The sequence below is a fragment of the Methanobacterium petrolearium genome (genome assembly GCF_017873625.1).
GTDB classification, from domain to species: domain Archaea; phylum Methanobacteriota; class Methanobacteria; order Methanobacteriales; family Methanobacteriaceae; genus Methanobacterium; species Methanobacterium petrolearium.
Genome location: NZ_JAGGKL010000002.1, coordinates 115,344 through 230,686, shown reverse-complemented (window position 1 = coordinate 230,686; position 115,343 = coordinate 115,344). Strand labels below are relative to the sequence as shown.

Sequence of the window (115,343 nt, the reverse complement as noted above, 5' to 3'; positions counted from 1 at the left end):
TGCTATTATTTGCTGGTTGAACTTTGTGTTAATAGATACCTGGATGGGACTCCCAGAATCACCAGGAGTGAAGGGAGCCGAAGTTATTGGCCGATCAGTTAAAAAAAGAGGGGGAGATCTGTCAGGGGGATTCTTCCAGGGAAACATAGTATGTTCACCTGATGCTTCTGCTGGTACATTACTGGCTTCCATAGCCTGTTATGCCATAGGCACTCCAGAAGGAGGGTTAGTAGCTGCTGTTTTAGTGTACTTTGGAAACAGGATATGCGCTGACCCTGGATATGCCGGTACCACCGGAGCCCTCAGCATTACTGTAATCATTTATTTAACATCATTTATCGGCTTTAAACCAGAATTTTTCATTGTCGGAATGGTTCTAGCTATTTTAACCATTCAGGGCCTTTACCAGACAGGGGCTTCCCGGCTTTTGGGAAAACTGGCTCATAAGATGGGGAGATACACCAAGTTAACTTAGGTGCTAAATCATGTTGATCGAAATATTAGGCATAATAGTTGTATTAATGGCGTTGCGCACGCTTGTAGCTCAAAATCGTGAGGAAAGGCTTCTTTGCCTTAACGTCATCGGCTTCAGCATGTCTGCAATTATGGCTTTATACATACAAACACCCTTCGGAGCAATCATTGCCATAACCTTTTTCATAACATCTACCCTCAGCTCCAATGCCATTGCTTACTCTCTGGGAAGGGTAAAAGAAGAGATCATGGTGGAATAAAATGTACCTTGACTTTATAAACTTAACAACAATATCAGCAGCACTTACTCTAATCGGAGCTGCCGGGATCATCGCCCTAGCAAAGCCCCTGGACAAGGTCATCATGTTCGCACTTCTCCAGGGAGGATTCATAGGAATGATCGTGGCAGCCAAATATCTGGATGTTGCCATGGCTGCGGCAATCTTCGACCCCATTTCCACTGTTATCCTGTTAATTGCAATTATCAAAATAAATGAGGTTCGCAAAAAAAATCAAGAATCCCAGGAGGAAGGGAACCTTGCTTGATATTTACATATGGTTTTATACCGGTGTGGTACTGACCATACTGGGCAGTCTTGGTACTGCCATAGGCCCTGGAGTTAAAGACCCCCTAGTAAGGGCATTGAACACAGAAATAGCCGCAGTAGGAGTTTCACTCATATTCTTAACCTATAACCACACCATTGCCCTGATTACTTATATTGCAGCTACTGCCATCATAACCATGATCTTGCTCAGGGCCATTGTTAGACTAGAAGAAATGGGGGCAGAGTTATGAGCAGAATAGGCAGATTATGGAATTCCCTGGCCAACCCTAAAAGGATTCCGAGATTTTACTCTGTGATTCTGGGAGTTTTGCTTTTGGCAGGTTTTATCATGCCCCTGGCACTTAACGATCATCAACTATATCCTCGGCCAACACCACAACTGCAGATAGATGAAAAAGATCCATTAGCTCCCTATGATCGCGGTGGTGTGCCCCTTAAAGAACCAGGAATTGTAAAATCTCAGTATCCCCAATTCTCAGAGAAATCAGGAATGGTAACTAGCTATTTATCCCCTATCGCAATAGGAATCAGTGCCACCACTATCTATTATGGTACATCCATATATTCATCCCCAGGTGGGTTAATAGATGAGATATTATATTATTCCAGGGGTTTTGACACCATACTTGAATCCAGTATTCTTATGATGGCCTTTGTGGTGGCATCATGGGTGGCACTGCACTTTACCATGAAAAGGAGGGAGGAAGAATGAGTGCATCAGTTCTTGTTCCCACTGTTGTATCACCCATCGTAGTTTCTCTATACGTTCCAGCCATATTCACCGGCTTAATCGTGGGTATCATCGGTTTAATGGCTATTGCCTACCAAAAAAATGATTTAAGCGCCCTTATACTAACTGATATAGTGGGGATTGGAATGTTGATACTGGTGGCTGCAGTTGGAACCGATCTTGCTGAAGCCCTCATATTACCCGGGCTGGTGGTTGAACTTGCTGAAATACTGGCCATATCTGAAATACTCATGAGCAGGGAGATGAGGAAGAAGGGAGAAACAGCAGAATTAATCCCCTTACCCACGTCAATGGATATGGAGGTAATGACCACTGCCCCCACATTTTTAGCAATTATCTTAATAGCATACGGAGCCTTCCTATCAGGATTTACAGGAGGGGCAGTAGCAGGAGGAGGTATACTATTTTATATCATTTCCAAAAGGATGCGCGGAGTCCCATCAGACACTTGGGAGGGCATAGCAGGAGTATCTGGTATTGCATGGTGCCTTTGGATAATAGGATTCATGGTGTTCTTTGTATTCCCACAATACTGGTTGTTGGCATTGTTCATGGCAGCATTCGGTGTTTTCATCAAAGTTGCATTTAAAGCAGGTCTAATAGGTGTTATAGGTCGTGAAGAATTCAATAAAAAATAAAAAGAGTAGTAAGGAGTAATAAAAATGGATATCATCATATTGGGCCAACAATTAATGGGTTACATTCCCCTAGGAGATATTGTCCTTTATCTGGCCCCTGTTAACTTGTTCATGTTCGCCAGCGCACTGGCCTTCACTACTCTCATTGCCATAAGCAGAACTGAAACCCAGGTTGAAGCAGGTGTAGGTACCCTTAAAGACCGGGAAGTCCAGGTTGATAAGGACGAATTCAAGATCAGACGTTTCCTGGCCATCATATGTGGTCTGGCAACCGCCGGTGCCATGATCACCGGAGACCTTTTCAACTTCACATTATTTGTGTGTCTTATTGGTATCGTTAACATAGGAATAGTTGCCGCTGTAAAACAGATTGATGTATTAGATGCTGCATTCCAGTACGGATTAGTGGCTATGATAGCAGTTTTACCCCTCTTTGGAGGAGCAGCCATGATTTTGGCATCAACAGGTACCATCAGCCTCTTGGAAATCACACATATACCTACCACCTTAATGATGATCTTTGGTTCACTCCTTTTATTTTTGGGAGTTGCAGGTGAAACTGGTGTGGCACCATTCTATGCCACCAAGGCAGAAATGTTCAGAACCCCTGGTTCACCTTTCTTGCTTATCATACACTTAAGCTCCCTACTGGTAATTATTAGGGTGATTGAAATATTGCTCATCATAAACAAACCGTTTTAATAATATCATATGAAAATTGGTGAAAATAATGGATAAACTAAAAATATCAAGTTATTTAATATTTATAGTATCAATAGCAGGAATCATATACGCTCTCCTGTTCAATCCGCCTACATGGATAGTTTATGCAATTTCCATTATATTCATACCTTCAGGAATACTGTCTTTTGGGTTGATAGTAATGAAAAGAGGACCTAAAGAAGATGAAGAAGACAAAAACAGGGAGCCATTTATTGGATATTAACCCAGAATACTTTACCCCTAAGAGTTTAAACAATATTTACGAATAATTAACCCCAAACAAGAATTAACCGCAAAAAAAGGATTAAATTATCGGTGATCATATTGAACTTAATGGCAAACATTCTGTTGAACGTTCTCATCGCATTTCTGGTGGGAAGTGTCCTTTTCGGACTGCAGAGAAAGATAATGGCCAGAATACAAATGAGACCAGGGCCACCTATCATTCAGCACCTTCTGCATACACTCAAGTTCTTTATCAAAGAATCAACATTTCCTAAAACAGCAGCAATGCCCTTTTACATAGCAATAACTGCCATGTTATGTGTCATATGGGTATCAGCAATCATAGTAGGACCTGTGACACAAGGCTCACTTCTACTAATATTCGCCATATATGCCATTCATAAAATTGTGGAACATAACGCAGGATCCTCCTCTGGATCACCCTATGGTAAATTAAGTTGTGTGAGAGCAGTTTTCTCAGCAGCAGCTGAAGTACCTCTCTTTGCAGTTCTCATTATTATTTATTTCAAAGCTGGAACCATGAACATAGCACAAATCATCAGCTACCAAGCTGCAAATGGACCATTAATATACAGCATACCCCTGGCAGCAGCCATGTTCTTCGTGTTAATCTTATCTAAAGCCCCATACTCTCCTTTCGCCATAACCAAAGGAAAAGACATCATTTCAGGATATGAAACAGAGCACTTCGGATTGCTCCGTGGTTACCTAATGATGTCTGAATCAATAGCATGGTACATGCTCCTATGGGTGTTCTTAACAGTTTTCATTGGAGGTCTAAGTCCGTTATGGTACCTGGTGGGTATGCTTGCATTATCAACCATTGTGGGCTTTATCAATGCCACCACACCTATCTTAAACCCCAACCATTCCATAATGACCCAGGTTAGCTTTGCCCTAATTGGAATTGTAGGATCCCTGGTACTTTTACTATATTAAATGGAGAATCAAAAATGGAAATACAAGAAAAAGATACACTGTTCCTGATGACCCTGGCAGCCTTTGGAAGTGTTTTAGCCAGTGGATTAGCTGTAATATTACAATGGAACATTGTTTTACCCCTCACTGTGGCAGTGTTCTTGTTAATGATTCTTACTTATCTGCTTAACAAGAAGGGAGCAATTCATTTCACAGAGAATGCCGAAAACTGGGCAATGATCATTACCCTCCTTGCTTTCATAGCATCCTTCATATACCTTTACCGTCCCACTTAAATGGTGATTTAATGAATGAAACAATTTATCTCCTCTACATACTTTCATTTGTACTGGGATCCCTACTAGGACTGGTACTCAGTTACCGTAAATACAAAGCACCCTATGCCCTTGGCAAAATTGATATGATAGCCCTGGTGCTAGCTGTGGTAGGTTGGTCCCTGGTCTTAAACAGCATATTGATCACTTTCATCCCTACATACATTACCATAACCATAGGTATTTTCCTGCTGTCAATGGTACTAGGAATGAGGCCAGGTTATGGTAGAAATGAAACCTTTATCGGTATTATAGTTGCCGGAATCATCTGGATAACGAGGACGGTGATCCTTTGAATAACCAAAACATTGGAAGAGATGATGAAAACACCTCCCACGAAGATGAAGTGCTCCATCTTATGAAGATGCGCATCATTGAAAGTTACCGATGGCGTGTTGATATAATCGAACCATTTTCAAAGGAATTTGGCATCAGCAAAGAAGAATTAGAGGATATTCTCATAAAAAGGTTGGATATGGCTAGTTTAGAGGCTTTACATCCCCGTTTTGAATCCTCAAAACGTCCCTGCATCAAAGAAAAAATTCACGCCGATCTCAAGCTTTGTTGGTTTTCAGATGTGATGAACATCCTTACAGATGAAGAAACTGAACAAATTAAAAATAAAATAGCTGATGAGATACTTAAAGAAGGTAAATCTTACGAAGAAGCCATCAAAGATGGCCGAAAAGATCTACTTGAATATCTAATGAGATAAATAGAGGTAAAGCAATGTTAGATGGTCTTAAAGACGTTGTAAGAAAAAGTTCAATACATGTATGCCTTATTAACACGGGAGGATGTAATGGCTGTGATATTGAAGTAGTAGCATTATTATCACCCCGATACGATTTAGAACAGTATGGTATTTATGTTCACAACAACCCCAGAGAAGCCGATGTGATACTGGTGACAGGGGCAGTGACTGAACAGTGGAAAGAAAACTTACAGAGAATCTATTCCAAAGCCCCAGAACCTAAAGTTGTAGTGGCCATAGGAAACTGCCCACTTACCGGAGACGTTTTCAACCAAGAGGGATGCAGTGTCTACGCCCCTGTATCTGATTTTATACCCGTGGATGCAGAAATACCTGGATGCCCACCACGACCTTCAGAGATATTAGCAGCTATTCTGGCTGTGGGACCTGATGCCATTGCAGCCAAAGGGAGGAAAAAACCATGATACTTCCGATAGGACCTATACACCCTGCACTCAAAGAACCTGTACGCCTGAAACTGAAAACACAGGGTGAGCGAGTTATAAGTGCCGAAATCGATTATGGATACGTTCACCGCGGCATAGAACGGGTAATGCAGGGTAAAACCTGGCAAAAAGGAATATTCCTAGCAGAACGAGTGTGTGGTATCTGTTCATATGTCCACACTCAGACCTTTGCAGAGACCTTTGAGAAGATTGCTGGAGAAAAGGTACCATTAAGGGCTCAGTATTTAAGATCCCTAACCAATGAACTGGACAGGATCCAGAGTCATTTCATTGCTAACTCAACTTACTTCAAAGCCCTTGAACATGAAACATTATTCATGTACATGTTACACCTCAGGGAGCCAGTGATGGATGCAATCGAGTTACTCACCGGCAACCGGGTGAACATGGGCTGGAATGTGGTTGGTGGAGTCAGGATGGATGCTGAGGAAAAACACCTCAACAGTATCTACCAGATCATCACCAACTTAGAAAATGAATATGACAAATACGTGGAAATGTTTGATGAAGGTCCGCTTGTAAGTCTCAGATCCAGAGATGTAGGTAAGATGAGTAAAAAAGATGCCATTAAAGGTCGTGCTGTGGGACCCATTGGCAGAGCTTCTGGTTTGAAACATGATGTGCGAGAAGATCATCACACCTACCAGGATGAATTCGACTGGAAAGTGATCTGGAGAAAAGAAGGAGATAACTATGCACGGACCATGAACCGTTTTGATGAAATCAGAGAATCCATAAAAATCATCAAACAGATCGTTGAAAACATCCCTCCAGGAGACGTCCGTACAAAAATCGATATTCCTGCTGGATACACTGATTGGAGAAATGAAGCTCCTAGAGGAGAAGTCAGCTACTTTGTTGAAACTAATGGGAATCTTATAAAGAATATTTCCATCAGAACCCCCAGTATAATGAACATCGATGTTTGTGGTAAGTACATGTTACAAGATGTGGCCACAGTGGCCGACGCTGTTGCCACTTATGCCAGTGTGGATCCCTGTGTTGCCTGCACCGAACGAGTGGTCATTCTGAATGAGAAAGGAGAAAAAAAGGAATTTGATGGACTTCACAACGTTAAATATCTTAAATAATTGCCCACACACAATTTATGAACATATTTACACCAAATCAAACAATTAAACAAAGTTGATGCCTTATGTCATCATTAATCTGGTATCTTTACGAATTTGCCCGGAAATCATGGGCTGAAAGTTTTGCAGTAGCCAGGACCAACCCTGAGATTGTGGAAACACCTGATAGGTTCCGTGATTTTCCTGAAGTATTCCCTGAGCACTGCATATCCTGTGGTGCATGTACTGCAGCCTGTCCAGCACCTAACGCCATAAGATTGGTGCGGAGTGAGGATACAGCTGAAGAAGAAGGTAAAGCCTACCCTGTAATCAACCACAGGGGATGTATCCGCTGCGGGTTCTGTGCTGAAGTCTGTCCCACTGTTCCTAAAACTATCACCTGTGGTGAAAATCATCTCATAAGAGAAGAGTTCACCATCTTACCAACAGATCGCATGTTTGTCATTGATGATTACCTATGCATCCGTTGTAAGAAATGTCTGAAAGCATGCCCAGTTCCAGGCGCCATATATGAAGAAGACAATAAAATTATTATTGATCAGTCCCTGTGTATCGGTTGCGAGGAATGCCTGAACAATTGTCCAGTAAAAGGGGCTGTGAAAGGCATCTTCATATCTCACATTCAGGAACAGAAGGAAATTATTAATCTGGTGGTTAACACTCTTGAAGAATCCATAGAAAGAAAAAGAGATGATATAACTCACTTATCAGATGAAGAAGTTTACAAATTCGATCTATCCATCACTGAGTTGGTGGAACGTGCCAGATCCATACTGGCCAATGATGAATTGATACTGGATACTTTCCAGAAGATCACCGACCGCCTGAAACTGCGGATTGTGACCTGGGATGAGGATAAGTGTAAAAAATGCCGTTTATGCGTTGATGAATGTCCCTCTGGAGCCATAACCTATGATGAAAAAGAAAATGTGATTAAACGGGATACCAAGAAATGTCTCCGTTGCAGTACCTGTTATCAGACCTGTCCATTTGGGGTTGCAGGTTATTTTGTGTCCAGATTTCTGTTGGATCCTACTTCCCTGGAAGATGGAGTTATTCACATTACTGTTAAGGCATCTCAGTTACCTATAGGAGCTGATTAAAATGACCAGCACAACTGATACTTCTAAAAAATCAGAGGAAACCAAGAAGATCTACAAACCACTCAGAGATGTGGAAGTAGAATACGAGGTAGATCATGATAAATGCGCCTCCTGCACTGATAGGCCCTGTCTTAAGGCCTGTCCAGTAGATGCTGTTCATGAAGTTCCTCCGGATAATCACATTGAAATTGATGATAAATGTTTTGGATGTATTCTGTGCAGGGAAGCATGCCCATATGATGCCATCACCATGGAAACCACCCTTTCCAAACCAAGGAGAGAAAATGTTCCAAATATCAACACCAAACTGTGCAGGCAGTGCGGTGCCTGTGTGGATGCCTGTCGTACTGGAGCTATACATTTAGTTAGTTCAGGGAATCAAGAAGCCCACAGTGAGATTGATGAGGATAAATGTGTGCGCTGTGGTTACTGTTCCCGTGTTTGTCCCACTGAAGCCATTAAATATGGTGAAATTCTACCCCGCTCGGTGGTGGGAGGTAAAGCCATAGTAGTTAACCATGACAAATGTATTGGCTGTATGACCTGTACCAGGGTTTGCCCATCTAAAGGAGCTATCAACGTGGATAAGATGAGTAAACTTCCTTATATCAATCCATCTTATTGTGCCCGATGTGAGGAGTGTATGAATGTTTGTCCATCCACTGCAATTAAATATTCATCACGTAAACGAGCTTATGAAGGATATAATAAGATAAAAACCATGGAAATTGCTTCAGAGCTTTTGGAAAAGGAAAGTGAGAAACTTGCTCGTGAAACAGTTAAGATCGATTCTATTTTAAACAAGATCACCCGTGAGGTAAGTTACAGTCATCAGGAGGAGGAGTTCACCCAGGATGTCACTGAACTGGTCAGTGAAGAAATCAAAGCCTTGATGGATGGCAAACTTGATGTTGAAGATCTGGGAGAAATAATCCATGCCACCTCACCCCATAGAGTAATCAATGTTTCTGAAGAAGAGTGTATCGGCTGTGGGGCTTGTATTAAAGAGTGTCCAGTGGACTGTATTGAACTGGAGATGCCTTCACCGGTGCATGTGGGAGAAGAATGCGTTTACTGTGGTCAATGTGTGGAAACCTGTCCGTTCCAGGCAATCACTCTGAAAGAAGAATTGTTCCAGGTGGAAGATGGTCACATACTCTTTAAAAGGCGTAAGATCACCGGTCCCTCAGAGGGTGAAGTGATTATAGACAGTATGTCCTGTCAAAGATGTGGAGTTTGCGTGAACAAGTGCCCAGTGGATGCCATGGACATGGTGGATGACCAGGTAGTGGTTGATCAGGACAAATGCATATTATGTGGAGAATGTCAACGTATATGCCCTACCCGGGCAGTTGAACTCCATGAAAAATAATCTGCGAATTAAAATAATATTTTAATTAATTTTAAATATTTAGTCCAATAATATTTTAATTCACTTAAGATAATAAAACTATGTAGTTTTGATGGTTTTAAACACTCATATTGTTTGAACACCCCCGGAGGATGTGAATTGAGTAATAAATTCTTTGTTTCTGACTGTGAAGGACCTATATCAATCAATGATAATGCTTTTGAACTGGCTGGTCATTTTATTGAAGATGGTGAAAAATTCTTCCAGATTATCAGCCGTTACGATGATATATTAGTTGATGAAGTTAAAAGGCCAGGATATAATGCTGGTGATACTTTAAAATTGATTTTGCCATTTTTAAAGGCATATGGTGCCACCAATCAAAATATGGAAGATTTTTCATCGAGAAATGTTTTGCTCATCCCTGGTGCCCAGGAAACTCTGGGTCTGGTGAATAACCTCATGCCTTCATTCATTGTCAGCACCAGCTATGAACATTATATCAAGGCCCTGTGTGATTTAACTCACTTCCCCTTAAGTCACTGTTACTGCACCCGTCTGAATCTGGATAACCATACTTTGAGTGAAGAAGATGTGATTAAACTTAAAAAATTTAAGTTATCCATCATCAATAACCCTGATTTTGATAATTTGGAACGTATTTTCTGGGATAAAATCCCTGAAATGGAAATTGGTTCCCTGTTTCATGATGTGAAACCTGTAGGTGGAGAAGCTAAAAAAGAGGCTGTTTTAGATATTATCCATAAGCATGGTTTCCAACCCCATAATTTGATGTATGTAGGAGATAGTATCACCGATGTGGAACCACTTCGCTATGCCCGAGAACATGGAGGCATGGCTGTTTCATTTAATGGTAATGAATATGCAGTTAAAGAGGCTTCTATTGCAGTTATCACAGATAATACAGTCATAACTTCTATAATAGCAAGTCTGTTTTACCAATATAACAGTAAGTTGGTGATGGAATTTGTCAGTTCATTCAATGATAACCCTGATAAAACACTGGAAAAGTATGATGTTAACCCAGAATTAATCTCTAAATTGAAAAATACCAACACAAGGCTGGAACTAGTTACTCCTGAAAATCTAAAAGAGTTAACAGAAGATAGTGAAAAGTTTCGTAAAGAAATTAGAGGAGAATCAATAGGAGGATTAGGATAATGAACACTTCTCATCTCAAATCACCATTGGATAAAATAGTAGACACCTATGCTGAGGCATTTAATGGTATCTGCTGCAGAGTCATAGTTACTGCTGATGATGAAGAAACACTGAAAAGAGCCGCATATGATGCAACTTCCACGCCAGGAACCGTGATTGGACGTGTAGAAGGCGGAATCGAATGTTGGTTAACTGAAGATAAGACTCCTGATGGTAGAAATGGAGTTATATTACAATTCTGGTATGATAAAGAAGATCCTGAAAGGTTCGAAGTTGAACTCTCCTATCGTATACGGCAAGATATACTGGTTAAACCATTCACATCAGTCTTTGATGCATCCATCAATCCAGTTGGCTATATTGACACCATGAAAAATGTAGGCCACTGCGGAGATGGTTATGAATGGAAAGACGAATTATATGGTAGACATATGATTGTGGTGCCCATTGCCATACCAGATTTCCTTATAGAACAAAAATTAGGATACATGAAAGGAATCATGGGGGCAAACTTTTGGTACTTCTGTAACAGCAAAAAAGATGTGCTGGAAGGTGGTAGAGCGGCTCTGAAAGCTATTGAAGCTGTGGAAGGAGTTATTACTCCCTTTGATATTTGTTCAGCAGCATCCAAACCAGAAACCAACTATCCCTGGATTGGACCAACCACCAACCACCCCTACTGCCCCACCCTGCAACATGTTTTAGGTGCAGATTCCATGGTTCCAGAGGGTGTTGAGTATATCCCTGAGATTGTTTTAAATGGTCTTGATATGGAAAGTCTTAAAAAAGCCATGAAAATAGGGATACATGTTTTACTGGAATATAACGGTGTTCTTGGAATTTCAGCTGGAAATTACGGTGGACAGTTAGGAGATTATAAGATTTATCTTAAAGAGTTGTTTCCATGAAGCTGGATGTGGTGGGTTTTGGAGCATTGAATCTAGACCGGCTTTTTCAGGTTAACAGGATTGCCTGCAAAGAGGAGGAAGGGCAAATAAAAAATTTACACGAAAGTTGTGGAGGATCAGCTGCCAACACCATTATAGGATTGGCAAGATTGGGTCTGGACACCGGTTTTATTGGAAAAATAGCCAGTGATCGGGAAGGAGAAACCCTACTTGACAACCTCAAAAATGAAGATGTGGATATCCAAGGCATCATAAAAAGTTCTGGTGGCCGAAGTGGCACTGTTCACGGTTATGTTGACCGAAAAGGTGAACGAGCATTGTATGTTGACCCCGGAGTGAATGACAGCATCACTACTCCTGAGATAGATTTAGAATACGCATCAAATACCAGATTACTGCATCTTACTTCATTTGTAGGGAAATCTATAGAAGCACAGGAAGAATTACTGGAGAACATACCTAACCAGATTACAGTGAGTCTTGATCCCGGAATGATCTATGCATCTAAAGGTCTTAAAGTTCTGCAAAAAATTCTTCAAAGAACCAATATTCTTTTAATAAATCAGAACGAATTAAATCTTCTATTACGCTCAAAAAAAGGGCATGACCCTCAAATCAACACTCTATTAAACTATGGAATTGAAATTATAGTAGTTAAACAGGGTAAAAAGGGTTGTCTGGTTACAGATGGTATTAAAACATACCTCCTGGATGCATTTGGTGTAGATTGTCGGGACACCACTGGTGCAGGAGATGCATTTAATTCAGGATTCATATACGGATTTCTCGAAGGTAAAAACATTGAAGAATCAGCAATGTTAGGAAACTTTGTTGCATCATGCTGCGTACAGGAACTTGGTGCAACCACTGGCCTTCCATCAAAATCAGTTCTGGGTAGTTGGAAATAAATGCTGGTGAATAAAAAAATTATGAACCGACGAATCTGATTAATCCTAATTAAAATCATTACAACGAAATTATGGAGTAGTGGACTGAAATCATGACCTCCATTTCATGATTTTAATAAATTAATAAAAGATGGTTTAAATAAAATAAATGTATAAAATAAAACATGAAGAGAATATCATTACTTAGATTCAGACACTGAAAGGTATTTAGACACTGGAAGGTAAATGGTGTTAAAATGGACGTGACATTCAAAAAAAAGAAAGATGTGCTGGAGGGAGAAGTGGCCCTCAAATCCATGGACTTGGAAGATGCTCGTGAAGGAGTTAAAGTTGAAATTGAAAACTGTGTCCTGGAGGATAAGTTTATAACTATCTCTCCTGAATGTGTCCGTTGCAATCTTTGCTTTGAAGAATGTCCTGTAAATGCCATTGAGGAGCCTAAATCCACCAGACCCGCAAAAATACTTGATAACTGTGTTAAATGCGAAATATGCGCCCAAACATGCCCTGTGAGTTGTATACATGTGATTGAAAGCACCACACATGTGGAAGATGATGATGTTAAATATCACCTAAAGGACCTTAAAGTTCCCCATCGTAAGCTGCGCATGAAAGAAATCCGTGTGGACCCTGATAAATGTGATTCATATGCCACTTGCGTGAAGTTCTGTCCCACTGGAGCTATCCAAGTCCCAGAGGGTGGAATTGCCCAGATCGATAAGGAAACATGTGTTGGTTGTGGGGCATGTGCCAATGTCTGCCCTGAGGGTTCAATAGAACTGGTTAGAGAATTAGGGCCTGTGATTAAGACCAAAGAACTCCTGATAGATCATGATACCTGTGTACAATGCCAAGTCTGTGAAGAAAACTGCCCTGTAGATGCCATTAAACTAGAAGGTGACCAGGTAGTTTTAGACCCTGAAAAATGTATTTTATGCGAAGTTTGTTCTACAAAATGCCCGGTAGGTGCTTTAAAACTGGAGATGGTTTAAGATGTTAGTTAATGAAATGATGGACAAAGACTTTATTGTAGTATCCCCCGATGATGACCTGATAGATGTATCCATTTTAATGGAGAAAAAACTTAGATTCACCACACCAGTGGTTGACGAAAAAAAGAAGCTTATTGGATGGATCACTTCCCTGGATGTTACCCGTGGGTTTAGGGAAGGTAAAAAAAAGGTTAAAGAAGTGATGTACGCCAAAGAAGATATTGTCCACGTTAAGGAAGATGATCCGGCACGTTTAGCAGTTCTGGAAGCATCAGAATATAAAGTGTTTAACATACCAGTGATTAACGATGATGACATTGTTGTAGGTGTGGTAAGAACCTTTGATATTGTTAAAACCCTCTCCAGCCTATATGAAATTAAAGTTTACAAGATCTTCAAAGCTATGAACGATGAACTCAAAGGGGTAAGCTGGGATGAGCTCATGGAAGCATCAGCCATAGTAACCCGCAGGCGCACTGGTAAAAGAGTCACTGCCCAGGACTATGAGAAACGGATTAAAAATTCCACCTTTGGAGAAGCAATATGGGCCACAGGAGGACTTGAAAAATTCTTTGTAGGGTTAATTGCCATTGGAGAACTGGTTATTGCCCGGAAAGTAGCCAAAGCAAGGAAATAAACTTTTTTTTTAATAATTTCCTTTTTTTTCTCTTTGGATGGTCTCATCTAGCAGCTTTTACTGAATTTTCTATTGGTAATTTTTCTTAATTAACTTCAATTAAATGAATTACAATTTTTTACCGCAAGCTATATAACCCATAACAATTGTTATATAACTATTGTTATGTCACTGTAAAAAACTTGCCAATGGTTTAGTTTATGGAAAAACCAAAAAAAATGGAAATCGAGTTAACTTCTGTTAAAAACTCCTAGAACGCTTGAAATAAATCGCGAGGGAGTAGTGGTTAAACAAAATAACACCTTAATCCACGAAGATGGAGTTTTAACCAATAAAACGAAAATAACCAATGATTAAAGAAGTTACTACGGTTAAAAATGGTAATGAGGATACAATATGACACTTACAGATGGGGAAATAAAACGTTACTCACGTCAAACAATGATATTTGGTGAAGAAGGACAGGAAAAACTTAAAAACTCCAAGGTATTTATTGCAGGTGCTGGAGGGTTGGGTTCGCCCATATCAATATACCTGGCGGTTGCAGGTGTGGGAAACATAACAATTGTCGACCATGATATTGTAGAACTGAGTAATTTAAACCGGCAGATACTACATGGAGATGTGGACATCAACCAGAAAAAAACTGAATCAGCCAAGGAAACTCTGACCAACTTAAATTCAGATATCAACGTCAACATAATATCTGACACCATTACCGATGCAAATGTTAAGGAACTGGTGGGCGATGCAGATCTAATAATAGGTGCAATGGACAACTTTGAAACCAGACACACACTCAATAAAGCCAGTTTTGAATTAAATATTCCCTACTTCCATGGTGCAGTAAGTGGATTTGATGGCCAGGCCACCACAATCATCCCTGGAAAAACTGCATGTTTAAACTGCATATTTCCAAAAAGCCCTTTAAAGGCTGTTTTTCCAATTATAGGTGTAACCCCTGGTTTTATAGGGATAATTCAGGCTACTGAAGTATTTAAATATATTACTGGACAAGGAAAATTATTAGAAAATGAAATTCTCTTATGGAATGGTCTCAACACATCAGTAGAAAAAGTTAAAACTAACAAAAGGCCAGATTGTGAAGTATGTGGTAAAAAGTTAAACTAAAACTTGATATTTTTTCCCCACATAGGAGTTTTTTGATGCTGGATAAATTAATAATAGTTCGTTATGGAGAAATAGGGGTCAAAAGCCCTAAAGTAAGGGGCAGATTTGAACGTAAACTGATTGAAAACATCAAAACTGTTCTCCCTTATCCTGTAGATTTAAAACAGGGAAGAATATTTATTTACCCTAATGATCTGGATAAAGCAGTTGAAACTTTAAAGAAAATTCCAGGTATTGTTTCATACAGTCCAGCAGCCAAAACCAAAACTAAACATGATTCTATTAAAGAACTGATTGAAATTTACATTGCTGAATTGGTTGAAGATGGTGCATTCTCTTCAGAAGATTCATTTGCCATCCGTTGCCGGCGGGTGGGTGAACATGATTTTACCAGTCAGGAAATGGCAGCATACTGTGGTTCCGTGGTTAATGAGTTAACCCAATCCAAAGTTGATCTATCTTATCCTGATTTTGAATTATTCGTGGAGGTTCGGCAAGATAAAACCTATATATATCACCAAAAAATTCCTGGACTGGGAGGTTTACCAGTAGGAACCCAAGGAAAAGTAGTAGCTCTTGTTTCAAGCGGTATAGATTCACCAGTGGCCACTTTTCTCATGATGAAGAGAGGGTGCAGTGTCACCATGTTAAACTTCAACAATTATCCCTATACATCAGGGTCTAATGAGAAAATCTTGAAAATATATGAAAAACTGAAAGAATACTCTGCAGGGGCTAAACTGAATCTTTATCAAGTGGATTATGGTGAATTTCTACGCAAATGTATTGATGAAGCTCCTGACCGAATGACTTGCGTACTATGTAAAAGTGGAATGTACAAAATAGCAGAAAAAATAGCCCAGAAAGAGAAAGCTCTGGCTATTATAGATGGTAGTAGTTTAGGACAGGTTGCTTCACAAACACTCCCTAACATATTAGCTACCCGTCACACCGTTGCTTTGCCTGTTTTAAGCCCTTTAATTGGGTTAGACAAGGTAGAAATTGAAAATATTGGTAAGAATATTGGAACTTATGATATATCCATTCTACCGGATAGTGATTGTTTTGCAGTTCCCAAGCACCCTGAAACTAACGCAGAGCTATGCAGGGTTTTAGAAGCCCTTGATAAGATAGATGCTAAAAGTGAATTTGATAAAGTTATTAAATCATGTACCCTGCTAAAATAGATTTTTATTTAATATTATTTACAGGACCTAAATTCTTCTACTTATATTATTGATTTATATGACCACACCTTTATATGTAACAATCGTTATATAACAATTGTTAACAAGGTAGTGAAGTCCCCCTTGAATTCAGGGATAAAATAAACCAGATTAAACAAGGAAGATGTAAAAATGGGAATATTTTCAAAAATTTCAGAAAAAAATGTGACTAAAGCCATTGTATCTGAATTCACAGAAGAATTCATTGATTACATTGAAAGTGATGTTATCGTCATTGGAGCAGGGCCAAGTGGATTAATAGCTGCTAAAAGACTAGCAGAAAATGGTGTGAAAACGCTTTTGATAGAGAGTAATAATTATTTGGGGGGAGGATTTTGGATCGGAGGGTACTTGATGAACAAAATAACCATCAGAGAACCTGGAGAAAGGATCCTATATGAAATAGGAGTTCCCTACAAAAAATTCGAAGACGGACTGTATGTTGCCGACGGACCACACGCCTGTTCTAAACTTATAGGAAGTGCGCTGGACTCTGGTGCCAAAGTAATAAACATGACCCAATTTCATGATGTGGTTATCCGCGATGGTAAAGTTGCTGGAGTTGTAATAAATTGGACACCAGTATCTGCACTTCCCCGTGCAATAACATGTGTAGACCCTGTGGCCTTAGAATCAAAAATAGTCATCGACGCTACTGGACACGACGCAGTTGTTGTTAAATCCTTGGAAGAGAGAGGTTTAGTTGACGCTGAAGGTTTCCAGGGAATGTGGGTGGAAAAATCAGAAGACACCATAGTTGAAAACACCAAAGAAGTCTACCCAGGACTACTGGTTACTGGAATGGCCGTAGCAACCACCTATGGAAGTCCTAGAATGGGGCCAACCTTCGGAGGAATGCTGTTATCCGGTGAAAGAGTAGCAGAAGTAGCCATGGAAAAATTAAAAACAGACAGGACCATTGGAAAACAGGAAAAATGTGAAATAAAGGGTCTAAATAAGGATAAAATGGCCTAAATAATCATCCCTCTGTTGATATTTTAAGATTTTTATTTCATTTTATTATTTTATTTCTTATTCAAATCATACCTTGTGTTTACCATGCCTCAATACGGGAAAATAATCGCTGTTTGTACCAGTCCTCAAAAACAGACGAAAAAAACCAATGTAAAAATAGGAATCCTAAAAAAGAACCATGGTTTGATGGGAGACGCTCACTGCTCTGCAGAAACTCATCGCCATATCAGTCTTTTAGCCCAAGAAAGCATTCAAAAAATGCGTAACATGGGACTGGATGTAAAACCTGGAGATTTTGCTAAAAATTTAACAACCACAAACATTGATTTAACATCACTGACCATTGAAACCCACCTAAAAGTTGGGAAAGAGGTTATACTGATTGTTTCCCAAATAGGTAAAAAGTGCCACAACCGCTGCGCTATTTATCAAGAAGCCGGAGACTGTATAATGCCCAGGGAAGGTATTTTTACTAAGGTGTTGAAAGGTGGAAAAGTCAAAGTAGGGGATGAAATTAATATTATTTAATCTAATTATAGTTAGATATCTAAAGAACGCTAAAAAAAGTCCATGCATTTATCAGGACTTCTTATGTAGTGCCAAAATGTAGATCTACCTAACCCAACAAAATAATTTATGCAGTGAAATTCCAGTCACAATCAAAGTACCATCTACCCCTTTTTAGAAACCAAATACTGAAAACTTCAGGATTTGCATGTTTATAAAATTACCATAAAATTTACCGAAACCATTTCTAAACTCATAACTCGTTGAATATTTAAAATAGGTGGTTATAACCAAACTATTGGTAAAAAAATTGTAAAATTTTAAAAATATGTTTAAACTATTAAAAATCCTTTTTTTCTCTCTATCTTTTTTACTATTTCTCCTATAAATCCACCTATTCCAGTTATTATTAAATCATTTAGATCATAATTAAGTACTAACTTTTTATAATTTGAATTTTATATTTATTGATATAAGAGGAATCACGATGATGAATCGTAGCAAAGATCGAGTCTATTTATCCATTAAAAAGGTTAATGGAGAATTATCATGGTTAATTTAAGGTTGTAATATATTTATGTATAATTAATCCTGGTAAGTTTTTATAATTATAAACTTTACATATGAAGTCCATATAATTATATCTTTCATAGTTTAGTTCCATAGGTGAAAAATAAAAATGAAAATTGTAATAGCCGGTGGCGGTGCTGGTGGGCTTTCCACAGCATCTAATATAAGAAAATGCAATAAAACTGTAGAAATAACTGTAATTACCACAGAAAAGCATATTGCTTATTCCCCATGTGCCATACCCTATGTTTTGGGTGGGGAAGTGGAAAATTTTGATAATATTATCATGCACCAAGCTGAAGATTATCTGGAAAAAGATATAGAGATTATCACCGAAGCAGAAGTATATGATGTAATAAGTGATGAAAAAAAGGTTAAATATCGTTTAATTAACCAAGATGATTCTGATGAAAAAGAGTTACCATATGATTGTCTAGTTATAGCCACTGGGGCAAGTTCATTTATTCCCCCAATTGAAGGAACAGATTTAGATGGTGTTTTCAAAATCAAGACCATTGAAGATGGTTTTAAAATCAAAAAGTGGGCTGAGAAAAGTAAACATGTAGTGGTGGTAGGTGCAAGTTTAATTGGTTTAGAAACATCTTATGCTCTTAAACAAATGGGTTTAAAGGTTACTATGACTGAAATGCTTCCACAAATTATCCCAAGATCTTTAGATCCAGATATGGCAGGAATAGTTCAAAAATACATTGAAAAACAGGGTATTGATGTAATTCTAGATCGTCCTGCAGAGAAGATTTTAGGTGAAAATCATGCTGAAGGGGTAGTTTTTGGTGATAAAATCGTGAAGGCAGATATGGTTATATTGGCCACTGGAGTTAGACCTCGACTTGAATTAGCCAGAAAAGCAGGCTGCAAACTTGGTAAAATGGCTATTAGAGTTAATGAAAAGATGCAAACATCTATACTGAATATATATGCTGTTGGAGACTGTGTAGAAGTTTTGGATGCAATAACCGGAGAATATACTCAGTCCATGTTGGGAACAGCTGCTGTAAGCCAGGGAAAAATCGCTGCCAAAAATATCATAGGTATCGGTGGCAAATTTAAGCCCGTCCTAAATTCCATGGTTTCCAAGGTTGGAGATCTTGAATTTGGTGCCGTGGGCATAACCAAGATATTAGCCCCTCAAAAAGGGATCGAAGTAATATCTGGAAAAATCAAAGCTCTCAGTAAGGCTCGTTATTATCCTGGAGGAAAACGAATCGATGTTAAGATCATATGCAACCTCAAAGGACAGGTTATTGGTTGTCAGATGATCGGAGAGGAAAGAGTCGCAGAAAGAGTGGATACCATGTCCCTTGCAATATCAAATGGTGTTACCTGCTGGGAACTGGCTACCACAGAATTTTCTTATGCTCCTCCAGTTTCCATGGTAACTGATCCTCTTATTCTGGCTGCAGAAGAAGCCTGTGAAAAATTGAAAACCCGCAATGCCAATAATTGAGTGTCAAATTAAGTGAGTGTCATCAATGTTAAGGGATCTTTTGATTGATAAAGAACTTTTCTGGGAGCTTAGACAAAAAGCTTTAGAATCTGAGAAAATAGAAAATTCTCTTGAGGATGTTGAACTCCTGGAAAAGGCTGTTTTCAAGAGGTTGAAAAAGAAAAGATCCATTAAAAAATATAAGAAATTAGGAGTTAGTAAAGGGGACCTTAATGAAATAATAGAACTTGCCGATGTACTTAGCTTAGATGCAATTGGCGGACCATCAAATATGGAGATTGCTGATAACCATCCTGAATGGTGCAACAACTGTGGTAGATGCTGCAAGGAATCCTCCCCCATATTTATTCACAAAGATGAAGTGAACATCCTCCTTACATTCAACTCTGATTTGAAAGACGAAATAATTCCCAACGTACTTTACCCTGAACATTACCAGTTTAAGGAAGATAAACCCTGCAAATTCCATAACAGCGATGTGAATAAATGTAAAATATATGATTCAAGACCACAGGTCTGTGGAAATTATCCCCTTATGCTGGTTGAAAGGAATGGAAAAGGCCATAATATAGTGAATTTACGCTACAACTGCAATTATGCTGTCCTTCTTGTTCTTGAAAAATCCATGATCCTCTTTGATGAAGCTATTAAGAGATTAAAAGATAAATAATCATTACTGTTTTATTAATATAACAAAATTCATTTTAATGGTTTTTTTTATTCAATACTTTTTATCTTTCCAATTTTTCAATATATTATCAATATTGAGTTATTAATATTGATCCTAATTTCTGACAGAGTTAATTGACAATGATTGTTAATTTTTTAAAAAAAAGTTATTGGATAGATACTCTCTGTGGATGAGTATAAACATTAAAGCGTTTCTCCCTTAAAAACCCAATCAGGGTAATTCCTGCTTTTAATGCCACTTCATATCCTGATGATGTAGGGGCAGAATTAGATGCTATTACTGGAATTCCCACTCTAGCCAATTTAATCATCATATCTGCAGGCATGCGACCACTGTAAACCATAAAACACTCCCCAAAATTTACATTTTCCAGAGCAGCAGCACCTATTACTTTATCTGCTGCCACATGCCTACTAACATCTTCTCTAGAAATGAATCCATCATGACTTACCAGCCCCGCAATGTGAGTGCCCCCAGTTTCCTTCCAAACCCTTGCTTTTTCTTTCAGACCACTGAAAGATTCCAGCAAATCCTTTTTTGAAAGCTGAAAATTAGATTCAATTTCTCCCACAAAGTCTATTTTATGCCTCCAACCCCCAAAACAATCTGAACCTACTACCAATTCTTTACGTAGGTCAAAATCCTCCAGATTCACCTTCACCTCAACTTTAGAGTCAAAAACCTTTATTTCATCAATATCTTCAGTTGCAGTTATTAGACCTTCACCTAAAAGGTATCCTATTGCAAATTCCTGAAGACATTCCGGGCTTATGGAAAACTTTCTGGTGAAAACTTCATTAATAACCAGTTCTATCTCTGAATCAATGGCAATCTTCTCAATCACGTCTTTTGAACTGTTTTTCACCCTTTTTGATGGAATTTTCTTAAACATTGCCAAAAATAATCCTCCGGTACGGGAAAATGCTTAAAAAAAATGATAATAAACGAATTAATGTTAAAAATTCATTTATTAAAACCATTAAAATTTTTTGATTTTCAGGACTGTTTCTTTTTATAATCTTCAATGGCTGCCTTTAAGGCATCTGCTGCCAAGTTAGAACAGTGCATCTTAACTGGAGGTAGTCCTTCTAATTCCTCAGCCACATCATCACGGGTGATTTTTAATGCTTCATCAATTGTTTTCCCCATTGCCATTTCTGTTATCATGCTACTGGTGGCGATGGCTGCACCGCAACCGAATGTTTTGAACTTGATATCAGTTATGACATCATTTTCAACGGTTATATAAATGGTCATAAGATCCCCGCAAACCGGGTTTCCTTCAGTACCCACACCACTGGCATCTTCAATTTCACCAACATTCCGTGGGTTGGAGAAATGTTCCATAACTTTTTCACTATACACATTATCACCTGTTAAATTATCTGATTATTAACCTTCTTTGGTTGGACACCAAAGAGGAGACATACTCCTTAATCTTTCAACCACTTCATTAATTGCACCTATAGCATAATCAATGTCTTTTTCAGTGTTTTCTTGGCCCAAACTGATTCTGAGTGAACCATGAGCATCTACTTCCTCCAGCCCAATGGCCATTAAGACATGTGATGGTTCTAACTTCTTGGATGAACAGGCTGAACCGGTTGAGGCATCAATCCCCTTAGCATCCAGTTGCAGGACCAGTGATTCCCCTTCTATGCTGCTGAAGCGGAAGTTGGCATTGTTGGGCAATCTCTTGGTACGATGCCCATTAAGATAGGAGGCTTCTATGCTATCTAAAACTCCTTCAATGAGTCTGTCTCGTAGGGATGTGATGTATTTTATATTTGAGTCCAGGTTTTCCTCAGCGATCTGACAGGCTTTTCCTAACCCAACAATTCCAGCAATATTCTCTGTTCCTGGTCGAATCCCTCGTTCATGCCCTCCACCATGAAGTAATGGATCAATCCTCACACCTTTCCTTATGTAAAGTGCACCGATTCCTTTGGGCCCATAAAGTTTATGGGCAGAAATAGACAGTAAATCCACATTTAACTCATCCACATTTACCTTTATTTTACCGATACTCTGTACTGCATCAGTGTGGAATATGATCCCTTTTTCTTTAGCCAGTTTTCCAATTTCTGCAATCGGTTGTATTGTGCCTATCTCATTGTTGGCATGCATAATAGTAATAAGAATAGTTTCATCGGTTATTGCCTCTTGAATATCCGCAAGTTTAACAATCCCTTCTTTCCCCACTGGAAGATAGGTTACTCGATAACCGTTTTTTTCCAGATATTTACAGGTTTCTTCAACTGCAGGGTGTTCAATAGCACTGGTTATGATATGGTTACCATTCTTTTTCAATGGAATGACTGTTCCTTTTATGGCAATATTATCTGATTCTGTTCCACCACTTGTAAAATAGATCTCAGATGTATCAGCACCTATCAATGATGCTACCTGTTTTCTGGCTTTTTCCATGGCAGTTCTAGCATCTCTACCCAATTTATATAATGTTGAGGCATTTCCAAATTCTGTTGTAAAGAAAGGTAACATGGCCTCTAAAACTTCTGATTTTACTGGTGAGGTTGCAGAATGATCCATATAACTCATTTTTATCAGCTCCAATGGTTTCTATTAATCAATAATGGGAATGATTTGAATATAACAATCTTAAGTTTTTGCATGTTGAGTGAATTGAATTTTAAATTTTAGACTTTAATTCTTCCAATTTAAATTCTAAACTTAAATTCTTCCAATTTGCTTATTCAATACTCGACAACATCGTACAATATCATGGCAATTCCTTTAATTATTTCTCCCTGAAATTATCTCCTGCGATTAAGGTACTGATATGGTCTGTGGTTATCACTCCCATGACCAGTCCCTGATCATTAACCACCGGTAATGACGAAATATTGTATTTCCTCATTTTCCGGGCAGCACGTTCAATGGGATCATGTGGAAAAGCAGTTATAACATTGCGGGTCATTATTTGTTCTAATTTAACACATTTGAGGGCAACAGCTTTGGAAATATCCCATGCAGTTACAATTCCCATGATTCTACAGTCTTCTGATACAACTGGAAGATGAGTGACTCTTTCATCTAACATGAAGCCAGCTGCTTCTTCAATACTGGAATTTTCATGTATGATTGGGGCATGGATGGTCATTACATCCACTACCAGGGTTTCACTGAAAAATCCGTTGATTATGTAGTTTAACTGACCTGATTCCAAGAGGAAAGCATCATGTCCATAGCTGGATTTGATTTGATTATATGAAACATCAACATCATTGGCAGTAAGGGCCATTACAATTTCCTGAGACTCTTCTGGCGTGTATAACCAGTCTGAATCTACTGATATCACTAAAAATCTTGATTTAACATTTTTAAAAGCTTCTGACAGTGTTATTGTTCCATTTTCTGTTAAATCAAAATAGTCAATAGCTTTAGATATGTAAAGATAGGAATTGGCATCAAATCGTTTGGTGAAGGTGTTTCCTTGGTAATGAAGGTAACTTTCTACTTCAAAGTCAGTTGTAAAGTCAAAACTGTATTCATCTTTATCCTGCAATCTTCTTCCGAATTTTTCATACATAGATTCATTGCTGAGATAAGTTATGTGCCCTATCATTCTTGCCAGGGATAATCCACTGTCCGGAAATTCCTCATTATAATATTCACCATCATTCCAGTTGGGATCTGATATAATGGCCCTTCTTCCTACTTCATTGAATGCAATCTGTTGAGGTGATGAGTAAGATGTGGTTGCAATGGCTATGGCTGATCTGACCATATCAGGATAGGACACACACCATTGGAGTACTTGCATTCCACCCATGGACCCACCTACTACTGAAAATAGTTGTTCGATTTCTAAATACTCGATGAGCTTTTTTTGAGCATGAACCATGTCCTTAATGGTTATTATGGGAAAGTCCATTGCGTAAGGTTTGTTGGTGTCAGGATTTAGGGATGATGGACCGGTTGATCCTTTACATCCACCTATGACATTGGAGCAGATTATAAAGTATCTTTCGGTATCCAGGCATTTTCCAGGTCCCACAATAGTATCCCACCATCCAGGTTTTCGATCTGCATCATACCATCCTGCAACATGAGAATCTCCTGAAAGGGCGTGGCAGACCAAAATAGCATTACTTTTTTGCTTATTTAATCTCCCATATGTTTCATAAGCTATAGTAACATTTTTAAGAAGATTTCCTCCATCTAAGATTAGTTCATCAGATAGTTTGTAGTATTCAGTTTTTACAACGCCAACAGATTCTTTTTTCATAACTTTTACCACGTTGCGTTTTTTTTATATAAATTATCCATGAGGGAGGTGTTGTTCATTTTTGCACAGCAATCTAGCGTTTCTACTTGTCCAATCTTGAATTATTTTTTCCTATGATTATTCATCTACATCATCGTCTATATCAATACGAGATAGGGCCTGATTGAGATCTGCAATAATATCTTCAACATCTTCAAGTCCAATTGATAGACGTATGAAATCAGGTGTAACTCCAGTAGTTTCCTGTTCTTCAGGTGTTAATTGCTGGTGGGTGGTGGATGCAGGGTGTATTACTAGACTTTTAGAATCTCCTATGTTAGCCAGGTGTGAAAATAGTTCAACATTTTCTATGAACTGTTTTCCGGCTTCCAGACCTCCTTTGACACCAAATCCGAGTAAAGCACCATATCCGTTTTTAAGGTATTTTGATGCTATTTCATTGGCAGAATCATCTTTTAGTCCAGGATAGCTCACCCAACTGACTTTTGGATGGGTTTTTAAGAATTCAGCTACAGTTAATGCATTACGTGAATGCTGTTTAACACGTAAATCCAGTGTTTCAAGTCCCTGCAGGAATAACCATGAGTTGAAAGGACCTACCTGAGCTCCCAGATCTCGCAGTAACCGTACTCTTGCACGGAATGTGAAAGCAACGTTACCTAATCCTGGGAAGTTCCCAAATGCGTCCCAATAAACTAAACCATGATAGCTGGGGTCTGGTTCTGTGTACTGTGGGAATTTTCCATTATTCCATTTGAAGTTACCTGAATCTACAATTACACCACCAATGGAAGTGCCGTGTCCACCAATAAATTTAGTTGCTGACAGTACTGTAATATCCACACCGTGTTCAATGGGTTTCACTAGGCCTACTGCACTGGTGTTGTCTACCACTACAGGAATACCTGCTTCGTGAGCGATGTCTGTAATTATCTCGAAATCAGGAACATTCAATTTAGGGTTTCCCAGTGATTCTGCAAATATGGCTTTGGTTTTATCGGTTATTGCATCTTCAAATTCTTCGGGTTTATTGGAGTCAACGAAATTAACTTTTCTACCTAATTCAGGGAAAGTATAGTTGAAAAGTTGATATGTTCCACCGTAAAGGTTGTCAGCAGATAATATTTCATCACCAGGTAGGCTGAGGTTTAGTAATGAGTATGTCGTGGCAGCTTGACCAGATGCAACAGCTAATGCCGAGTTTCCACCCTCAATTGCAGCTATTCTCCTTTCGAACACATCATTGGTAGGATTCATTATACGGGTGTAGATGTTTCCCAGTTCTTTGAGACCAAAAAGGTTGGCAGCGTGATTTGTGTCGTTAAATACATATGCGGCTGTTTGGTATATGGGCACTGCCCTTGAATTAGTGGTGGGGTCTGGTTTTTCTTGTCCCACGTGCAATCCTAAAGTTGCTAAACCGTGTTTTTTCTCTATTCCTGTCATCATCTTTTCCTCCATTTCTCCTGAAATCTCTTTTTTCCTATTTTTTTACATCCCACAATGTTTTTCTTATGATTATGTTTTATATTACGAGGATCATGGAAATTAACCTATTACCTGGAGATTTTACCTATATTTAGCTTTCAATAAGCGAAAGATATCCAAAAAGGTCACCACCCAATAATATAACGATTGTTATATTATTTTACTATTTAAACTTTACCCTTCATATTTATTTCTCCAACCTATTTCCCCATTGAATTACTCAATCCCCCCAATCACACAGGGAGTAGATAAATTAATGCACCGAAAAAAAATAATATATATTAACATAATTTATATAATATAACAATAGTTATATAAATTTGGTGATAACAATGACAATGACAGAAGAAATGATGGATGCCATAGAGAAGGATTTAGTTTTTCTGGCAACTGCAAGTAATGAAGGAATACCAAACGTGGTCCCTATTGGATTTGCACGGCCTATTGATAGTGAAAACATATTAATTGCTGATAACTACATGAAAAAAACCCGTAAAAACATTGAAGAAAATCCCAATGTTTCCATTGTGACCAAGGACGCTCAAAAAAATCCATACCAGTTTAAGGGAACCGCTGAGATCCATGAATCTGGAAAAATTTTCGAAGAAGTTGTTGAGTGGGCTCAAAACGTAATGACCAAATTAAATCCCAAGGCAGCTATAGTGGTTAAGGTCACGGAAATATATTCAGTACAACCGGGCCCTGAAGCTGGATCCAAAGTTGAATAAAAACAACCCTCAATTATACCTTTAAATTTTTTAAAAATAATTTCGGTTAGGTATTCCATTACAAAAAGACAATTAATCATCCTAACCCCTTATTTAAGATTGAATAAAAGTTTCTGTTGTATTAATATATAAAAATTTGATGGAATAATCAATTCGAATAAGTACAACAATATTTATATATAACAATTGTTAATGTTTGTAATGCCCATTGAGAAAGTGTCTTCAACTGTATAAGGATACCTTTGAAATATCTTTTTTGCCGAGATGACCGAGCGGTTAGGTGCGTGGCTGCAGACCATGATACTTGGGTTCAAATCCCAATCTCGGCCTTCAATTCCATTAAATAATAAAACTTTAGAAAAGTGAATAAATCATGAAATCGATAATTTATGGTTAATTCATTAAAATCTTCGTGACCCCAATGATAAAAATTTACAATACTCTGACCCGCAAAAAAGAAAAATTCAAACCAATGAATGAGAACCGGGTGAATCTGTTTGTTTGTGGGCCAACTGTTTATGATAACGCACACATCGGACACGCAAGAACCTATATTTCCTTTGATGTTATCTCACGTTATCTCAAATATAAAGGTTTTTCAGTTTTTTATTTGCAAAATATCACAGATATTGACAACAAAATCATTAAAAGAGCTGCGGAAACTGGGGAAGACCCTATAAAATTGGCCAGAAAATTTGAAAAAAAATACATTGAGGATATGAAAACTCTGGGTGTGGAAAATGTTAATCTGTATGCCAGAGCCACTGAACACTTACCTGAAATAATTTCACAAATAGAAACTCTCCTTTCCAAGGGTTTTGCCTACGAAACAGAAAGCGGAGTCTACTTTGATGAGTCCCAATTCCCAGAATTTGGTAAACTCTCTAACAGAAACATTGAGGATCTGAATGTGCACCGTGTGAACCCTGACTCCACCAAGCGAAATCCTGGAGACTTCGCATTGTGGAAAAAAAAAGATGAAAAACCTTTTTGGGAATCACCATGGGGCACAGGACGTCCTGGATGGCACATTGAAGACACTGCCATTACTGAAGAATATTTCGGACCACAATACGATTTACATGGAGGAGGTCTGGATCTCATATTCCCCCATCACGAGGCAGAAATTGCCCAGATGGAATCAACATCCAGCTTAAAACCCATGGTCCGCTACTGGATGCACACTGGCTTTTTAAATGTTAAGGGTGAGAAGATGTCCAAATCCCTGGGAAACTTCATCACCATCAGAGAGTTATTGAAAAATTATTCGCCTGAAGTCTTCAGGTTCTTTGTTATATCCACCCATTACCGCAGCCCCATTGATTTCAGCCAGGAAATACTGGAACAATCCCATAAAGGACTTAAAAGAATATATAAACTTGCAGAAACTGTAGAAGATCTCCTGGAAAGTGAAGTACCCCAAAACAGTGCTGCGGACAAACACCAAATTAAACTACTCACTGAAACCCGGGAAAAATTTCTGGAAGCCATGGACAATGATTTTAACACCCCCCTGGCACTTTCATCCCTCTTTGATTTTATAAGAGAAATAAATCGGGACATTAATCACTCAAAAATCTCTAAATACATACTAAACCATATTAAAATATTTTTACTAAAAATTGGGGACATTTTAGGCGTTGATTTCCTTACAAACCGGCAACATGATGATTTAACGGAAGAATTGGTTGATTTAATTACCAATATCCGAGAAAAACTTCGTCAAAAAAATGAATGGGAACTTGCAGATGATATAAGGACTAAACTGGGAGAACTGAATATAATCATCGAAGATAAAAAATAATATTGACCCCTATATAGCGCCCACATTTATTGAAGATGCATTGGCCCAATTAACCGGGGTCAAACCCAAAAAAATGAATAAAAATATAAAATTATCTTAAAAATAATAATTAATTATCAAAAAACAACAAAAAACTATAATATTTAAGATTATTTGTGTGTGATCAAATGCCAGTTAAAGTAGCCGTTGCAAGTAATGATGGTAAATATGTCAATCAACATTTTGGTAAGGCAGACAGATTCATGATAATTGAACTTAAAGACAACGGCAAATATGACTTTATTGAAATTCGCCAAACTGCCCCCCGATGTGGTGGGAGTCCTGAACTTAAGGAAAAAACCATAGATCTAATTTCAGATTGTGATGTACTCTTGGTGAGTCAAATAGGAGAAGGGGCTCGGAAAAAACTGTTAAAAAAAGGTGTTAGACCTTTAATCATGCCTCTTTTTATCGAAGAAGCATTGCAGAAATTGGATGAATAATTTACCAGTTTAATTTGATTGCTTTACACTTTTTGAAGTAGAACTGACCGAAAGCTTTATATTATTTTCCAATAATTGAAATATAACAATTGTTATATAATAATAGTTATGTTTTTGTTTTTGAATTATATAACAATAGTTATATAAGTGGAGTTATATACAATAAAAGGTGAAAAAATGGTAAAAATACCAGAATTAACACGAGGAATAGCAAACGATATAACCGAAACCATTGGAAACACTCCCCTGGTACGGTTAAATAGAATAAGTGAAGGTTTAAATGCAGAGATTTTAGTAAAACTTGAATCATTCAACCCCATTAGCAGTGTCAAAGACAGAATTGGTGTAGCATTAGTAGAATATGGTGAAGAAAAAGGACTCATAACTCCTGATTCAGTTTTAATTGAACCTACCAGTGGAAACACTGGAATAGCCCTGGCATTTGTAGCTGCAGCAAAAGGATACCGGCTGATATTAACCATTCCTGACACCATGTCCATTGAAAGAAGAAAACTAATAGCAACCTTCGGTGCAGAAATTGTCCTAACACCTGGTGCATCTGGAATGCCCGGTGCAGTAGCCAAAGCCGAAGAACTAGTCAAAAAGACACCTAACGCTGTAATGCTCCAACAGTTCAAAAATCCGGCTAATCCCAAAATTCACCGGGAAACTACTGCCCAAGAAATCTGGAGAGACACCGATGGAAAAGTGGACATAATTGTGGGAGGAGTGGGAACAGGTGGAACCATCACTGGCCTTGCACAAGCTCTGAAGGAGAAAAAACCTGAAATTAAGGCAGTAGCAGTTGAACCAGCCACAAGTCCAGTCCTATCTGGAGGAAAAAAAGGACCACACAAAATACAAGGAATCGGAGCTGGTTTTGTGCCAGAAATATACGAAGTCAATTTAATCGACGAAGTTATTCAGGTTAAAGATGAAGATGCTGGTGATTACCTCTTAAAACTAGCCAGAGAAGAAGGAATACTGGCAGGTATCTCATCTGGAGCAGCCACCCGGGCAGGAGTGGAACTTGCCCAACGTGAAGAAAACAAAGGCAGAACAATTGTTGTAATACTCCCTGATACCGGTGAACGGTACCTTAGTGTTAGATGGGTTTTCGAAGAAATCTACAGAACCTACGAAGACACTATTCCTCAAATATAACGTTAAGTTAAGTAAGAAAAAAGAAAACCAAACATACTATTCAATTCAATGTTTTTGAAACTTGTTGAATATAAATTTCATGTTTTACTTGAATTAATTCATCGAAAAATTATTAAAAAATTTTTCAGGAGACAAATAATGTTTAATAAGATTAAAGAAGATTTAGAAATGGTACGTATGCGTGACCCTGCTGCCAGGAGTAGCCTAGAAATATTCTTCTGCTATCCTGGTTTGCATGCCATCTGGTTCCATAGGCTGGCCAGTTGGTTCTGGAAACATAAACTATTATTTTTGGGCCGATTCACATCAACCATCAATCGTCTGTTAACCGGGATCGAAATACACCCTGGTGCCACCATTGGTAAAAGAGTATTCATTGATCATGGGATGGGAGTGGTTATTGGTGAAACCACAGAAATAGGGAAAGATGTACTGATTTACCAGGGTGTAGTTCTAGGAGGTACCAGTCTGGAAAAGAAAAAAAGACATCCGACCATTGGTAATGGTGTTGTAATTGGTTCCGGTGCTAAAATTATCGGTGACGTTAAAATTGGAGATGTTTCCAAGATCGGTGCAGGATCAGTTGTCCTAAAACCGGTCCCTGCAGGTTCAACCTGTGTAGGTATACCAGGCAGGGTTGTTCAAGAGGAACGTAAATGTGCCATTGATTTGGATCACGGAAAATTACCTGATCCAGTGGCAGAGGTTATTACCTTCCTGTTAAAACGCCAGGATGAACTGGAAATACAGATCAAAGAATTAGGAATCACTTCACAAATAATGAAATCCAATGGATTATTAACCCGTAAAACTGAGATGGAAGAAATTTTCTCCGAAGGAGCAGGAATATAACCATCTGAACAATTATCACTTGGTTTTAAAAAAATAAAAAAATACATACATTTAAGATATTTGATTTGAAATAAAAATAAACCAAGAAATAATAGAATATTTTTTAACCTATAATATTATCAAAAGTTAGCAAATAAAGATTTTTATAGTAAAAATTCGATTATTATAGAATAATCGCTACCCCCAGGTTGTTTTGAGATAAAAAATTGATAATGAAATGTAAAAAGAGGAATTAGTGATTTAAATGAGACCTCCATGTGAAATAGTTGTGTGGTATGTTATCCCCACCATAAGGTCTGAACTGGCTAAAGAACTCATGGATCTGGGTATGAAACAGAAGGAGATATCTGAACTTTTGGACATTACTCAACCCGCAGTTTCTCAGTACATTAGTGACAAAAGAGGACATGGGATTAAATTCAACGATGAGACACAACAACTAATCAAAGAATTCGCCAAGGGTTTGGTGGAAGACAAATACACTCAAAGAGATATAATACCTCACTTTTGTGAAATATGTAGAAAAGTTAAGAATGATGAAATGCTCTGTCAGTTACACCAGGAAAAAGGAAAAATGCCTGCTGATTGTGATGCCTGTATGTCATCCCACCTAACTGACTAGGAACAACTCCCTTAACCATGTTCAAAAACTCTTTTTTAATATTTCACTTATCTTCTCTAATGAAGCTTTAGTTTTAAACCTAAGAAATTATTTGATAAAATTGAATTTAATTAAGGTTTTTAGCAAATTCTAGAGTTATGAACTTTATCAAAGGTAAAATCTATTTATTGAATCAAGAAGATTTAATGAATCAAAAAAATTATGGGATTACTTATTATGTGTGCGATATGTGGGATTGTCGGTAAAGATACTGGTGACAAACTGTATAATATGTTACTGACCCTTAAACACAGAGGCCCTGATAAATCAGGAATTTTCATTGATGGTGAAATATCCCATGGTAACCTTGAAGATCTGACTATGCCCCAGGGTAACTTTGGACTGGGCCATAACCTTCTGTCAATTGTGGGATCAGAAGTTGTGCAACCTTTACATCAGGGTAGAATTGTTTTGGTCTGTAACGGAGAAGTATATAATTATTCTCAGCTACATTCTGAACTTGAAAAAGAATTTAATTATGATTTTAAAACTGATAGTGATTCGGAAGTAGTTTTAGCCCTTATTAAAGAATATTACAATGGTTCTCTATTAAAAACCATTCCTCTGGTTGCAGAACAACTTGATGGTGATTATGCCTTTGCTGCCTATGATGGTAAAGATTTAGTAGCAGTCAGAGATCCAGTAGGAGTCAAACCACTTTATTATGGTAATGAAAACGGTTTGTTTGGTTTTGCATCAGAAAAAAAAGCCCTTTGGACAGCAGGAATAAACGAAACCCATAGTTTACCTCCAAGTTTCATGTTGCACAATCAGGAACCGGTGGCATTACCCCCAAGACTATCCTGGAAAGAAGATTTATCACGAAATGAATCAAAAGAATTTGAAAATACTCCCCGTACCCTAAACAAGGACTATATCAAAAACATTTTAAAGGATCTTATCCTGAAATCTGTGCAAAGGAGAATCAGAGGACTTGATAGGGTGGGAATGTTATTCTCCGGGGGTGTGGACAGTACTCTCCTGACTGTGTTGTGTGCTGATCTGGGGGTTGAAACTGAGTTATATGCCGTGGGTAGTGAAGGTTCACCTGACCTCAACTGCGCAGAGAAAGTTGCGGAATATATGCACCTTCCAATTCATATTAAAATAGTTGATGAAGAAGTGGTCAGAGAATACACCCCCCTTGTAGTAAATGCCATAGAAGAGTGGAACCTGATGAAATTAGGGGTGGGTATGACTGGATATCTGGCAGCAGAGCTGGCCCATGAAAATGGTCTTCGAGTGATGCTATCCGGCCAGGGAGCAGACGAACTCTTCGCAGGATACCATCGGTATCTTGATTTTTACCATAAAAAGGGTGAAAATGCTCAAAAGGACCTGATGAGCGATGTTGAAAATCTTTACCATGTGAATCTGGAACGTGATGATAAAGTAACCATGGCCAACAGCGTTGAACTGAGAGTTCCCTACCTAGATCTCCAAATTATAAATATGGCCATGAATATACCTATGAAATACAAAATCAATGGCCAGGGTGACAGACTACGCAAGTGCATTTTAAGGGAAGTGGCTCGCGACAGGGGAGTAAACCCTGAAATAGTTAAAAGACCAAAAAAAGCTGCCCAGTACGGATCTGGCATCCACAAAATACTCACACGGAAAGTTCTGAAAGACCCAACATATATGGAGAACTTAAAAAATTCCTTTAAATTTATAGACATTTAAATTCATGAAAACTAAATTAAATAATTGTTGAGATTAACATTGAAATTATTAAATGAACAAAATTATATTTATAACGAATTGATTTTCCATTGTAAATTGGTTCCAAAAAGATTTATCATTATAATAAGTGCATCTGGGAGTGAATTAAATTGAAAATTGAAAAAGAGGCAGAAAAAATATTACAAAATTTTTCCGAGGCATTGAAGGACATACCTGACCTGGAAGAAACCCACTACATGGTTGACAACGTTAATTTATCACGAGAAGATTGTGCTGAAGACAAAAACCCGGAAAAAATCATGCACAACACCCATGTAGATGAAGAAGGGAACCTCATTGTGGAGAAAGGAAAGTGGGTAAAATGAGATTTAACTTAGTACTTGACCTGCAAGATGTTCCAGGTAAATTAATGGAAGCTCTTGAACCTATGGGTAGATTAGGTGCCAATATTGTGGCTGTCATACACCAGCGGGATGTTAAAACAGAGAGAGGAACTGTTCCTGTTCAGATAACCATTGAAGGTGATAAAGAAACTCTGGACAGAATAATGGATGCCCTGGAATCTAAAAATATTCAGATAATGGAAGTAGACGGTGTACTGCGCAAAGAACAGATAACAACTGTTCTGGTAGGAGATATTGTGGAAAAAGATGTTCAAGATACGGTTACCCAGTTAAACCAGATGGAAGGCGTGAGAGTGGCTGACCTAGATTTAAAAATGTCTGATAAAGGCGAAAATTCCGCCACCAAGATGGTTATGGAAGCAGATTTCGGGCGCAAAAAAGAGATATTGGAAAATATCAAAAAATTAGGTGTTGATAAGGGTTTTCTGGTAATCAATGAGGTTTAATAAAAGATTACGATCTGTGTCAATGTAGATGAATAGAAGATTACAATTTATGTTAATGTAGTTTAATAAGGTGAACTTATGAAAATTGTTATTTTAGGCTTCGGAGCGGTGGGTCAGGGAGTCGCCCGTGTACTGTCCATGAAAAAGGAATATTTGGAAAGTGAATATGGCTTAAAACCCCAGATTGTTGCTGTTAGTGATCGTTCCGGTGCAGCCATTAAAGAAGATGGTCTGGATGAAGAATTACTTCTAGAAACCAAAACAGATAAAGGAAAAATCTCACTTTATCTAGATTACGGTGCCTCCGGCGTTGACAGTCTTCAGGTTCTGGAAGATGTGGAATACGATTGTCTGGTTGAAGTAACCCCCACTGATATCAATGATGGCGAACCTGCCCGCAGCCATATTATAAAGGCCATGGCAGATGGTAAGGATGTAATTACATCTAACAAAGGCCCTTTAGCATTATCATTCCAGGAACTGGGAGATTGTGCCAGGAAAAATGGTGTGGAATTGAAATTCGAAGCATGTGTTGGTGGTGCAATGCCAATCATTAACTTCGCCCACGAAACACTGGCAGGATGCAACATTGAATCAATATATGGAATTTTAAACGGAACCACCAACTACATCTTGTCAAGGATGGCTAATGAAGGATCATCATATGAACAAACCCTCCAAGAAGCTCAAGAAATGGGAATTGCAGAAACAAATCCTTATCAGGATGTGGAAGGGATTGATGCAGCCTGCAAAATCGTTATAATGGCCAACTCCATACTTAACCTACCCGTGACCCTTAAAGATGTAGAAGTAGAAGGAATTTCAAAGATCACATCAGAATCCATAGCACTGGCCAAAAAGGAGGGTATGCTTATCAAACTCATAGGAGAAGCTTCACCTGATGCATTGGAAGTATCACCTCGTCTGGTTCGTCAAGGATCTCCATTTGCAGTGGAAGGCACACTTAACGTAGCAACCCTTAAAACTGACCTTGCCGATGATGTGACTGTAGTTGGAAAGGGTGCTGGTTCAGTGGAAACAGCTTCAGCAATTTTAAGTGACATTGTAAGCATCTGGAAAATAAGAAGATAGAGTAAAATAATAACCATATTCATGGACAAATTCAATATTAATAGTTCTTAGGTTTTCCAGAGCACTATTTTAATAATTCTACAGTTTAGGAGATATTTAATAATGAAATATGTAGTGGTTATTGGGGATGGGATGGTTGATTTACCCCTTAAAGAACTGGACGGTAAAACACCACTCCAGCAAGCTAAAACCCCAAATATGGACTTTATAGCTAAAAATGGTTCATGCGGCATGTTACAAACTGTGCCCCCAGGAATGGCCCCAGGTTCAGATGTTGCCAATCTATCCATAATGGGTTATGATCCCAAGAAATATTACACTGGCCGTGGACCATTAGAAGCTGCCAGTATCGGAGCTGAACTTTCAGATGATGATGTGGGGTTCCGATGCAATTTCATCACTGAAGATGAGGGTAGGCTTGATGATTTTAATGCCGGGCATATCAGCACTGCCGAGGCATCCCAACTCATAGAAGCCCTGAACCAACATTTTTATCGTTACGGGAAATTTTATCTGGGAACCAGTTACAGACATCTCTTTGTATACAAAAAAAAGGATGCAGCTACGCTTGAATCAACACCACCCCATGATGTGGTGGGAGAACCAATAACTGAACATCTCTTGAAACCAGAAAATGATCCCTTAGCAATCAAACTAAATGAACTAATGTATAAAACATCTAAAATCCTGGAAAAACACCCTGTGAATCAGAAACGGTTAGATAAGGGTAAAAAATTAGCAAATATGATATGGCTGTGGGGTCAGGGCACCAAACCCCAAATGCCTCCATTTGTTGATACCTATGGCATTAAAGGTGCAACTATTACTGGTGTGGATCTTATTAAAGGAATCGGTACGTACTTAGGACTTACCAATGTTCATGTTCCCGGTGCAACCGGTTATTATGACACTGATTACTGTGGTAAGGTCAACTTTGCCCTGGAAGCTCTTCAAGATCATGATCTGGTATTTATCCATGTGGAAGCCCCTGATGAAGCAGGACACGCTGGTGATATCCAAGAAAAAATACTGGCCATTGAACGTATAGACCGCCGTATACTGGGAAAACTCTTAGAAGAACTTCCTTCCCTTGGTGATTATGCCATTGCCATACTTCCTGATCATCCCACACCAATTGATGTGAGAACACACACCTCAGATCCCATTCCTTATGCAATGTATTCTCCAGGATGTGAATCTGACAAAACTGAAGCATATAATGAATCTTCAGTGGAGAATAGTTTTAAAAATAGTTCTAAAGAGTTGATGGAAGGTTATAAGTTTTTGAAATTTTTCATAGATTATAGCCAGTGCAAAAAAGCGTAAGAATTCATCAATCAAAATCGCTTCGTTTAAAAAAAAATCACTCCCAGTAAAGAAAAACTTATTCAAAATCAGTATAATCTATAAAGGTGGGAATTATCATAAGTTATTCCAGTTTTAGGTATTACTTTGCAGTTGTTGCAGGCAATATCGTTTCTTTCATACTCAGGAAACTCCTTAAAAGTAGTGCCAGTGCCATGCCAGGTAAAGTGGCCATGACCATCTATCCTGAAATTTTAAAGATGGTAAATGAACGTTGCCATAACAAAATCCTGATTACCGGGACCAACGGCAAAACCACCACCAACAACCTGCTTAATTTCATTTTCAGAAGGGAATTTTCTCCAGTTCTTTCCAACTTACGGGGTGCTAACATGCCACAGGGACTGGTCAGTGCCTTCTTACATGATCGAAAAAAACAGTATGACTGGGGGATCTTCGAAGTTGATGAAGGTTCATTTCAGAAGGTTACTGAAGATATTAAACCAGACTACGTTCTAGTCACCAATTTCTTCCGCGACCAGCTTGACCGTTATGGTGAGATTGAAAAAGCATTCCAGGATATATTGGAAGCTCTTGAACCTTTGAACACGACTTTGATCCTTAATGCTGACGACCCTCTGGTTTCTAACTTTCGAAAACTTAATAAAAAGAATATCTATTATGGAGTTACTCGTAACCAGTACAGTACCAACCAACAGGCAATAGTAGAATCCAGATTCTGTCCCGCCTGCAGCAGTTACCTTGAATACGATTATTACAATTATGGACAGTTAGGCGGATATCAATGCCCTGATTGTGGGTTTAAAAACCCCTCTTATGATTATAGTATCACTGGAATTGATTACCATGAACATCAGTACCATTTCAGATTCTTAAAAAAGGATCATGACTCTCAAAATATCACATTCCCATATGAAGGGATTTACAATGCTTATAACTGCTGTGCAGCCATATCCACAGCACTGGAAATAGGGTTACCCATGGACAGGGTTGCCAGTTCAATAGAGGAATTTGAATACCATCTGGGCAGGATGGAAAACTTCCAATTCCCAGATAAAATAGTTAAAATTGCCCTGGTCAAAAATCCTATTGGGCTCACTGAAACCATAAGCAGTATATCACTTGATGAACGTTCAAAATCAATGTTATTCGTGCTTAACGATAACCCTGCTGATGGTAGGGATGTATCCTGGATATGGGATGCAGAAGTGGAAAAAACTGTCAACATTAAAAATATTAATCAAATCTTTTGCTCTGGTCGTAGGGCAGAGGACATAGCCCTAAGACTCAAATATGCAGGGGTGCCTGATGAACTGGTGGAAGTTGATGATGACATGGATCATGCCATCGGAAAAGTATTACAAGAAAAGGTTGAGATCATCTACCTTTTACCCACATATACGGCAGTTTTTCAGGCACGTGAACTGGTCCTAGCCAATTTAACAGGTACCAGTAAAAAAATGTCACATTTCCGTGAATATTTAAAGAATTTCAAGATTTGAACAACAAAAAATTTGAATAAATATTTAGTTTAACAAAAATAACCACAGGGAATGAACATGGAACTGAAAATATACCATATGTATCCTGATCTTTTAAATCTGTACGGAGATCTGGGTAACGTAACCTGCCTTCGTCAAAGATGCCAATGGAGGGGCATCAATGTTGAGGTGGTGGGGTTCAGCATGAACCATGAAGCCCCATTGACAGATGGTGATCTTTTCTTCATTGGAGGGGGATCTGATCGGGGTCAGAATATCGTGTACTCCCATCTATTAAATTACAAAAAACAAGTGGGAGATTTGATTGAAGATGGGGCTCCTGTTCTTGCTATTTGTGGAGGTTACCAGCTTTTAGGAGAAAAATATATTGATGCTGAGGGGAATGATGTTCCTGGTCTTGGAATATTTGATTACCACACACGTAGTGAAGAAGGACGGCTTATTGGCAACATCATAATCAAGAACAGTTTGGGACTTACCCCTGAGACTCTGGTGGGCTTTGAAAACCATGGAGGTCGCACATACCACGATCATAAACCATTGGGAGAGGTTGTGGTTGGATACGGTAACAATGGCAAAGATAACCAGGAGGGAATGGTGTACCTAAATTGTATCGGAACATATCTCCACGGACCTTTACTGCCTAAAAATCCTCATTTGGCAGATCATCTTATCTTAAAAGCCTTAGAAAGAAAATACGGTTTGAAAGAGTTACCCCCCCTACATAATAAGAGTGAATACTCTGCCCATAATAAAGTTCTGCAACTTTATTCACCATAATCCTTCACACCCCACATTATACATGTCCACAGTCTATTTATGAATGGAATTTTCCAATTCCTAGGTACATCCTTAGGTAACTATTTTTAATGAGATTCACAAATACATAGATGTTCATATTAGGCAAGTTCTATTAAGCAAGTTTTCCCATGGAAACAGCAAAAAATCGGTTCATGGGAACACGAACTTAGAACTGATAATAATGTTAAAATCTTTTTAGGAGATGATTCATCTGTCTAAATATATAGTGGTAACTGGTGGTGTGGTAAGTTCAATTGGAAAAGGAATAACAGCAGCTTCGATTGGTAGAATTTTAAGGTCATATGGTGTGGATGTCACTGCCATCAAGATTGACCCTTATCTTAACTGGGATTCTGGTACTTTGAACCCTTACCAGCATGGAGAGGTGTTCGTTACTGAGGACGGTATGGAAACTGACCTTGATTTAGGGCACTACGAACGCTTTTTAGATGTGAATCTCTCTGGAAAATCAAATATAACCACAGGAAAAGTTTATTCTTCTGTTATTAACCATGAACGTAAGGGTGATTACCTGGGTTCCTGTGTGCAAATCATTCCTCATATCACCAATAAAATAAAGGACATGGTCCGAAAGATCGCTGGTGAAAGCGAGGCTGAAGTGGTTTTGGTGGAAGTGGGAGGAACCGTAGGGGATATTGAAAGCCAACCCTTCTTGGAAGCTTTAAGACAACTTCGAAACGAGGAAGGTCATGATAATGTGATGTTCGTCCATGTAACCTACGTACCATACCTGCGGGCTGCGGGTGAGTTCAAAACCAAACCCACCCAGCACAGCACTAAAGAACTCCGTAGTACCGGTATAATTCCCGATATGATTATCTGCCGTTCAGAATTATCTATTGATCAGCCCCTTAAAAATAAGATTGCTCATTTTTGTGACGTGGACCGGGAAGCAGTGATTAACACACCTGATGTGGCTTCTATTTATGAAGTTCCCCTGATTATAAACCAGGAAAACGTTGGAGAATATATTATTAATCGGATTAAACTAAAAACTGGAGAACAGGACCTTACTGGATGGGAACACGTAGTTGAATCCATGAAGCAGGATGACCACCATGTTAGTGTGGGAATCGTTGGTAAGTACGTGGAACTGGAAGATGCATATATGAGTATAAGGGAATCTTTAAAACATGCTGCTGCCCATCTGGGAATCAAAGTTGATATAGATTGGATACAGGCTGAAGAAACCATTGATGAAGAAAAGTTACGTCATCTTGACTCCATTTTAATACCGGGAGGTTTTGGTGAACGGGGAATTCAGGGAAAACTTGATGCAGTGCGTTATTCCCTCGAAAATGGTGTTCCTCTCTTTGGAATTTGTTTGGGAATGCAGTGTATGGTAGTTGAATTTGCACGTTTAAATGGTTTTGATGGAGCTCACAGCACCGAATTTGACAAAAAAACACCTTATCCGGTTATTGATCTTATGGAAGAACAAAAAAAGGTTAAAAATATGGGAGGAACCATGAGATTGGGTTCTTATCCCTGCAAACTTAATGATGGTACCATGGCCAAGGAAGCTTATGGTGAGGATGAAGTAAGTGAACGCCACCGCCACCGTTATGAATTAAACAATGATTATAGGGATGTTCTTATAGAAAAAGGACTTATAATCTCTGGAACTTCGCCTGATGACTTTCTGGTGGAAATGGTGGAGTTAAAGGACCATCCCTGGTTTTTGGGATGTCAGTTTCACCCGGAATTCAAATCACGTCCCAACAAAGCTCATCCAATCTTTGTGTCATTTTTAAAGGCATCACTTATCAATCATAAACGAAAAACAGGGATTGAAGGATAAAAAATACCTTTGAAATAAGACATGCTTTTATGAGAATTTTACTATATGTTACACCGATAATTTACTGAGGAAATAGATGTTTATCCAAATCCCCTTAATCACCACCATAATCGCAATAGTTGCCTGTCTTTATGCCAGTTACTCGGATCTTAAACGTGGTATTATCCCTAATAAATTAACTTTTCCACTTATTGGTTTGGGCATAATACTTAACGGGATTTATGCGTTGATGATTGGTGAGATCTGGTATATCATAATATGTTTGGTGGTCACTGGAGTTATATTCGTTTTAGGTTATATTTTCTGGAAGTTTGGGGCCTGGGCTGGAGGTGATGTGAAGCTCTTCACCGCCCTTGCAGCACTTCTTCCATTCTACCCTGCCCTGGTATCTTATAAGATATTAGGAATTCAATTCCCACTTGAAGCAACCTACCCTTTCCCGTTAACATTGATCATTAACAGTATATTATCAATTCTCCCCTTTATCTTGATATATGTCTTTTATGTGGTGGCCAAGACCAAACCTTACTTAATGGGTGAATTATTATCACCAGTGAAAGAGTATAAAAAAAACCTGGTTCTTACCCTGGTTATCACTTCATCAGTGACCATAACTATTTTCATAAGTCAGCAGATAGGTTTGCAGATTATAATAATCTCCTTGTTGTTAATCTACTTACTCACTATGGTGATATCTAAGCTGCCCAATTATGTGAAAGCTGTTTTGGTGTCCTTGGTTGTGGTTGCTTCCCTTTTCTACAGTTTCAATGTTACAATTATCAGTATTATCGTGTTGTTTATCTCCTTAACTGTTGTTAGAATCATTAGACAACTTTTAACTTCGGTGAGTAAAAAGGCACTTCAAGACGAATATCCATTAGAAGAACTCTCTGAAGGGATGATACCCGCCCATAATGTTTACAAGCGCGATGATGAGGTCTATGTTGATGATAAAAGTTTCATATCTAAGATAAAAGAAGCATTTAAAACCAGGGATCTCAACATTATCACAGCACCTCCTGGAAAGAGATTGGTTGGAACTTTAGCCGCAGGATTAACTTCAGATGATATCAAATTACTTAAAAAACTACGAGATGAGGGCAAGATTTCTGATAAATTCCGGGTGAAAAAGGGAGTTCCCTTTGCACCGTCCATTTTCATTGGACTATTGATATCTCTGTTTATTGGGGATATTGCATTTATGTTACAAATAATTTTATCGTGGATCATTTAACAGATAGTACGTATGCCATGTGAATATTTCCATTGCGAGTCAAAATTAACGCAGAGTTGCTTCCACACGTTATGCTGTGCCAATGTTTATATAAATGCTCTGTCATAAATTATAGTAATAATAACAGTGATTGATATGGAAGATAAAGGACAAGCATCAGCGGAGTATTTACTCATCGTAGTAGTAATACTAATAATATTGGCAACGATTACTGTTCCTCTTGTGAGTAATTCGGTGAGCTCCACTATGGACATTTCAAAAACATCCGATACAAAAAATGCCATACAAAATATTGCCAATGCAGTAAACCTGGTTTATGCCAATGGTCCTGGTGCAAAAAGGACTATTAGTGTATATATCCCATCAACCATGAATTTAATTGGAGATAACAGTCAAGTTATTGGAATGTACGTCCCCTTATCTGGAACTACAACAAAATTCATCAGCGCTACAACAAATTATAATGTTACTTTCAGTAACGCTACGTTCACTAAAGGATGGCACCAAGTAACTATATATTGGCCTGTGGGTAAGGGTGATAATGGCAAAAATTTCCCTATCGACATTAGCCACCAACTACAATGAAGGATATCTAAAAAAAATTATAAATTATTTATTTTTGATTATGCCCAAACAAATTTAGTTAGTAAACTAAAAAAAGTGTGATAATTATGGGATTATTCAGTAAAATTGGAAACAGTATACTGGGATTTTTCTCAGTTCTGGGGGCCATAATCCTTGCCATACCAAAAATTCCCCAGAAACTGCGAAATATTGATCGAGACCGGGTTAAAGAAAAAATTGACACAGAAACTTTGAAAGAAAATGTTTCCAAGGTTAAAAATAAAGTAACTGTTGATGAAAAAACCCTTCCGATCATTAATAATGAAAAAATCTCATCAAAAGAACCGGTCCAGAGGAAAAGTGAAGAGAAAACTGAATCAGACACTCTTCTTATCTCAGTCCCTTTCACATCCAAAGAAAAGGAAGATACCATTTTTCGTCTGCAACTATTATCCGCAGCATTTTTAATTTTATCAGTTATTTATCTGTTTAACTTCATTTCAATTATAATATATGGGATTTTAGGAATTTTAATAGTAGCCTATACATTATATATCCTATTTAACCGGGTTAAATTAATGTACGGCCCAGAATTCCCTGCCTATCGAGATTTCTTTTTAATGTACATAGCAGTGGGAATTATCCTGGTAATAGTAAGCACCAATACTAACTTGCTAATGGCATTTTCACTAAGTTTCTTCCCGTCACTAACCATCCTGATATTTGCAGTTGTAGCTGTTGTAGCTGTATACCTCATATTTAGAATACGTTACCATCGTGATTTCACATATGGGACTATTATTGAGGCGGGGGAGAAAATGGCTTACGTAAAGGTAGAATATGACATCCGTTCCAATGTTAAACCGGATGTTTATATTGTGGACAATAGTTACGGAGCGTTAACGGGTGAAACAGTGAAATTGAAGACAGAAGAAAAGATTTTCAGTAACGCAGGAAATAAACCCATAAGTGTAATGGAAACTGTGAGTAAAATCTAGTGATTTAATTTTTTCTAATTTTTATAAATGATACTATTCAGATAATATTTTTAATATGCCATTCTTTAGGATAATAAAATCCGCTATTTATAAAATCTAAATAAAATAAAAAAATTCATAGAATTAAAATAAAAAAGTGAGTAAAGGAAGTTGCAAATGCATGAAATATCCCTAAATCATCCCCGGTATAATTCTCTTATTTTAAGGGAAAAAATGGCCAAAGCTTACCAGGAAGGAATTCTAGCAGATACTGCCCTGATTGCCCATGGTAGGGGTGAGGCATTTGACTATATTTTAGGTGAAAAGACGAATCTGCCTGCAATCAAAGCCATTAAAGTAGGAGTTTCTGCCATGTTACTGGCTGAAAATCCTGTGATATCTGTTAATGGGAATTCTGGTGTTCTTGCTGCGGAAAAAATCGTTGAACTATCACGTTTGATTCCTGCCACCATTGAGATCAATTTATTCTATCGCACCCCGCAGCGGGTAAGAAAAATGGAGGAATTATTGGAAAATGCAGGTGCAGAAAAGATTCTTGGTAGGCAAGAGGATGATTATGTTCCTATAGCTGGTCTGGAAGGTCCCAGATCTCGTGCACATCCCGAGGGCGTTAGCCGAGCTGATGTAGTTTTAGTGCCATTGGAGGATGGTGACAGGGCAGAAGCGCTGGTAAAATCCGGTAAAAAGGTTATAACAATTGATTTGAATCCTTTATCACGAACAGCTCAAACTGCATCAATAACTATTGTTGATAATGTGGTACGAACCATACCATTGATGATTCAGGAACTGGAAAAACTAAAAGAATATCCCAGAGATCAGTTGATAGATATGGTTAATGAATTTGATAACAAGAAAAATATTTCTAAATCACTGGAAATGATATCCAACCATTTTAATAAAGAAGTGTCATCATGAAAGTAATTGGAGTTACAGGAATGCCTGGATCTGGTAAAAGTATAGTATCCAGGACAGCAGAGAGCCTGGGGATGAAAGTAGTGAGGATGGGTGATGTGATAAGAGATGAAGCCCACAAACAGAATAAAACCCCCGGGAAAGTCGCAGTTCAACTACGTAAGGAGTACGGGAAATATGTGGTTGCAGAACGATGCGTAGATATTATAAAGAATTCAGATGAAACTTCCCATACCAATGATAAATCACAGTTAAATAAATCTCAATTATTTCTTATTGAAGGTATTCGCAGTCCATGGGAGGTTGAAATATTTAAAAACAACTTCCCCTATTTTAAAGTCATTGCTGTCCATTCTAAGCCTGAAACTCGTTTTTTGAGGCTTAAAAAAAGGATGAGATCTGATGACTCTGCAGAGTCTGAGGAGTTTCGAAAAAGGGACCAGAGAGAACTTAAGTTCGGGATAGGGGAGGTTATTGCCAATGTTGACTACATGGTAGTTAACGAGGGTAGTTTAGGTAAACTTAAAAAAATTGTGCGGGGAATTATAAAAGATGAATTGTAAAATGGAAGCACACGCAAAAGTACATCCTACTGAAGACTTGGACAAAGTTATTGAGGCCTTTTCCAATGTTTTTGACTATGACGATCTCATAATAACTGAAGACCAGGTTACGGTAACTGGAAGCTCTTCAACATTGCGTCCAGTTAAAGAATTCCTAGAAAAAAGGCAGATAAGGGATACTGCCCGTAAAATCCTTATTAAAGGATTAGAACCTGATTTAAATGAAATTAATTTTAAAATTAGCAAGCAAGCAGCTTTTGCAGGTATAATTAATTTAGTGGAGGATGATTTATCTCCTCTGGGAGAAATTGAACTGACCATTAAAACAAAAAACCCTGAAGAATTTATTGACTGGTTATGCCACCATTAACAAAAGCTACTTCCAAATAATTATATGAATAGTTATGACTTCAAGTGTTAGATGTGTTGTTGATTCTGGTAAATTATTAATCTACATCCTTTAATATGGCATCTTCAATGACGAGATATCCACTATCTCTATTCCAAACCTTCTTTGATTTGAGGATATGAAGTTTTTTTTTGAAAATGGGACCATTAAGGACTAATGTTTCAGCTTCACCACCTTCAAATGCCATGTGTAAACCATATTTTTTTTTAAGTTTTTTTAACTCCCCTAACAGATCTTCATCTATTTTCCTTCCTAACCAGGATTCATCCAGGCCTTCTGCAGCCACACTGGTAATAATCACTTCAAATCCCAGTTGGATGATCTCTTTCATGTATTCCTCCGGATCCCAATGCCATAAAGGTGCATGAGATTCTAATCCAACCTCTTGGCAGAGCTGGTCAATGCGTGATCTTTGATACTGCGAATCAATGGCTCCTGTGAATATTGCATCAACACCTTTTTCTTTAAGTTTAATAAGCGCATCTTTGAGATCTTTTAATTCTTCCTCTTTTTCTCCAGGAGTTTCAGCCTGCAATAGAGGTATTTCCATTGCCTGGGAAAGTAGGGGTGTAAGGTGGATGTTAGGAACGTGGAACATGTAGGAATGGGGGTTTGTGGAAGAAACAGAAAGAAGATATTTTAATTGCCATCCTTCGTTTATGGCTTTATATGCGGCCATTGTACTGTCTTTGCCACCTGAAAAAAGTACTGCTGCTTTCATTTTTATCATCTACTGTTATTCGTTATTTTAAATCATCAAAATTTAACCATTATACCATTAAAAATTGTGGTATTAAATTTCCAGTTCATGAGATATAATTGGGGATATGATGTTAAAAAAGAGAGTGTGTTAACCTATTCTTTTTTACGTAATCTATCTTTAAGAGCCTTCAAACCCTGGATTATGCTATCAATGAACATTCCCACTAGACCTACTATCACACCTAGGAATCCGCAGAATAAGATTATATTATTATTTGAGGGAAGACTTTGTTTAAGGGCTTGGATTTCATTCTCCACAGGACCGCTGATATTGGTAACCACCACTTCACCTTGAGGTAGTTGTTCAACAACCTCATCCACCTTGGATGCATCTACCACTACTTGGACCTCAACTATACTGAATCTTATATCCACACCACTTACCAGAACCATCCAGTCATCGAGTTTCTTGATCACGTCGGTGGGGTCACTACCAGGTTTTATCTGAACCATTATGGTATCATTGGAGATGATCTTAGCAGAACTAATGTTACTGTTGACAGTGGTCATCCTCGACTCCAAACTGCTCTTCCAGTCACTACTTATAGTTGTTGTTTTGACGGTTATTTCCCCACTTTTAACACTCAAAACCCCTGGTATCTTTTCAACATCTGCTATAGCCTTGTTAACATCACTATCAGTGGAAATGTTTATGGTTATGATTTCCTGTTCCTCACTGGTGGACATATAAATGCCACGAGCCATATCTGGGAGATCATCATAAACAGGAGCAATAAAAAATGCACCTCCAATCAAACCCACAATAAAACCTAAACCAACAACAAATAAAAAATTCTTTTTACCAATTAAGGGTGTTAAAAGTGCCGTGGAAAATATAAAGGCCATAAGAACGAAGAATAAAATGATCATTATAAATACAAACAATGTTTCCATGGTTTCATCTCTGGTTGGCCAAGTTATATATGTTTAATTTTATTTAGTTTTAGTAGATTTATTAAGTTTATTTTATTCTCAAAAAGTTTATTTACATTCTGATATTATGTTCAAATTCATATGGGGTAATGAGTTCTATATTGGGAAGATATACCAAATAAGTATTTCGTTTCGATATTTTATAGAAATAAGGGAGATATAAAAGAGAAAAAAATATATTATTAAAAATTCGTTTTCTTTTTTAAGCCTCAATTACAATTCCAGTATTCACGTCCACGTATACATTTTTGACAAATTGAGAGTGTTTAGAAAGGGGCACAATCCAGACCACTGCAGTTGTCTGATTAACCACAACAGTTCCTTGCAATGGATCTCCTGCAGTATATCCAATATTATCCCTCAAAGCTATTTGTTTTGCTTGTTCTGCAGTAATAAGGTATGTATCGTTCCCGGTGTCATTGGTTGAATTAGAAGAGTTAACTGAATCAGTGATAGGTTCAGTTGTAGGGACGGTTGTAGTTTGAGGGACTTGAGAATTGTTTTCTCCGGTAAGATTAGTTTTGGCTTGAAACGGATTAAAAGCATAGAGTAAAATAATCAAAACCACAACTCCCACTACAACAAGGGCTTTGTTTTCCCATCCTGCATTCCAGAAATTGATGAAATTAGCTATTAAATTATCGATTAAATCCTTTAAATCCATTTGAAAACCTACTCTATAAATTCTATGATGCCAATGGTGCCATCATTGTTCTTAATTATATAATTAGTACCACTAGTTAAATTGTAACTGCTATTAAATCGTTTGGGTATTATGGGTATGTTAATACTTTGACCATTGGTAAATATGGTTAGGCTACTCGAATTTCCCGAACTTTCAATAACTGCATTGAAAGGTGGATTGGGATCCAGACGAATAATAACAGAATATCCATTACCATTTATATAAACTGTGTTTAATGCCTCAGCTATGTTTTCTCCTGAGATTCTTGCTTCTCCAAGGTTTCCTACCTGACTTTGATTAACCTCATCATTTACCATGCTTAACATAGCACCAATAACAACCAAAGCAATGAATGTTGCAAAGATTAACTCAGCTGTGGCCATTCCTCTATTATCTAGTCTCATCTTAATCATTATCATTCAATAGTTTACATGAAATATATTATACAGATCTAGTTATATTCAGTTTCCAATTGGAAGTAAATTCTATAATTATTGGAAATATAGAAAATATATCCCGAAGGATCCAACATTGAGTAAGACGTTCCACGATCTTTTATCTTTATATCTGTTACACCACCAGAAGGAATGTAATAAGGATATGTTAAATATTCATGATCCAAATGGGAAACATAACTTGTATTATGATAATTGAATAATGGATCACCGATTATGAAAGAACTCAAACGAGCAGTAGAATCTGCAGTGGATGTATCGTTGGTCCTGTTTTCCAGCCTATCAAAATAACTGAGCCCATGCTCATCGGGGAAATAATAAGGACGACTTCCGATACTACTGGGGTTACTAGTTCCATTTAAACAATCCCAAAGGAACTGAATCCTACTACTTGCTCCATTTTTATTTATAATAGAATCAAAGCTATATTTATTGCTGGATCCCTCCCTGTATTCAGGATAACTGAAGATTAGATTACTATTAACATATTGTGTGTTAATCCAGATATATGGATCTTCTAACCCCTGGATACTTACAGGGACTTTGATAGGTGGTGTGACACCTTCATAAGTCTGATCTTTTTGGGTAACTCTAATAGGTATCCCCCCTCGGATGTTAATATAAAAAGAGTAGGGATTTTCCTGGGTGATAGTGATATCATCATAATATATCAATTGTGAGGTCTGGTTATTTACAGATTCATTATTTAAATATATCTCTCTTCCTGTCTGTGCTTCCAAATCCTTACATGACTGTACAACATAATCATTCATAGTGTAAAGTACTCTATTATGTACGTATTCCTTACTCGCTGATTCACCATATGCATTAATATAAGTTTTACTGAAAAACTCCCTATCATCTATGACTTTTTTGGTGGCACTGAAAGCAGCAGTTCTTCCTGCATCACTGGTTCCTTTTTCCATTGCACTGAAAACATTCAAAGCAGTAGTGGAAGTGACATCCCCACCAATAGCCATGCTAGAAACCATGGTTAAGTCGTTTAAAATGCCCGAATAAGCCATGGCAACAATAACAATAGGAATAAGTAGTAGTAGTGTTGTTGGTGTGAATACATAACCTTGTTCATCCATATTACTCACCTAATAAGTCCATAAATCCAACCTCACCGGAATAGAGTTAGGTAAATCGCCAGTATACATAGATTCATTGTAGAATAGATCCGGATCTGGGTCATAGAATCCTTGTTCATGTAGATCATCCAAAAGCTGTTGGTAAGCTTCATCGATGGCTTCTTGAGCTGTCGGTGCATAAGAAGTAGTCCACACAGCATGCTCAAGAGCAGGGTATATTACTGCTACTCTGGTACCTGAATATATCTCTGCATATCCATCACCAGATTCCCAATCTTCTCCAGATGTCACTGTTACACGAATTGAATAATTACCAGGAATATATGTGTGGTTGGCAACAGTTCCATTAGTCATCAATTGGGGTCCGGCAGCATCAAGTTCACCTAAATTCAACAAATAAGGGGTTGACCCATCATAAAGTTGTTCACCGGAAGTATATGCTACTTTAACATTTTTAGTGTCCAGTCCTCCTGAGAAGAACAAATAAGCATCTTTAGTCTGATTGGAACGAACTTCATAGGTTATATCTTTCGAGATTTGGTTCGTGCGGGATTGGTCACTGACAGTAGCATACTCATCCCACCAGATTGGAAGTTTACTGGAACTGACCATTATATAACAGTTGGTAAGACCCACTAGATCGTAATCTACAGAACCAGACTGCGGAACATTATCCCAAATGGTAATTCGGACTTTGTTAACATAACCTTTATCCATGTAACCTTTAAGATTAATAATACCCGGTAAATTACCATAACCACTATCCGTGCCATATTGAGTGTTTACATTTGAACTGAAGACAGTTTCCCAGTAGGCCGGCTGACCACCGATTGAAGGATGATAAACTTCAACCCGAGCACCATCTGCAGCACCATAAGGATTCATAACCAGATAAGCATCTTTAATAGTTCCTGCATCAGTATTATCGATGTCTTTTTCAATAGCAATAGCAGACCCTGCGTAACCACCGGGTGGACTAACTAGAACAAACGGAGTCCCATCAGCAACATTAGGATGGTAGTTAATATAATTATTCCAAGATATTCTTCTGCCTGAATTAGCTGTAAAGCTTGATGTATCCCCAGTATTCAAATTATAAGTGATACCACTAACTCGATCAGGATAATAAGGACGACTTGACGGATTAGGGTATGCAAGTCCAGCTGCATCATCAAAGTAATAAGATTTAGTTACAACGCCCTGAGGAACCACCATGCTCACAGTGTAGTTAGCAATCAAAGAAAACCATGCCATGTCATTATAACTATTCACATCCGTGTAATGAACATAAAGGCTGTTTGTATCACCTTTAATAAGATTTGACGGGTTTATTGAACTCATGTTATTATAAAATCTGTAAGTGATATAACGACTACTATATGAATATAAATATTGGAACCTATTTTGTGCTACATAATAATTATGGCCGTTGATGTTTGTACCTGCACTATAAGCACTACCATAACTAGTTTTAGCTGCAGAATTTATAATAAATTTAGCCCAGTTAATTGAAGTGGCATTGGGAACAGAGAAATCAATAGTTTGATATGAAGCCCAATAACCACTTTGACCGTTACTACCCCAATAAGGATAATCATCCAACCTGTTACCACTCCAAGGATAAAAGTTAGTAAGCCAGTTGTGGAAATTCCATAAAGTTGTGGTAACATTGGTATCTTGTTCCATCAGCCCCACTTCTTTAATATTGTAGAATGAACGGCCTAACCAGCCCTCTTTAGGTCCTGAAATGATTCTAACACCTGTTGCAACATCAGTAGCAATATACGAGTTTCCTGTTCTTTCTGCTGTTGGACTGTAACCATTCATAGTTAACCTATAATTAACATCTGAAGGCATAAGCTCATTTAAAGAAGATTCAAGGAGTAAAGTTGCATTTTCAGAATCGTTATTAGCATAATAAACAGCTGCGTCCCTTAATGTTCCATCCTGTTCCATAGTTGCCAGTGCACTGTCTGCCAAAGCCTGCAGATGCTGGTGATCCTGTCCTTGATAAACTGGAAGCATCGCATAAACCACAACTGATGCGGTAAACACGATCACTACCACTAAAGCAAGTGTTGCATCAGCAGTGAAGACAAAACCTTTATCATCCATCAGATCACCCGTTATACTATTTAACCCAAACATACAATATTGCACGGAATTTCGATAATTCAGCACCTTTTAAACTAATTTCACTTTCAGGTGTGCCTTTAGGAACTTGGAGAATATAAACATTCATCCGGTCAGTGGGACTACCCTCCAATCTTATGGTTACAACATTATCCAAGAAATCTGTCTCATTTTTTAGAACATCAGATCCATACTCATCAGGATCAATTAATTTAATCACAGGATTTACTGGATGTCCTCCTCCTCCGAAATCATTAGATTTAACAACCGTCACACTGTTAATATCAACGGTGGCTGCTGTAACAGAAGTTACCCCTGTACTGTTAACATATACATAATAATCAAACACCTCATTATACTGCTTATTTGTAGGGAAGGAATTTGCAGTGATAATAAGTGGCGTACCAGTACCCCTAATATTAACTGCCTGGGAAACAATATCAAAAGCAGAGTATAAAACAACCCGTTCCACACGAACAACATCCTTAGCTGCAGGGTCCACTGAAGAATCATTACGAGTGCCCCTCATCAATACATTGGTTCCTGTGCTTATACTGGAAATATTCATGGAATAACCGTATTGATCACCTACAACATTTTGAATTTGCTGAGATGTTATAGAACCTATCTTCTGAGGTTTGAGATAGTATCTATCCGGTTGCTGTGATAAAGTATCGTACTTGGCAAGTCCCGGTACTTTCAAATTGCTAACATTATTTTCCCAATTATATGGATCTCCGGAGGTTGTTAGGAGTGTGTTCATGGTATCAGCAGCCACTCTTTCTGTGGATCCACGATAAATTACATCCTGCATCTCATACATGAAATTATCCATATCGGCAGCTACCAATCCCAAAACAAGAGTTAGAGGAATTAATGCAAGTAAAAGGTCAAGTGATATTGCATAACCCCTTGAATCACGATCCATTAAGCCCACTTTTTTATGCTCCTTCAACTTGATAAAATCTATATATCGATTTAATTTTCTATATAATATTTTGATAAATTGTTATTATTTATCACACTACAAGCTTATATATAATTATATGGAATATTACTTTATATCTTTATCTGATTTTTATCCATATTATGTTAAAGTTTACAGTCAATTAATAAGACTGCAATCAACATTCGCAATGTGAAATAACTTTATAAAAAACCATCAATTATATCGTTTAATTATCAGCCTATTCCCTTTTAATCACAACCTATAATAATAATGGGATTGATAAGGAATAAATAAGATAAATAGGAAAATGGTTTGTTAGGAAAATGATTAATATGGATGGTAGAGGTCAGCTTTCAGCAGAGTATATACTCATGGTAGGTTTTGTACTACTTGTTATACTTCTCATTGCATTTTTCGCTACAGACCAAACAGAACAGAACAGTATAGCAGCAGCAGCAAGAATAGGAGCTGCTAACACCTCTGCTGAGATCGGGATTTTGAACACAACCACCAGACCAATACGTGTGACCAGAGTGGACATGACTAGTGGAACCAACATTACCATTACAATATTTCTTTCTAATACTGATCTCTCTTCGGATCAAAAACAGACTATTCTTGCAGGTGTTCAACAGGCTATTGAGAACGAAGGCTTCACAGTTCAAAACAATGCAGGCAATAACTTAACTATTGACACTCTCAAGCATGATTATTTAATAAAATTATCATAATCAAATTTATTATTTAATTAATTAAAAAATTATCAAGAAAAATATTTTAAATATTTCAAATTATGATAACTATTTTAAAACAACAGCCAATAAGATTAGGGGATATTAATGGACGAAAATACTACAACAAACAAACCAATAAGTTCCAAACCTGAAAAAAAGAGAAATATTAATAGATGGGGTATTTATATCAGCCTTTTATTTATTATAATTGGTCTGGTGTGGTATGGAGTTAACTTGGGAATCATACCCATTAGCTTCCTCCAGGAACAGGCGGGTCCCATTATCTTAGTAGTTATAGGGATTTTAATTCTCATTAAATCGTTTTAAGTTATAATCAAAAAAGGATAATATGGTAAAATAAGAACTTTGTTCAATCATAATAGTATGAAACAAGACAGAAAAGGAACTTAAATTTTTTATAATCTATTAATTTTTATTTTCCGTAATTTAAGAGGTCTAAATATGAAACAGTTACTAGAAAAACTATCCAATGCTTCAGGTGTGTCCGGATTCGAAGATGAAGTTCGAAATTTAATGATGGAAGAGTTAAAAGGACATGTGGATGATTTAGAGGTTGATAAAATGGGTAACCTCATCGCCATTAAGAAAGGGAAACCTAGTGGTAAAACTGTAATGTTAGCTGCACATATGGATGAAATCGGGCTTATGGTCAGATACATTGACAAAAATGGTTTCATCAAGTTCTCTAAACTGGGTGGGATTAATGATCAGATGCTCCTTAACCAGGAAGTTTTCATTCACAGTAATGGTGAGAAAATACTGGGTGTTATAGGTAGTAAACCACCACACAGAATGAAAGCCGCCGATAAGAAGAAACCTGTAAATTATGAAAACATGTTCATTGATATCGGTGCCAACAGTAAGGAAGATGCCGAGGAAATAGTAAATATAGGGGATCCCATAACCATCAAACAGGAATTCGCTGCACTTAAAAATGATTTGGTGATGGGAAATGCCATGGATAACAGAGTGGGCTGTGCTGTACTCCTTGAAGTACTGAAAAGAGCCCATAGCGATGCTACCATCTATGGAGTAGGTACCGTGCAGGAAGAAGTGGGTCTTAAGGGAGCTAGAACAGCTGCATATCGAATCAATCCAGATATGGCCCTTGCCCTGGATGTTACCATATCTGGAGATCACCCTGGTATGAAGGAGGAAGACGCACCAGCCAAAGCCGGTGACGGCCCCTGTATAATACTCACTGATGCCAGTGGGCGGGGAATCATCACTCATCCTCAGATAAAAGAGCTTCTGATAAATGTAGCTAATGAGGAAGAAATACCATACCAATTGGAAGTTAGTGAAGGAGGCACCACTGATGCCACTGCCATTCATCTTACCAGAGAAGGTATCCCCACAGGAGTTATATCACCTCCATCCAGATACATACACACCCCAGTGAGTGTGGTTAATATAAAAGATGTCGAAAATGCAGTTAAGCTAATTTTAGCTGTGCTTAATACACTTTAAGCACTCTTTTCTTTAATTTTAGATGAAAAAATGAGTTAAGAGGACACGGATTTATATGAGTAAAATTATGTTGTTGATGTTTATTGTTCTGTTTATTCTTGGAGGAATAGGTATCAACAAAATAATGCAGGACTCTAATACTAATAATAATAGTTCACAAAACGGAGAAAATACACAAATTAACGAACAGCACCAACAATCTACCAGTGATCAATATTCAACTTCCAGTAATGTCTCACCAAGCAGCACTGTTTCTTCAGATAGTGCCGGTGATGTTTCTTCAAGTGGCACCATTGATGATTCCAGTTCAAGTCAGCCCCCTACTAATATGATGCAAGAATAAAAAAATACTTGAAATTGATTTTTAAATTAATTTATTCTTAAAAATATCACCATTCATTAATTTTTAGTTCATTATTCTTTACTTTCCATTCCAGAAATTATTTGTATACCATCCTCTCCAATCTCATAGGTTATGAACTGGGTGGGTGTCTTGGTACTTCTCATTTTCACCACATCCATTACTCTCTCCCTGCGACCAGTATAGGGGTTTTCGCGTTTCATGAGTTTTATGGCACCATAAACAGAGAAAAGAGCTATTTCGTTAAATTCTTTGGAAGTGGCACTGTCTAAGATGATTAAAGCAGTTATGTTACGCTTATTTAACTCATACACCAAAAGGTCAAAACGATCCCTGAATTCGTAGGGTGTGAGTTGGGCAGTGTAACTACCTATATTGTCAATTACCAGTACTTCAGTATCTTTTGGCAGATCTTTCAGGAATTTGGAGAAATTTCCTTTCATTGATCCAACATTGATATTGATTTCTGCCTCAATGACTCTAGCCCGCACTCCAGCAAGTTCAATGAAAGTTAAAAAACCACTTTCGGTAACGGATTGAATATTCCACTTGAATGTGTTTCCCTGAACAAAAAGGTCGTTAGAATCCTCTTCAGTAGTGATGTAAACGGTTTTTTGATTGTTTTGAGAACTTTTTAGGGCAAATTGCAAACCAAATATGGTTTTACCTGAACCAGCATCCCCAGTCAAAAGTACAGATTTGCCATGGGGAATTCCGCCTGTAAACTGGTCAATTCCTTCTATTCCTGTTTTTATCCGTTCCAAAAAAACAAACCCCCTAGATTAGGTTAATAAGTTTCGATATTATATAACTGCTATATAACTGCAGAGATGTGTTGTTGTTATATCTTTTATCTGTTAATATTTCATGTTACACTTAATTACAATTAATATTATCCATTTAAATATGTTCATTACATGTTCATCAAATTTTCCTGCAAGATTAGATTAATTATGTTTTAGCCTTTATTAAGAGAAATTATGAATTCAAAGGAACACTCTTTATTGCCATCCAGTAAGCAACGGCTTTGTTCTACATTCCCTTTAAGTGAAGTCCAGGTAAAGCTGCGTATTATTATAGTCCTGCAGATTAAACAGAATATTGGACTAACACTACTTTCACTTGTCCATGGACAGTTCTCAAAATTTAGATGGCTTTTAGCACCCTCTGAATCAATTACGGTGTTAGTAACAATTCCTAAGTTAGACATGAATTCACTGATCCAGGAAAGATAACAGTTGAATATAACATCCGGAGATAAGTGTGAATCTTCTTTAGAATCACTCCCCATGTTTTGGCATTTTTCCATTTCCTTTAAGAATAATGGCTTCATATTTTTCTCAAAACGATCCCCAAAACTTCTAACAATGTTATCCCTAACCTTTGGCGGAATATTGGATGCAAATACAGGTAGAGCACTGACCATAAACCCTGAAAGTTCTCCTCGAGCTTTATCTTTCAACAATTCCTCTCTTTCCTTGGCTTCCTTTCTACGTTGGGTTACATCCCTAAATACCAATGCCACACCCATTATACGTCCATTTTCATCTTTTATAGGTGCACTGCTGTCTTCAATAGGAATATGTTTACCTTCTTTATTTATAAGGAGTGCTGGAGTGGGCAAATCAATTATTGCATCCTCCCCCATTACTTTACTAACTGGATCATCTACCCTTACACCGCTTTCCTCATGAATTACATTAAAAACATTGGTCAATGGTTGACCAATAGCTTCATCATGACTCCAACCAGTTATCTGGCTGGCAATGGGATTCATGAATTTGAGTTTACCACCTTTATCTGTGGCAATAACAGCATCACCAATACTTTCCAGTGTCGTATAGAGCCATTTTTCACTTTCTTTAAGTTTGCTTTCCATTAAATGTTTATAAAGAGCTACTTCTACTGCACTGTGTAATTCCCTGTCTTCAAAGGGTTTAATTATGTAACCGAATGGTTGGGTGATTTTTGCTCTTTTTAAAGTTCTTTCATCAGAATAAGCTGTTAAATACACAACTGGAATACCATAAGCATCCCTTATCTTTTGAGCAGCTTCAATACCATCCATTTCACCTTTTAGGACAATGTCCATGAGTACCAGATCAGGTCGGTTTTCAACAACCCTGTCCAGAGCTTCTTCCCCTGAGGGGGATATGGCTGTGACCACGTATCCAAGACCTTCAGCACGGTGTTTGATATCCATCGCTACAATGCTTTCATCTTCAACAATCAATATTTTTACTTTGGACATACCCGCTCCCCATCAATGTAATTAATAATCATTATAGTAGTATGTCTTAATTTAACTTATAAGATTTATTATGAATAATCACCAATCCAAAAATCAGGAATAATAATCTAAGTAAAAATGGTTTGGTGAAGAAAATCATAGATTTTTTGGGCTAACTTCTTATTTACACCTTTTACTTCATTGATTTCATCTACACTAGCTTTTTTAATGGCTTTTAAATCTCCAAAATGTCTTAAAAGGTTCATTTTTCGTTTAGGGCCTATGCCAGTAATTTCATCCAGAGGAGACATTTGAAGGTTTTGTTTTCTTAAATTCCTGTGATATTTCACGGCAAATCTATGGGCTTCGTCCCTTACACTTTGTAGGAGATGTAAAGCAGGAGAATCTAGGGGTAAAATTATGGGGATAGGAATTTCGGGAATAAACACTTGTTCAAATTCTTTTGCCAATCCAATAACTCCTGTTTCTATATTTAATGAGTCTAAAACTTCTTTTGCAATATTTAACTGACCGCGTCCACCATCAACTACCACTAAATCAGGAGGAATCTCACCTTTGGCAACAAGCTTTTCATACCTACGTCTGAGAACTTCACGCATCATAGCGTAATCATCAGGTCCGGGGGTTTTGAGTTTGTACTTCCTATAAAAATTTTTTTGAGGTTTACCATCTTCAAACACAACCATAGATGCTACTGCCATCTTCCCCCCCAGATTTGATACATCAAATGCTTCAATGTGCCGAGGAATTTTAGGGATTTTAAGATAACTTTTCAGATCAATTAATGCCCCTTTAACCTGTTTATGGTGACTTATAATGATATTTGCGTTTTTAGTTACCATTTTAAGAAGCCGCTGCTCCAAACCTTCTTCAGGAACCCTTAAGGAGACCTGATGATGTTCTACATGATTATCATTGTAATCATCAGATACCTTTTCTGAGAGCCATTTAATGATAAGAGCTTTATCTTGTATCATTACTGGGAGTAGAATTTCTGATGGTACCTGGCGAGGTCCTGAATAGTACTGTTTGATAAATGCCGATAAAATTTCTTGAGGAGATTTATCGTTGGCTCCTTCCATGAGGAAATCCTCTTTCCCCATGATTTTTCCATTCCTAACTCTGAAAACAACTACCACTACCAAATCATTGTCATTAACACAGGAGATGACATCCTGATCAAGGTTACGGGCAAATTCCATCTTTTGTTTTTCCATCACTTCCCTCAAGGAGAATAACTGATCTCTTATAATCGCTGCCTTTTCATAATTATGATTTGTGGCTGCCTGATCCATTTCTTCCCTTAAAAGGTCCAAAACCTCTTCATGACGGCCATCCAGGAATAATTTAACTTTTTTCACGTTTTCATGGTAATCCGTTTTATCCACATTACCCGAGCATGGTGCCGGGCAAAGATTGATTTGATAATTGAGACATGGCCCGTCCATACGTTTACAATCCCTGAGATGAAATACTGGTTTTAAGAGTTTCAGGATGCTCCTGAGAGAAGTAACATCAGTGAAGGGACCATAATATTGGGAGCCATCCTCTTTAATATTTCGAGTAATCAGTAGCCGGGGATATTCTTCAGAGGTAATCTGGAGGTAAGGATACCGTTTATCATCCTTCAGTCGTATGTTATAACGAGGCAAATATTTCTTTATGAGGTTAGATTCTAGAATAAGGGCTTCCTTTTCAGTATCAGTCACCATATACTCTAAATGATGAAAATGGCGCATCAATACCTGTGTTTTTGGATCTTCAAGTTCCTCCTTGAAGTAACTTTTAACCCTTTTTTTAAGGGATTTAGCCTTCCCCACATACAAGATATTATCTTGAATATCTTTTAAAAGGTAAACACCGGGTTTTCCTGGTAAATCAGCAGGGTTATCAATTGTAGTTGACAAAATCAATCCTCTTAAAAATTAATTCTGAATTTTCTTCATCAGTATGTGCAAAATCTTGGTTATAAATATCTTGCCCATCACTAAGTCAAATATCTTTCTTATGGATATGCTGCTAAACATTATGCCAACTATATCGTACTTTTACAAAACACGTAGTTTTCCGGTTTTAAACACAATAACAAATTTTAATAAAATCAGTAAACTTAAGTTCGGTAAATGGTTACACGAACAGTCCGTGGATCAGTACATTATATATAATATATTATGGAATATTAAGGAATAGAATTTATAATATACATGTAATATTATGGAATTTAGATATTTCGATCTGTTTTTAGTTTAATAATTAATATTTTGTTTTTGCAAGAGAGGATTGAGGAATGAAAAAATTTGAACTTGTATCATCTTATAAACCTTTAGGAGACCAACCTAAGGCCATTAAATCATTATCTGAAGGTGTGAAGAGTGGAATGAAACACCAGACCCTTCTGGGAGTTACGGGTTCTGGTAAAACCTTCACCATGGCCAATGTAATTAAAAAAGTGCACAAACCAACTCTGGTAATATCCCACAATAAAACACTGGCAGCACAACTATATGAGGAGTTTAAGGAACTTTTCCCCAACAACGCCGTGGAATACTTTGTCAGCTACTATGACTATTATCAGCCAGAAGCTTATGTACCTCAAACAGATACCTACATTGACAAAGAATCTTCCATCAATGAAGAAATTGATATGATGCGGCACAGCACCACTCAATCACTTCTCAGTAGAGAAGATGTAATTGTGGTGGCTAGTGTGTCCTGTATTTATGGTATTGGTGCACCAGAAGACTATGGAAACCTAGTACTCATGTTAGAGGTGGGACAGCAAATAGATCGGGAGGAAATACTCTCCAAACTGGTCAAAATGCAGTATGAACGAAATGATGTTGATTTTGCCAGGGGAAAGTTCAGAGTACGTGGAGATGTGGTGGAAATCTTCCCGGCTCAGGGGAAAACCCCCATCCGGATCGAACTTTTCGGTGATGAAGTGGACAGCCTATCATTTATAGATCATGTAAGGGGTCAGGTCACCAGTAAACTGGAGAAAGTGATAATATTCCCTGCCAAACACTTTGTAACTTCACCTGAGAAAATGAACAAAGCCCTTAAAGCTATTGAAGAAGAATTGGAAGATAGATTGAGGGTTTTGGAGGCTGAAAACAAGCTCGTGGAAGCTCAACGCCTGGAACAGCGCACAAAATTTGACCTGGAGATGTTAAGGGAGATGGGTTACTGTCAGGGTATTGAAAACTACAGTATGCATATTTCAGGCCGTAACTGGGGGGAAACGCCCTACAGCCTCCTACGTTACTTTCCAGATGATTATCTGACCATAATTGACGAATCACACGTTACCGTGCCACAAATAAGGGGAATGTATGCTGGTGACCGGGCACGTAAAAATGTTCTAGTGGATTATGGATTCCGATTACCATCCGCCCGTGAAAACAGACCCCTGAATTTTGAAGAATTTGAAAGTCTCCAGAATCAGGTGATCTATGTTTCAGCAACACCTGCTAAGTACGAGTTGAATCTCAGCCAGCAGGTAGCAGAGCAGATTATCCGACCCACGGGTCTGGTTGATCCTGAAGTGATACTAAAACCAGTACAGGGACAGGTTGATCATTTACTGGTAGAGATCAGGAAAAAAATTGAAAACCATCAGAGAATACTGGTAACCACATTAACCAAACGTATGGCTGAAGACCTTACTGATTATTATGCACGTGCTGGTGTTAAGGTCCGTTATCTACACTCAGAGATAAGCACCCTTGAACGTATTGACATAATCGATGATCTACGTAGAGGTGAATTTGACTGCCTGGTTGGAGTTAACCTCCTCAGAGAGGGTTTAGACCTTCCAGAAGTTGGTCTGGTTGGCATCATGGATGCGGACAAGGAAGGATTTCTTCGCTCTGAATCATCACTTATACAGACCATTGGTCGGGCTGCACGTAACGTGGAAGGTCAGGTAATAATATACGCCGACACAATTACGGATTCAGTGCGTAACGCTGTGGATATTACCAACAAAAGGCGAAAAATGCAGTTAAAATACAATAAGGATCATGGTATTATTCCCAGGAGTACTGAGCGGACTCTAAAAGAAAAAACCAAAAAAACAGATGTTGTTATGCGTGACGATGTGGAAAAAATGCCTAAAGATGAATTACGTCTTTTAATTAAAGATTTAAAAGAAGAAATGAAAAAGGCAGCCACTCGGCTGGATTTTGAAGAAGCAGCTAACATTCGTGATAAAATTATGATTCTGGAAGGAGTTTCAGACTAAAGGAGTTTCACGTTCATAAGGAGTTTCACATTTATGAATAAAAAAGAGAATATATTAATTAAGGGTGCTAGGGAGCACAATCTCAAAAATATAGATTTGGAGATTCCCCGAGACCAGTTAGTTGTTATTACTGGGATCAGTGGATCAGGGAAATCTTCTCTGGCCTTTGACACCATCTACGCTGAGGGGCAGAGACGTTATGTTGAATCACTATCAGCTTACGCCAGGCAGTTTCTGGGGCAGATGAAGAAACCAGAAGTGGATTACATTGAAGGTTTATCTCCTGCCATATCTATTGACCAGAAAACAACCAGAATGAACCCACGTTCTACTGTTGGAACTGTAACAGAGATTTATGATTATTTAAGACTTCTATTTGCACGTATAGGAATTCCACACTGCCATCAGTGTGGTAAAACCATCAGTCAACAGACAGCTGGCCAAATAGTAGACAACATACTACTGGAAAAAGAAGGTAGTAAAATCCAGATCCTGGCACCCCTAGTCAGGGACAGGAAGGGCGAACATCAAAAGGTCTTCCAAGAACTACGGCGTAAAGGATTTGTAAGGGTAAGGGTAGATGGGGAAATTCACAACCTGGAATCAGAGTTCCAACTGGAGAAAAATTTTAAACATAGCATAGAAGCAGTTGTGGATCGTTTGGTGATCCGTTACGATCGTGATTTTGAAAGCAGACTCGCTGATTCTGTGGAAACCGCCCTTGAACTAGGTGAAGGACTCTTAATCGTAGTTTACAGAACAGATGAAAATCCAAAAGAAAAGATCTACAGTGAACACTTCGCCTGCACTGACTGTGGAATCAACTTTGAAGAGATAAGCCCCAGAATGTTTTCATTTAACAGTCCCCATGGAGCCTGTCCAGAGTGTAATGGGCTGGGAAGTAAACTGGAGATCGATGCTGATCTGGTGGTTCCAGACCCTGAACTTTCATTGAATGAAGGGGCCATTCTACCATGGAGCAAATCTAAACACCGGGATAATTATTACGGACAGATGTTAAGGGCGGTGGCTGACCATTACAACTTCAGCATGGACACTCCCTTTAAAGATCTACCTTCTAAATATCAGGAAATTATTCTGTACGGCTCTCCAGATAAGATTGAATTTGTTTTCCAGAGGAAAAACCGTCTTCACCGGGTTCATCGTTATTTTGAGGGTGTCCTACGGCGTATGGAAAGAATCTATATGGAAACCAAATCCAATTATATGCGTAGCTATATGGGTCAGTTCATGAGTGACCGAAAATGTCCAGCCTGTAATGGAACTCGCCTGAGACCTGAAAGTCGTAGCGTGACAGTGGGAGGTAAAAACATTCCCCAAGTCGTTGAAATGCCTATTAAAGATTCATTTAAGTTTTTTGACTCCCTGGAGCTGTCAGAAAGGGAAGAGTTCATTGGTCATGAAGTTTTAAAGGAAATTAAAGAACGTTTAAAATTCTTAAAAGACGTTGGCCTGGATTACATCACCCTGGACAGGTCTTCTGGAAGCCTTTCAGGTGGAGAAGCTCAAAGAATACGTTTAGCTACACAGATCGGGTCAAGGTTGGTTGGTGTTCTCTACATTCTGGATGAGCCTAGTATTGGCCTTCACCAGCGAGATAACCATCAGCTAATTGAGACACTCAAGAAATTAAGGGATATTGGAAACACCCTCATTGTGGTGGAACATGATGAAGACACCATACTCAACGCTGATCATGTGGTGGATATTGGACCGGGAGCAGGAGAACATGGGGGCTGGATTACAGCAACTGGAACTCCCCAGGATATCATGGAAAACCCTGACTCCATAACTGGTCATTACCTATCCCGCCAAGAAACCATACCCATCCCATCTAAACGAACCGTGCCCAATGGTAATTATTTGACTGTGACTGGTGCCCGGGAACACAACCTTCAAAATATCGGTGTAAAATTCCCTATGGGTGTGTTCACGTGCATCACTGGAGTTTCCGGGTCAGGTAAGAGTACTCTCATAAATGATGTTCTCTACAAGGGATTGTATGGAACTTTAAACCACAAACACCTTAATCCGGGTAAACATGATGCCATTACTGGTGCAGAACATGTGGATAAAGTTATTATCATTGATCAGTCCCCTATTGGCCGAACTCCCCGTTCAAATCCGGCGACTTATACTGGAGTGTTCACATATATCAGGGAAATATTTGCCCAAACACCCACCTCCAAAAAGAGAGGTTACAAACCTGGAAGGTTCAGTTTCAATGTTAAAGGAGGAAGATGCGAGGCCTGCACCGGTGACGGGATAATCAAGATCGAAATGCACTTTTTAGCTGATGTTTACGTGCCATGCGAAGTCTGTAAAGGTAAAAGATACAATCGAGAGACCTTAGAAGTTCGTTATAAAGGAAAAAACATTTCTGAAGTATTGGACATGACTGTCGAAGAAGCACTAGAGTTTTTCGAGAATATTCCCCGTATAAAAAAGAAATTACAAACCCTTGATGATGTGGGACTCAGCTACATTAAATTAGGACAACCAGCCACCACCTTATCTGGAGGTGAGGCTCAGAGGGTTAAATTAGCCAAAGAATTAAGTCGTCAGAGCACTGGTCGCACCCTTTATATATTAGATGAACCCACCACTGGACTACACTTTGCAGATATCAGGAAACTATTGCAAGTTCTGGGACGACTTCGTGACGGTGGAAACACTGTTCTAGTTATTGAACACAACTTGGATGTGATAAAAACCGCCGACCATATTATTGATTTAGGACCAGAAGGCGGTGACGGAGGAGGAAGGGTAGTTGCCCAGGGTACACCTGAAGAAATCGCAGCCAGTGGATCTTACACAGGGGAATTCTTAAAAGAAGTCCTGAATGAAAATTCCAGTTCATTAAACAAAGAAATAGAAAAAAGAAAAGAGATTGATGAGTCTAAAACACGGAATCATGCCAAATAAATGAAAATAGCGTCAAAATTAAGGAAAAATAAATCATCCATGCAGTAATTTCATTATATTTTTCGAAAATTAGTCTGATTTATCTTCTTTTTATTTTTTTTATTGTATTTTTTTGGAAATTATTGAATTCCTTTCTATATGTATAATTTAAGCCTTACTATGTTTATTAATATAATAAATTCATATTAATAATATCAAAAGGTTATTGGTTTAACAACAATCTGAAGATATTAATCAAAGTTATTGTGATCAAATTTATTGTGATAATATATCCAAATCTTGGGTTAAACATTTATATTGTTGTGAAAAGGTGGTAAATTACATGTATAATGAAGAACATAAATGGTTTAATAGTTTATTAGAAGGGGTAAGATATGGTCATTAACTCAATGTTAATAAGTTTCTTATACGCTATTGAACCGGTGTACAATACTTTAAATGTATCTTTAAATGAAGATTACTTCCGTTTGTTAATGCTTATTATTGTGGTAATTTTGGTAGCTATTCTTGCTGAAAGGATTGAAAAAATAAGAAAACTTAATGATCTTAACGAAAAACTTAAAACTCAAAGTGAAAAGTTGGAAGATGCTAATCAAGAGTTGGAAGCATTTGCATATTCTGTTTCCCACGATTTAAGAGTTCCATTAAGAGCAATTGATGGTTTTTCCAGGATACTGGTAGAAGATTACGAAGATAAACTGGATGAAGAGGGAATAAGACTCCTCAATATTGTCAGAGAAAACACGGCAAAAATGGGACATTTGATAGATGATATCCTCTTATTATCCCGTGCAAGCCGTCAAGAGATGGTTCTAAACGAAATTGACATGGCAGCTCTGGCAAAGAGTGTTTATAATGAATTTCAGACAGATACTGAAGATAGAAATATTGAATTTTCTGTGGAAAATCTCCCTAATGTTTATGGAGATCGTTCCATGCTGGGCCAGGTATTCCAGAACCTTGTTGGTAATGCCATAAAATTTACACGTAACAAAGAACATGCTCTTATTGAAGTGGGGGGCAAAGAAGAGGGAAAAGAAATAGTATACTATGTCAGGGATAATGGAGCTGGATTTGACATGAAATACATAAACAAACTTTTCGGCCTTTTCCAGAGACTGCACAGTCCAGAAGAATTTGAAGGTACAGGAGTAGGCCTTTCCATTGTACAACGAGTTATCAGGCGCCATGGAGGGCATGTTTGGGGTGAAGGGGCCGTAAATGAAGGTGCAACTATTTATTTCACCATCCCTAAAGACAAACCTAAATAAAAAAAAAGAATACGAGGTTTAAAACCAAAAAAATCAAGTGAAAATGAGATAATTAAAGGGAAATTTTAACGAATATTGAGAAAATAAATGATGGAAGGTGTTTTAATGGATTTTGAAGAAGCGGATATTTTATTGGTGGAAGATAACCCCACTGATGCCGAACTTACCATGAGAGCCCTTAAAAGAAAAAATCTGGCCAATCAAGTAGTTTGGGTGAAAGATGGGGCTGAAGCACTTGATTTTATATTTGCAACGGGACAGTTTGCTGATAGAGATGTTGATAAAATACCAAAACTCATATTGCTTGATTTAAGGATGCCAAAAGTTGATGGGTTGGAAGTACTGCAGAAGATTAAGGCAGATGAACGAACCAATCACATTCCTGTGGTGGTTTTAACATCTTCCCAAGAAGACCGAGATATAGTGGAAAGTTACAAATTAGGGGTAAACAGTTACGTGAGTAAACCCGTGGAATTCGACGACTTCATAGAAGCCGTTTCCACCCTCGGATTTTACTGGATGTTAATTAATAATCCTCCTTAATGATGTTACGAAAGTCCTTAGTGATTTTATGGAAGAAACCATTAGAGTCCTGATCCTGGAAGACGTCCCGTTAGATGCAGAACTGATATCAAGGGAACTGAAAAAAGAAAATTTCGATTTCAAGACTCATATTGTTGAGAAGAAGGCTGAGTACCTTCAAGAAGTAGAAGAATGGCAACCACACATCATACTGGCAGACCATTCCCTTCCCCAGTTTGATGGAGTATCAGCCCTGCATATTGCCCAGGAAAAGTCTCCACACACCCCATTCATCTTTGTAAGTGGAAAGATAGGGGAAGAATTCGCAGTGGAGATGCTCAAAAAGGGAGCAACAGATTACGTGCTTAAACATAATCTGTCTAAATTAGGATATGCTGTTAAAAGAGCTCTTAAAGAATCAAAAGAACATTTAGAGAAAAAAATAGCTGAAAAAGCACTTAAAGAAAGTGAAAAAAAATTCAGAGCCCTGTTTGAGGAAAATAAAAACCCTATACTGGTATTAAGTGAAGATGGAAAGTTTACAGAGTTCAACCAGGCAGCATTGGATTTTATGGAAACAGAACCTTCCATACTTCTAAACCAAAAAATACAGGATTACCTTCCACCAGAAGCAACCCCTATTGATATGGAAGACTGGTTCACGGGACGCATTGTGGAATTGCCTCTGAAAATCAATGATGACATCAAAATACTAGAGTTAACCATTACCCCTGTAACAACAGCCGAGAAAAATATTATATTCACTACTGGAAGGGATCTTACCGAACAAAAAAGAATAGAAAATGCATTAAAAAATAGTGAAGAGAAATATCGGTTAATGGTTGAAAATCAGACAGATATGGTTATCAAATTTAATCCAAATGGGGAGATCCTCTTTGCCAGCCCATCCTACAGCGAAGTATTGGGGCGTGACGAGGAAAAAATTGTTGGAAGTAACTTCTTGCCACTGGTACATCAGGAAGACCAGGAGAAAACATATCGAGCCCTGGATAAACTACATAATCCTCCCTACGTAGTGTTTCTTGAACATCGTTTGTTAACTATGCATGGATGGCGCTGGATTGCCTGGGCAGACAAAGCAATAATGGATGATGAAGGGAATTTAGAAGCTTTTGTTGGTGTGGGTCGTGATATAACTGAACGAAAACTGGCAGAAGACAGAATAATGAAATCATTAAGGGAAAAAGAGGTTCTGCTAAGGGAAGTCCACCATCGTGTGAAAAATAATTTACAGATCATATCCACCCTTCTAAGTCTCCAATCAGCACAAAGCGATGATCAGACTGTTATTGACCTTTACCGGGAAAGTCAGAACCGCATAATATCTATTGCATTGATACATGAAAATCTCTACCAATCCGATGATTTGAACAGCATAAACTTCAAAAAATATGTGGAAAGCCTAACCGATGACCTATTCAATTCTTTTGGTGTTGACCCAGGAAATATCAAAATCAATATAAAAATAGATGATAATGTTATAATGGGTATTGAAACAGCTATCCCCTGTGGGCTTATTATAAACGAACTAATCTCTAACGCATTAAAACACGCATTCCCCCAGGGTGAAGGAGAAATATATCTGGAACTTTCCAAAAAAGATAATGGTAAATATCTGTTGAAAATCAAAGATAATGGCAAACCATTTCCAGATGAATTTGAAATCAAAAATACAGACACTTTAGGAATGAAACTTATCAGCAACCTTGCAAAACAGTTAGATGGAAAATTAACCATAAATTGGAAGAATAAAGAGTTTTTAGTCGAATTTAATGAACTTGAATATATGGAGCGGATCTGATGGCCAAATCTCGTATACTTGTTGTTGAAGACGAAGCAATAGTCGCCATGGGCATTAAACAAAAACTGGAAGAACTGGATTATCAGGTAATTGATATTGTATACACCGGGGAAGATGCTGTAAAAACTGCCCTAGAAACAGAGCCTGACCTGATTTTAGTTGATATCGTCTTAAAAGGGAATATGGATGGTATAGAAGCCGCTTCCAAAATACGGAAGCAGCTGGATGTTCCAATAATTTACCTGACCGCGTACTCAGATGAGGAAGTACTGGAAAGGGCTCGCAGAACCGAACCATATGGTTACATTATTAAACCATTCAAAAAGAGCGAACTTAATGCTAACCTTGAGATGGCACTTTATAAACATGCCAAAGACAAGAAAAAGAGTGAAACTCTGAAAAAAAAGATTTTAGCAGACTTTTATGACTTCATCCTCTCGGCATCCACATCAACAGACCAATCTGATGCCGAAATCAAGGAAACATTACTTAAAATCTTTTCATCACGCCTTGAAGAAGATATGAGGCATCGTTTTGAGCAGGAATTGGGAGACACAGTTGAAGAAGAAAATATAACTGATTTAGAGGGTATTTTTAATGCTTATCTTGATTGGGTGGCCCGTCTTTTTGCTGACTTCGGTGTCCAAACTGAAATCGAAACCAAAGGCCAGGTTAATCTTTTTAAATTCCATAACTGCCCCTGGCTGGATGACGCTAAAAAAAATCCAGTGTTCTGCCTTAACTGCCAAGCCATAATGCAACAATCCTTTGATTGGACAGGAATGGAGGGTAAAGTAGAAAAAAAGGCTGCCATTGCTGATGGTTCAAATAAATGCATATTCAAGTTTAGAGTCCCATTCATTGAAGAAGAGGATGAATAAATATGCTCTTTTTATAAATAATATTTCTTTATTTTTTTAAATCCCTAGATTGATCAATTTCATATTTGAAAATTATTTTTATTGTAAACAGAGTTTTTATTATAAATAGATCAATGTCCAATGTAAAATCATTCATTGTATTCATAGTTATTAAAATTTGTATTGTTGGTGATTAGATGAGTCTTATCATAACTTATATTGGGAGTAAAGGCTGTGTAATGGCTGGTGACAAACGAAGCATTGGTTTTTTAGGTGATAAAAACCAAAGAGAAATCTTAGAAGAAGAGTTATACTCAGGAAAGATCAAAACAAAAGATCAACTTACAAAAAGAGCGCATCAACTAAATATCAATCTTAAAATCACTGATGGAAGTGAAAAAGTACGTAAACTTGATAAAATACTGGTTGGTGAAGTTAAAATTAGAGCTACCCATGAAACACGACGCAAACGGATTTATGCCACTACCAATGGATATCATCAGGTTGAACTTATTGGTTCAGAGATTAAAAATGTTAAAAGTGGGAAAAGCTCTATAGTGATTTTTGGGAATAAAACTACCAAAGCAATTGCTGGTAAGCGTCTGAAAAAACATTGGAAGTCAAAAATTAGCCTTAACGAAGTGGGAGAAATATTCAAGAAGGTTATGGAAGACGTTGCACAAGCCACACCATCTGTAAGTCCACAATATGATATATCCATTATCCATCCTCAAATGGACCATAAACAGGCAATGGAACTATTAAGAACCACTATAATCAGTGATGTTAAAGAACTGGAAAAATGGCGAGAACAACTTAGAGAGGAAATGCTGTCCAAACAACGGGACATTCAGATGGCCAACCGGATCATCACTCAGGGAGAAGTAGGGCGAGTTAAAAAGGTAGAAGGGAATGAAGTTGAAGTAATCCTCTCAGAAGGTGTGGAAGCATTGAACATGGACTGGAATGTTCTTGCTAAATCTGGGGATACAATAGTTATGAAAATGGAACAACCTTCTCCACTTAATCTGGGTGACTTAGTGGTGATTGAAGAGGAGAATTTATGCATTAAAAAGAATAAAACCCCTCTAAGTTGTGATATAATACTATGCAAATCTGAATAGATCCGATTAATGGATAAATTAGATTTATAGATGTAACAAAATAAAGGAAAAGAATGGAAATAAAATTTATTAGATCAAATCTTCAAATGTAGAAAAAGGATGTCAAGCCAATTAAGTACAATGATTCCAATGTTATGTAGATCAAGGTGAACATATGAAGTTAACTTTTTTAGGAAGTGGTGGCGGACGCTTTCGCCACTATAACTCAGCGCAGGATGACCGGCGGATTTAGAATCGATGGCATTGCCGGTAAAAACCTGCACCTGGATCCTGGGCCTGGGGCACTGGTACGGAGTTACCAGTTCGGTGTGAACCCCCTTAAACTCCATGGAATCCTGGTATCACATTCCCACACCGACCACTATAGCGATGCTGAGGTCTTAATTGAAGCCATGACCCGGGGCATGACCCGTAACAAGGGACTGGTAATTGGCAGTGCCAGTGTTATCAATGGATACGAAAGGTGGGGGCCCTGTATATCAGAGTATCATTTATCTAAACCAAGGGTAGAGGTAATGGAAGCCGGTCAAATACTTAGATTAGATGATCTTAAAATCACTGCCACACCCACTGTTCATGGTGATCCTAAAAATATTGGTTTCCGTCTGGAATGGGATGACTTCACCTTGTCTTACACATCAGACACTGCCTACTTTGATGAATTGCATGAGTATCATCAGAATGCCGATGTGCTCATTGCCAGTGTGATCAGACCGGGAAATGATAAGATCAGGGGCCACCTGTGTGCAGATGAATTTATGAAATTGTTGGAGGAAACTTCCCCTAAACTGGCCATCATGACCCATCTGGGAATGAAGTTCATAATGGATCATCCAGTTGAAGAAGCCATAACTATAAGTAAAAAAACAGGTATAAAAACTCTGGCAGCTCAGGATGGTCTGGTACTGGATCTGGACAAATTCCGGCAAAAACAGCACACCCTTGATGAGTACTGACTTTTATCATCCAAATATCATCGGGAAATATATCACTTAAAAATAAAAAGTAATGAAATAAAGGCTGAAAACCAAATAATAGATTAAAAAAATAAAAAAATTAAAAAAACAAATCAGATGCCTCGGTGGCTCAGTCTGGTAGAGCGCGTGACTCGTAATCTCGTGGTCGGGGGTTCAAATCCCCCCCGAGGCTTCTCGCTATTTTTACCATATAAACGAATCTTAACATAAAAAGGCGATTTTTAATGAAAGTAATGTTTAATGAAGGTCTCGTGATGTGTAATGAACACTATCACTGTCCATATGAAAACTGCAAGCATAATTCCTGGCACGAAGAAAAAGATTCATGCCGAACTCGTAGATGTCAGAAGCTCCGTCAGATGGTTAGCTGTACTAAAACACCTATTGAAAAAGAAAAGTGATTAAAAAAATAAGTTATTTTTTGTAATTAGATATGTCTGGAGTTTATAAAACCAGATCTTAAGAGATGATCCACCAGAACCATTGCAACAGAAGCCTCGGCAACTGCAGTTATCCTAGGACAGATACAAGGATCATGACGACCTTTTATCTCAATCTCAGTTTCTTTCATGGTCTTGAGATCAACAGTTTTCTGAGTTATACTTATTGACGGAGTGGGTTTAACAGCAATACGTGCCACAATAGGCATTCCATTAGATATACCCCCCACTATACCACCACTGGTGTTAGTAGTGGTCTTTATCTTACCTTTTTCCAAGTAATATTCATCGTTAGTGGCACTGGCGGTTTTTTCAGCTAATTTGAATCCAAAACCTATTTCGACGCCCTTAACTGATCCAATACCCATTAACGCCCCTGCAATATCCGCATCCAATTTATCAAAAACCGGTTCGCCAATTCCAGCTGGAACATCGAAGGCAATGATTTCCACCACACCTCCTACTGAATCTCCTTTTTCCTTGGCTTCCAGGATCTTGTTTTCCATTAGTTTCGCTGCTTTCTGGTCAGCAGATCGCACTGAATTTTTACTGGCATATTCTTCAACACGACCGTATGCAACGTGTTTGGCCTTAACATCCCCTACCTGGGTTACGTGGGAAACTACTTTTATATTCAACTGGGCAATGAGCTTTTTGGCCACAGCTCCACCTATAACATGGCCAATGGTGGTTCTTCCACTACTTCTGCCACCACCACGGTAATCGTAACACCCGTACTTGGCAGTCCAAGTGTAATCCCCATGCCCGGGTCTGGGTTTATCACGGAACGGTTCATATGCAGATGAATCAGCATCTTTATTGTACACAACTGCAGCAATGGGGGTTCCATCAGTTTTTCCTTCAAATATCCCTGATAGAATTTCTACCTGATCTGTTTCCCCACGAGAAGTGGTAATTTTACTGGTGCCGGGTCTTCGACGGTTAAGTTCTACTTGTATATCCTCACGTGACAATTCCAGCCCTGCAGGACAACCATCAACTACTGCCCCTAGGGCTGTGCCGTGGCTGGACCCGAAGGTTGTAACCCTGAACAAATTTCCTGTAGTGTTTCCTGCCATGAATCCACTTCCTGTTAATTTATAGTATATATAACTATTGAGTAACTTTAGATAAATAGAATTAGGGTATGGTTTTCAATTCTTGATTTTCAGATTTTAATTGTTACTTCTATAAGATTTCTATAAATACTTCTATAAAATTTCTATAAATCTATTTAATCCTTGCATATAATGCCTGACCATATATCTTCCCGTTTTTAATAACACTTTTTTCCATGATACCCTCAAGTTTGAAACCATTTTTCTCAAGAACCTTTCTAGAGGGTGTATTATGTTCTAATGGTTTGGCAAATATTCTTTCCAGCCCCAATTCATTGAATCCATAAGTTACAATACCCTTAATCCCCGATGATGTGATGCCTTTACCCCAGTATTTTTCTCCTAACCAGTAACCGAGTTCTGCAGATATCCTTTCAATATCTTCTCCCAGTGTCAGACCTATTCCACCAACTGCTTCATTATTAACGATTATTGCAAGAAAGCAGTTTTTCTCTTCCTTAGAAGTAATCTCTAACCATTGTTCACCATCTTCCAATGTGTAAGGGTGGGGAAAGAGATCTCTCATGTTGATGGCTATGTGGTAATTGTTGGCATTTTCCACTAAACTTTCCAGATCCGAAGGATTCCACCTCCGCAAAACACACCTATCACATTTAATCCTCATTAATTCCACCATTTAACATTCTATCTATGACTTATTAATAATGTAAGATATAGTTTATCTGGGAGTTTACCAAATGAGTGAAGCACCAATATTAAAAATCTATGAAAAACTCTATGATCTTTACGGTCCTCAGGGCTGGTGGCCGTTAATGGACCTGGAATCAGAAAATCTGGCAAAAACTGGGGCCACCCATGGTTACCATCCCCTTAATTATGATCTTCCTGAAACTGAAAACCAGAGATATGAAATTATTCTAGGGGCAATCCTAACCCAGAACACTGCCTGGACTTCTGCAGAAAAGGCTCTCTGGAACCTTAAAAAGTTAGATGCCATCAGCCCAGAAAAACTTCTTAATCTTGATGAAGAGATATTAAAGGAAGCCGTGCGTCCTGCGGGTTTTTTAAATCAAAAATCAGCCTATCTAATCAATATTACAAATTTTTTCATATCTATTGATGGTAAAACTCCCAGTAGAAAAGAACTACTAAAAATTAAGGGTGTTGGGAATGAAACTGCAGATTCAATGCTTCTTTATGCTTATAAACAACCGGAATTCGTGGTGGATGCCTACACCAAAAGAATCTTCAGCCATCTGGGAGTGGTGGATGAAAAAATCAGTTACATGAAACTTAAAACATCCTTTGAAGAAAATCTACCTAAGGATGTGCCCCTTTACCAGGAATACCATGCACTTATTGTGGAGCATGCTAAAAGGTATTACCACAGGAAGCCTTTTAATGATATTATAAAGGTATAAAAGATTTTTCATAATATAAAGAATGAAATAATATATTTAGTATGGAAGAGAACAGATATAATGTTTAAAGATCCATCTTAGATTTGATATATAATGTTATTTATTGTATAATGGTGATTGAATGCAATTCCCCACTCGTCGCATGCGTAGACTAAGGAAAACCCCTCAGATAAGGAAAATTCTCCGTGAAACAAGTTTAAATTCTGAAGACTTTATATATCCTCTTTTCATCAAGGAAGAGCTTGAGGAAGGTGCAGGGGAACCTATTGACACCATGCCTGGCCAATATCGTTACAGTTTGGAAGATGCTGTGGATGAAGCAAAAAGACTGGAAAAAATCGGCCTTCAATCTGTTTTACTCTTTGGCATGCCTGAAGAGAAGGATGAAATGGGAAGTTCAGCCTATGATGATGACGGGATCGTTCAGCAAACTATAAGACGCCTAAAAAAGGAAACCGATCTGGTGGTAATCACCGATGTTTGCCTCTGCCAGTACACCACCCATGGACACTGCGGAATAGTGGAAAATGGTGAGATCTTAAATGATGAAAGTCTACAACTGTTGGCAAAAACTGCCCTGAGCCATGCTGAAGCAGGAGCAGATATAGTGGCACCCTCAGATATGATGGATGGGCGAGTAGGTGCCATCCGTAGAATGTTAGATGATGGTGGTTTCCAGAACACCCTGATCATGTCCTATTCAGCTAAGTATGCATCATCATTCTATGCCCCATTCAGGGACGCTGTTTGTTCAGAACCATCATTCGGAGATCGAAAAACCCACCAGATGAGTCCTTACAATGTTGAAGAAGCAATTCTTGAAACAGAACTGGATCTGGAAGAAGGTGCAGATATAGTAATGGTTAAACCAGCCCTTGCCTACCTTGATGTCATTTACCAGGTTAAAAATACGTTTAAAGTTCCCACAGCAGCTTACCAGGTAAGTGGGGAATATTCAATGCTTAAAGCAGGAATAGAAGCAGGATACCTTACTGAAGAATCCATCTACGAATCCCTGTTATCCATTAAAAGGGCAGGTGCCGATCTTATAATCTCTCATTTTGCCCCAGACTTCTTAGAAGGAAGTATCAATCAAGAATGCTGATTTAATCCAACAGAAAGATTAACTAGAAATACTAAGGATTATAATGTCAATGATTATCAACATTATGCCCACCATCATCAACAGTGAGGTGAAATTTTGGACCCTGTTTTTGTAGGCAAATGTGCCCAGATAGCATCGGTACTGGAAGTCAGTGGTCATCCAAAACCAGGGAATGTTCACCGGACACAGAACTTCTCTGACATGGTCTTCGAGGATTTCCTTCTCAGTGGAATAGCCATTGGAAAAACCATGGAACAAACCGCCAAAAAAGGTTATGATTTGAGAAAAACTCCGGACAAATGGAGTAGTATAGGTTTGGGTAATCTTATCCAGGAGGCAGTGACCGAAACAGACCGTTGGGTGGCTAACAACACGAATTTAGGAATTGTGATGTTGTTGACTCCTATCTGTGCTGCTGCCGGTGCAGTTGAGAGTTTTAATGATTTGAGAGACACGATGCATAAGATGATGATGTCTACCACCCCCCAAGATGCAGTGCACCTTTATCAGGCCATTAACATTGCTGATGCTGGGGGTATGGGTCAACAGGAAGAACTGGATGTTTCAAGTGACAGTTCAATGGAAAAGCTCTTAGATGATGACATTAACATGTTCAGTGTCCTGGAAATGTCATCTGCATGGGATCGTCTTTCCTATGAACTCACCAACCAGATGCCTGTAACTTTTGAAATTGGGTTTCCATTATTTGCAAAAATTCAATCAGAATATGGTATTAACCAGGCCACGGTGCAAACTTTCCTCACCATTCTCTCCAAAATTCCCGATACTCTCATAAGCCGTAAATACGGGGAAGAAAAGGCAAAAGATGTGTTAAAAGAAGCAGAATCCATATTGGAAGAAGGTGGAATATTGACTGATAAGGGTCAGCAGCTTCTGAAGAAATTCGACCAGTATCTAATAGATAATGGTTTAAATCCTGGAACTACTGCTGATTTTACTGCTTCATCCATAATGGTTGCCTATCTGGACAGTTATGATGATTATAACAATAAATTATCCGAGTAGATTTTAAAAAAAACAGATTAATACTGATATTATTATAATATGCAATATCAACAATTATTCAATAATATACATTCAATAAAATTTTATTATAATTAGTTAAATACCATTAGATATCCAATAAAATGTAATTTGAGGTTTAAAAGTGATAACAAAGATCATCAATCAAATGCACCTCTACGAGAAAAAGGTGTTAAAAGCCATTGGAGAGGCAGGGGGAGAAGTACTGCCTGACGATGTGGCCCAATCACAGAGTTTAGACATAAAACAGGTTATGAGTGCCGCTGGGGCGCTGGAATCCAAAGGAATTATTGAAGTGGAAAAGGATGTGGATGAATTCCTCAGCCTGGGGCCCTCAGGTGCAGACTATGCTCAGGAAGGTTTACCTGAGCGGAAGATACTGGAAGCTCTTCATGAAGAAAACACCATTCACATGAAAGATCTCTCCAGTAAATCAGGAATTGAAACTTCAGAAGTAAAAATAGCCATAGGTTGGCTTCTTAAGAAGGGTTGGGCTCTCTTGGATAAAGGTAATGTCACCATCACCCCTGAAGGTGAAAAAGCTCTTGAAAAACCTGGAATAGATGAAATACTTCTTAAAACCATTATGGACTCCGGGAAAATGTTAACCCTCAATGGTTTATCATCATCCCTTAAAGAAGGATTCCAATTACTTAAAAAAAGGAAAGGCCTGGTTAATTTAAACAAAAGTTCAAATTACACCTTCAGAGTAACATCTAAAGGTCAGAAAATACTGGATCATGGCTTTGAAATTAAAGAAGAAGCCACCCAACTAACCCATGACCAGCTGAAAACTGGTACATGGAAAAACCTCCATTACCGTGGTTACGATATTACCGCAGAACATCCCCTTGTTTTCCCCGGTAAAATGCACCCACTGCAGCGAACAATTCAGGAAATACGTCGCATATTTTTGAATTTGGGTTTCACTGAATCCCGGGGCACTATACTGGAATCTGCCTTCTGGAATTTTGACTGCCTCTTCCAACCCCAAGACCATGCAGCAAGGGAGATGCAGGATACTTTTTATGTTAAATCACCTCAAAACACCCAGTTACCCCCTGATGACCTGGTGGAAAAGGTTTCTCAGGCACATGAAGATGGAGGGCATACTGGTAGTGAAGGCTGGGGTTATCAGTGGGATAAAGAGGTAGCCCGCCAGTCCGTACTTAGAACCCACACCACCTGTGTATCTGCACGTTTCCTGGCTGAGAACAAACCACCCCTAAAGATGTTCTCTGTAGGAAGGGTTTTCCGCAGGGAAACCATCACCTACAAACACCTTCCAGAGTTCCATCAGGTGGAAGGTATTGTAGCTGCTGAAGATATTAACTTCAAAAACCTTTTAGGTATCTTAAAGGAATTCTACCACCAGTTAGGCTTCGAAGTCCGCTTCCGACCAGCATACTTCCCCTACACTTACCTATCTACTGAGTGTGAGATCTACCTGCCAGAGAAGGAAAGCTGGATAGAACTGGGTGGATCTGGAATGTTCCGTCCTGAAGTACTGGAGCCACTGGGAGTGGAGACCCCGGTAGCTGCCTTTGGACTGGGAATTGAACGCCTGGCCATGATACGTCTGGGAATCAAGGATATCAGAATGCTGTACCAGAGTGATCTGGGCTGGTTGCGTAATTTACCTGTGACACAACTCTACAGTGAAAAATAAAATCATACTGGCTTAAGAAAAATTCGAGGGGATGGAATGAATAAACAATTCATTGCCGTGGCAGCAATAGCTTTTATAATGCTCCTAGCTACTGCAATCAGTCTGGGCTTTCTCCAACCCTCAACAATACCCCTTGATTCTGTAGAAATAACAGAATATCAGGGGGAAAAACTCTCTTCTGTAAATGATTTCCGTGAAAACTCCATTAAAGGAACCCAAAATGTGAATATTTCTAATTATACCCTTGAAGTTACAGGTTTAGTTGAAAATCCTAAAAATTTCACCTATGATGAGGTGAAGAGTTTCCAAAATTACCAGAAAGTGGTTAAACTTGACTGTGTGGAAGGATGGAGTGTGAATATATTATGGCAGGGTGTCCTGGTTAAAGATATAGTGAAGGAAGTTCAACCATCACCTCAAGCTAATACCATTATATTTTATGCGGTTGATGGTTATTCCACCTCTTTCCCCCTGGAATATATTGAAAAAAACCAGATCATGATGGCTTATAAAATGAACAATGTCACATTGCCTCCAGAACGAGGCTACCCATTTCAACTGGTTGCTGAGAGTAAATGGGGATACAAATGGATTAAATGGATAAACCGGATTGAGCTTTCTGATAACCCCAATTATCAGGGATACTGGGAAAGTAGAGGATATTCTAACCTGGGAAATCTTAATGAAAGTTTTTTGAATTAATTTATGATTTAAATTTAATTTATTAAAATTCATGAAAACAAATTCATAACTGATAATAACCACACAAGGACCAAAAATGGACCGAAAAACCACCAAAAAGACCATTCATATCATTCTACTAATTTTGATATTTATTGTCATTATTTCAGGACTGGGGATAAGTTATTATCAAACAATAGAAGTTATTACTGGCAGTTTGTTAGATAAAACACTCTCATTCCAGATTCACTCCCTCATATTTTTACCATTTCTATTTGTGCTCCTGATTCATCTGTTTTTCTCATGGTTGTGGCCTAAAAAAAGAATTAAATCATGATGTGTTAAGTAAATGATGAATTTTCGAAAATTCACATCCAATAAAAACATTTATAAACAAATTTTCCTAATGGTTATAATTACTATTAAATTGACGAATTTGATTTAATAACTTATCAATCTTACCCAGTTACATGTGGATTAATATCAACAATCCTAACAATTTTTACTTATTAACCCTATTCAAACAAGTTTCAATCTAGGAAAAGAATTGAAATATTTTTTTCTAAACATTTGAGGAAAACTATGAATTACACTAATATCTACGGTGCTAAAATACTGGATTTAGCGCTGGAAGTCGAAGATTATCTGGTGATATCAGATCTTCACCTGGGATATGAGGAAGCCCTCAACTATCAAGGGATAATGGTGCCCAAATTCCAGTATCCTAAAATCCTGAAACGAACAGAAGACATCCATTTGCGCAGTGATTGTTCGCGTATTATCATTAATGGAGATTTAAAACATGAATTCGGCAAAATAAGTCGCCAGGAATGGAAAGAAACCATTAAATTCATTGATTATCTTAAAGAAAGATTTCAGGAAATAATCCTCATAAAAGGTAACCATGACCCACTGACGCCAATTATCGCCGAAAAAACAGGTTTAGATGTGCATCCTCAGTTTTCAACCGGCAATTTCATGGTGATGCATGGTGATAAAATTCCAAAAAAATCCGATGAGATTGAAGAACAAACCATTGTTATAGGGCATGAACATCCCTCTGTTGGAATCAGAAGTGGTGAAAGAATGGAAAAAGTCAAATGTTTCCTGGCCGGAGATTTTCGTGACAAAAAAATGATTGTAATGCCCTCATTTAACTTCATCACCGAAGGATCAGATGTTCTTCATGAAAAACCTCTTTCACCATTCCTGAAAGAATCTAATCATGGAGATTTGGATGTTTTTGGGGTTGAAAACTTTGAAACATTTTATTTTGGGAAAATAAATCATCTTTTAAGGGTTCAACAGGAACCATACCATTATGATCCTCATTTCATTGAATTTTAATAGAAATCCGTGACAAAAATCTAAGTTGAAAAAAATCTAAGTTGAAAAAAGTATATAGTTAAAAAGAGATTTAAGTTAAAAAGAAATCTAAAAACGCTAATTAAGATAAAATGATAACTCGACAGGAAAAAAAGTATTCAGATAATGATATCTACAAAATTTTACATCCCTGGGCCAGGGAATGGTTCCAGGGAAAGTTTGAAACATTTTCTGAGGCACAACGTCAGTCAATTGTGGATATACACCAGGGAAAAAATGTCCTGGTATCCTCCCCCACTGGTTCTGGTAAAACCCTCACTGCTTTTCTATCCATAATCAGTGAACTTACCCGCCTGGCAGACCAGGAGATACTGGAGGATCGTGTTTACTGCCTCTACATATCTCCTCTTAAAGCCCTGGATAATGATATTGAGAAGAACCTGGAGGAACCGTTATCTGAAATTGAGAAGATTGCGGGTAAAAATTTGAATATACGTAAAGCTGTACGGACTGGTGATACCAGCCAGTATGAAAGGTCCAAAATGCTTAAAAATCCTCCCCACATCTTAATTACCACTCCAGAATCGTTGTCCATTCTTTTATGTGCCCCTAAGTTCCGGGAAAAACTTGCAAAAATACGTTACGTTATTGTGGATGAAATTCATTCTCTGGCTGAGAACAAACGAGGTGTGCACCTCAGTTTAAGTCTGGAACGGTTAGAACATTTGACGGGTGGTTTCGTCCGTATCGGACTTAGTGCCACTGTACATCCTTTAGAGAGGATGGCAGAGTTTTTAGTAGGGTATAACCATAGTCGACCGCGTGAATGTTTGATTGTGGATGTAAATTACCTCAAACAACTGGACATGGAAGTTATCTGCCCGGTTAAAGACATCATAGCCACAGATCCTGATGAAACCAACAAGGCAATGTATAAAATGTTACATGAACTGATCCAGGAACATAAGACCACCCTTATTTTCACCAACACTCGTAGTGGAACAGAAAGTGTTGTTTTCAATCTCAAAAAGAGGTATCCTGACAGTTACCATGACCAGAACATAATGGCCCATCATTCCAGCCTTTCCCGGGAGTTAAGACTGGAAGCTGAAAATAGATTAAAGGAAGGGAAACTGAAGGTAGTGGTATCCTCAACCAGCCTGGAGTTAGGGATTGATATTGGATATATAGATCTGGTAATACTGGTATCCAGTCCTAAATCAGTTTCCAGAGCTCTTCAAAGGATTGGCCGCAGCGGTCATCAACTTCATGAAAAATCAAAGGGTAGGATGATGGTTGTTGACAGGGATGACCTGGTGGAATGTTCACTCATTCTTAAAAACGCCCTGGAAGGGAAGATCGATGAAATACACATCCCAGAAAATTGTCTGGATGTATTATCCCAGCAAATCTATGGAATGGCAATTGAACAACGCTGGGACCTGGATGAAGCCCTTCAACTTATCCGCAGAAGTTATCCCTACCGTGAACTTACTAAAGATGATTACAAGAGTGTTCTAAGTTATCTTGCAGGTGAATACACCCGTCTGGAAGACCGTTATGTTTATGCCAAGATCTGGGTTGATTGGGATGAAAACCGGATGGGTAAAAGGGGAAAACTGGCACGTATGCTTTACTCAACGAATATTGGAACCATTCCTGACCGTAGTGCTGCAGTGGTGAAATGTGGAGGAGAAATTGTTGGCCGTATTGAAGAGGACTTCATGGAGAAACTCCGTAAAGGAGACAGTTTCGTCCTGGGTGGCCGTATTTATCGGTTCAACTATGCAAGGGGGATGAGTGTTAATGTAAGTCCTGCTTCAGGACCCCCTACCATTCCTTCCTGGTTCTCTGAACAGCTCCCCCTATCCTTTGATCTGGCCATGGAAATCCAAAAATTCCGTGGTATCCTTGAATGGGAGTTTAAAAAGGGTAGAAGTAAGGAGGAAATCATTGAATTTATCCATGATTACCTTTATTTGGACTTTAATGCTGCTCACTCCATTTACCAGTACTTCCGGGAACAATATCTGTATGCCGTTGTTCCTAACCTTAAAACTCTCCTGGTGGAATATTACACTGGATTTGGAGGGCGTAAATTCGTGGTTTTCCATACACTATTCGGTCGGAGAGTTAACGATGCCCTTAGCCGTGCCGTGGCCTATGTAATAGCCAGAAGATACCGACACGATGTGATGATCTCCATATCTGATAATGGATTTTACCTATCCAGTGAGGGCAAAATAGGAGGTTTGGAAGCATTCCAGGAGCTTACAACCGAAAACCTGGAAGAATATCTTAAAGAAGCCATTGACCGGACAGAAACACTTGCCGGACGTTTCAGGCACTGTGCTGGACGATCCCTCATGATTTTAAGGCGTTATAAAGGCCAGGAAAAATCTGTGGGCCGTCAGCAAGTTAAGGGTAAGATTCTGCTAAAATTCGTCAAGGAACTGGATCCTAACTTCTCCATCCTCAAGGAAGCCCGCAGAGAGGTAATGGAAGACTTCATGGATGTTAAAAATGCTAAAAAAGTTCTAAAATTACTTGAAACTGGTAAAATGGATATTAAACGTATTGACACTAAAATTCCATCCCCATTCGCATTTAACCTTGTTTCCCAGGGTTATCTTGATGTGTTGAAGTATGAAGAACGGATTGAGTTCATCCGCAGGATGCATCAAGCTATTATTAAGGAGATTGGCGGCTAAAAGATTCCCTTTTTTTTCTCTTACAGGTCATTTAATTATTAACAGATCAATTTAAAATACTGATGAATAAATTTTTTCCAACGGTTGATTTGGTTTTTTCATCTTTAATTTGTTTTTAGATAGATTTATTAGTTACTAACAACAAAACAGGTCCGACGACTAAAAATTTATCAGGCATAAAGGGGGTGAAAAAAATTCGAAAACTAATAATTTTTCTTGGTTTTTTGATGCTTGCTATTCTAACATGTAATACAGTTTCTGCAACGAACCATACAGTTAATCCTGGGGATAATATTCAAGATGTGGTTGATGGTGCAAGTGATGGTGATAATATCACAGTTAACACTGGTACTTATAACGAGAATGTTAATGTTACCAAGAATCTCACTATTAAAGCCAATGGATCAGTAACCATCAATGCTGGCAGCACGGGTTCCTGTTTCCATATTTACTCAGGAGGTAGTGGTTCTACCATTCAAGGTTTTATCCTATCCGGTGCCACACAATCTTCAAGTGCAGGTGTTTATTTAGGTACAGATGCTAACAATTGTATTATTCTTCATAACACCATGCTAAACAACTGGGCGGGAATGTGGATATGGTCAAGTTATAACCAGATATATGACAACAACATATCTGATAATTATAATCACGGAATCCGTCTGGTATCTAATTCAAAATATAACAATATTTACAGCAACATCATCAAAAATAACAATTTAAATGACGCTTCTAACGGAGGAGGAATTACTTCCACAACTGCACCTGACGAAAACAATAATCTTTATCTGAATCAGATAGTAGGAAATCATATACTTCAGATAGATTGGAACCCATCAACCATACTATATGCAAATAATAATTGGTGGGGAACTAATACTGGTCCAAGTGGAGTAGAGGGAATCGTTATCTACACAAACTGGTTAGTGTTGGGCATCACTGCAGATCCTTATTCAATAAATAATGGCCAGACCTCCACAATTACCGCAGATCTTAACCATAACTTCAACGGAACAAGCTATAGCGATATTTCATCTTTAGGCCATGTTAAGGATGGAATCCAAATAAACTTCATCTTCACGGGCTCTCCACTGGGAACACTTAACATGAACCCAGCATATACTTTAAATGGGAACGCATCCACAATTTTCACTGCAAACAGTGCGGGAACATCCCATCTTAATGCAACTCTGGATTCAGCTAATGTACATACTACTTCAAATACTGCACAGACTCCTTGTGATATTGTGATCGCATCGGCAACTGCACATGTGACCCTGACCAAAACCGCAACTACGACAACACCCAATTATTGGGATCTGGTAACCTTCCTCATAACCGCACACAACAACGGACCCAACGATGCAGAAGGAGTACAAGTCACAGACATATTACCAGCCGGAATAACCTACGTTGACAGTACATCATCCGGAACCACCATTTACAACCCAACAACAGGCATATGGAACATAGGAACCCTAACCAATGGAGGAACAGACGCTAACCTCAACATCACAGTCAACATAACCACCACCGGAACCATCACCAACTGGGCAAACGTAACCGCACAAACAACCCCCGACTATCAAACTTTCAACACAACCAACTTAACACTCAACACACCTGAAGCAGCTGTAATTGAAATGACCAAAGAATTCAGAGCCACTCTCGACGGACCAGCCATCACCACAGCAAACTACCTAGACACGATCTACACCATATTTACCTATGAAAACAAAGGACCTGATGCCACTACTGTACAGGTAATTGACACTCCATCTGGATTCAACCTTGGAGATGAATACTGGATAGGTTACAATCCTGATACCACAACCTGGTTCCATGTCAACTCTAAATTCACCAATGCATATACCTTCATTAGTCCTGGAGACAAAATATGGATAGGCTTAATTGGCACTGTCAATCAGACTGGACTCATCAACAACACAGCCAACGTAACCAAACAAGACACCTACCACCCCGGACCACTAGCCAGTGCCACCGCACAAATAAATGTACCCGATGCAGCAGTAATTGAAATGACCAAAGAATTCAGAGCCACTCTCGACGGACCAGCCATCACCACAGCAAACTACCTAGACACAATCTACGCCATAGTCACATGCGAAAACAAAGGACCCAACGCAACCACTATATGTGTAAAAGACAATCCGTCTGGATTTACCATAGGAAATGAATATTGGGTAGGCTTCAGTCCGGACACCACAACATGGCACCATTACAACACTCCATTCTCACAGCAGTATATCGGGTTTGGTCAAGGTAGAAAAGTATGGATAGGTATTATTGGTACAGTCACTCAAACCGGACTCATCAACAATACAGCCAACGTAACTGAACAAGACATCTACCACCCCGGACCACTAGCCAGTGCCACCGCACAGATAACAGTTCCTGACGCTGCACATGTGACCCTGACCAAAACCGCAACTACGACAACACCCAATTATTGGGATCTGGTAACCTTCCTCATAACCGCACACAACAACGGACCCTCCAATGCAGAAGGAGTACAAGTCACAGACATACTACCATCCGGATTAACCTACATTACACACACAGCATCCGGAACCACCACATACAACCCAACAACAGGCATATGGAACATAGGAACCCTAACCAATGGAGGAACAGACGCTAACCTCAACATCACAGTCAACATAACCACCACCGGAACCATCACCAACTGGGCAAACGTAACCGCACAAACAACCCCCGACTATCAAACTTTCAACACAACCAACTTAACACTCAACACACCCGATGCTGCTGCTTTAGAGTTAACCAAATCCGTGAACAATAATCGTCCTAAAGTTCATGACACAATTCTGTATACCTTGATTGTGCAGAATCATGGCCCCAATGCAGCTACATCTGTGAAAGTAACTGAAGTACTGCCTCTGACTGGTCTGAAATTTGTGGGTGTGGATTCTGTGGACTATGGAAACTATGACAATGGAGTGTGGAATATTCCAAATTTACCAGCTGATACCGTAGCTCATCTGGTTTTAAGATTCACTGTGGAAAGTTCAGGCGCCATTGAAAACAAAGCTACCCTTACATCACTGACATGGGACCCTGAACTGTATCCTCACACCAGTAACGTGACTATTATCCCCCAGAATTCTAGTAAAACAAGTGTTAACGCTCAGAACGTCCAAAAAACCGTTGGTATGCAAAAAACAGGAATGCCGTTTGCGGCCTTATTATTGGCAGTATTTATGGTATTTGCCGGACTGATACTACCTAAACGTAGTTGAGAATTATCCCCCATTTCATTTTTTTGGGGTTTTTTAACTCATTTTTTAGGAGATATTATTATGTTGGAATTTTTTCACTAAATAGATGGAAAAATATTTAGATGAGAAAATATTTCTCCATATGAAAATTATTTTAAAAAAATGATTTAAAAACCATATTTGAATGACATATTATTTTTAGGCATGTTTTTCATTATCTAAAAATTTAATATATGATGATAAATAATAATCTAATCAAAGGTGACCTCATGAATGAAATAAAAAACATGGATAACTCTAAAACCCAGTTCATACGCGTATTATGGTGTGATAACGCTAATATCATCCGAGCTAAGGCAGTTCATGTTGATGCTATAAAAGATAACAATGTTTCAGTAGGTATCTCCCGCGGCCAGCAGGGGGTTCCAGGTGTATACGATGGTGTGGTTGCAGGATCCGGGCTGGATCCTGTGGGAGAAATAACATTAAAAGGGGACATGTCCACTTTAACCATTATACCCTATGCACCGGGCCATGCCAGGGTTATGGGAGATATGACTAAAAATGGAAAGGTTTGGGAGAATTGTCCGCGTGGATTCCTGAAAAAAATGATTTCTGATACTCTTGAGGAGGGTTTGGAAGTTAAAGCTGCCTTTGAAAATGAATTTTACCTTTTGAAAAAGGATGGGGAGTTTAATCCTTACATCTCCTCAGATTCAACACCATTTGCCTCAACCTATTCCATGGACATTAATTATGAGGTGATTGGGGATATGGTAAAATCATTAATTTCCCAGGATGTGGGTGTTGAACAGTACTATCCTGAGTCTGGTCCGGGTCAGCATGAAATAACCGTGAACTATGCGGATGCATTAAAAGCTGCTGATAACCAGATTATATTTAGAGAAACAGTTAGGGCAGTTGCACATAAACACGAATTGCAGGCATCTTTTTTACCTAAGATATTTCCAGATACTGCGGGAAGTGGATGTCATATTCATTTAAGTCTTTGGAAAAATGGTAAAAACGTTTTACAGGATTCTGAAAATGATTACAGTCTTTCAGGAACGGCTCAACAGTTCATTGCCGGAATTTTAAATCATTTGCCTTCATTGATGGCCATTACCACACCCATACCCAGATCTTATCGGAGGATACAACCCCAAAAGTGGGTTGGGGCCTTTAATTCATGGGGTTTAAATAATCGTGAGGCTGCTATAAGAGTTATCCGAGAAGAGGATAGTGCAATTAAGCATTTTGAATTTAAAACAGTTGATGCATCATCCAATCCCTACCTGGCACTTGGTGCTGTTATTGCAGCAGGGTTAGATGGTATCAAAAAAATGATGGAATTGCCTGAACCTGTCATGAATGATCCTGCCACTTTAACACCAGCAGAAAGGGATAAAATTGCAATAAAACCACTTCCTACCACCCTAGAAGAAGCTCTTAACAATTTAAAAGAAGATGAGGTTCTCATGGATGCTTTGGGAATTGAACTTTCCCAGGCATATATTGCAGTTAAAGAAGAAGAATTGTCATTGATTGAAAAGTTAGATCCGAAAAAAGAGATAGAACTGTTAGCTGATAAATATTAAACAGTTTTTTTTGCTTTTGATCTTTTTTATATGGATTAAATGGATTATATTGAAAATTCCGGTTCTTCTGAAACTGATGTTATTAGTTTGTGTGCATCTTCAATTTCTTGGGGTTTACCATTAACAAGGAGCCATATGGAACCTTCTGCCCCGGCAACTCCACCTGCAGCTACCATCTGGACAGTAACACCAGTTAAACTGGAAATAGCTTCGATTTCTGTAAAAACTTCGCCCAAAACCGGTAGTAGGCGAGGGCCCTGTGCACCGGGAGAATTTATTTTCAGTGCCAGTTCATCCAAATCCGTGTTAACTCTTTTTTCCAGACCCACCGGCAGGATAAGGCGGGTTCGCCGACCGACAACTGCTTCAAGTGATGCCAGAATGGTTCCACCTTGCGGATGGCCAATGTAAATAGCTGCCTTTCTTTTATTAACATCAAGGGCATTGGCACCTTTAAAAATGATGTCTCCCTCTTTGAGATCATCAACCACGTCAAATATAGTTAAACCTTTCTTCCATTTGCCATTAACTATGACCACGTCCCCAGGAAACCCAGTTTCATCAGGTAGGCGTCCATCTTCGGTTCGTGGTTGTGATGGTGGGAGTACAACACCCCGGAAGAATCTTTTCCTAGAAAATCCTTCTACTTGACCCAGATGTGATAGGATCTCCTCAGCCACATAACCATTGGTTGTTCCTGCAATAATGACAAGGGTCCCTGATTTAAAGATTTCTTTAACAGGCTCATAATTGGCTAAGGCCTTGGCTATTAATCTTTTACCCATTGCAGGTGTGATTAAGAATTGTTCCATGGAAAACACCATCTTTACATAATTTACCAATTTTTATATCAAGAACTCCCTTGAAAAATTATTATGACCTTATTTCACATACTGTTTAACATTTTCTCGGACAATTGCTGAAGCTCCGAAGCTTTTGATTCCTTTTAACATTTCTGGAAATTTATTTTTTGGAATGAGAACATTAACCTGGGAGAATGTGTTTCCCTTTACTGTGGTGGGCTCATCAGAACAGTACTCATTGGAGTGTAAGAAGTCTTTAACTTCATCCATGCGGTGGTTGGCTATGTTGAACTTAACATCAAAGTATTTTCTGGCTTCGATGGCTCCGAATAATTGTTCGAATATTATTTTTGCTTTTTCTGCCTTTTCTGGTGTGCAACTGGGCCCGGCATATAACCCTGCACTGGATTCCATTATGGTTTCCAGGATTTTCAATCCTGCTTTTTTAAGGCTGCTTCCAGTTTGGGTGTTGTCAACCACCAGATCTGCTCCTTTGGCTATGTACACCTCTGTAGCACCATCTGAATTGATAACCTGAACCATTTCATTGTCCCCATCCCAGAGACCTCGAACCTGAACCAGGGGTTTTTTATCACCGAAAATTTCCTGATAACCTTCATTTTCCATGAAAAACTGGCGGGTCAGGTTAGGGTATTCTGTGAAGCATAGTATGGGGTTGTTTCTGTCTTTGTTTAGTCTGAAGAACTCGGTTAATGATTCATAAGGGTCATCGTTGGGTACGGCTACAATGAGCCTGGTCTGGCCATAATCAAGGTCGCCTACCTTTTGGATTAATTCTTCATCTAAATTCACGGATTCTTCCCTCACCCAGTCTTCTCCTATTATTGCCAGATCCAGTATTTGTCTGTTGAGTTCCACTGGGGCACTCTGTGGTCTGGTGAGGAATCCTTTTATTTCAGGGTCATTTAGTATGGTTATTTCATTTTCTTCTTTACCAGGTTCGTATCCTCGAACCTCGTACCCTGCGTCAACGAATAATTGGTAAGTATTCCCTCGGTTTACATTGTTTAAACTCCCTTTTGGGAGACCTAGTACAATTTTATCCATTTTAATTACTCCAATTTAGCCATATGTCATGTGATAACGTTTTAAACTTGGTTAATCATATTTTGAACTTGTTTATAGTTTGTCAAATACAATTTAATATAACTATTCTCTTACTTTTTTAGGTAGATTCCCTATCAAATGATGGTGACACAATTAATTTGTTAATAAAAACTGTTGAGCCACTATGTTGTGTTGCCTAAAAACAACTTGAAAGGGAGGTATTAAAATTTAAACCCATAATTAGTTAAATCAGCAGAGTAGTTGGTTAAGTTGTAGGTTGCCATGAACTTATCATATCCCATGGTGTAGATCATTATCATGCCACCGATCCATAGAACCAGCCCAATTATCAAAAAGGCGATTCCCCAGTACTTTGCATTTTTTTCCTTCCTAGTTACCAGGTAGAGGCCAGAGACCACTGCTAATGGGGGAAAGAATATTATTCCAATAAGTCCCAGTAGTTTTGCGGACATGTATGATTTTTTGATTTCAGGCTCATTATTTACATTATTTTCCTGAATGTCATTTTTTGAGTTTTCATTTATGGGATTACCACAATTTATGCATCGGTCACCATTTTCTGGATATTCAACCCCACATTTTGGACATCGCACATTATTCACCTAATAATAGGTACATCCCATAACATTTAAATTTGATGTGCAGCTTTTCTCTCTTAATGTTATGTGGATGATTACCAAAAAGAGAGGTATATTAATCTTAAAAGAATATAATAAATAGCCCAGAATTGTTAAAAAAATAAAAAATGTAGCTTGAAATTGTAAACAAAATAAATAAAGTAGCCGAAATTGGATTATTAAGTAATTGGAGATTTAAGATGAATTTTTCCAGAGTTCTAGAAGAAGGTGAAGGAACCACAGTAGAATTTATGCAATCTATGGAAGAAAAGGGATTTAAAACAGTATCTGCATTTTCCAACACTGATGGAGGTAGTTTGTTTTGTGGTGTATCTGATAGCGGGGATGTTGTTGGTTTTGGATGTGGTGAAGATTTAATCCAGATAATCACCAGTAAAATAACTGATAAAATGGGAATTCAACCTTCGGTTTCCGGTTTCAATTGGGAAGGAAAGACTATTTTGAGGATAGAAGTTGCTAAAAGTCCCAATCCCATCTCTTACCATGGAAAATATTATAAGAGGGTGGGGAGCACTACCACCAGAATATCAAAGGATGAATTAGGAGATTTCTTTTCAAGGGGAAGTAACTGGGATGGTCTGACCAATGATTACAACATGGATGAGATTGATGAGGAATCTGTTCGCAGATTCATTAGAAAAGCTGTGGGTAAAGGCAGGCTGATTGCCGATGAAACCGAGGACGTGCCTGAAATATTAGGTAAGATGAACCTTCTGGTTAAGGGTAAACTCACCAATGCCGCTGTAATTCTTTTCGGTAAGGATCCGCAGAAATATTTCACCAATGCACTGGTTAGGGTGCTAAAATTCACCAATGATATCAGTGTTTCCGACAGACGAATTACCGGTAATTTATTCCATCAAGTAGAAGAAGCTGAAGAAGCCATTAAAAATTCTTTGAACGTGAAATTTGAGATAAAAGGTAAATTAACTCGTGATGAGATTTGGGATTATCCTCTTGAAGCCATACGTGAAGCTCTTATAAATTCCATAGTTCACCGGGATTATTTCAAGTACGGGATTCAGACCCAGATCAAGATTTTTGATGACAAGATCTGGTTTTTTAACCCTGGAGAACTGTTTGGTGGGATGACCATTGAAAAACTCCAGGATCCCCATCCATCTTCTACCCGAAATCCATTAATTGCCGAGGTGTTTTTCAAGGCAGGGCTGGTTGAAGTTCATGGATCAGGTATACGTCAGATGATGAAATCTTTAAAAGACGCAGGTCTCCCTGAACCTGATTTTCAAGAAGAATTTGCCGGTTTTTCTGTATACATGATGAAAAATGTGTATGATAGAGAATATTTAGAAACACTGGGCCTTAATCGTAGCCAGATACAGGCAGTGTTTTATATGAAAGAACATGGCTCTTTAGCCATGTCAGATTTTGCACGTATCTCCCCTGGAATAAATGAAAGAACCCTCAGACGCTATTTGGCTGATTTAGTGGATAAAAAACTCATTATAGCTATTGGAGAGAAAAAAGGAAGAAGATATGAACTTTCATGATATGGAACATGTGCCATATAACGGACATATAACGGACATATCGGACAGATACAGTTTTTTTAAAGCAGGGGTCTTCAAATTATGAAAACCTTTTCATTGAACATAGATTTAGAATAAGTAAAAAGAAGCTATTGTGATCTTAATTCTTGTTTTTCCAAACAAGTCTTAATGTAAGCTTAGATAACCCCCTGCTGAAAGAATATTGTTCTTATAATAAACCATTTATACGCTGGGATAATCCTTATAATATTTGTATTTATCCTTTATGAATGCTTCTCTAAGGAAATCAACATCAGACATTCCATCTTCTTTGAAATAGGTAACATATTCCTTTGACCAATCACTTAAAGCGTATAAAACAGGGATTAATTTTTCGCCAATTTCTGTTAAGGAATATTCTACTCTAACAGGGACTTCGCCATATACATCTCTTTGTATTAACCCATTATGTTCCAACTCTTGAAGTTGTTTGGTGAGCATGCTTCTTGAAGTATGCCTTAAAAAGTTATGTAACTCCTTAAATCGTTTTTTACCTTTACTTAAAGACCACAAAATAAAAATTGTCCATTTACCACTAATTAAATTTTGTCCTAATACTAAAGCAGACATGTCATACTCATACTGCAAATCTTCCATGATATCCCTTTTGATAATATTTTGTTACATAGAACATTTCACCCAATGGTAATTCCTGTTATACTCCCCAAAGGACTTATAAACAGGACAATAAACATCATCAGACCACCTTATGCTCTGAGAACATTTGAAACCATTCATATTTCGGAATAAACAACTCACAAGTTAAGTTTCGACCCTTCATGCATCCTTTATACACGATTTGGTTTACACAATCAACTACATAAATCTTTGCACACCATATGGAATATAAGTGTTATTAATGATTATTCGCTCATTATTATTAAATAACCATTGAAATCAATATCATATGTAATTATGTAGTATGAGATTTTAGTCCTTTGTTCTATTTTTAGTCCTTTGTACTATTTTTAGGGATTTGTACTATTTTTAGTCATTTGTTGTAATTTTAGGGATTTGTTGTAATTTTAGTCCTTTGTTGTAATTTTAGGGACTTGTACTGAATAATCAACTTATTTGTTTATAAATTATTAATCCATATTAATGAATACCCTTGGAAATAATTCTAAAGAAAAAATAGAGACATTTAACATAGTTATTTATATTATATGAGTTAGAAGCAGCAACATTCTGCTTAATATACTATTTAAATAATGTTAGATTTGTTGAAAGGGGAAAAGGAGTAGAAGGTAAAAAAATGAGTTGTGAAAAATTGGATGGAAAAGTTGCCATCATAACTGGTGCAACATCAGGAATCGGGAGGGCAACTACGGAATTATTTGCAGAAGAAGGAGCAAAAGTTGTTTTTGGGGCAAGACGTGAAGAAATGGGTAAACAATTTGAAGAAGATCTAAAGAAAAAAGGATTTGACGCCAAATTTGTCCGAACCGATGTTGCTAAGGAAGAAGATCTCAAAAATCTTGTGCAAACAACATTGGATACCTATGGACAAATCGATATTTTATATAACAATGCAGGTATTTCACGCCCACCAATTCCCTGTCATGAGATGGACATGGAAAAGGATTACGATTTTTTGTTTGATGTGAATCTTAGAAGTTATTTTGTCTTAACTAAACTAGTAATCCCCCATATGCTTAAAAACGGTAAAGGTTCCGTAGTAAACACGGCTTCAGTTGCAGCAGAAATTGGAGTTCCAATGTGTTCTACATATGCTGCGGTAAAAGGTGGGATAAAACAGATGACAAAATCTTTAGCAGCAGAATATGCAACCCAGGGAATTAGATTCAATTCTGTTTTCCCAGGGACGGTCCAGACTGATCTACTTCCTGAAGGCGATGCCATTAAAGAAATAATTTCAACTATTCCTATGAAAAGACTCGGCACAGTTGATGAAATCGCACAAGGAGTGTTATTCCTTGCAAGTGATGATGCATCATACTGCACCGGCACGATGCTGGTGATTGATGGAGGACTTACCGCCGTGTGATAGATATTCTTCTATTTTTCCTTTTTTGAGGTTTTATTATAAAATCTGCATTTTATTTTTTTAAAATTCTAATTTTTATGTGGTTAACTGATAACCACTAACTTATGCAACATACGAATTCAGGTCTCTGTTCTTTTTTTAGGCCTTTGATCTTTTTTTAGGTCATTGTACTGAATAATTAACTTACTTGTTTATAAATTATTAATCCATATTAATGAATACCCTTGGAAATAATTCTAAAGAAAAAATAGAGGGATCTAACATAGTTATTTATATTATATAAGTTCGAAGCAGCAACATTCTGCTTAATACTAATATTATAATAATGTTAGGTTTGTTGAAAGGGGAAAAGGAGTAGAAGGTAAAAAAATGAGTTGTGAAAAATTGGATGGAAAAGTTGCCATCATAACTGGTGCAACATCAGGAATCGGGAGGGCAACTACTGAATTATTTGCAGAAGAAGGAGCAAAAGTTGTTTTTGGGGCAAGACGTGAAGAAATGGGTAAACAATTTGAAGAAGATCTAAAGAAAAAAGGATTTGACGCCAAATTTGTCCGAACCGATGTTACTGATGAAGAAGATCTCAAAAATCTTGTGCAAACAACACTGGATACCTATGGACAAATCGATATTTTATTCAACAACGCAGGCATTACTCAAAAACCATGTTATTGTCATGAAATGGACATGGAGAGGGATCTTGATTACTTGTTTGATGTGGATATTAAAAGCCATTTTGTCTTAAATAAAATAGTAATCCCTCACATGCTGAAAAATGGTAAAGGTTCCATAATAAGTATGGCTTCAGTTGCAGCAGAAATTGGAACTCCACTGTTTTCCGGATACCATGCAGCAAAAGGTGCGGTAAAACAGATGACAAAGGCTCTAGCAGCAGAATATGCAACCCAGGGAATTAGATTCAATGCAGTTCTCCCGGGGATGACCCAGACAGAAATAATTCCCGACGATGGATCTGTTGAAGAAGTGATTTCTACTATTCCTATGCAAAGACTAGCTAAACCTAGGGAAATCTCACAAGGTGTGCTGTTCCTTGCAAGTGATGATGCATCATACTGCACTGGCACGATGTTGCTGATTGATGGGGGACTTACAGTAGTGTAATGAGTAGGATATAATTACACCCTTTTTTATTTAACTGTTATTTCTTAACAAAATTACATTAAGGAGGTTTTAATAGATGAAAGTTGCAATTATTGGTGGAACAGGTGGACAAGGACTGGGAATAGCCGTACGTTTTGTGCAGGCTGGAGAAGATGTTATAATAGGTTCAAGAACCATGAAAAAAGCTAAAGCAGCTGTTGACAAATTGAAAGATCTTTTGGGCGATGTAAATAATGTTAAAGCTGCTGAAAATGCTGATGCTGCCAAAGAAGCTGAACTGCTGGTTTTAACCGTACCTTTAGCCGCTCAAAAATCCACACTACTCTCCATTAAAGAAGGATCAAAAGGTAAAATATTATTAGACGCTACCGGACCCCTAGAATCCGCTATAGGTGGTTCACCCATAACCTACCTGGACCTCTGGGACGGGGCAGCAGCCGAAAGATCAGCCAAAATCTTAAAAGACACCTACGTAGTATGTGCCTTTAACAACATCAGTTCTGCAGCCTTAATGAACTTTAAAGAACCAATTGACTGTGACTGCCTTATCTCTGGTGACGATGTTGATTCAAAAGCTGTTGCTACCGAATTAATTGAAAAAATTCCTGGAGTCAATGTCATCGATTGTGGACCACTGGAAAGAGCAAAGATCATTGAAAAAATAACCCCACTTCTAATTGGTTTAAACATAAGGAACAAAACCCAATTTGGAGGAATAAGAATCACTGGTCTGGGCAAATAAAATTTAGATTGAATCCCTTAAAATAGGATGTGTGTTAAATAGTGTAGGGCATCTCTCATTTTTCGCTCCTCACCTCTTGATGCCCTAACTATACCTCAAAAATGTGTTAAACAACACAAGAAGCATAGTTGAAATGAATGAGGAGATTTCGCGAAAATCAGTTCTCCCTGGGTTGTATTGAAATGAATGAAATTGAATTGCAGGAATATATAAAAAATCTATTAGAAACAGAAGAAGACGTACATGGAAGATCTAATCATAATGATATATCTAATTCTAACAACTCTGTTATTCATGATGTAAATGGTAATATGAAGGTAGGGATCTTAGGGTGCGGGGCTATAACAAACATTATAACAGATTTTGCTTTAAAAGAAGACTTGGATGTTGATCTAAGATGCTTTTATGATCAGGACTTGAAGAAAGCAGAAAGTATGGCATCTAAAGTAGGGGGAACTGCCACATCCAGTGTAGAAGACATGTTGGATCAGGTGGATTTGGTAGTTGAAGCAGCATCTCCTCAGGCAGTGGTAGAACTTGCTCCTAAAATCCTTGAAGAAGGTAAAGATATTGTTGTTATGAGTGTGGGCACCCTATTGGATTCGGAACTTAAAAATCGGCTGGAAGAAATAGCTTTAATAACTAATTCCAGGATATACACCCCTTCAGGTGCTATTGTTGGTTTAGATGGTCTTAAAGCAGCTTCAATGGGCGAAATCAGCAAAGTGAGTCTGGTTACCCGGAAATCACCGGAATCACTGGGAATTTCGGTAAATAAAGAAACAATATTGTATGAGGGTAAGGCTAGTGCTGCTGTGCGTAAGTTCCCTATGAATATGAATGTGGCTGGGGTTTTAAGTATTGCTTGTGGTAAAGAGGCACATGTGAAGATCATAGCCGACCCCACAGTTGAACATAATATCCATGAGGTTCGTGTAACTGGCGATTTTGGTGAGTTTAAAACCACCACCAAAAACAGAAATTGCACAACCAACCCAAAAACAAGCATTTTAGCGGCTTATTCTGTCATTAAACTTCTCAAAAGTTTGAACGACGCCGCAAAGATTGGAACTTAATTCTGATTCATTGAATTAATTCAATATATTGGATAACCTAACCGACATTATGTGGATGGTAACTATTTCTGAAAATTGATGATTGGGTATACTTCGTATACTGTGTAATATAACGATACGACCGGACTAAGCATCATGAAAAATCGTGCCCCAGGCGTCTGGAGTTTATCTACCATGGGACTGACCCACACCACCGCGCCAAGGCCGCTAGGCCAGCGCGCTAAAGGTGCATAGGTCGTGAATCAAGGGTAGTAAGCTCCCATACCGCCGGGTCGATTTTTCAGATGCCAAACCATCACCCGTTTCGTTATATACATCAGTATAACGACGTAGTCTGCTTGGGCAGCAATTTTCCTAACTCATCCGGCAGATACACCACCGCACCAAGGCCGCTAGGCCAGCGCGCTAAGGTCAACCCGGCCCCAAGGTAGGAAAATTGCAAGGCAAAGAAAGACACAATTCAAAACGAAAATCTGCCGTACGGAGTCCTGATTACAGCTCTTTTTTTACTTAAATAAATCTGGATAGCGCTCGTGGGTAAGCTTCGCCAGGAAAATCAAGGCTGGCCAGGCCATCATAAAACAGATTCAACCGGCAGCGATTTTTCTACCCCACCGCCCCCGACCACCGCGCCAAGGCCCGAAGGGCCAGCGCGCCAAGGTCCACCGGCATTAAGGTAGGAAAATTGTAAAGCCCCAATAATTTGTTTTTTGTTAGGCATCTGCCGTGCACCACATTTTTACTGGTGAATGGGTCCCTCGATAGGCTCCTCTATTCATATTATAACACCCAAGAACGACAACGAACTCAACGAGCCATACGAGAAGTTACAATAGCAATAACGATGACAAAGACTCCAGGCGGCTCTCCACACCGTTTTATTTTGCCTTAAATTCAAGAAGAACCACCCCAATAATACTCATCTGCACCAGACCACAACTCAATTAAATGACAATCAGGTCAACCTGCAACAGAATTAACCACACATACGATTAAAATGGTATTAGTACTTATCCAGTCGAGATACAACTGTAAAAGTTTATGATAACAGCACTGGTGTTTTACACCTTGCCTTGCAGGATAGTGGGGGAAAAGTTTCCAGCCCCAAGAACAACAGAAACTTCTTAAAAAACAATTAAAAGCCCCTAAAATGATTTAATAAACTAATTTAAAGAACTATTTTTACATATAAAGACTTGATACTCATTAAACCTAAAATCTTTTCAAAAAATCCCAAATTACTCTATATTACTTACAATTTTCATTATACCATTCATTCATTTCAATATTAATAATATTTCCATGATAACAACTTCGATTATGATTCAGACTAAGAAGATTTTTATTATCATCATTTAAATTATCATAAAAAAACTCTGAAACCATAGTTTCACCATCTAAATAAGTCCTATTACCATAGCTAGCGAGTTTATATGCATAATTAACAACATCACCCATCCATATTACATCATTTATTTCACTACCCTTATAACCTGCCTTAATCATCAAAGCACGCCCATATGACATCCCCATACCCACTACAATTTCAGATATGGATTTTTTTCTAAATTTGCAATTAAGTACATCAATTAACGAGGATATTTCTGCAGATGTACCAAAAACATTATCAATACTTAATCTTGTAGTTGTATTAAAAATACCTAATATTCCATCTCCAACAACATTAACTTCTGAGCAAAATATGTTTCCATTCATTATGGCAACCACTTCAGAAATATAAGAGCGATAAAGCTTTGCTAATTTTGGACGATTATGTTTGGATGGTAATGACGACGAATCACGAATATCAACAAAAAGTGCAGAACAGTAAACATAAAATCCATTGGTAAAAGTGAGTTTATCACGTGATGGTATTGAATCTAATTCTTCAAAAGAGTTTTCACTAGATTCAAGGATATTATCAATTCTTTCAAAGCTCTTTTCATAATCATATACTATTAAACGTGTTTTCATAATATTACTCCCATATATTAGTTAGATCATTCCAGATAAAATTAAAATAGGGGGTATAATCAAAAAAAAGATGGCCAAGCCTAAAAATATTATTGCAAGTTTAACTCTTTTATATTTGATCGTTGCAATCTTAGAGTTGGCAAAAATTTGTGAAAAAAGTTGTTCTTTTAGCTTAGGCTCATTCATGAATAAATTGTTAGCGGATTCAGAATATTTTTTTGGGCTGTCAAATTTGCATATATCTCCATAATACAATAAATTTTTTTTATCAACAATTTTAAGATTAGTTCTAGGGATTAAACAACGTATCGAATAAAATATTGAAATTAATGATAGAAAAACACCTATCAATAAACTTGAAGCTAAAATTAAGATTAATGTTGGATATAATATTAGCAAAGACAAAAATTTAGAAACATTGGCAAATATAATACTGAGAATTACTCCATTTGTTGCTAAAACTACAGTAGCTTTAGTATCAGAAAATTTAACCCAATCATTTATTGAATTAAAAGTTTTCCATATGTTTTCTATACTATCATTCATCATAGTCACCTAAAAATCATCTTTAAGATAATAAACAAGATAAGGTCTTTTTCTAACCTTATCTTTAAATTTCCAATTCTTAGGAAGCTTAAATTTAGTTAATCTTTTTCTCCAATAAGTATGTGCCATATGTGCTACTGAGGCTCCTACTAATATTTGATTATCTTCAGCTAACTCTTGAATCTTAACTGCAATATTCACTGTATCTCCAAAAATGTCGCCAAAGGATTTAATTCCAGTAGACCCTATTTTTTTCACAATTGCTTTTCCATAATCTAAACCTATTCTAAAGTATAATAAAGGATAATCATGCTCAGCTAATAAAGGATTAATCACGTGATCGACTACACTTCTCATAAGATAAGCACAGTTAATGGCATTATCAACTTTACCTATGTCATTAGGTTCAGGAAAATATGCCAATAACCCATCACCAGTATATTTTAAGATATGCCCATTAAATTTATCAATTAATAAAGTCATTTCACTTAAAAAAAAGGAAATAATCTTAGCATTTAACTCTATTGGTAATTCCTGGCTCATTTTAGTAGAACCCTTCAAATCAATTGATAATATTACAAAATTCATTTTGACATTATCTAAATCTACCAAAAAGTCCTTAGAACTATCTGTATTATCAAAATTGAAATTATTTACTCCCTCTTCAAAAAAATTAAAAGTCGCTTCAATTCGATCATTGAGATATTTATTAGCATTATCTATTTTGGAAGGAGAATAAAAAATCTGTTTACCTTTAAGATTTAGATGGATTTGTTCAAATAAAGCTTTAGGAATAAAAATCTTATCGAATTTATCATAATATCCTTTTTTCCCGTCTTTTTCTTGGTATTCATATCTTTCAGGGTCTGGTTCTGAAACAAAAGTAACCAAACGATTTTTTTCATCAAATTCCACAGGCGTATTTTTAAAATCAAATCTAATATCAGGTCTGTGTGAAGGCATAATCAGGACCTCAACTTAATTTTAACGGATAGAAATGAATATTTTCTAAAGGATGATCTGTGAAAAAATAGAAAAACTGATCGGAATCCTCTAATTTGGTTGAAATAAGATTTGTTTAATATTTTTGGTTTCTTAAACAACTTAATAAGTGTTATTGTTTATTAGTGTATAGAAACTAGAACAATGTAATCATATCTATATTTTTTTCTATTGAAATCAGGTTCCCTCTGATTTAACCAAATTTTGATAAATAGCCGCTTACATGCCCATAATCCTGTTTTGTTGGCATTTTTGTCATTATTAATCTTCTTATAAAAATTAATATTTGGATTAATATTTAATATTTTAATTTTATAACATAATAAGTAAATTTTTTCCATAAAATAAACTTACTATTTCCAGTTTTTGTAGAATGAAAAATTTGCATTTAAATCCAACTAATAATCATCGCAACAAGAGATGTTTGATTATTGTTAATCAAAGTTTGATATGATAAGTAAACTTGAATTATTGTAAAAATGATAACGCATGCGCTTAAAATCATTACCATTATTTGTATTTTTTTGTTATATTCAGTCAAAGAGAGCATTTGTTCCTGAATTGTCTGATTTTCTTTAGTTAAAGAAAGCATTTTATTCTGCACATTTTCATTGAACTGGATATTTTTAAGATTTAATATTGAATCCATTTTTTCATTAGATGTTTTTTTAATAAATTTAATCTCATCTATTTTTTCTTTAATATTTTCATATATATCACTTAAAAAACCTACATTTTCCCAACACACAGAATCAAAGTCTTCTAAAGAAACACGAACATATTTAAATTCTAATTCTAACATTTCTACTGGCAGAAATTTTTCTGAAATAACAATTGATTTTTTTAACATAGTTCCAAGATTAGTTTCATTTAATTTTTTCACTGTATCTTCAATTATAGAATTAAGCTCTTTAAACTCATCTAATTTCAGATTAATCCACCTATACAAACCTAATAATTCAAATTCATTATTGTAAATAACATTTTTTGGATTTTTTGAAATAATAATTGAATTTTGATATTTTTCATTCAAATTTAATTCTTTATTACAAATAAGATCATCATCATGTTTAAAAAAATCATGTGGGGGGGTTAATGCATTTATACTGGCTAGAAAAGCAAAATTATCCATTATCCATTCATTTAACTCCTCTGTATCATCAGGCCAATCTAAATGAAAAATATCGATGGTTGGAAAGATTGAAAAATCATTTTCGTATACTTTATAAAAAAATCCATTAAACTCCTCTAAAAATTCAAGGATATCTTCATTAACGCTAGTTTTAAATTCCATTAACGCTCCTGTAGTTTTTAACATATCTGTCCTATGATGTAGTATCCATTTCATCATTTTATTGTCAGAGTTAGGGGGTTTAGAATACTGCATATTTCTTTTATCTAAAATTTCAATAATTTTTTTGGAAAAATCATCCTTTAAGAAAATATGAAATTTCAGAATAGCAATTGAGGGTGTCAAATGAACAAAATCAACTTTTACATTTTTAATATATTCACCAAAATTGTAATATACCTTATTATCAGAAGTAATAAATTCTTTGACCAAATCTGGCAGGCCTATAAACCCTAAACCGTTTTCAAATGTTTTGTTAGGATCATCATAAATTTTAAAATGAGGATTTTCACAATAAGACCCATATAATTTATTTAATGAAGCGATTAATGATTCAAAATCATTTTTTTCGAACAATTCTATTAATACAATAGAATAATCACTTAAAGAAGTTGTGGGCATACATAATTTGTCGGTTTTGTTAGTCATATTATCATTCAATTCAATTATTAATTTTTAATGTTCAACCATATTATATCCGACTTATTAGATAGATTAATTATCATCATAAAAGATTCAAGAATTTAATAAATCCATTTCTTAATCTTAGGAAGAGACATGAGGATAGAACCTATAATAGTTAATAAAATACCAATATACGAATAAATCAACGTATAAAAAGAACCAACTATTAATAGAGCAACTCCACATAAGAAAAATATAATTCCTATGATATCATTAACACGTTTTGAAAAGAATACTTCAAAACCCTTCGCTTTATGATCCTTCATTCCAATATTTAGATCTTTCAATTCTTTACTCTTTTCTTCCATAATTTTGATTATTATTGGCAGATTTTTTCCTTCAATATTTGAAATAACTTCGTCAATTTCTTTGATTATGTTATCTATCTCTCTATAATTTTCTTTTATTTCTTTATTTATTCTGGCTCGATCAATACTATCAAGATTTGGAAATTTTTTACTTCTTGCCCTTAGATTTTCCAATGATTTTGTAGCTTTTAACAATTTCTTTAAAAGTTTACTTATTGTTTCAGAGCCTTGTCCAGTTTCATCCATTATAACATTTATTTTTTTAATTTTATCTTCAAAATCTTTAATTTTATTTTTTTCGGGGGTTCTAACTAAATTTTCATAGTCGTTAATGCATAAATAAAAATTTAAACAATATGGGCATAAACCTAACTCATTAGATTTATCGAAATTTGAAAAACTTTTTTCATAAACTTCTGTAGCTGTACTAAAATCTTTAATTGCAAGTTCTAAAAATTTAAGTTTATTACTTTTGCTTTTTAATTCTAAATATTTTTGTATATCCAGTCTACCTTTAAAATAATGATAAAGTCCAAGTCCTAATTGGTAACTCAATGGTTTTTCCTTTAATTTTTCAGAATTGAAATGCATTTCAATTAAAATAAACGATAGAAAAATAAGACTTACGACTCCTCCTACAAAAAGCACAATATAACCTAAAATAAAGTTAATTGAAAATGAAATAGTTAAAATAGATGAAAATAAAGGATAAATAAAAATAGAAATTAATAATGCAAATATTAATAGAGAAAATGTTAAGAAAAAATTCAGAATTGAATATTGAATTTTATTAATTTTTCCAAATATAAATGCCCCATGTTCAATAAATCTACTCAGTTGAACTCTATCATTTAAAAGAATAATCAATGCTGAAAACACAACCAAAGTAAGAAATAATGTATTCACAAGCCCTATAGGGACATATGAATAGATATCTTCTAAAAAAATGTTTAAAATTGAAGTTAACACTAAAAATAAAAAAATTATAAGCATAGAATAGATTAATAATGTATAAAAAACGCTAAAACAATGATAATGATGTATGCCATCTAAAAGATACTTTAGTGGTTCAATTGCTTTTTGATAATTACCAGCATTTGCATTATCTTTAGAAATTTTTATTGCTACGAATAAGTAAAGTTCTCTCATTTCTTTATCTTTTGCTTCCGCGGGGTTCAGAACAGATTTCGAGATATCATCTTCTGCCAATAATGAATAAGTCTCAAGTATTCCAACTAAATCCAGAGCATCCATAGCCCACATAAAGACTATAAACTTATTATCTTCCACAATTCGCATGTAATTAGATGTATCTACTGATAAAAAGTCTTTGTTTTCTTCTTGAATTTCTACTGAATTAGGATCAGCTTCTATTAAGATTTCAGGGAATCTAAGTTCATCTAAACTCTCAATATCTTTATATTTATCATACTCTGATATTTTTTTAAATAGATTAGATACTTCAGTATAAGGTATTTTTTCGTAATTTCTAAATATTTCATAAAGATAAGCATTTAATCTATCCTTAGAAATTTCAGATTTAGTATTGGAAGTATCTTTTTCAATATTTGCACGTAATTCCTCCCAATATTCCAAATCAATTTTCTTTTTTGGCATTATAGTACCTAAAAATATTATTAATATGGTAAATTTAAGTATTTTGTCTTGATTAGGATAAGATATTAATTTGCTTTTAATGAAACACATTATAACTTCTTAAATTTAAGCAACTGTTATCGGTCCCTTGGAATTTGGTATTTTTAATAAACGTTTTCCCATCATTTAGTACAAAAATGTGTCAAAAGTTTATTAATGTCGTGAATTTTGTTTCTTATCATAATTATTGTTGAAAGTATATATAATAAAATATTACAATAATGACATGTGATAACATGTTGAAAATTCATTTTTTAAATGTGGGGCATGGGGATTGTTGTATTGTTGAGTTTCTTGATACTGGAAGAACTGCGATTGTTGACATAAACAGAACTTCTGAGATAGATAAAAGTTCAGCAGATGAATTAACCGCTGAATTATCTATATCTAAATCATTGTTTGAAATTTATTCTCAAAAAGCTGTTTTAAAAGATGTAGGTTATAATATTGATATCCAGGATCCAATAAAATATTTAGATGATCAATCTTTTGACAATATTTTTAGATTTATTTCAACACATCCTCATATGGATCATTTGACAGGTCTGAATACATTATTATCTGATAAAACAGTTTGGAACGTTTGGATATTAAAAAACAATATTGAACCAGATTTAAATAAATTAACTTCATCTCAAGTAGTAGATTGGGAACTTTACAAATCATTAAGAGATTCAATAGAAGAAAAAAAGGAATTACCACCATCGTTCGGCCTAAAGAAGGGGATTGTAGAGACTATTGGAATCAAGATAATATTAGAATTTTGGCTCCAAATGATGATTTAATAGACAGTGCAAATAAAACAAAAAAGGCTAATATTATGAGCCATGTTTTGCTTATTGAAAATAATGGCCATAAAATAGTTCTTGGTGGTGATGCTGAGGAGAAAACCTGGAAACATTTAGTAGATATTTATCCAGATGAATTAGAAGATGTCACAATTCTTAAAGCTTCCCCTCATGGTAGAGATAGTGGATATTATCAGCCTGCTGTGAAATTAATGAATCCTGAATACACTGTTGTGTCAGTTGGTAAAAAACCAAGTACTGATGCTTCTAATAAATATCGGCAGTATTGTGAGAATGTTTTTTCAACACGATGGAAAGGGAATATTGTTTTTGAGATTGATAATGATGGAAACATGACGTATGAAACTCAATATGGCAGGTGATTGTTTGAAATTGGAAATTTCAGAAGCTATACCTTTAATTTTAGCAATTCCTGCACATAGATCTCAAAATGAAGGTCATAGAAAATTAGGTGAGAAAGCAATTGATTTACTGTTTGAATATAAAAATTCTGCCTCAGATACTGAACTAAAATACAACATGGCAATGATTGGGGCTGTATTATCCACTGACCGTGCTTTCTCAGTAGAAAGAGATCGTATTACTGAAAAATGGAAAGTAGTAGATTATATTAAACAAAGGAGAGAACGACTTCTGGAAATGTTTCAAAATATCTCACCATTTTCTAGTGGTAATTATTGGTCTAAAATATTAGTTGTACTTGCCGCTGGGGGCCTAAGTGCAAGTAATATTATTTTACAAGGATATCAAACTACACCCTACTTTTTTATTTTTCTAGTCATATTTTTATTGGCTTTTGAGTTTTTATCAAGAGCAGGAGAGTATTGGTTTTCCACAAGGATCGAAAAAAGTGTTCCAACAGAAAAATTAGGAAAATGGGAAAAAGAGGCTTTAACAGAATATGAAAATATCTTAAAATTTTTTATTCAAGAAGCAGTACAAATCCATTTAAACTATTATCCTGATGAAAAAAAGTTATATGGGCTTGATTTGACAGATCAAGAGTCAGTTAACTCTTTGAAAGATTTTTTGATTGGAAAACATTTCTATTTTAAAGATTCAAGTAAAAATGATGGAGATTAATGGTATTAGAATAATCTACAATTTCCATTATAATGGTTTTTTTGTTTGGGAGGTATTTTTTGACAAGTAAAGCTACTGAAGAAGCAAAAGACATATTAAAAGAAGCATTAAATGAGTTGGAATCAAACAAAGGTAGTGTTTTGACGGGAATTCAAAAATTATCTCGTGCTTCAGATATTTTAAATGAAAATGACATTTTTATATGGTGCGAGATTCAACTTGGAAATCCAAAATTTACTGAACCATTGAAAAAAATGATATCAACGCTTTTTGCAATGCAAACAGAGAAAGAAGAACGTGGTGAGCATAGTAAGGAAACACTGGAAGATTTTAATAATAGTGTTAAAAAGCTTAAAAAACTTAATTTAAAGCGTGAAATGCATTTTACTGATGAAGAACTTAATGTTAAATCTTATGAAAGTACAGGAGGATATTCAAATATAGGTTTTGTAGAAGAAAGATATAATGACCTTGTAAGAACAAAAAAAGGAAACGATGGTACTTATTACAAATTTAGTCTACAAGAAAATCTTACATATGTTCGCAAAAAAGCTCATGAAAAAGCTAACAAATTATATAAACAAATTGCCTTTTCTGATATCCCCCAAACGGCTTTTGATGTATTAAAAAATGAAATAGATGATAAACTATTGGATATAGATCCTGAATTGGCCGAAAGATTGATGTTAGCATTTAAACGAGTTAACACTAATAAGCCTGAAGAATGGTCACAGGCTCTTACTACTTGTAGAAGATTAATTGAAGAATTAGCGAACAATCTTTACCCTCCAACTGATAAAAAAATAAATGGTAGATCATTAGGAAAATCTCAATATATCAACCGTATTTGGGTTTTTATGGATGAATCTATTGAAAGTAATTCTGATAGGGAGTTAGCAAAGACCCATGTGGATTTCATAGGTAACTACCTCAAATTAACACTAAATAAAACCCAAAAAGGAGTCCATTCGTCTCTTACAAAATATGAATCAATCAAAGCAGTTTTACATACATATCTATTAATCGGAGATATTCTGGGTTATTTAGAGAAATCTCCTGTGAAAGACAAATTGAATATTAATTCAGCATCACTAGATGAACTTGAAAGTATGTTGGGAATAAAAAGGAGCATTGCAAAAAATATTATTAAACTTAGAGTCGAACAGGGTCCTCTAGACGAGAAAAAATTAGAATCTATAAAAGGAATTGGCCCAAAAACTATTTCAAAGGCTAAAAAATCATTTTCGTTTACTATAAAAAAGACATAAATCTAACATAACTCGTCAGCAGTGAAAAAATTTCTCGTTAATTAGAAATCATTAAGCCTTGAATATTTTTCTCATTTTTGACGTACATTTCTAATGAAAATAATCTAAATGATCATAGAATATAATCCAATTGATGTAGAAATTCGCCATTTTCTTTAAAATTTCAACATGAAATTATATTTCTAATTTACTTCGTTATTCAACTCTATAACGAAGTTAGATCTATAATGACCCCTGAGTATATAAGTTCTGTTAAACGAAGTCACTGAATATTGATATAAAATTCACTAATTTTAAAAAAAGTAAACTTCTTAAATTCTCTTAGAAACCCATAACACCATCCTGGCAACTAATCCTGGTTTGGCTGGGCTAAGTTCAGGATGAGGCCCGGATAGTATTATCCGTCCAGAACCATAAGTATCATCCAGGATTGCTGCAGAACCGGACATAATTGTATCATTCTCAGTGTAAACGGCAATCGAAGTATAGTTACTTTTTTTGTATAGTCTTGGACTGTTAATCAGGGGAAATGAAGGTAAAATGATGGTTCCAGAATCATTACGGGTAAATTCGCAGGGATTGATGGCTCCATCTGAATATTTGAGAGTGGTAATACCATAGTTGGTGATAGTGAGGGGCTGCATATCATCAATACTGGTATAATTACACTCAATGTTGGGTGCGATTCCCCATCCAGTACCATATTCACCATTATAATTAGAAGCAACATATGCACCTGCGCAGATGCCTATATAACCTTTCCCTCCTTCTACAAATTTTTTAATATCATCAGGATTTATGGATGGATTGTTGAAAATATATCGTATATCCCCTCCAGATATGATTAAAACATCCTGATAGGCTAAATTTTCAGAATCAATCACTGTAGTGGTGGTGTAATTAAATTGAATATTAGAATTGTCCTTTTCTGCCTGTTCCAGGCAGTATATTAACCCTTTCACACTATCTGTAGTTGAACCTTCTCCCTGGTAAATCAAAACATTAACTGTTTCCAGTGTAGTGTTGCAAGTGTTTGGACTATCATTTTGCAGGTTAAATCCATAAATAACCCCAATAACAATGAAAATTATAATTACCAAAAGAAATATGGTGTATTTAAAGTGTTTTATGTTTTTCAACCCCTTTTAGCTTCAATGAAAATTCATGCAGTCATCTAAACACGCTAATATATTTAATACTTAACTGGGTTATAGATTTTGATTAATTAACCACTGAATAAATGAAGTTCTGATGAACAAAATAAATAATTATAGTGTCATTTGGTTTTTTTCCATGCATCTCATTTTAATACTAGATAAATAAATGTAAATTTATAGAGTCAATGAACTGATCTTTTGAACAGTTTTTCATATGTGGTATAACATGAAAATTCCTTGGAAAAAAAGCAAAAAAGCAAAAAAGCTCAACAAGACACAGCAAAGTTCCAGGAAAATCTTAGAACCTTTCAAGAATTTAAATCTGAAAGTGAATAAGAAAAATTTTCCTATGAAAAACCTTTTAATCATACCCGTAGTTCTCATTATTTTTATTGCCATCGCACTATTGATATCGTTACCATGGGATTCTCCTACCAACTCCACCATGGCACCAAAGGCCCGTAACGTAACGTTAGCAAAAACTAATGACTCTTCTGTAATAAAAGAGGGACCTTATGGGAATACAAGTTCTAATATTACAGTAGCCTTTGTTGTAGGTGTTCATCCTCGTGAATCAGCCGCACATGAAGCTATAATTGAATCGGTCCGGGAAAACGATGCAAACCTTAAAAAGGAATATTACTTGTATAGAATTAACGCCCCTATCTATGAGAATAACTATCCTGCTGAGAGAATGAATGGACAGTTACTTGCATATAAATATGTGGTTCCGGATATCACCAACAACAGTTACCAGTTAACTGTTGATGTGCATTCCAGTAATGGTAGTTATGCAGTGAATAGATTCGTATTTGCACCTTCCTATGAAAATAAATCAATTGGCATTGCTAAGGAACTGATAAATAAGATTCCCTGGCTTTACTACTACTATCCTTCCATCACATCCAGCCCAGATTATCTTACAAATCCATTAATTGAATCAGGAAACCCTGCAATCATTTATGAAACATACAAAAATGATTCAAACACAACTACCAAAAAACATGCCCTGAAATTTTTAGGTGTGATTGATGAAAGTACCATCTTTTCATAGATTTTCTTTTATAAAAAATTCGTTGCAAATAAATAAAAATTTTTTAAAAAAATATTTTCTTAAGAAAAAAAATAATAAAATCACATAATTCTGTATACCTCCACACATTAATTGTCAAGATGGGTGTTTTTCCATCAATCAGTATATACCCAACGATTAATTTTAACCAATTTCTCAGATTTTTAACCAAAACCAACAATTTCATATACAGTACATAATAGGTATTACTCTTGCTGGATGCAATTCTCAACTGTTTAGAAAAAATATTCCTGAAATTCCCTGGGTAAAAAAAATATTAAAATAACTTTTTGGTAGATGTTCTAAAACTTTTTAGTAGGTGTTCTAAAATTTCAAAACTTGCCTAACTGAATATCCCTGTTTCTTGTAATCAGAGTTAAGAAATTCCACCTTCTCCATGTCCATCCTGATCATGTGAAGATCTGCTGGTAATGATCTGACAAACTCCATGGTCAAACCCTTCTTCTTGATGACCTGCTGATATTCATCCAGATCTTCAACAATGGTAGCCCTACCAGTTATCTGCATTCCCCTAAGATTATTCATATCAGTGTAATCTTCATAAACTGCCATTGAAACATGGGAATTGAAAAGCAGGTTGGCAAATTTCTCTCCACCCTCACTGAGAATGTAAATCTGGCCCTGGATATAGATGTACTCCAGTGGTGTGGCCCTTATCTTTCCAGGAGAACTGGTGGCCAGGGTACAGGTGTTATGCTGTTTTAAGAAGTTCTCAACATCCTCCCGGAGTTTTGGAATGGGAACTTTGTCTAATAATTCATCTCTAATATCTTTAAGACGTAAAGACCATTGAACAATCTCTTCCCTGTTGAATAAATCCATTCCCTGGGGTGGTAGGCCTTCACGGGAAAGAAATCTTGTTAAAGCCTGGAAATCCCGCTCTTTCATACGATTCATATCAAGACGACCACCAAAAACACCCAGTTCAAGAATATTATCTCCTAAATTATCTTCCATTTCTCTTAATACATGGAGTCCTTCTGCTCCATTCAAACATGTGCAGAAAAGGGCGATTTTTTTTTCATCCAACCATTCACGTTCATTTTCAATGAATGATTCCATTTTTTTATGGATCTTACCATTATATATGGGGGCACCCAGCACTATGAAATCAAAGTCCCGGCAGGCATCACCAAATCGTGACACTGGATAGTGGCGGGAAGGCCCCATGATAAGTGAAATAATATCTGCCGCCTCCCCAGTAGATCCATACCTGCTTTCATATAAAATAAGTGTTTTAATCAATTTCTAACCCCCAACAGTTGTGTGAATGAATAATCTAATATTTCCCTAAAATTTAACCATCACTATTCCCTAAAATTTAACTAATTGAAACTATTAATACGCCCTATAATTACACTACTAACACGGGTTTACCCTAAAAAAAATAAAAAGGGGATGTGTTATCCCTTCTTCTACTGTACTTTGAAGCTTTTGACAATGACATCAAAGTATGGTTTAACCGTCTCTATATCTACACCACCACCAGTGGCAAACATGAGCAAGTATAGGGTGTTGTTCTTTTCGAAATCCACCAGTCTTGCATAGGCAGTGTTTCCCTGAGTATCATTCCCAACGTAACTTATGTCACTGGCACTAATTCCAGCTATGTTAACGGTGGCATTGGTGTAGTTTTGACCTGATTGTTGGGCTTGGGTTGCAAACTCCTGTCTGGTTTCTGACATGTTACTGGCGCTTGCATTAGTAATTTTGAGGATTAACACCACACTACCCTCAGTACCATTGGATGATATAAAGTCCGGGCTGGCCACTATTATCTGTGTAGCATTTTCATTTGTCTGGGTGGTGGCATTCCATGTATCTGGATACTGGAAGGACATTCCACCTGCAGAGAAATTTTTGGTGGTGATATTCTGATTTGATGTGCAACCAGAAGCCATAACCACCAATGAGAGGACAACTAATACAAATAGATATTTTTTCAAGTTTTCATACCTCCGTTTACTCCCATGTTAAACAAATTATTGTATTACAGCTATATATTACCCTAAAACCATAAATAATCATTGATTTAATGTTAGTATTTTAAAGTGAACCTTTTTTATGGAGATGTTATGATAACAAATTTGGAGATCCTTTATGAGCAATGATATGGAAAACACAAAAACCCTTAAAGAAAAACTTATGGAAACCTATCAGGATAGATCACTGGAAGACTTGAAAAATGGGGAAGAAATAGAAACTACTTATGGGTTGTGTTACCGTTTCACCACCCAAGAAAAGTTAAAACTAAAAACTTTGACAAAAACTAATGTTAAACAATGTTTAGTAGATGATTTAAAATTATTAAAAGGAATCGGAGAGTGCAAGGAAAGAAAACTCAAAAGTGAGGGATATCAATCCTTAGATGATCTAAAAAAACACCCTGTTTATTCTAAAAGTGCCTGCCAATTCCTGGAAAATGTTGAAACCGAAGATGTTCCTAGTTTATCAGAATGGATATCTTCCAGGTATTCATCATCCCATAGGCTTAACCTGGTCTTATCTTCCATGGCTGGAACAGAAAATATGCTTTTTATGGACATTGAAACCCTCGGCCTTAAAGAGGTCCCTTTGATATTAATTGGTGTTGCAGAAGCGTCTAAAAATGGTTTAATTATTAATCAATATTTGTTAAGGGATTTAAAAGAGGAAAAAGCAGTATTGGAAAGTTTTTTATCTCATAAGAGTGAAGATACGGTGTACGTTTCCTTTAATGGACGTAGCTTTGATGTGCCATTCATCAAAAGCAGGATGCGCTACTTTGGTATGAAAAATAATATTAGCTGTCTTCACCTAGATCTTCTACATTTTTCCAGGCGCCAGTGGAAAGATCAACTCCCTAATTGCAAATTACAGACACTGGAAAAACATCTTTTTGGTTTGGAACGTTGCGATGATGTTCCCAGCAGCCAAGTACCTGAATTTTACCTCACCTACCATAAAACTGGTAATATCGGCCCATTAATACCCATAATCCAACACAACCGGGAAGATGTGGTTACCTTAGCAAAAATATTATCTTTACTCCATCAAACCAGAGATTAATGGCTAAATTTCTTAATTTAAGAGTTTTAACAGTTTTTTTAGTGGAAGGGTATTGATGATGTCCTTTTTCTCAGCCCAACCACGGCGGGCAGTGGCCACACCCAGCTGGATGTTTTTAAGATCATGGACATGATGGGCATCGGTGTTCACCACCAGCTGACAACCGTGTTCTACTGCCATTTTAACATGTATATCCTTCAAATCCAGTCTTTTAGGTGATGAATTCACTTCCAGGATGGTTCCGGTTTCTGTGGCTTTCTGGAACAATTGTTCAAGGTCTAATTCATATGCCTGTCTTTCTTTAAGCTTGCGTCCAGTTGGATGGGCTAATATGTCCACATATTCATTTTCAAAGGCATTTAAAATTCTTTTATTCATTTTTCCTGGTTCTTGACGAAAATCATAGTGTACTGCAGCTATAACCATGTCTAATTCTTCTAAAACATCTTTTGATATATCCAGATTACCCTGGGGATCTAGGTTAACCTCAACACCCTTTAATATAGCTATATTATCCATTTGACTGTTGATCTTGTCAATTTCAACTATCTGTTTTTTTAATCGTTTATCATCCATTCCTCTGGCCACAGGTAAGCTGGTGTGATCGGTTATGGCCAGATATTCATAACCCCGATCTATGGCTTCATTGGCCATTTGGTTAATACTACTTTTTCCATCAGACCAGTTGGTGTGCAGATGAAGATCACCCTTAATATCATCATAACCAACCAGTTTAGGGAGTTTTCCCTCCTGGGCAGCTTCTATTTCCCCGGTGTTTTCCCGGAGTTCGGGTGGAATGTAATCCAGTCCCAAAACCTTGAAAACATCCTTTTCTGTCCTGCTGGCTAACCGTTCATCACCCTGGAAAACTCCGTATTCATTGAGCTTCATTTTATTGGATATGGCAATTTTACGCAGTTGGATGTTAAGTTCACGGGAACCAGTAAAATATAACAGTGCAGAACCGAAATCTTCCTCTTTGAAAACCCTTATATCTGCATCCATCCCATTATACAATCTCACCGTTGACTTGGAATGTCCCTTGACTATTACCTCATCAACCAGATCCATGTGGGCGAAAAAATCCATGACTTCATCCGGATGGTCAGTTACCGTGAGTATGTCAATATCTCCTACTGTTTCTTTTCTGCGTCGGATGGAACCGGCAATTTCCACTTGCCGGATTCCTTCCAGGGCACTGATTCTTCCTGCAATTTCCTGGGCCAATGGCAACACTTCTCCCAGTAACTGCCTTCCTGTACTTTTACGGGCAAATTCCAGGTTTTGTAAAATTTTGGCCTCAGTTTTCGCCCCCATACCCTTCAATCTACGAATATGATGGCGTTTAGCCTCTTTTTCCAGGTCATCAAGGGTCATGATCCCCAATTCATGGAAAAGGAGTTGTATTTTCTTGGGACCCAATCCCTCCACTGACATCAAGGCATTCAGATCAAGGGGATATTCATCTTCAAGGTCTTCCAGGTACTGTAGTTTTCCGGTGTCCAGTATCTCCTTGATCTTAACAGCTATGTGTTTACCTATTCCTGGAAGTTCTTCTAACTTCCCATCTCTAGATATGTCTGTGATGTCCACGCTCAGGGTTTCTATGGTGTGGGCTGCCCTTCGGTAGGCTTTGGTGCGGAAGTCAACCCCATCCATCTCCAGATAATCAGCCACACGACTGAGGATGGAGGCAACTTTTTTATTCTGCATAGTATCTTTTTATGTCAATGGTGGCTAAAATTTTTATTTATATGGCCTGGTCAAGGGGGGGTTAATGTGACGGGAAAAAATAAGTTTCCTGCCAAATTTATGTCAACCCAAATTTATGTCAACAATTTATACCAGGATAACATCTTATTATTTACCTTTTTTCCTACCTGCTAGAGCAGCTAATGCCCCAATAAAGCTTAAAATTGAAAATATGGTAAAAGATATGCTGACACTGTTTATGAAATCAGAGTAATCCACTGGATTTATGGTGGAACTTCCCATTACCAGAACCAAAACCAGTAACACCAGTCCCATGCCTGACATCTGGCCCAGAACGCGCATGGTAGTCACGGTGGTGGATGCCACTCCATAGAGACGGGATTCCACACTGCTCATTATGGCATTGGTGTTTGGTGAAGAAAAAAGAGCAAATCCTAAACCAAGAAGGCCCAAACCAAGCACAATAGTAATGGTACTTGTATTTTCTCCCAGAAATGCAAATAATGCACACCCTATGGTGTTAAATACCATTCCTAAGGCAGCTACCTTTCTGGGTTCAATGATATCTGATAATTTTCCGGCCAGCGGTGAGAATATAGTCATCATAACTGGTTGTACAGAGAGTACTATGCCGGCCCACTGGGGATCCAGTCCTTTAACATATTGCAGATACAGGCTGAGAAGGAATATTATGGGTGCAGCAGAGCAGTAACTAATAAAGGCTGCTATGTTGTAAAGGGTGAAACTCCAGTTATTAAAAACCTTCACATCCAGAACCGGGCTTTTGATACGGTTTTCCACAAAATAAAACAAAATTAGTCCAGTTAATCCCATGAAAATAAAATAAAACCCCCATGTATTGGGTAGAATTGATATTCCATACATTAAAGTTATCAGAGATCCTCCTAAAAGAACTGTTCCTGGAATATCAAATTTTTGTCCGCTAGCTTCCATCCATTCACCTTCAAGCCGGGTCACTGCAACGCTGGCCAGAATTCCCAGGGGTACGTTAAAAAGAAATATACTTCTCCAACCAAAATAACCTGTTAAAAAACCCCCCAATACTGGGCCCAGGAACAGACCCAGGAAT

Annotated in this window: 111 protein-coding genes and 2 tRNA genes (2 of these 113 cut by a window edge); 82 read left to right on the top strand and 31 right to left on the bottom strand. The window is 37.3% G+C overall.

What is annotated here, in order from left to right; translation table 11 throughout:
- The 27 genes from ehaB to J2743_RS03045 all read left to right on the top strand — a co-directional run.
- Window positions 1-475 carry the 3' portion of a [NiFe]-hydrogenase-3-type subunit EhaB gene (gene ehaB / locus J2743_RS03175; protein ID WP_209625104.1) on the top strand. 29 nt of this gene lie to the left of the window's left edge, so the window shows 475 of its 504 coding nt (coding positions 30-504); its start codon lies beyond the left edge, outside the window; it ends in the stop codon at window positions 473-475.
- Window positions 476-485: 10 nt separating this feature from the next.
- Complete coding sequence (locus J2743_RS03170; protein ID WP_209625103.1) at window positions 486-734, top strand: DUF2109 domain-containing protein; 249 nt, start codon at window positions 486-488, stop codon at window positions 732-734.
- Between the two features lies 1 nt (window position 735).
- On the top strand, window positions 736-1,020 hold the full coding sequence (locus J2743_RS03165; RefSeq protein ID WP_209625102.1) for an EhaD family protein: 285 nt from the start codon (window positions 736-738) through the stop codon (window positions 1,018-1,020).
- On the top strand, window positions 1,013-1,273 hold the full coding sequence (locus tag J2743_RS03160) for an EhaE family protein (RefSeq protein ID WP_209625101.1): 261 nt from the start codon (window positions 1,013-1,015) through the stop codon (window positions 1,271-1,273). The genes J2743_RS03165 and J2743_RS03160 overlap by 8 nt, the downstream gene beginning before the upstream one ends.
- Window positions 1,270-1,755, top strand: coding sequence for an EhaF family protein (locus J2743_RS03155; RefSeq protein WP_209625100.1), 486 nt, complete (start codon window positions 1,270-1,272; stop codon window positions 1,753-1,755). The genes J2743_RS03160 and J2743_RS03155 overlap by 4 nt, the downstream gene beginning before the upstream one ends.
- Window positions 1,752-2,432 (top strand): EhaG family protein, encoded by a 681-nt coding sequence (locus tag J2743_RS03150; RefSeq protein WP_209625125.1) that lies wholly within the window; start codon window positions 1,752-1,754, stop codon window positions 2,430-2,432. The genes J2743_RS03155 and J2743_RS03150 overlap by 4 nt, the downstream gene beginning before the upstream one ends.
- 24 nt (window positions 2,433-2,456) lie before the next feature.
- On the top strand, window positions 2,457-3,134 hold the full coding sequence (locus J2743_RS03145; RefSeq protein ID WP_209625099.1) for a proton-conducting transporter transmembrane domain-containing protein: 678 nt from the start codon (window positions 2,457-2,459) through the stop codon (window positions 3,132-3,134).
- 28 nt (window positions 3,135-3,162) lie between these two features.
- Window positions 3,163-3,378 (top strand): DUF788 domain-containing protein, encoded by a 216-nt coding sequence (locus tag J2743_RS03140; protein WP_209625098.1) that lies wholly within the window; start codon window positions 3,163-3,165, stop codon window positions 3,376-3,378.
- Window positions 3,379-3,479: 101 nt separating this feature from the next.
- On the top strand, window positions 3,480-4,340 hold the full coding sequence (locus J2743_RS03135) for a respiratory chain complex I subunit 1 family protein (RefSeq protein WP_209625097.1): 861 nt from the start codon (window positions 3,480-3,482) through the stop codon (window positions 4,338-4,340).
- Window positions 4,341-4,354: 14 nt separating this feature from the next.
- Window positions 4,355-4,615: a hydrogenase gene (locus tag J2743_RS03130; protein ID WP_209625096.1), complete on the top strand. Its 261-nt coding sequence runs from the start codon at window positions 4,355-4,357 to the stop codon at window positions 4,613-4,615.
- An 11-nt stretch (window positions 4,616-4,626) separates the two neighbouring features.
- Window positions 4,627-4,950 (top strand): energy-converting hydrogenase subunit EhaL family protein, encoded by a 324-nt coding sequence (locus J2743_RS03125; protein WP_209625095.1) that lies wholly within the window; start codon window positions 4,627-4,629, stop codon window positions 4,948-4,950.
- Window positions 4,947-5,369 (top strand): DUF1959 domain-containing protein, encoded by a 423-nt coding sequence (locus J2743_RS03120; RefSeq protein ID WP_245247979.1) that lies wholly within the window; start codon window positions 4,947-4,949, stop codon window positions 5,367-5,369. Before J2743_RS03125 ends, J2743_RS03120 begins: the two co-directional genes overlap by 4 nt.
- A gap of 14 nt (window positions 5,370-5,383) precedes the next feature.
- Window positions 5,384-5,833, top strand: coding sequence for an NADH-quinone oxidoreductase subunit B family protein (locus J2743_RS03115; RefSeq protein ID WP_209625094.1), 450 nt, complete (start codon window positions 5,384-5,386; stop codon window positions 5,831-5,833).
- Window positions 5,830-6,966, top strand: coding sequence for a hydrogenase large subunit (locus J2743_RS03110; protein ID WP_209625093.1), 1,137 nt, complete (start codon window positions 5,830-5,832; stop codon window positions 6,964-6,966). Before J2743_RS03115 ends, J2743_RS03110 begins: the two co-directional genes overlap by 4 nt.
- Before the next feature lie 65 nt (window positions 6,967-7,031).
- A complete protein-coding gene (locus J2743_RS03105) occupies window positions 7,032-8,069 on the top strand; it encodes a 4Fe-4S binding protein (RefSeq protein WP_209625092.1) in 1,038 nt (345 codons plus the stop codon).
- Window position 8,070: 1 nt separating this feature from the next.
- The gene (locus J2743_RS03100) at window positions 8,071-9,441 is read left to right on the top strand and encodes a 4Fe-4S binding protein (protein WP_209625091.1); all 1,371 of its coding nucleotides are present in this window, start codon (window positions 8,071-8,073) and stop codon (window positions 9,439-9,441) included.
- 138 nt (window positions 9,442-9,579) lie between these two features.
- Entirely contained in the window at window positions 9,580-10,602 is a 1,023-nt protein-coding gene (locus tag J2743_RS03095; protein WP_209625090.1) for a hypothetical protein, read from the top strand.
- Entirely contained in the window at window positions 10,602-11,510 is a 909-nt protein-coding gene (locus J2743_RS03090; protein WP_209625089.1) for a formylmethanofuran--tetrahydromethanopterin N-formyltransferase, read from the top strand. Before J2743_RS03095 ends, J2743_RS03090 begins: the two co-directional genes overlap by 1 nt.
- Window positions 11,507-12,418 carry a carbohydrate kinase family protein gene (locus J2743_RS03085; RefSeq protein ID WP_209625088.1) on the top strand — a complete coding sequence of 304 codons (912 nt, stop codon included), beginning with the start codon at window positions 11,507-11,509 and terminating at the stop codon, window positions 12,416-12,418. The genes J2743_RS03090 and J2743_RS03085 overlap by 4 nt, the downstream gene beginning before the upstream one ends.
- A gap of 236 nt (window positions 12,419-12,654) precedes the next feature.
- The gene (locus J2743_RS03080; RefSeq protein ID WP_209625087.1) at window positions 12,655-13,410 is read left to right on the top strand and encodes a 4Fe-4S binding protein; all 756 of its coding nucleotides are present in this window, start codon (window positions 12,655-12,657) and stop codon (window positions 13,408-13,410) included.
- Window position 13,411: 1 nt separating this feature from the next.
- Window positions 13,412-14,047: a CBS domain-containing protein gene (locus J2743_RS03075; RefSeq protein ID WP_209625086.1), complete on the top strand. Its 636-nt coding sequence runs from the start codon at window positions 13,412-13,414 to the stop codon at window positions 14,045-14,047.
- Between the two features lie 396 nt (window positions 14,048-14,443).
- Window positions 14,444-15,178: a HesA/MoeB/ThiF family protein gene (locus J2743_RS03070; protein WP_209625085.1), complete on the top strand. Its 735-nt coding sequence runs from the start codon at window positions 14,444-14,446 to the stop codon at window positions 15,176-15,178.
- Between the two features lie 35 nt (window positions 15,179-15,213).
- Window positions 15,214-16,365, top strand: a complete 1,152-nt coding sequence (gene thiI / locus J2743_RS03065; protein ID WP_209625084.1) for a tRNA uracil 4-sulfurtransferase ThiI — start codon at window positions 15,214-15,216, stop codon at window positions 16,363-16,365.
- Between the two features lie 171 nt (window positions 16,366-16,536).
- The gene (locus tag J2743_RS03060) at window positions 16,537-17,379 is read left to right on the top strand and encodes a sulfide-dependent adenosine diphosphate thiazole synthase (protein WP_209625083.1); all 843 of its coding nucleotides are present in this window, start codon (window positions 16,537-16,539) and stop codon (window positions 17,377-17,379) included.
- Window positions 17,380-17,463: 84 nt separating this feature from the next.
- A complete protein-coding gene (locus J2743_RS03055; RefSeq protein ID WP_209625082.1) occupies window positions 17,464-17,907 on the top strand; it encodes an MOSC domain-containing protein in 444 nt (147 codons plus the stop codon).
- 658 nt (window positions 17,908-18,565) lie between these two features.
- A complete protein-coding gene (locus J2743_RS03050) occupies window positions 18,566-19,924 on the top strand; it encodes an NAD(P)/FAD-dependent oxidoreductase (RefSeq protein WP_209625081.1) in 1,359 nt (452 codons plus the stop codon).
- Between the two features lie 40 nt (window positions 19,925-19,964).
- Window positions 19,965-20,594 (top strand): YkgJ family cysteine cluster protein, encoded by a 630-nt coding sequence (locus J2743_RS03045; protein WP_245247977.1) that lies wholly within the window; start codon window positions 19,965-19,967, stop codon window positions 20,592-20,594.
- 166 nt (window positions 20,595-20,760) lie between these two features.
- Here the strand turns inward: J2743_RS03045 and fdhD are convergent, their stop codons facing one another.
- From fdhD to J2743_RS03020, 5 genes are all read right to left on the bottom strand, one after another.
- Window positions 20,761-21,507 (bottom strand): formate dehydrogenase accessory sulfurtransferase FdhD, encoded by a 747-nt coding sequence (gene fdhD / locus J2743_RS03040; RefSeq protein ID WP_209625079.1) that lies wholly within the window; start codon window positions 21,505-21,507, stop codon window positions 20,761-20,763.
- Window positions 21,508-21,611: 104 nt separating this feature from the next.
- A complete protein-coding gene (gene nifU, locus J2743_RS03035) occupies window positions 21,612-21,980 on the bottom strand; it encodes a Fe-S cluster assembly scaffold protein NifU (RefSeq protein ID WP_209625078.1) in 369 nt (122 codons plus the stop codon).
- A 27-nt stretch (window positions 21,981-22,007) separates the two neighbouring features.
- Window positions 22,008-23,174 (bottom strand): cysteine desulfurase NifS, encoded by a 1,167-nt coding sequence (gene nifS, locus J2743_RS03030; RefSeq protein WP_209625077.1) that lies wholly within the window; start codon window positions 23,172-23,174, stop codon window positions 22,008-22,010.
- Between the two features lie 199 nt (window positions 23,175-23,373).
- Complete coding sequence (gene metX / locus J2743_RS03025) at window positions 23,374-24,864, bottom strand: homoserine O-acetyltransferase MetX (protein WP_209625076.1); 1,491 nt, start codon at window positions 24,862-24,864, stop codon at window positions 23,374-23,376.
- 117 nt (window positions 24,865-24,981) lie between these two features.
- Window positions 24,982-26,313: an O-acetylhomoserine aminocarboxypropyltransferase/cysteine synthase family protein gene (locus J2743_RS03020; protein ID WP_425342792.1), complete on the bottom strand. Its 1,332-nt coding sequence runs from the start codon at window positions 26,311-26,313 to the stop codon at window positions 24,982-24,984.
- 371 nt (window positions 26,314-26,684) lie between these two features.
- Here J2743_RS03020 and J2743_RS03015 point away from each other — a divergent pair, with 371 nt between their 5' ends.
- The 21 genes from J2743_RS03015 (at window position 26,685) to J2743_RS02915 (ending at window position 45,766) form a co-directional block, all read left to right on the top strand.
- On the top strand, window positions 26,685-27,080 hold the full coding sequence (locus J2743_RS03015) for a pyridoxamine 5'-phosphate oxidase family protein (protein WP_209625075.1): 396 nt from the start codon (window positions 26,685-26,687) through the stop codon (window positions 27,078-27,080).
- Between the two features lie 258 nt (window positions 27,081-27,338).
- A tRNA-Cys gene (locus tag J2743_RS03010) sits at window positions 27,339-27,409 on the top strand.
- A gap of 92 nt (window positions 27,410-27,501) precedes the next feature.
- A complete protein-coding gene (cysS, locus tag J2743_RS03005) occupies window positions 27,502-28,884 on the top strand; it encodes a cysteine--tRNA ligase (protein ID WP_245247975.1) in 1,383 nt (460 codons plus the stop codon).
- A 167-nt stretch (window positions 28,885-29,051) separates the two neighbouring features.
- Complete coding sequence (locus tag J2743_RS03000) at window positions 29,052-29,366, top strand: NifB/NifX family molybdenum-iron cluster-binding protein (RefSeq protein ID WP_209625074.1); 315 nt, start codon at window positions 29,052-29,054, stop codon at window positions 29,364-29,366.
- 177 nt (window positions 29,367-29,543) lie between these two features.
- Window positions 29,544-30,530: a cysteine synthase A gene (gene cysK, locus J2743_RS02995; RefSeq protein WP_209625073.1), complete on the top strand. Its 987-nt coding sequence runs from the start codon at window positions 29,544-29,546 to the stop codon at window positions 30,528-30,530.
- A 138-nt stretch (window positions 30,531-30,668) separates the two neighbouring features.
- On the top strand, window positions 30,669-31,382 hold the full coding sequence (cysE, locus tag J2743_RS02990) for a serine O-acetyltransferase (protein ID WP_209625072.1): 714 nt from the start codon (window positions 30,669-30,671) through the stop codon (window positions 31,380-31,382).
- A 244-nt stretch (window positions 31,383-31,626) separates the two neighbouring features.
- A complete protein-coding gene (locus J2743_RS02985) occupies window positions 31,627-32,004 on the top strand; it encodes a transcriptional regulator (protein ID WP_209625071.1) in 378 nt (125 codons plus the stop codon).
- Window positions 32,005-32,220: 216 nt separating this feature from the next.
- Window positions 32,221-33,729: an asparagine synthase (glutamine-hydrolyzing) gene (gene asnB, locus J2743_RS02980; protein WP_209625070.1), complete on the top strand. Its 1,509-nt coding sequence runs from the start codon at window positions 32,221-32,223 to the stop codon at window positions 33,727-33,729.
- Between the two features lie 149 nt (window positions 33,730-33,878).
- Window positions 33,879-34,094, top strand: coding sequence for an Asp-tRNA(Asn) amidotransferase subunit GatC (gene gatC / locus J2743_RS02975; protein ID WP_209625069.1), 216 nt, complete (start codon window positions 33,879-33,881; stop codon window positions 34,092-34,094).
- On the top strand, window positions 34,091-34,579 hold the full coding sequence (locus J2743_RS02970; protein WP_209625068.1) for an amino acid-binding protein: 489 nt from the start codon (window positions 34,091-34,093) through the stop codon (window positions 34,577-34,579). The genes gatC and J2743_RS02970 overlap by 4 nt, the downstream gene beginning before the upstream one ends.
- A gap of 78 nt (window positions 34,580-34,657) precedes the next feature.
- Window positions 34,658-35,671 carry a homoserine dehydrogenase gene (locus J2743_RS02965; protein WP_209625067.1) on the top strand — a complete coding sequence of 338 codons (1,014 nt, stop codon included), beginning with the start codon at window positions 34,658-34,660 and terminating at the stop codon, window positions 35,669-35,671.
- A 102-nt stretch (window positions 35,672-35,773) separates the two neighbouring features.
- Window positions 35,774-36,997, top strand: a complete 1,224-nt coding sequence (locus tag J2743_RS02960) for a cofactor-independent phosphoglycerate mutase (protein WP_209625066.1) — start codon at window positions 35,774-35,776, stop codon at window positions 36,995-36,997.
- Window positions 36,998-37,083: 86 nt separating this feature from the next.
- Window positions 37,084-38,499, top strand: coding sequence for a MurT ligase domain-containing protein (locus tag J2743_RS02955; RefSeq protein WP_337972005.1), 1,416 nt, complete (start codon window positions 37,084-37,086; stop codon window positions 38,497-38,499).
- A 57-nt stretch (window positions 38,500-38,556) separates the two neighbouring features.
- Window positions 38,557-39,279 carry a type 1 glutamine amidotransferase gene (locus J2743_RS02950; RefSeq protein ID WP_209625065.1) on the top strand — a complete coding sequence of 241 codons (723 nt, stop codon included), beginning with the start codon at window positions 38,557-38,559 and terminating at the stop codon, window positions 39,277-39,279.
- Window positions 39,280-39,502: 223 nt separating this feature from the next.
- Window positions 39,503-41,122: a glutamine hydrolyzing CTP synthase gene (gene pyrG, locus J2743_RS02945; protein WP_209625064.1), complete on the top strand. Its 1,620-nt coding sequence runs from the start codon at window positions 39,503-39,505 to the stop codon at window positions 41,120-41,122.
- Between the two features lie 76 nt (window positions 41,123-41,198).
- A complete protein-coding gene (locus J2743_RS02940) occupies window positions 41,199-42,356 on the top strand; it encodes an A24 family peptidase C-terminal domain-containing protein (RefSeq protein WP_209625063.1) in 1,158 nt (385 codons plus the stop codon).
- 246 nt (window positions 42,357-42,602) lie between these two features.
- Window positions 42,603-42,941 carry a hypothetical protein gene (locus tag J2743_RS02935; protein WP_245247973.1) on the top strand — a complete coding sequence of 113 codons (339 nt, stop codon included), beginning with the start codon at window positions 42,603-42,605 and terminating at the stop codon, window positions 42,939-42,941.
- An 86-nt stretch (window positions 42,942-43,027) separates the two neighbouring features.
- Window positions 43,028-43,918, top strand: a complete 891-nt coding sequence (locus J2743_RS02930; RefSeq protein ID WP_209625061.1) for a DUF2101 family protein — start codon at window positions 43,028-43,030, stop codon at window positions 43,916-43,918.
- Between the two features lie 156 nt (window positions 43,919-44,074).
- On the top strand, window positions 44,075-44,836 hold the full coding sequence (locus J2743_RS02925; protein WP_209625060.1) for a phosphopantothenate/pantothenate synthetase: 762 nt from the start codon (window positions 44,075-44,077) through the stop codon (window positions 44,834-44,836).
- Complete coding sequence (locus tag J2743_RS02920; RefSeq protein WP_209625059.1) at window positions 44,833-45,396, top strand: AAA family ATPase; 564 nt, start codon at window positions 44,833-44,835, stop codon at window positions 45,394-45,396. Before J2743_RS02925 ends, J2743_RS02920 begins: the two co-directional genes overlap by 4 nt.
- 1 nt (window position 45,397) lies before the next feature.
- Complete coding sequence (locus J2743_RS02915) at window positions 45,398-45,766, top strand: RNA-binding domain-containing protein (protein WP_245247971.1); 369 nt, start codon at window positions 45,398-45,400, stop codon at window positions 45,764-45,766.
- Between the two features lie 76 nt (window positions 45,767-45,842).
- On the opposite strand, the gene J2743_RS02910 is transcribed toward J2743_RS02915, so the two are convergent.
- The 7 genes from J2743_RS02910 to J2743_RS02880 form a co-directional block, all read right to left on the bottom strand.
- On the bottom strand, window positions 45,843-46,526 hold the full coding sequence (locus tag J2743_RS02910; protein WP_209625057.1) for a diphthine--ammonia ligase: 684 nt from the start codon (window positions 46,524-46,526) through the stop codon (window positions 45,843-45,845).
- 134 nt (window positions 46,527-46,660) lie between these two features.
- Entirely contained in the window at window positions 46,661-47,461 is an 801-nt protein-coding gene (locus tag J2743_RS02905) for a DUF485 domain-containing protein (protein WP_209625056.1), read from the bottom strand.
- 241 nt (window positions 47,462-47,702) lie between these two features.
- A complete protein-coding gene (locus J2743_RS02900) occupies window positions 47,703-48,164 on the bottom strand; it encodes a peptidase (protein ID WP_209625055.1) in 462 nt (153 codons plus the stop codon).
- Between the two features lie 8 nt (window positions 48,165-48,172).
- Window positions 48,173-48,589, bottom strand: a complete 417-nt coding sequence (locus tag J2743_RS02895) for a hypothetical protein (protein ID WP_209625054.1) — start codon at window positions 48,587-48,589, stop codon at window positions 48,173-48,175.
- Between the two features lie 47 nt (window positions 48,590-48,636).
- Complete coding sequence (locus tag J2743_RS02890; protein ID WP_209625053.1) at window positions 48,637-49,734, bottom strand: hypothetical protein; 1,098 nt, start codon at window positions 49,732-49,734, stop codon at window positions 48,637-48,639.
- A 9-nt stretch (window positions 49,735-49,743) separates the two neighbouring features.
- Window positions 49,744-51,849, bottom strand: coding sequence for a hypothetical protein (locus J2743_RS02885; RefSeq protein WP_209625052.1), 2,106 nt, complete (start codon window positions 51,847-51,849; stop codon window positions 49,744-49,746).
- 16 nt (window positions 51,850-51,865) lie between these two features.
- Entirely contained in the window at window positions 51,866-52,795 is a 930-nt protein-coding gene (locus J2743_RS02880; RefSeq protein ID WP_209625051.1) for a hypothetical protein, read from the bottom strand.
- Window positions 52,796-53,139: 344 nt separating this feature from the next.
- Between J2743_RS02880 and J2743_RS02875 the strand changes: the two genes are divergently transcribed.
- The 4 genes from J2743_RS02875 to J2743_RS02860 all read left to right on the top strand — a co-directional run bounded on the left by J2743_RS02875 (window position 53,140) and on the right by J2743_RS02860 (window position 55,384).
- Window positions 53,140-53,547: a class III signal peptide-containing protein gene (locus J2743_RS02875; protein ID WP_209625050.1), complete on the top strand. Its 408-nt coding sequence runs from the start codon at window positions 53,140-53,142 to the stop codon at window positions 53,545-53,547.
- A gap of 108 nt (window positions 53,548-53,655) precedes the next feature.
- Window positions 53,656-53,877 carry a hypothetical protein gene (locus J2743_RS02870; RefSeq protein ID WP_209625049.1) on the top strand — a complete coding sequence of 74 codons (222 nt, stop codon included), beginning with the start codon at window positions 53,656-53,658 and terminating at the stop codon, window positions 53,875-53,877.
- 135 nt (window positions 53,878-54,012) lie between these two features.
- Window positions 54,013-55,041, top strand: a complete 1,029-nt coding sequence (locus J2743_RS02865; protein WP_209625048.1) for a M42 family metallopeptidase — start codon at window positions 54,013-54,015, stop codon at window positions 55,039-55,041.
- Between the two features lie 55 nt (window positions 55,042-55,096).
- Window positions 55,097-55,384, top strand: coding sequence for a hypothetical protein (locus tag J2743_RS02860; RefSeq protein WP_209625047.1), 288 nt, complete (start codon window positions 55,097-55,099; stop codon window positions 55,382-55,384).
- Between the two features lie 71 nt (window positions 55,385-55,455).
- On the opposite strand, the gene J2743_RS02855 is transcribed toward J2743_RS02860, so the two are convergent.
- The 3 genes from J2743_RS02855 to uvrC form a co-directional block, all read right to left on the bottom strand.
- Entirely contained in the window at window positions 55,456-56,166 is a 711-nt protein-coding gene (locus J2743_RS02855; RefSeq protein WP_209625046.1) for an ATPase domain-containing protein, read from the bottom strand.
- Between the two features lie 194 nt (window positions 56,167-56,360).
- Window positions 56,361-57,653: a methanogen output domain 1-containing protein gene (locus J2743_RS02850; RefSeq protein WP_209625045.1), complete on the bottom strand. Its 1,293-nt coding sequence runs from the start codon at window positions 57,651-57,653 to the stop codon at window positions 56,361-56,363.
- 107 nt (window positions 57,654-57,760) lie between these two features.
- Complete coding sequence (gene uvrC / locus J2743_RS02845) at window positions 57,761-59,560, bottom strand: excinuclease ABC subunit UvrC (RefSeq protein WP_209625044.1); 1,800 nt, start codon at window positions 59,558-59,560, stop codon at window positions 57,761-57,763.
- 380 nt (window positions 59,561-59,940) lie between these two features.
- Between uvrC and uvrB the strand changes: the two genes are divergently transcribed.
- The 10 genes from uvrB (at window position 59,941) to J2743_RS02795 (ending at window position 71,819) form a co-directional block, all read left to right on the top strand.
- Window positions 59,941-61,896 carry an excinuclease ABC subunit UvrB gene (uvrB, locus tag J2743_RS02840; protein ID WP_209625043.1) on the top strand — a complete coding sequence of 652 codons (1,956 nt, stop codon included), beginning with the start codon at window positions 59,941-59,943 and terminating at the stop codon, window positions 61,894-61,896.
- Window positions 61,897-61,929: 33 nt separating this feature from the next.
- Entirely contained in the window at window positions 61,930-64,842 is a 2,913-nt protein-coding gene (gene uvrA, locus J2743_RS02835) for an excinuclease ABC subunit UvrA (protein WP_209625042.1), read from the top strand.
- 374 nt (window positions 64,843-65,216) lie between these two features.
- Window positions 65,217-66,113, top strand: coding sequence for a sensor histidine kinase (locus J2743_RS02830; RefSeq protein ID WP_209625041.1), 897 nt, complete (start codon window positions 65,217-65,219; stop codon window positions 66,111-66,113).
- Between the two features lie 105 nt (window positions 66,114-66,218).
- Window positions 66,219-66,656 (top strand): response regulator, encoded by a 438-nt coding sequence (locus J2743_RS02825; RefSeq protein WP_209625040.1) that lies wholly within the window; start codon window positions 66,219-66,221, stop codon window positions 66,654-66,656.
- A 28-nt stretch (window positions 66,657-66,684) separates the two neighbouring features.
- Window positions 66,685-68,457 (top strand): PAS domain S-box protein, encoded by a 1,773-nt coding sequence (locus J2743_RS02820; RefSeq protein WP_209625039.1) that lies wholly within the window; start codon window positions 66,685-66,687, stop codon window positions 68,455-68,457.
- Entirely contained in the window at window positions 68,457-69,338 is an 882-nt protein-coding gene (locus tag J2743_RS02815; RefSeq protein WP_209625038.1) for a methanogen output domain 1-containing protein, read from the top strand. The genes J2743_RS02820 and J2743_RS02815 overlap by 1 nt, the downstream gene beginning before the upstream one ends.
- Before the next feature lie 176 nt (window positions 69,339-69,514).
- Window positions 69,515-70,441, top strand: a complete 927-nt coding sequence (locus J2743_RS02810) for a DUF2121 family protein (RefSeq protein ID WP_209625037.1) — start codon at window positions 69,515-69,517, stop codon at window positions 70,439-70,441.
- A gap of 179 nt (window positions 70,442-70,620) precedes the next feature.
- A complete protein-coding gene (locus J2743_RS02805) occupies window positions 70,621-71,397 on the top strand; it encodes an MBL fold metallo-hydrolase (RefSeq protein WP_209625036.1) in 777 nt (258 codons plus the stop codon).
- A gap of 119 nt (window positions 71,398-71,516) precedes the next feature.
- Window positions 71,517-71,590 (top strand) — tRNA-Thr (locus tag J2743_RS02800).
- A 52-nt stretch (window positions 71,591-71,642) separates the two neighbouring features.
- A complete protein-coding gene (locus J2743_RS02795) occupies window positions 71,643-71,819 on the top strand; it encodes a hypothetical protein (protein WP_209625035.1) in 177 nt (58 codons plus the stop codon).
- 26 nt (window positions 71,820-71,845) lie between these two features.
- Here J2743_RS02795 and aroC read toward each other — a convergent pair whose 3' ends face one another.
- Together aroC and J2743_RS02785 are read right to left on the bottom strand one after the other, a co-directional pair.
- Entirely contained in the window at window positions 71,846-72,937 is a 1,092-nt protein-coding gene (aroC, locus tag J2743_RS02790; protein WP_209625034.1) for a chorismate synthase, read from the bottom strand.
- A 151-nt stretch (window positions 72,938-73,088) separates the two neighbouring features.
- A complete protein-coding gene (locus J2743_RS02785; RefSeq protein ID WP_209625033.1) occupies window positions 73,089-73,601 on the bottom strand; it encodes a GNAT family N-acetyltransferase in 513 nt (170 codons plus the stop codon).
- 73 nt (window positions 73,602-73,674) lie between these two features.
- Between J2743_RS02785 and J2743_RS02780 the strand changes: the two genes are divergently transcribed.
- The 9 genes from J2743_RS02780 to J2743_RS02740 all read left to right on the top strand — a co-directional run bounded on the left by J2743_RS02780 (window position 73,675) and on the right by J2743_RS02740 (window position 87,752).
- A complete protein-coding gene (locus J2743_RS02780) occupies window positions 73,675-74,358 on the top strand; it encodes an endonuclease III domain-containing protein (protein ID WP_209625032.1) in 684 nt (227 codons plus the stop codon).
- A gap of 121 nt (window positions 74,359-74,479) precedes the next feature.
- The gene (gene hemB / locus J2743_RS02775) at window positions 74,480-75,463 is read left to right on the top strand and encodes a porphobilinogen synthase (protein ID WP_209625031.1); all 984 of its coding nucleotides are present in this window, start codon (window positions 74,480-74,482) and stop codon (window positions 75,461-75,463) included.
- 96 nt (window positions 75,464-75,559) lie between these two features.
- Complete coding sequence (locus J2743_RS02770; RefSeq protein ID WP_209625030.1) at window positions 75,560-76,489, top strand: triphosphoribosyl-dephospho-CoA synthase; 930 nt, start codon at window positions 75,560-75,562, stop codon at window positions 76,487-76,489.
- A 166-nt stretch (window positions 76,490-76,655) separates the two neighbouring features.
- Window positions 76,656-78,176 carry a phenylalanine--tRNA ligase subunit alpha gene (gene pheS / locus J2743_RS02765; protein WP_209625120.1) on the top strand — a complete coding sequence of 507 codons (1,521 nt, stop codon included), beginning with the start codon at window positions 76,656-76,658 and terminating at the stop codon, window positions 78,174-78,176.
- 36 nt (window positions 78,177-78,212) lie between these two features.
- Window positions 78,213-78,878: a molybdopterin-dependent oxidoreductase gene (locus tag J2743_RS02760; RefSeq protein WP_209625029.1), complete on the top strand. Its 666-nt coding sequence runs from the start codon at window positions 78,213-78,215 to the stop codon at window positions 78,876-78,878.
- A gap of 561 nt (window positions 78,879-79,439) precedes the next feature.
- Window positions 79,440-80,204, top strand: a complete 765-nt coding sequence (locus tag J2743_RS02755) for a metallophosphoesterase (protein ID WP_209625028.1) — start codon at window positions 79,440-79,442, stop codon at window positions 80,202-80,204.
- Window positions 80,205-80,314: 110 nt separating this feature from the next.
- Window positions 80,315-82,894 carry an ATP-dependent helicase gene (locus J2743_RS02750; protein ID WP_209625027.1) on the top strand — a complete coding sequence of 860 codons (2,580 nt, stop codon included), beginning with the start codon at window positions 80,315-80,317 and terminating at the stop codon, window positions 82,892-82,894.
- A gap of 227 nt (window positions 82,895-83,121) precedes the next feature.
- Entirely contained in the window at window positions 83,122-86,175 is a 3,054-nt protein-coding gene (locus J2743_RS02745; RefSeq protein ID WP_209625026.1) for a DUF11 domain-containing protein, read from the top strand.
- Between the two features lie 248 nt (window positions 86,176-86,423).
- Window positions 86,424-87,752 carry a glutamine synthetase family protein gene (locus J2743_RS02740; protein WP_209625025.1) on the top strand — a complete coding sequence of 443 codons (1,329 nt, stop codon included), beginning with the start codon at window positions 86,424-86,426 and terminating at the stop codon, window positions 87,750-87,752.
- Window positions 87,753-87,796: 44 nt separating this feature from the next.
- Here the strand turns inward: J2743_RS02740 and J2743_RS02735 are convergent, their stop codons facing one another.
- The 3 genes from J2743_RS02735 to J2743_RS02725 form a co-directional block, all read right to left on the bottom strand.
- A complete protein-coding gene (locus J2743_RS02735; protein ID WP_209625024.1) occupies window positions 87,797-88,564 on the bottom strand; it encodes a hypothetical protein in 768 nt (255 codons plus the stop codon).
- Window positions 88,565-88,633: 69 nt separating this feature from the next.
- On the bottom strand, window positions 88,634-89,623 hold the full coding sequence (gene hisG / locus J2743_RS02730; RefSeq protein WP_209625023.1) for an ATP phosphoribosyltransferase: 990 nt from the start codon (window positions 89,621-89,623) through the stop codon (window positions 88,634-88,636).
- A 221-nt stretch (window positions 89,624-89,844) separates the two neighbouring features.
- A complete protein-coding gene (locus J2743_RS02725; RefSeq protein WP_209625022.1) occupies window positions 89,845-90,237 on the bottom strand; it encodes a hypothetical protein in 393 nt (130 codons plus the stop codon).
- A gap of 224 nt (window positions 90,238-90,461) precedes the next feature.
- Between J2743_RS02725 and J2743_RS02720 the strand changes: the two genes are divergently transcribed.
- On the top strand, window positions 90,462-91,793 hold the full coding sequence (locus J2743_RS02720; RefSeq protein WP_209625021.1) for an ATP-binding protein: 1,332 nt from the start codon (window positions 90,462-90,464) through the stop codon (window positions 91,791-91,793).
- Window positions 91,794-92,015: 222 nt separating this feature from the next.
- Here the strand turns inward: J2743_RS02720 and J2743_RS02715 are convergent, their stop codons facing one another.
- Window positions 92,016-92,429 (bottom strand): winged helix-turn-helix transcriptional regulator, encoded by a 414-nt coding sequence (locus tag J2743_RS02715; protein ID WP_245247969.1) that lies wholly within the window; start codon window positions 92,427-92,429, stop codon window positions 92,016-92,018.
- 658 nt (window positions 92,430-93,087) lie between these two features.
- Between J2743_RS02715 and J2743_RS02710 the strand changes: the two genes are divergently transcribed.
- The 4 genes from J2743_RS02710 (at window position 93,088) to J2743_RS02695 (ending at window position 96,780) form a co-directional block, all read left to right on the top strand.
- A complete protein-coding gene (locus J2743_RS02710; RefSeq protein ID WP_209625020.1) occupies window positions 93,088-93,840 on the top strand; it encodes an SDR family NAD(P)-dependent oxidoreductase in 753 nt (250 codons plus the stop codon).
- Window positions 93,841-94,209: 369 nt separating this feature from the next.
- Window positions 94,210-94,962: an SDR family NAD(P)-dependent oxidoreductase gene (locus tag J2743_RS02705; protein WP_209625019.1), complete on the top strand. Its 753-nt coding sequence runs from the start codon at window positions 94,210-94,212 to the stop codon at window positions 94,960-94,962.
- A 76-nt stretch (window positions 94,963-95,038) separates the two neighbouring features.
- A complete protein-coding gene (npdG, locus tag J2743_RS02700) occupies window positions 95,039-95,704 on the top strand; it encodes an NADPH-dependent F420 reductase (RefSeq protein ID WP_209625018.1) in 666 nt (221 codons plus the stop codon).
- 311 nt (window positions 95,705-96,015) lie between these two features.
- Complete coding sequence (locus J2743_RS02695) at window positions 96,016-96,780, top strand: aspartate dehydrogenase (RefSeq protein ID WP_209625118.1); 765 nt, start codon at window positions 96,016-96,018, stop codon at window positions 96,778-96,780.
- Window positions 96,781-98,028: 1,248 nt separating this feature from the next.
- Here J2743_RS02695 and J2743_RS02690 read toward each other — a convergent pair.
- The 5 genes from J2743_RS02690 to J2743_RS02670 all read right to left on the bottom strand — a co-directional run bounded on the left by J2743_RS02690 (window position 98,029) and on the right by J2743_RS02670 (window position 104,043).
- Entirely contained in the window at window positions 98,029-98,754 is a 726-nt protein-coding gene (locus tag J2743_RS02690) for an adenylate/guanylate cyclase domain-containing protein (protein WP_209625017.1), read from the bottom strand.
- 21 nt (window positions 98,755-98,775) lie between these two features.
- Complete coding sequence (locus J2743_RS02685) at window positions 98,776-99,300, bottom strand: Pycsar system effector family protein (protein WP_209625016.1); 525 nt, start codon at window positions 99,298-99,300, stop codon at window positions 98,776-98,778.
- A gap of 9 nt (window positions 99,301-99,309) precedes the next feature.
- A complete protein-coding gene (locus tag J2743_RS02680) occupies window positions 99,310-100,263 on the bottom strand; it encodes an adenylate/guanylate cyclase domain-containing protein (RefSeq protein ID WP_209625015.1) in 954 nt (317 codons plus the stop codon).
- 427 nt (window positions 100,264-100,690) lie between these two features.
- The gene (locus J2743_RS02675; protein ID WP_209625014.1) at window positions 100,691-102,082 is read right to left on the bottom strand and encodes a hypothetical protein; all 1,392 of its coding nucleotides are present in this window, start codon (window positions 102,080-102,082) and stop codon (window positions 100,691-100,693) included.
- Between the two features lie 95 nt (window positions 102,083-102,177).
- Entirely contained in the window at window positions 102,178-104,043 is a 1,866-nt protein-coding gene (locus J2743_RS02670; RefSeq protein WP_209625013.1) for a hypothetical protein, read from the bottom strand.
- Window positions 104,044-104,318: 275 nt separating this feature from the next.
- Here J2743_RS02670 and J2743_RS02665 point away from each other — a divergent pair, with 275 nt between their 5' ends.
- The 4 genes from J2743_RS02665 to J2743_RS02650 are packed head-to-tail and all read left to right on the top strand — an operon-like array spanning window position 104,319 to window position 107,242.
- Window positions 104,319-104,867 (top strand): ComEC/Rec2 family competence protein, encoded by a 549-nt coding sequence (locus J2743_RS02665; protein ID WP_209625012.1) that lies wholly within the window; start codon window positions 104,319-104,321, stop codon window positions 104,865-104,867.
- On the top strand, window positions 104,846-105,253 hold the full coding sequence (locus J2743_RS02660; protein ID WP_209625011.1) for a ComEC/Rec2 family competence protein: 408 nt from the start codon (window positions 104,846-104,848) through the stop codon (window positions 105,251-105,253). The genes J2743_RS02665 and J2743_RS02660 overlap by 22 nt, the downstream gene beginning before the upstream one ends.
- A 4-nt stretch (window positions 105,254-105,257) precedes the next feature.
- Window positions 105,258-105,974 carry a hypothetical protein gene (locus tag J2743_RS02655; RefSeq protein ID WP_209625010.1) on the top strand — a complete coding sequence of 239 codons (717 nt, stop codon included), beginning with the start codon at window positions 105,258-105,260 and terminating at the stop codon, window positions 105,972-105,974.
- A gap of 59 nt (window positions 105,975-106,033) precedes the next feature.
- Window positions 106,034-107,242: a ComEA family DNA-binding protein gene (locus J2743_RS02650; protein ID WP_209625009.1), complete on the top strand. Its 1,209-nt coding sequence runs from the start codon at window positions 106,034-106,036 to the stop codon at window positions 107,240-107,242.
- Window positions 107,243-107,553: 311 nt separating this feature from the next.
- Here J2743_RS02650 and J2743_RS02645 read toward each other — a convergent pair whose 3' ends face one another.
- Window positions 107,554-108,381, bottom strand: coding sequence for a BPL-N domain-containing protein (locus tag J2743_RS02645; RefSeq protein WP_245247967.1), 828 nt, complete (start codon window positions 108,379-108,381; stop codon window positions 107,554-107,556).
- A gap of 244 nt (window positions 108,382-108,625) precedes the next feature.
- On the opposite strand from J2743_RS02645, the gene J2743_RS02640 reads away from it, so the two are divergent.
- Complete coding sequence (locus J2743_RS02640) at window positions 108,626-109,453, top strand: hypothetical protein (RefSeq protein WP_209625008.1); 828 nt, start codon at window positions 108,626-108,628, stop codon at window positions 109,451-109,453.
- 342 nt (window positions 109,454-109,795) lie between these two features.
- Here J2743_RS02640 and J2743_RS02635 read toward each other — a convergent pair whose 3' ends face one another.
- Both J2743_RS02635 and J2743_RS02630 read right to left on the bottom strand, forming a co-directional pair.
- A complete protein-coding gene (locus tag J2743_RS02635; RefSeq protein WP_209625007.1) occupies window positions 109,796-110,737 on the bottom strand; it encodes a flavodoxin domain-containing protein in 942 nt (313 codons plus the stop codon).
- Window positions 110,738-110,907: 170 nt separating this feature from the next.
- Entirely contained in the window at window positions 110,908-111,438 is a 531-nt protein-coding gene (locus J2743_RS02630; protein WP_209625006.1) for a PsbP-related protein, read from the bottom strand.
- Window positions 111,439-111,592: 154 nt separating this feature from the next.
- On the opposite strand from J2743_RS02630, the gene J2743_RS02625 reads away from it, so the two are divergent.
- Window positions 111,593-112,540 carry a ribonuclease H-like domain-containing protein gene (locus tag J2743_RS02625; RefSeq protein ID WP_209625005.1) on the top strand — a complete coding sequence of 316 codons (948 nt, stop codon included), beginning with the start codon at window positions 111,593-111,595 and terminating at the stop codon, window positions 112,538-112,540.
- Window positions 112,541-112,552: 12 nt separating this feature from the next.
- On the opposite strand, the gene polX is transcribed toward J2743_RS02625, so the two are convergent.
- Window positions 112,553-114,253 (bottom strand): DNA polymerase/3'-5' exonuclease PolX, encoded by a 1,701-nt coding sequence (polX, locus tag J2743_RS02620; protein WP_209625004.1) that lies wholly within the window; start codon window positions 114,251-114,253, stop codon window positions 112,553-112,555.
- Window positions 114,254-114,400: 147 nt separating this feature from the next.
- A protein-coding gene (locus J2743_RS02615) for an MFS transporter (RefSeq protein ID WP_209625003.1) crosses the window boundary here: on the bottom strand, window positions 114,401-115,343 show its 3' portion. Its footprint extends 422 nt past the window's final position; only the last 943 of its 1,365 coding nucleotides appear in the window; its start codon lies off the right edge, out of view — the gene reads right to left on this strand; the stop codon is at window positions 114,401-114,403.

Bases quoted from the DNA above. Each gene is read 5' to 3' on its own strand.
- J2743_RS03170 (WP_209625103.1), top strand. From the start codon at position 486: ATGTTGATCGAAATATTAGGCATAATAGTTGTATTAATGGCGTTGCGC.
- J2743_RS03165 (WP_209625102.1), top strand. From the start codon at position 736: ATGTACCTTGACTTTATAAACTTAACAACAATATCAGCAGCACTTACT.
- J2743_RS03155 (WP_209625100.1), top strand. From the start codon at position 1,270: ATGAGCAGAATAGGCAGATTATGGAATTCCCTGGCCAACCCTAAAAGG.
- J2743_RS03150 (WP_209625125.1), top strand. From the start codon at position 1,752: ATGAGTGCATCAGTTCTTGTTCCCACTGTTGTATCACCCATCGTAGTT.
- J2743_RS03145 (WP_209625099.1), top strand. From the start codon at position 2,457: ATGGATATCATCATATTGGGCCAACAATTAATGGGTTACATTCCCCTA.
- J2743_RS03140 (WP_209625098.1), top strand. From the start codon at position 3,163: ATGGATAAACTAAAAATATCAAGTTATTTAATATTTATAGTATCAATA.
- J2743_RS03130 (WP_209625096.1), top strand. From the start codon at position 4,355: ATGGAAATACAAGAAAAAGATACACTGTTCCTGATGACCCTGGCAGCC.
- J2743_RS03125 (WP_209625095.1), top strand. From the start codon at position 4,627: ATGAATGAAACAATTTATCTCCTCTACATACTTTCATTTGTACTGGGA.
- J2743_RS03115 (WP_209625094.1), top strand. From the start codon at position 5,384: ATGTTAGATGGTCTTAAAGACGTTGTAAGAAAAAGTTCAATACATGTA.
- J2743_RS03110 (WP_209625093.1), top strand. From the start codon at position 5,830: ATGATACTTCCGATAGGACCTATACACCCTGCACTCAAAGAACCTGTA.
- J2743_RS03105 (WP_209625092.1), top strand. From the start codon at position 7,032: ATGTCATCATTAATCTGGTATCTTTACGAATTTGCCCGGAAATCATGG.
- J2743_RS03100 (WP_209625091.1), top strand. From the start codon at position 8,071: ATGACCAGCACAACTGATACTTCTAAAAAATCAGAGGAAACCAAGAAG.
- J2743_RS03090 (WP_209625089.1), top strand. From the start codon at position 10,602: ATGAACACTTCTCATCTCAAATCACCATTGGATAAAATAGTAGACACC.
- J2743_RS03085 (WP_209625088.1), top strand. From the start codon at position 11,507: ATGAAGCTGGATGTGGTGGGTTTTGGAGCATTGAATCTAGACCGGCTT.
- J2743_RS03080 (WP_209625087.1), top strand. From the start codon at position 12,655: ATGGACGTGACATTCAAAAAAAAGAAAGATGTGCTGGAGGGAGAAGTG.
- J2743_RS03075 (WP_209625086.1), top strand. From the start codon at position 13,412: ATGTTAGTTAATGAAATGATGGACAAAGACTTTATTGTAGTATCCCCC.
- J2743_RS03070 (WP_209625085.1), top strand. From the start codon at position 14,444: ATGACACTTACAGATGGGGAAATAAAACGTTACTCACGTCAAACAATG.
- thiI (WP_209625084.1), top strand. From the start codon at position 15,214: ATGCTGGATAAATTAATAATAGTTCGTTATGGAGAAATAGGGGTCAAA.
- J2743_RS03060 (WP_209625083.1), top strand. From the start codon at position 16,537: ATGGGAATATTTTCAAAAATTTCAGAAAAAAATGTGACTAAAGCCATT.
- J2743_RS03055 (WP_209625082.1), top strand. From the start codon at position 17,464: ATGCCTCAATACGGGAAAATAATCGCTGTTTGTACCAGTCCTCAAAAA.
- J2743_RS03050 (WP_209625081.1), top strand. From the start codon at position 18,566: ATGAAAATTGTAATAGCCGGTGGCGGTGCTGGTGGGCTTTCCACAGCA.
- fdhD (WP_209625079.1), bottom strand. From the start codon at position 21,507: ATGTTTAAGAAAATTCCATCAAAAAGGGTGAAAAACAGTTCAAAAGAC.
- nifS (WP_209625077.1), bottom strand. From the start codon at position 23,174: ATGAGTTATATGGATCATTCTGCAACCTCACCAGTAAAATCAGAAGTT.
- metX (WP_209625076.1), bottom strand. From the start codon at position 24,864: ATGAAAAAAGAATCTGTTGGCGTTGTAAAAACTGAATACTACAAACTA.
- J2743_RS03020 (WP_425342792.1), bottom strand. From the start codon at position 26,313: ATGATGACAGGAATAGAGAAAAAACACGGTTTAGCAACTTTAGGATTG.
- J2743_RS03015 (WP_209625075.1), top strand. From the start codon at position 26,685: ATGACAATGACAGAAGAAATGATGGATGCCATAGAGAAGGATTTAGTT.
- cysS (WP_245247975.1), top strand. From the start codon at position 27,502: ATGATAAAAATTTACAATACTCTGACCCGCAAAAAAGAAAAATTCAAA.
- J2743_RS03000 (WP_209625074.1), top strand. From the start codon at position 29,052: ATGCCAGTTAAAGTAGCCGTTGCAAGTAATGATGGTAAATATGTCAAT.
- cysK (WP_209625073.1), top strand. From the start codon at position 29,544: ATGGTAAAAATACCAGAATTAACACGAGGAATAGCAAACGATATAACC.
- cysE (WP_209625072.1), top strand. From the start codon at position 30,669: ATGTTTAATAAGATTAAAGAAGATTTAGAAATGGTACGTATGCGTGAC.
- J2743_RS02985 (WP_209625071.1), top strand. From the start codon at position 31,627: ATGAGACCTCCATGTGAAATAGTTGTGTGGTATGTTATCCCCACCATA.
- asnB (WP_209625070.1), top strand. From the start codon at position 32,221: ATGTGTGCGATATGTGGGATTGTCGGTAAAGATACTGGTGACAAACTG.
- J2743_RS02970 (WP_209625068.1), top strand. From the start codon at position 34,091: ATGAGATTTAACTTAGTACTTGACCTGCAAGATGTTCCAGGTAAATTA.
- J2743_RS02965 (WP_209625067.1), top strand. From the start codon at position 34,658: ATGAAAATTGTTATTTTAGGCTTCGGAGCGGTGGGTCAGGGAGTCGCC.
- J2743_RS02960 (WP_209625066.1), top strand. From the start codon at position 35,774: ATGAAATATGTAGTGGTTATTGGGGATGGGATGGTTGATTTACCCCTT.
- J2743_RS02950 (WP_209625065.1), top strand. From the start codon at position 38,557: ATGGAACTGAAAATATACCATATGTATCCTGATCTTTTAAATCTGTAC.
- pyrG (WP_209625064.1), top strand. From the start codon at position 39,503: ATGATTCATCTGTCTAAATATATAGTGGTAACTGGTGGTGTGGTAAGT.
- J2743_RS02940 (WP_209625063.1), top strand. From the start codon at position 41,199: ATGTTTATCCAAATCCCCTTAATCACCACCATAATCGCAATAGTTGCC.
- J2743_RS02935 (WP_245247973.1), top strand. From the start codon at position 42,603: ATGGACATTTCAAAAACATCCGATACAAAAAATGCCATACAAAATATT.
- J2743_RS02930 (WP_209625061.1), top strand. From the start codon at position 43,028: ATGGGATTATTCAGTAAAATTGGAAACAGTATACTGGGATTTTTCTCA.
- J2743_RS02925 (WP_209625060.1), top strand. From the start codon at position 44,075: ATGCATGAAATATCCCTAAATCATCCCCGGTATAATTCTCTTATTTTA.
- J2743_RS02920 (WP_209625059.1), top strand. From the start codon at position 44,833: ATGAAAGTAATTGGAGTTACAGGAATGCCTGGATCTGGTAAAAGTATA.
- J2743_RS02915 (WP_245247971.1), top strand. From the start codon at position 45,398: ATGGAAGCACACGCAAAAGTACATCCTACTGAAGACTTGGACAAAGTT.
- J2743_RS02910 (WP_209625057.1), bottom strand. From the start codon at position 46,526: ATGAAAGCAGCAGTACTTTTTTCAGGTGGCAAAGACAGTACAATGGCC.
- J2743_RS02905 (WP_209625056.1), bottom strand. From the start codon at position 47,461: ATGGAAACATTGTTTGTATTTATAATGATCATTTTATTCTTCGTTCTT.
- J2743_RS02900 (WP_209625055.1), bottom strand. From the start codon at position 48,164: ATGGATTTAAAGGATTTAATCGATAATTTAATAGCTAATTTCATCAAT.
- J2743_RS02895 (WP_209625054.1), bottom strand. From the start codon at position 48,589: ATGAGACTAGATAATAGAGGAATGGCCACAGCTGAGTTAATCTTTGCA.
- J2743_RS02890 (WP_209625053.1), bottom strand. From the start codon at position 49,734: ATGGATGAACAAGGTTATGTATTCACACCAACAACACTACTACTACTT.
- J2743_RS02885 (WP_209625052.1), bottom strand. From the start codon at position 51,849: ATGGATGATAAAGGTTTTGTCTTCACTGCTGATGCAACACTTGCTTTA.
- J2743_RS02880 (WP_209625051.1), bottom strand. From the start codon at position 52,795: ATGGATCGTGATTCAAGGGGTTATGCAATATCACTTGACCTTTTACTT.
- J2743_RS02875 (WP_209625050.1), top strand. From the start codon at position 53,140: ATGATTAATATGGATGGTAGAGGTCAGCTTTCAGCAGAGTATATACTC.
- J2743_RS02870 (WP_209625049.1), top strand. From the start codon at position 53,656: ATGGACGAAAATACTACAACAAACAAACCAATAAGTTCCAAACCTGAA.
- J2743_RS02865 (WP_209625048.1), top strand. From the start codon at position 54,013: ATGAAACAGTTACTAGAAAAACTATCCAATGCTTCAGGTGTGTCCGGA.
- J2743_RS02860 (WP_209625047.1), top strand. From the start codon at position 55,097: ATGAGTAAAATTATGTTGTTGATGTTTATTGTTCTGTTTATTCTTGGA.
- J2743_RS02850 (WP_209625045.1), bottom strand. From the start codon at position 57,653: ATGTCCAAAGTAAAAATATTGATTGTTGAAGATGAAAGCATTGTAGCG.
- uvrB (WP_209625043.1), top strand. From the start codon at position 59,941: ATGAAAAAATTTGAACTTGTATCATCTTATAAACCTTTAGGAGACCAA.
- uvrA (WP_209625042.1), top strand. From the start codon at position 61,930: ATGAATAAAAAAGAGAATATATTAATTAAGGGTGCTAGGGAGCACAAT.
- J2743_RS02830 (WP_209625041.1), top strand. From the start codon at position 65,217: ATGGTCATTAACTCAATGTTAATAAGTTTCTTATACGCTATTGAACCG.
- J2743_RS02825 (WP_209625040.1), top strand. From the start codon at position 66,219: ATGGATTTTGAAGAAGCGGATATTTTATTGGTGGAAGATAACCCCACT.
- J2743_RS02820 (WP_209625039.1), top strand. From the start codon at position 66,685: ATGGAAGAAACCATTAGAGTCCTGATCCTGGAAGACGTCCCGTTAGAT.
- J2743_RS02815 (WP_209625038.1), top strand. From the start codon at position 68,457: ATGGCCAAATCTCGTATACTTGTTGTTGAAGACGAAGCAATAGTCGCC.
- J2743_RS02810 (WP_209625037.1), top strand. From the start codon at position 69,515: ATGAGTCTTATCATAACTTATATTGGGAGTAAAGGCTGTGTAATGGCT.
- J2743_RS02795 (WP_209625035.1), top strand. From the start codon at position 71,643: ATGAAAGTAATGTTTAATGAAGGTCTCGTGATGTGTAATGAACACTAT.
- aroC (WP_209625034.1), bottom strand. From the start codon at position 72,937: ATGGCAGGAAACACTACAGGAAATTTGTTCAGGGTTACAACCTTCGGG.
- J2743_RS02785 (WP_209625033.1), bottom strand. From the start codon at position 73,601: ATGAGGATTAAATGTGATAGGTGTGTTTTGCGGAGGTGGAATCCTTCG.
- J2743_RS02780 (WP_209625032.1), top strand. From the start codon at position 73,675: ATGAGTGAAGCACCAATATTAAAAATCTATGAAAAACTCTATGATCTT.
- hemB (WP_209625031.1), top strand. From the start codon at position 74,480: ATGCAATTCCCCACTCGTCGCATGCGTAGACTAAGGAAAACCCCTCAG.
- pheS (WP_209625120.1), top strand. From the start codon at position 76,656: ATGCACCTCTACGAGAAAAAGGTGTTAAAAGCCATTGGAGAGGCAGGG.
- J2743_RS02760 (WP_209625029.1), top strand. From the start codon at position 78,213: ATGAATAAACAATTCATTGCCGTGGCAGCAATAGCTTTTATAATGCTC.
- J2743_RS02755 (WP_209625028.1), top strand. From the start codon at position 79,440: ATGAATTACACTAATATCTACGGTGCTAAAATACTGGATTTAGCGCTG.
- J2743_RS02750 (WP_209625027.1), top strand. From the start codon at position 80,315: ATGATAACTCGACAGGAAAAAAAGTATTCAGATAATGATATCTACAAA.
- J2743_RS02745 (WP_209625026.1), top strand. From the start codon at position 83,122: ATGCTTGCTATTCTAACATGTAATACAGTTTCTGCAACGAACCATACA.
- J2743_RS02740 (WP_209625025.1), top strand. From the start codon at position 86,424: ATGAATGAAATAAAAAACATGGATAACTCTAAAACCCAGTTCATACGC.
- J2743_RS02735 (WP_209625024.1), bottom strand. From the start codon at position 88,564: ATGGAACAATTCTTAATCACACCTGCAATGGGTAAAAGATTAATAGCC.
- hisG (WP_209625023.1), bottom strand. From the start codon at position 89,623: ATGGATAAAATTGTACTAGGTCTCCCAAAAGGGAGTTTAAACAATGTA.
- J2743_RS02720 (WP_209625021.1), top strand. From the start codon at position 90,462: ATGAATTTTTCCAGAGTTCTAGAAGAAGGTGAAGGAACCACAGTAGAA.
- J2743_RS02715 (WP_245247969.1), bottom strand. From the start codon at position 92,429: ATGGAAGATTTGCAGTATGAGTATGACATGTCTGCTTTAGTATTAGGA.
- J2743_RS02710 (WP_209625020.1), top strand. From the start codon at position 93,088: ATGAGTTGTGAAAAATTGGATGGAAAAGTTGCCATCATAACTGGTGCA.
- J2743_RS02705 (WP_209625019.1), top strand. From the start codon at position 94,210: ATGAGTTGTGAAAAATTGGATGGAAAAGTTGCCATCATAACTGGTGCA.
- npdG (WP_209625018.1), top strand. From the start codon at position 95,039: ATGAAAGTTGCAATTATTGGTGGAACAGGTGGACAAGGACTGGGAATA.
- J2743_RS02695 (WP_209625118.1), top strand. From the start codon at position 96,016: ATGAAGGTAGGGATCTTAGGGTGCGGGGCTATAACAAACATTATAACA.
- J2743_RS02690 (WP_209625017.1), bottom strand. From the start codon at position 98,754: ATGAAAACACGTTTAATAGTATATGATTATGAAAAGAGCTTTGAAAGA.
- J2743_RS02685 (WP_209625016.1), bottom strand. From the start codon at position 99,300: ATGAATGATAGTATAGAAAACATATGGAAAACTTTTAATTCAATAAAT.
- J2743_RS02680 (WP_209625015.1), bottom strand. From the start codon at position 100,263: ATGCCTTCACACAGACCTGATATTAGATTTGATTTTAAAAATACGCCT.
- J2743_RS02675 (WP_209625014.1), bottom strand. From the start codon at position 102,082: ATGACTAACAAAACCGACAAATTATGTATGCCCACAACTTCTTTAAGT.
- J2743_RS02670 (WP_209625013.1), bottom strand. From the start codon at position 104,043: ATGCCAAAAAAGAAAATTGATTTGGAATATTGGGAGGAATTACGTGCA.
- J2743_RS02665 (WP_209625012.1), top strand. From the start codon at position 104,319: ATGTTGAAAATTCATTTTTTAAATGTGGGGCATGGGGATTGTTGTATT.
- J2743_RS02640 (WP_209625008.1), top strand. From the start codon at position 108,626: ATGAAAATTCCTTGGAAAAAAAGCAAAAAAGCAAAAAAGCTCAACAAG.
- J2743_RS02625 (WP_209625005.1), top strand. From the start codon at position 111,593: ATGAGCAATGATATGGAAAACACAAAAACCCTTAAAGAAAAACTTATG.
- polX (WP_209625004.1), bottom strand. From the start codon at position 114,253: ATGCAGAATAAAAAAGTTGCCTCCATCCTCAGTCGTGTGGCTGATTAT.